This is a genomic window from Desulfitobacterium chlororespirans DSM 11544 (assembly GCF_900143285.1).
Taxonomy (GTDB): Bacteria; Bacillota; Desulfitobacteriia; order Desulfitobacteriales; family Desulfitobacteriaceae; genus Desulfitobacterium; species Desulfitobacterium chlororespirans.
In genome coordinates this window covers 206,376-321,718 of record NZ_FRDN01000005.1, presented here as the reverse complement: position 1 = coordinate 321,718, position 115,343 = coordinate 206,376, and the positions used below count along the sequence as shown (strand labels likewise).

Genomic DNA, 115,343 nt, shown 5'->3' with positions numbered 1-115,343 from the left:
ATAAAATGCTTTACATAAAAACCCGGTTCGAAGTTTCCGGCAATCATCCTTGGCCCAAGGTTGCTTAGAGACCAACTGCCCGCTGCTCCTCCGGCGATACTGTCGAGGACCCGGCTGGGATCCAAGCCAGCTTTTTGAGCATAAGCTATCGCTTCGCAAACTCCAACCATTCCCGCCGCAATGGTGATTTGGTTGGCCATTTTCGTATATTGTCCTGCACCGGCAGGTCCATGCAGGATTATATTTTTACCCATCGCTGCAAAGATCGGCATAACCGCGCTGAATGCCCTTTCTTCTCCGCCCACCATGATGACCAGGGTGCCGCTTTGGGCCCCCACATCCCCACCGGATACCGGTGCATCCAAAATATCAATTCCACCGGCCTTCCCTGCCAGAGCAATCCTCTGGGCCAGAAGAGGACTGGAAGTCGTCATATCAATAAGAACACTTCCAGGCTTAGCATTGGCGATCAGTCCCTCTTCACTTAAATAAACTTCTTCTACATCCTTAGGATAGCCCACCATGGTGATCACCACATCGGATAACTTGGCAAGCTCGGCTACCGAATCCACCCACTGCGCGCCTGAGGAAAAAAGTTCTTCAGCACTGCTTTTCGTCCGGTTATAAACCGCTACAGAATACCCGTCCTTCAGGAGATTTTTGACCATGCTGCGGCCCATGACTCCAGTACCTACAAAGCCGATTTTAAGATTTCCTTTGCTCATTGTTGCTATTTCTCTCCTTCTGCAAAATCTACATTTGCCTTTCCTAAGCCCATTACTTCTTAACACTTCTATAATATTATAACAGCTTATCCTCCTCAGAGAAAATCAAAAGGAGCATCGCACCACCTTTAAGACTCTGCAATGCTCCATCAACTTTGCAAAACTGGACCTGTCCCTTTGATTCCCTTTCCTTTGATTCGCTTATCCTTTTCCGCCTTTGAACTCCGGTAAGGGTAAGCCAAGAATGCGCAGGTAGTGAATCGCTTCTCTTAAGACATGATCGGCCAGCAAGGGAAGGATCAGGGATCGCAACTGACAGCATAGGATGGCATCCGTTCCCGCGGCTTTAAAGTCCTTGAACTCTCCGGTTACCCGGATGGTTTCATTGGTAATTCTCCTGAAGCTCTGGTCGGGTACTGTTCCATTTCCCAACTGATTTAAGAGCTGTTCATAAGCTTGGGCAAAATGGTCAGCCTGGGTAATCATGGCCTTTTCTTTGGGGTCCAGCAAATGGCTGATCACTTCGGCATGCTCCTGCATAATATGGTCCCAGAACATTTGCATTTCCACCATGTGGCAGGTGGGATCCGTATACTGATGGTTTTGCAGTTTCCTGATCTGCTTCATATACATTTCTGTTTCTTTCATTTGATGTTCATACAGGGACGGGAAATTATGACTGGTGATACAGCACTGTAGAATTGCCTTTAATGCCCGTTCCGTATACTCATAGACACCGCCTGCACAGGCCAGAGCCTTTTCGTTTAATGCATAGACTTGTTCGGCTATTTCCTGCTCACAAGGAACCATACCCATCCCCACGCCCATATAAGGGTGTAAGCTCATGGTTTCTACAGTCAACTGAGAGTTTATCGGTATACAGGTAAGTTCCTGGGTCTTTTGCTCCGCCTTCAGGGTCTTATTGGTAAACAGCTCTCCCGATTTCATCACTTCAATGCCCACTTTTCCATCAGCCAAACAATTGGCTTCATGGAGAATTTCTTCAAACCGGCATTTGAGAGCATCCGCTTCCTGCATCCAATCTGCGTCTTTACACATAAAGCCGCTTTCCAAAAAGATGAGATGCTCTTTTATAATCCTGGCCCAAAAAAGATGCAATTCCAGGGATTCCCGAATGAAATCGCCAGTCATTGGCAGGGTACTCATAGAGACAACTCCTTTCCATAAATGCCCCAGGGCATAGTTTTTTCTGACACAGCATATTCAGAAAGAGCGTCTATAGCAACCTATCCACACAATCCTTTTTATTCCATTACGCAGTTTGAGTCCTGCTCTTTATAGCAAAACATCAAATATAGACAAATTACCCATTCCGATATACTAAGAAAGACTGTAAGAGGCCTTCACACCTCTTACAGTCTTTCTCATTATCCTTGTATTTTGGATGCGCCCTCCAATTTAACGATTGGATTGCAACGCTTTGACTAAGGCATAAGCAGCTTCGGCACGAGTCATTTTCTTGGTGGATTCAAATTTATTTCCCTCGATGTTCATGACGCCCAGCCCCTTGGCTAAAGCAATATAACCAAGACTACCATCACTAAAGGTATCGGCATCCTCATACGGAGCCTGGAAGAGCTCCTCAAGCTGAGCGATCTTCTCCAATTGCAGCATCCGAACCACTAATTTGGCTTGAAACTCACGGCTGACCTGATCATTCAGTGACAGGTTCTCTTTGACCCACCCCAGTTCCTTGACTTGCTTCAAGAGCTCTTCATCGCTTAATCCTTGATAGGACCAGACGCCATTCTTGGCGATCAGCATGGAGCTTAGCAACGATTTTACGGTGACATGCTCATCAGGTCTGAATTGATCACCATACTCACCAAATGCTCCGGCCTGGCCAAGGAGTCTGATTTCTTCCTCAGCGAAGCTGCCTGAGATATCACTGAAGTTATAGGGTCTTGGCTGCTCCTTAATGGGCTTGCCTTGCCAATCAAGGAATTCACCGGTTTTAGCATCCATAATGTTGGAAACGGCAAAACTGTTGTCCATTTTAGGTTGATACACTAAGCGGATATCTGATAATTGACCATTCTTGTAAATTTGAACATATTTAAGTTCCAAAGGTCTTTTCGTTAAGAAGGTATCCTCACCTTGTTTTTGGTCCATGGCCTGGGAGATATTCGGGAAATTCACATCAGCGAAATCCATGTTATAGCTGACAACTTTTTGGGTATTGCGTTCTACGGAGACGGAGAAACCGTTGCCGGGGACATGTACTCCGTTAACAACCCGCTCATAGCTGAAATCGTGGTTGGGTTGATCTTCGGGATACTTTTGACCATTGTCCATAGCCTCTAAATACTCAACCTGCTGAACCCGGTCAGGTTGAATTTTCTTGATGAAAGCATCGGCAATTGCTTTTGCCGCAGTTCGCTCAATAGCATCCGGGCTTTTGGGCTGTTGGTTAGGAGAATAGGTACTAAACCCAAGGACTTCACCAGTGGCCGCATCCACCCGGGCAGAGGCATAGTTGTATCCATCCGTGCTTTCCTCTTGACTCCAATCAAAGGACCAGACACGTTTCTGGCTTAAGCCACCTTCCAAGCCAAGATTGGCACCGCGCAGAGTGAGGCTGTCCGGTATTTCCACCCATTTCTTGACGCTTTCAATAGCCTGCTCCTTCGTAAGCAGTTTAGATGCATCATCCACTTCTTTTTGTTCGGCCGGCGCTAAGGCATTTTCTGAGGACTTCGCCATTCCACCCATACCACCGATTGCGTCCAAAGCGGCATCACTATTAATCCATTCGCCAGAGTTAAGCTTTAGGGGTTCCCCCGTTTTTGCATCAATCATACCGCTGAAAGATTGATTGCTTAATTTGTAAACTAAAAGGGCATCTTTCTTGGCATCTTTTTCCTGACTATCCAGCGGTCTAATGCCGTAGTTAAGGAAATATTGCAGCTGGAGAAGATTACTTTTTACAAATGCCTCACGAGCCTTGTCTGCACTGATGACATCCTTGAGATCGGGAATGCTTTCTTTGCTCCAGTTGAGAGAATAGCTTGTAATCGTACCATCATAAGCATTCACTTGAACTGATACACCATTGCTTGGGAAAGCAACGCCATTGGCCACCCGCTTCCATTGCACGGAATAGGTCGTATAGCCATAATCTATGACAGGAGTGATTTGTGTGTTTTCCGGCACCAATTCCATCTGATTGAGCCGATCTCCCAGAATTTTGTTCACCAGACCCTGAGCGATATCTTTAGCCTCTGCATAGGAATATTTGGGAACACTGGTCTGCGAAGATGAACTTGCAGGATTCCAGCTGTTCATATGAATGATTTCACCGGTGCTTACATCCACTTGAGCGTTAAAACTACCTCCGGCATCATCTGTGGAATTCCAATTTAAGGACCAAGTCTCTCTTTCATTATAGTTATTGTAGCCCGAAGTAAACTTTGTATAGGCTGCGGGAATAGTAAAGTTATTTTTAACGAGTTTAATGGCATCTTCCAAACTCACTTTAACCTGTGCCGGCGCGGCAATTGTTTCTACCGCACTTATGGTTTTCGCACTCACCTCAGATGCCGCCATCACGGAGGCAGGTAGTGTACCCTGCACTAATAAGGCCACAGCCATAGGAATTGCTAACTTATGCATTTTTTTCTTATTCATTTTTCCATTCCTTTCTTACCTTGTCTTTTTCAACCTCTATTACCATTATAGACGAAAAACTCACGACCAATATGACGCTGAAAAGCAAAGCAAAAATAAATTAATTATTGTTAATCATTATGCTTTTATTACTATTTATAATATAATACATTTTTCTAAACATTTACAATAATCAGAAGGTGTTTTGCTTTTTTTGCAGAATAGTTATATAAGTACTAAATTGAACAGGAGTGAGAAGAAAATGAAACGCAGCATTTGGGCCTTTTCCGTTCTCTTAGCTACCATATTTCTTCTTGGTCATTGGATTCCTGGTTTTTCGGCGCACTCTACTCTTAATTCCTCCGCTCAACCTGCTCTGGCCGCTGCTTTCACCGACCCCATTACCCCAACCGAGCGCAAGGAGATAGAAACTTTAGCACTCGATTTTACAAAAAGGTATTATACTTATACTTTGGATAACTATTTGGAAGAAGGTCTAAAGCTTCTGCCCCTTCTGACACAAGATTATCAACCGATCTATAGGAGTTCTCTTGAGAAAAGCTTCACCGCAGCCGAAGCCGTTAACGCCAGGTCGACCGTGGAAAGCGCCTTAGTCCTGGATCTGGAAAAAACTGCTCCGGATTCAAGCTTAGTTAAAATGCAATTTAAAGCAAAGGTTCTGACCCATGATGTCGTAACCTTGAATCGCTACAGTGTTGTTTTAGAGTTAATAAAAGATGATGATGTATGGTTGATTAATGATATAGTGGAAGAAGAGCCTGTTGCCTTTGCCAATCTTCAGGATTTACTCTAATTCCGTAAAATTTTTAATTAAGCTTAACAGCTGATAAGGTAGTAAAACTCCCGTGAAAATGGTCTGTGACTCACATAGACCTTTCTATCGGGAGTTTTTGTTTCTGTATCATTCGCATATTAAATTGCTCATGAGGTGATATGCCGAGTCTTTAAATCTTAGAGAAAAAACAACCAGGTCACTACTCCAAAGAGGGGAAGCAGAATGCAGAAGCTATACACCATATAGCCAAAAAAGCTGGGCATTTTCACTCCGGATTCCTCAGCAATAGAACGGACCATAAAGTTAGGTGCATTGCCGATGTAGGTGACCGCTCCGAAGAACACGGAACCGGCGGAAATCGCCAGGAGATATAAGGGCTGATCGGCTAAAAACTGAGCCACGGCAGGCGCTTCAGCCATACCGGGGTAGAATTGCCCTAAAGCGGTACTAAAGAAAGTCAGATAGGTTGGGGCATTGTCCAGAAAGCTGGATAATGCTCCGGCAATCCAGAAATATTGAGCCGGTTCTTTAACTGCCGCAGTGATAAAAGACAAGGCTCCGGACTCTCCGGCCTTCAAAATCGCTAAAGCAGGCGCCATAGTAACAAAGATGCCGAAGAAAAGATAAAGAATCTCCAGGATGGGGCCCCAGGAGTATTCGTTTTCTTCACGAACTGCCCTGGGTGTGATTTTCATGGAAATCACCATAATGACCACAAGAACCAGATTGCGAATAACATCCTGCCAGCCAAGATGAACCCCCAAAATCGATACTTCACTCATCTTAACATAACCGCTAAAAAGAATCACACCAATAATTACGGCTAACAGAATAAAGTTTTGGGCCCCTAGAATTTCTAACTTTTTCCCTGGCGCCGAACCTGCACCGGAAAGGTCTTGAGCTGCCGCTCCATCGCCATAAAATGAAGCAAGGGCCAGGCCCCCTTCTTTTTGCTCTTTAGCCAGATAGTACTTATCAAAAGCAATATAAATGAGTAATAGCCCGGCCAGTACGACAGCCATGGGAGTAATAAGACGCAAGGTCCAAAAGAAAGGGACTCCATGCAAAAAACCCAGGAAAAGCGGCGGATCCCCTAAGGGGGTTAATGCTCCTCCTACATTGGCAACCATGAAAATAAAGAAGACCACCATGAAGGCCTTATACTTACGATCTTTATTCACACGCAGGAAGGGGCGGATCAATAGCATAGCAGCTCCTGTAGTCCCCATCCATGAAGCAACAATAGCTCCGATTGTCAGGAAACCTGCATTGACCCAAGTGGTCCCCTTGAGGGATGTACGAACTAAAATTCCACCGCCCACTGTAAATAAAGAGCCGATGAGAACAATAAAGGGGATGTAATCAGCGATAAGCAAATGGAGCAACTCATCAACACCTTGTTTTCCATAAACTACGATCAACGGAACCGCAAGCAATGCTGCCCAGGCAGCCGATACCTTCCCAAAGTGATGATGCCAGAGCTTAGGGAACAGAACAGGTCCGAGGGCTATGGACAACAACATACCGACAAAAGGAATGACTGAATATAATGGTAATAATGTTCCTAAAGAGTGTTCCATTTTTCCTCCTTAAATTTTTCGGCAGACAAAGCAGCTTTTTTTTAATAGCTCGCTCAGCTTTCGCACCACGAAAGAGAGCTCAAAACAGAAAAAGTTTGTTTACCTCTATGTTACAACACAACTCTCCTTATGAACAATACTAAAAAGCACAACTTTCTGTTTCTATTCAGTTTCACAATTATCACAATGGAGTTAAAAAACGGAATTAACCAAAAGGGATAGCATCCGCTAACAAATAATTAAAATTAGCTGCCATTTTCCCATAGACGCCGGTACTGACCTTCTTTTCTCATCAACTCTTCGTGTTTCCCCTGCTCAAGAATTCTTCCCTTCTCCAACAACAGTATTTCATCCATATCTTTAACAAGTTCAAGATGATGAGTAATCACGATGAGTGTCCTATCCTCGGTCAAAGCAAATAGTTCTTCTTTAAGCTCCCGTTCCGTAACCGGGTCCAGTCCACTGGTCGCTTCATCAAAAATAAGGATAGGAGCATCTTTAAGTAAGACGCGGGCAATGGCCAGACGCTGCTGCTGCCCACCGGAAAGCTTCATCCCCTCTTCACCGATTAAGCAATCATATCCCTGAGGAAGAGAAAGAATAAAATCATGAATTCTTGCTCTGCGAGCTGCTTCGTATAACTCTTCGTTAGTCGCTTCCAGCTTGGCCAATAAGAGATTTTCTTTGACTGTAGCATGAAAAAGATAAGGTTTTTGAGCAACTATACCCATGTTTTCCCGAACAACCTGAGGAGTTAATTCTTTGATGTTTACTCCGCCCAAGCGGATTTCCCCGGCAGAGGGTTCCCAAAATCGAACCAATAGATTAACAAGGGTGCTCTTCCCCGCTCCGCTTTGACCCACGATACCAATCCGTCTGCCGCTTGGTATCTTAACAGAAATGTTATCCAATACCCAGGGGCCGTCCGGCTCATAGCGAAAACGCACATTCTCAAAGGCAAGCTCAGGTTCACGATTTTGAAAGCTCCACTTTTCCTCCGCTCCATCATTGAAGCCGGGGGCATCCAGCCCGCCTTTCTCCTTCTCCAGAAGCTGATGTCCTTCATCGATTAAATGCTTAAGGCGCCTTCCCGCCGCCTCATTTTCCTCCAAATAAGGCTGGCCGGCCGGCAGGGTCGCTACAGCCTCGAAACTACTCAGTACCCCTAAAGCCAACATACCCAATAAAACCCCGTCAAGCTGTCCTCCCTCTACGAGAATTATTCCCAGAACCAGGACAGCCAGCATTCCTAAATGAGTGCTCATCCCCATCAGGGCATTTGCTGTTCCTGTTACCTTAGCCATTCTTCGTTCAGAGTGACTGAGTTCATTTTGGGCTTCTTGAATCCGCTGCAACACAGCTTCGGTCTGTCCAAAGGCCAGCATTTCCGGCATTCCCTGCAAACTATCCAAAATAAAGGTATACATCTTGGCTTTGGCCTGAATTTTCATCTGGCCGATACCCTTTCCTAAAGCCCGGACAAGCAAAGGAAGAACAACGCCTGCAGCCAGAAAAAAAGCCGCCAGGATCATAGTGAATCCTTGATTAAAATAAGCAAGAAAACCTCCATAGCCGAGCAAAACCAGCACGGCCACAAGAGGAGGAGCCAGGACCCGCAAAAACAGATTTTGCTGTACTTCCACATCCCCCACAATGCGGCTGAGCAAATCCCCGCTGCGCAACTCTTTAAGCCGGGCAGGAGCTAATGGTTCAATCCCCTCATAAACAATCATCCGCAGACGGCTTAACACCCGAAAGGTAACATCATGGGAAACCAGGCGTTCAAAATAGCGGAAAACCGCCCGGGAAATCCCAAAGAAACGAACCCCCACAATCGTGATCATCAAATCCATAATCGGGGGCTGCAAGGCTGCCCGAGCCAGCAGGTAGGAAGAAGTCGCCATCAAACCGATGTGGCTGGTAACGGTCAGGGCACTTAACAGCAAAGCCAAACACACCCTGGGCCAGAGAGGAAGCATTTCTTTGATAATCCACCCCAGATTTTTCATTCCTCATCCCTCCCATAGGTGCTTACGAAATGGGTATATAGTCCTTGATTATTGAGTAAGGTCCGTGGAGAGCCCTCCTCAATAATCCTCCCCTTATCAAGTACCAGGATCCGATCCGCCTGAATCGTCGTCCTCATGCGATGGGTAGTAAAAATTACAGTCCTGCCCTGACAAAGGCCCTCCAAGGCTATCAGCAAATCCTTTTCATTTTCGTTATCCAAGCCGCTGGTCACTTCGTCCAACAGCAACAGAGGTGCATCCTTAAGAAAGGCCCGGCTAATGGCTATGCGTTGCGCCTGCCCTCCGCTTAAGCGAGCCCCTCCCTCGCCCACAAGGGTATCATAGCCTTGGGGAAGTTCGGTGATAAACTCATGGGCCATGGCCAGTTGTGCAGCCTTTACCACGTCTGCTAAAGCTGCCTCAGGGTTACCGAAGCGAATATTCTCCATAATCGACCCGGCAAAGAGATAAGTTTTCTGGGGAACGTAAGAAATCATCTCCCGCCAAGTTGCCGGCGGGATCCTGGTTAATACTGTATCATTAATCAGTATCTTTCCCTGTGTCGGTTCTACAAACCTAAGCAGAATCTGCAGAATTGAGCTTTTGCCCGCGCCACTGGGTCCAATTAGAGCCACCCGTTCACCAAGGCGGAGGGTAAAGTTAATATCCTTTAAAACCCTTTCCCCCTCTTGCTCATAGCACAGATCCACCTGTTTAAATGCCAGCCAAGGCGCACCTCGATCTCCCCTGAACAAATGACCGGGCTCCTTTGCCTCTCTGCCCAATCCAGCCGCATTCAACTCAGATTCCAGTTGGTTCTCTATCTCTAAGACTTCGAAAATACGCTGGGCAGCATTGCTCCCGGAGAGTCGCGCATGAAAAGACAAACCAAGGGTTCTTAAGGGCAAATAAAACTCCGGAGCTAAGATCAGAATGAAAAGCGCCTCAGCATAAGGAACCGTGCCATTAATCAAACGAAGACCCAAGGTTACGGCAATGACTGCGGTGCTGATCATACCCATAAACTCCAGGACAAAAGCCGATAAAAAAGCTACTTTCATGACGCTCATGGTATTCTTCCGAAAGGCCTCGCTGACCCGGCCGATCACTGTAGCCTGGTCCTTACTCCGCCCGAACAGCTTCAGGGTGGTTAAGCCTTGAAGCATATCAAGAAAATGGGCGCTCATACGGCTTAAGCTTTGCCATTGCCGTAAAGACTTTTTCTCAGCAAGTTTGCCAATCAGGATCATGAAGAAAGGAATGAGGGGGCCGGTTATGATTAAGACAAGAGCAGATTGAAAATCCTTAGGCAGGAGAAAAGCAAACGTAAGCACTGGTACTAAAACAGCTAAAATGAGTTGAGGGACATAGCGGGCAAAATAATCATCCAAGGCTTCAATTCCCTCTACGGCTGTGTTGAGCAGCTCCCCTCCCCGCTCACCCCGGGCATACACGGGCCCCAGCGCAAGGATCTTATGCAGAAACTGCACCCTTACCCTTTCCTTTACCCGGATGGCCGCCTCACGGGCAGTTACTTCACTGCAATACTGAAAAATTCCGCGTACTCCGATGACACCCAAAATAGCCAGAAGATATCCTTCCACTTGCCCAAGAGGTGCGTCTTCCAGAAAGACTTGGGCAATCACCTGGGAGAGCAGCCAGGCCTGAATAATCGCCAGCACAGCTATTCCTACGCCAAGGGCTATGGTTCCTGAAAGGTATCTTTTAACATGTTTGCCTTCCCGCATCAAACGCTTATCAAGCATAATTTAAAAAGGGGCAAGAATCACTTGCCCCATCCCCCTAAAATTAAATATCTTATCCTTAGTTTACATGATTGATAACTTTTCAGCAATTATTATTGATTTCCTGCTTAATAATGAACATCCTTCGCTGTGACCCGTTTGCGGAATACCCAGTAGGTCCAGATCTGATAAGCCAAAACAATCGGCACTAAAGTCAAAGCGACTATCGTCATGATCTTTAAGGTGTAGGGGCTGGATGAAGCACTATAAATATTCAGGCTCCATTCAGGATTCAGGCTGGACACCATAACCCGTGGGAAAAGTCCTAAGAACACGGAGAGCACCAAAGATGCAATAGTCAGGCTGCTGGCTATAAATGCCTTGCCAGCGGCTTTCTTGTAAGTGAACAGCACGGTCAGAATCATGGCCAGGGCACAGACCAGAATTCCCAGGGTGGCCGGAGTGCTTAAGAAAAGATCAGTTTGGAAATAGGTCATAGCCGCGAGAAGGACAAGAACTACAAGAGCTGCAACGCTTACTGCTTTAGCTATGCCCCAAGCCCGCCGAACCATTTCACCTTCCGTCTTTAAGGTCAGATAGAGGGCGCCATGTACGGTGAATAGAAGGAGAGTAGTGACTCCGCCAAGGAGTGTGTAAGGTGATAAGAGGTCAAAGAAGGTCCCCACATACTGCATCTCCCCATTGATAGGCACACCCCGCAAGATATTGGTAACTGCCACACCCCAGAGAATGGCACTAAGCAAGCTGCCGACGAAAATTCCTCCATCCCAAGCGGAGCGCCAGCGCGGAGAGCGATCACTGCTGCGGAATTCAAAAGCTACGCCGCGTACGATCAAAGCCACCAGGATAAAGAAAAGAGCTAAATAGAAACCGCTGAAGAGAGTGGCATACCAGTTGGGGAATGCGGCAAAGATAGCACCGCCCGCGGTAATCAGCCATACTTCATTGCCATCCCAAACCGGCCCGATGGTATTGATCACGATGCGGCGCTCGGTATCGTTTTTACCCATGAAGGGGAGAAGAATCCCTACCCCATAGTCAAAGCCTTCCAAGAAAAAGAAACCGATGAAGAGTACGGAAATCAGGATAAACCACAGAATATTTAAGTCCATAATGATGCCCCCTTCGCTACATCAGTTGAGGAATCTTCATCCTCAGCCTCAACAGGTCCACGCTTGACGAACTTCAGAATGAGGTACACATCAACAATGGCTAAAATACCATAAAGCAGAGTAAAGCCAATCAGGCTGGTCCAGATATAGGCAGCGGGTACAGAAGTGGAAAGTCCATCCGCCGTCTTCTGCAGACCATAAACAATCCAGGGCTGACGGCCTTGTTCTGCCAGGAACCACCCCGTCAAGTTGGCTATATAGGGCAATGGAATCATCCAGGGAAGAAGCTTTAAGAACCACATCGTATTTTCGAAACGCTTCGTCTTATATAGGAAAGCCCCCAGCAAAGCGATCAGGACCAATAAACTGCCGACACCCACCATAATCCGGAAAGACCAGAACAAGGAGGTAACCGGGGGAATATAATTTCCCTCGCCGTACTTTTGGACAGCTTCAGCTTGTAATTCATTCATCCCTTTGACCTCAGCATCAAAGGTTCCATAGGACATAAAACTCAATACACCAGGAACTTTAATCTCAAAACTGTTGGTATTGTTTTCTTTATCGACAATAGCAAACACATTGAATCCGGCAGGGCTCTCTGTTTCCCAATGGGCCTCAGCGGCAGCCATCTTCATAGGTTGGGATTCAACCAAATGCATGCCTTGAGCATGGCCGATGCCCAGGACACCAAAAATACTAATGATGCCGAAAATCAAAGCAAATTTTGCCGACCGCATGAAAACATCCACATGCTTTTTCTTGGCGAGATGATAAGCACTGATTCCTAAGACAAAGAAGGCCCCCGTAGTAAATCCGCTCAGCACAGTGTGCGGAAATTGATAAAAAACGTGCTGATTGGTCACTACGGCCAAAAAATCCACCATTTCTGCACGGCCATTGCGTAGGACATAACCCACAGGTTCCTGCATAAAAGAATTGGCGATTAAAATCCATAAAGCCGATAGATTGCTGGCAATAGCTACAAGCCAAATGCTCATACAGTGGACTTTCTTGGATAATTTATCCCAACCAAAAATCCAAACCCCTAAAAACGTCGATTCAATAAAAAACGCTAAAAGTGCTTCAATCGCCAAGGGTGCTCCAAAGATATCCCCCATGAACCGGGAATACTCAGACCAATTCATCCCAAATTGGAATTCCTGGACTAACCCTGTCACGACTCCCATGGCGAAGTTAATGAGAAAGAGCTTACCCCAGAACTTGGCCATTTTCTTATAGGTTTCATCCCCCGTCCTGACGTACCAAGTTTCCATGAGGGCAACGAGGACGGATAGCCCCAGAGTCAGCGGCACAAATAAAAAATGATAGGATGTTGTCACCGCAAACTGCAACCTGGATAAGATTAGTTCGGTCAACTTTATTTCCCCCTTACCTTTCTTAATTATCATATACTATGTATAAGAACCTATTTATATTTATTATAAATCTAAAAAATAAATACGTCCAGAGTTTATGTGAATTTTTTAGTTTTCTACGAAAATAGTTGCTGTGAAGACATTTTTATGGATTAAAAAAGGCTGATGCTTTTAAGATCTCCCACATCAGCCTGCCTCAATTACACTATTTTTTCATTAGTTACCTCTGTACAGATCCACATGGAAATCTTTTCAATCCTCTTTATAATATCATAATTAACAGGAGTTATCCAGCATCTTAAAACCTGCCAATAATGAGTTCATACTTTCCTGATCTTTGATGGCCACCCTGATATAGTTTCCTTCCAGCCCCGCAAAGTTTCCGCAATCCCTGACCAGGATTCCCTGTTTCCCCAATTCCTGAATGAGGGTTTTTTTCCGTTTGCCGGCATCGCCCCGATCGGTACCTGAATCTTTCGCTTCTAAGACTTGAATCAGGGCAAAATTAACCTCACTGAAATATAAACGCAGATCAGAATACTTCTTTTCCTTGCTCCCTTCAGCAAAACTCCGGTAAAATGACTCTTTGCTTGCTTGCAAAAGCTCCCTTACCCGCTTCCCATATTCTGCATCAGCCAAAGCAGCCAGCCCGGCTTCTTCCGCCAAGCTGTTAACAGCCCAAGGGTCCCGTTGTTCCTGCAGACGGCCAAGTAGTTTGGCGGCCCCAAAGACTGCCCCCAGACGCAGTCCTGGAATAGCATAGAATTTGGTTAAAGAATATAACACCAACAGATTAGGATACCTTCGTAAATACGCTTTGCCTGACCAGCGGGTCTCATCCTCCATAAAGTCAACAAAAGATTCGTCTAAAACAACCCAAGTCTGATGTTTTAAGGCCAGGTTGAGAATCACTTCAAACTGCTGTTTCGACAGGGCACTACCGGTAGGATTATGAGGTGAATTGATAAACACCAACTCGTTTTCGGCGAGAGCTTGCTCCCATTCTCTATGACTTTCTTCGTCCTGAAAAGAAAGCTCCCCCCACCCCTTTACGCCAAGGATAAGCTTATTTACCTCTGCGCCACAGGCCAGGGCCGCCCGTTCATATTCACTAAAGGCCGGTTGGGGTATCAGCACTTTGCGGGGGCGGAGACCGTGGAGAATCAGAAAAATCAACTCACCGGCTCCATTGCCCAGAAGTATCTCTTCATCGTTAAGAGCGTAATATTCTGCCATCTTTCCCCGGAGACGCCGATAATTCGGATCAGGGTAATGAATTATGTTGGCAACTCCTTTTTGAAGGGCTTCCCAAACTCCCTGAGGAGGACCAAATGGATTAATATTAGCGGACAAATCAATAAAGTTCTCTCTCCCATACTGTGCCGAGGCGTCCAACAGATTTCCGCCATGCATTCATAACCCCTCCTTCAGTACCGCCATCATAAGTCTCCACCCATTCCACTAAACCTGGCCGGAATTGAATACGGCTTTCTCTCTCGAGATTCTTTTTTTCAGTTGTGGAGAAGTCCGGGGGAAAAATCCCCGCCAGCAGGGTTCCGCTATGAGCCGTAATGACCCCTAGCCCTCCTTTGCTTAATGTCCAAGCGAGAAACTCCTCAAAAAAGGGTTTAGGATTAATATCCTGATTGCAACGAGCACTTATGGTGCCGGCTTGGGCGATTTTCTCTAAATCTCTTTGCGCCATCCCTTCATAAAAAAGAGCCAGAGCGCTCTTGATCTTACCTTCATACTGGCGATAATGACCCGGCAAATCTCTGCGGGCATTAAAGGCCAGCGTATCTAAAAATCCCCCTCCATCCAACATCAGCAGCTGAGCCGAAATCTTCGGTCCCAGGAATTTAATATAAGTGCCGTCTCCATGAGCTAATTCCGTAACTCCCGGAAACATGATCGGGTCAGAAGGCTCTATGGCCAAGGCTAAACGCGCCTGTTCCTCAGACTGCCAAGATATGGCTAAAGCCTGAGCTACCGCGCTGACCGCTGCGGTCATATCCGCAGTGGAGCTGGCCATGCCTTTGCCGATGAGCAATTGGGATTGCATATGAATCTTGCCTGTCAAAGGGGGCAGATTCTGAATCCTGGCAAAGCGCTCCAAGGCCTGGCGGGTCTTTTCTTTACCCTTGGGAAGTTTCCAAATCCAGTCCTTAGGCTCCTGCTGATGGCCGGAATTGTTCCCATTGACGGATTCCGAAAAAAGAATTTCCGCCTTTGCCTCCACAAACCGGTTGATGGGACAACCAACTAAAAAAGGGGTGCCGTCTTTCGCTCCTTGAACCCATTCTCCACAGGTTCCGGGGCATTTCGCCCAACCTAATCCCTTCATCAGTATTCAATCCCCCTTCGGCTGCGTATCCCTGCTTGCAAAGGATGTTTAAGGGGATTAAGCTCCCACCAATGCTCCACAAAGGGAAGTAACTCCTCGGGCATATCCCGCCCGGTCAAAATCCAATCCAGGCCTTCAGGCTTTAGCCCGATCAGTTCGTGCAGTATCCCTATTTCCAGGAATCCCTTATTCAGGGCATGACTCACTTCATCAAGAATAATAAGACCCCAATCTCCTTCTTCAATCTGTGTCTTGAGAAACTCGACTCCTTGTGCCACAAGAGGCAGAGCAACATTCGGATCCCGGTTCTGGCGAAAACACTCCCCACAGCCGCTGCAATGCCTTAAGCCTGTTCGAATCATACCCGACCAACGGCAGCCTACACCAAATTGGATTAAGGGTATACCTAAACGCCCCATGGTATAAAGCTCGCCCATATAGGTACTTCCTTTGAGGAATTGAACCATCAGAACTTTAATACCCTGTGACTGTGCCACCAGGGCCTCCCCCAGGGCTGAAGTGGTTTTCCCTTTTCCTTTGCCTGTATACACTCGAATCATGCCTATGCTCCTTGCCGTATATGCTCCGCCCAATGTTGTAAAAGCTCCGGTTGCCCTGCAAAGTTGATATGAAGATAGGAGGCCACGATATTATCCCGTGCATAGCCGTCCATTCTTAGGGATTCTTTTCCTTTAACCAGCTCGAAAGCAGGAAAAACCTCATCGTCACAACTTAAATAGTTTACTTTTGAATAATGAAATTCATGACCGTAGACCCTATTTCCTGCCTTACTCAGAAAATTATCCCGGCGAAAGATTCCCTGGCGGTAGCCCATGCCCTGGAGCTTTGACGCCATCTCCGCCGCAATGGGAATCAGTCCGGCCATGGGGTAGGTTCTGCCTTCGAAATCCGTAACTTGGGTGCCCAGATACATATATCCCCCGCACTCCCCGTAGATAGGCTTCCCTGATCGGGAGAACTGTCGTAAGGATTCCAAAAAACTCTGGTTTTGGCTGAGCCTTTCTAAATGCAGCTCCGGGAATCCGCCGCCAAAAAAGAGCCCATCCAATCCATCCGGCAGAGACGAATCATTAAGAGGGCTGAAGGGAACCAAGGCAAACCCCAGGCTCTCTGCACAATCCAAAGCATCCTGATAGTAAAAGGAAAAGGCCTCATCCCTGGCCACTCCCAAGCGCAGGGGATGTTGATTACTCGGTTCTCCGCCCCATGGAGCGGTGCCCTTAGGGCAAGTTAGCTCAGCGACAGACGGCTTTTCCGGCGGAGCTTCCTGTATAACCCTTTGCTGCATAATTCTTTGGATCTGTTCCAAGTCAATGGTGCGGGCCACCACGCTGATCAGCTCCTCAAAAAAACTGTCCCGGAAAGCTTGTTCCTGAGAAGGGACCAGTCCCAGGTGCCGTTCCGGCAAACGAATTCCCTCTTCCTTAGGCAGCACTCCCAAGATGGGGACTTGAATTTCACTAAGGGCTTCACGCAGCAAGCTTTCCTGGGCTGGAGATTTCACCCGATTGAGAATGACTCCGGCGATCTTGACCCCAGGATCAAAGGTGCAAAAGCCATGGACTATAGCCGCTGCACTGCGTGATAAATTGCCCGCATCCACAATCAGGACCACAGGGACATCCAGCAGTTTGGCAATATCCGCACTGCTTCCATACCCTTTTGTTCCGGATACCCCATCGAAAAGTCCCATAACTCCTTCGATGACCGCCCAGCAATCCTGAGAAGTTCTTGCAAAAATCGGAATTAATTCTTCTCTAAGCATCCAGCGGTCTAAATTTCGGGAAGAACGGCCCGTAGCCAAAGTATGATAACTGGGATCGATATAGTCGGGACCAACTTTATAGGGCTGTACAGGCAGTCCTTTCTGAGCCAGAGCAGCCATAATCCCTGTAGCGATAGTCGTTTTGCCGACGCCGCTATGGGTTCCGGCGATAAGAATACGGGGAGGCAGGGGATAGGGCATTGTTTTCACCTCTTTAGTAAAAGATTTTGGGGGTAGGGGGCTGCGTTTGGGCTTTGTTCAGGCTGCATTTGAGCTGTGTTTGCAAGTCTTTTCAGAGCGTGGCGCTGGCTGGTGACTGAGCTCGTCCGGGTCGCGTAGCTTCACGCACAACGGTCACTCCATAGCTCCGGAGCTGGTTCACTCGCTTTCTTAACAGCTCCGCCAAACCCCGCTGCTCTCTGCATGTGAACCAGTGGCTCCACTATGTTAAGAAAGCCTCGTTCACCGGACCACTCCTCCGCTAAAGCCGTTCCCTCTTGTACGCAAAGCTACGCTTTGGGGTCCTTTTAGCTTCTCTTGGATCTTTTATGAGCTTTTTCTGAGGTCATCTCTGGGGCCATCTCCAGCGGCTTTCCCAAGTCAGCCGACCATGCCGCAAGCGGCATCGGCAAGGCTGAAAAGCGGCTTGGGTCAGGCCACTTTCCCCGCATTTCCCACATCGTCGCGCTCAAGCCCGAAAAGCAGCCCAAGGATTCTTGCTTTACAAAAGGGAGCGACTTTAAGCGAGCGGAAACAAAACTTCGCGAAAAGCATGCAGCGGAGTCGGGTTGGAAACAGGAGTTTCCAACCGGCCATTGAGCAGGAGCGATTTGGCCGGGGACCCGACGGAGCGGCAGGCTTTTTGCGGTAGTTTTGTCCGCGCAGCTTATGGAGCGACCGGTGTAAAGCAAGAATCCTGGAGATCGCTCACCTAATGCTACTGACAAGAACTATACACGAAAGGATGAGCGCAAAACTGATCCAAGTCCCCAACCGGACTAGCTTCCGACATCGCTCAATATCACGCCAGGTCAGCTCATGGAGAGGATCACCCATCTCAGCCCGGTGGTGAACCTGACCATGATAGATGTTCTTCCCTCCCAGCTGGATTTCCAGCAACCCTGCGACGACACTCTCGGGATTACCGCCATTGGGACTGGGATGGGTTTTGGCATCCCTGCGCCAGATGGTTAGGGCATGGCCTACCGGCAGTTTATAAAACCAGCCGGCCAGCAAGAGAATGCCCACAGAGAGACGGGCCGGCAGATAATTCGCCCAATCATCGGTCCGGGCGGCAAACCAGCCAAAATCCTCATAACTCTCATTGCGATAGCCAATCATTGAATCCAGAGTGCTTACGGCCTTAAAAGCCATCGCCAAGGGTGCGCCGCCAATCAGCATATAAAATAGGGGGGAAAGGATTCCGTCTACAAAGTTCTCCGCTAAGGTCTCCACCGTACCCCGAACTATTTCCCCTTCCGGCAATTGGGCGGTATCACGGCTGACAAACCAACCCAGCTTATTACGCGCTTCATCGATTTTCCCTTCCCTTAATGGGGTAAGCACCAGATTTCCGGCCTCCAGAAGAGATTTGCCGGCCAGGGTGGAGCCAAGAAGAAGCACTTCAATAATAAGGCCAAAAACCGCGGAGATTTCTTTAGCTCCTCCAATGACACCTACTGTCAAAGCATAGCTTCCTATCACCAGGGCCAGGGTAAGCAGAGCCCCCTTGAGACGCCGGAACCGGGGGCTCCCCTGATTGAAACGCTTATCATACCAAGCGATTGCCTTCCCCATATAGATAACGGGATGAGGCCATTTGGGCGGATCACCCACGGCTTGATCCCATAGAAATCCTAAACCGAAAGCTATGGGATGAAGCATTAATATCATGAACATCATCCTTTGTGCAGACCCATCATAGCACGAATTTTTTCCATATCCATACTATTTCTTACCCAGTCCGCCAATTCATTAAAAGCCTGCTCACGAATTGCGGCCTGGGACATGGTCCTGCCCACCGGGCGCGCTCCCCCTCTTCTCTCCCAAAGCCATTCCAGGAGCGCGGTTCGCAAGGGATCATTATCGAATATCCCATGGAGGTAAGTTCCCAAGGCACTGCCGGCCGACATACCATCTCCATAGGCCGTTTCCTGGGCTTCAATCTCAAAAACAGGGTTGCCTTCTCCCTGGGAACGCCCCATATGAATTTCATAACCGATGATCTCGGTCCCTTGACAGCGTGCCAGGAACAGTTCCCCTCCCACGACCTTGCCACGGCTTTGCACCGTATGTTTTTCCAACTCAAACTCGGTCTCCATAGGAAGAATGCCCAGCCCTGCGATTTCCTTCAAGTCGGATTCCGTACCCAAAGGATCCCGGACGATTCGTCCCAGCATTTGATGGCCGCCGCAAATGCCAATAATAGGGATATCCTCTTGCCAGAACTTGATAATTTTCTCACCCAGGCCGCTGTCCCATAAAAAGCGCAGATCCGATAAGGTATTTTTACTTCCGGGGATAATGACACAATCCGGCTGCCCCAGCTCGGCAGGCTCTCTGACATAGCGGAGGTTGACATCCGGCTCATCTTCAAAAGGATCGAAATCCGTGAAATTGGATAGATAGGGTAAGCGAATGACCGCCACATCCAATGCTTCATCCCGGCTCTTCCTTTGATCCCGTTTGTTTGTATTCTGTTCTTCGAGAACCACGGAATCTTCTTCCGGGATCTTGAATTGATCATAGAAGGGGACGACTCCCACCACAGGAATTCCGGTTCGCTCTTCGAGAAAATCCAGGGCCGGCTGCAAAAGCTTAATATCCCCGCGGAATTTGTTCATCACAATTCCCCGGACCAATTGACGTTCTTCGGGCTCAAGGAGCTCAAGGGTGCCGACCACAGAAGCCAAAGCTCCCCCACGGTCAATATCTGCCACCAGGAGCACGGGAGCTTGCGCTTCCTTAGCTACGCGCATATTGACAATATCATTTTGCTTGAGATTTACTTCTGCAGGGCTCCCGGCACCTTCAATGACCACAATCTCATGTTCCTCGATAAGTTCATGGAGAGCTTCTTCCACAATGGGCCAGGTTTTTCTCTGATAATCGCCATGATATTTGAGGGCAGAAAGAGTCCCCTGGGCTTTGCCCAGAACAATCACCTGGGAGCCCGTATGTCCCGTGGGCTTCAGCAAAACAGGATTCATCCGCACATCAGGCTCCAACCCTGCAGCCTGAGCCTGGACCACCTGAGCTCTGCCCATCTCTCCTCCGGAGCGGGTAATAAAGGAATTCAAAGCCATGTTTTGCGCTTTGAAGGGTGCTACATGATACCCTTCCTGATAAAATATCCGGCAAAAAGCCGCTGCTAAAACACTTTTTCCTACATTAGAAGAAGTCCCTTGGATCATCAGCCGGGCAGCTGCTTTTTTTTCACTCATTCTCTCACCTCATTTTTAGATCTCCCGGTTTACGGCGAGATAGATCAAGGCGTTGACACAGGTTGCCGCTAAGGGGCTCCCCCCCCGATTCCCCAGGATTGTAATGGAAGGAAGCTCCTGATGCTCATTCCAAAGCAGATCCTTGGATTCTCTGGCTCCCACAAAGCCAACCGGTATGCCGACCACTAAGGCCGGCCGGGTCTCAGGATCCTGGGCTAACTCCAGTACCTCCAGCAAAGCGGTAGGAGCATTGCCAATAGCCACAATAGCCCCCTTCAGACGCTCTTTGTTCAAACGCAGGGCCGCCATGGAGCGGGTAATCCCCCATTCGGCAGCCTGATCCGCAACCCGGGGATCACTGAGAAAACATTCTGCAACGCCCCCTAACTGAGTCAATTGTTTCTTGGCAATTCCTGCTCTGACCATTTCCACATCGGTAATCACCGAAGCCCCCTGCTGCAGAGCCTTAAGCCCGGCCTCAATCCCCTGAGGATGAATACGGATCACCGATTCCAGGGTGGGATCCCCACTGGTATGGATGCAGCGCTCCACGATTTTTAACTCCTGCTCAGTCCAGTCCTGCTGCAAGTATCCGTGAATAATCCGCATGCTTTCCCGCTCAATTTCCAGCGGGTCGGTTATAAATCCTTTCATGCCCCCAAAGCCTCCTTGATTCTTACACTCGCCAATTGAGCAATGACGTCATCGGCACCCAGTTCATTGGCGAATAAGATCTCTACATCAGGGTATTGTTCCTTAATCTCACGAATCTCCTCATGGATATCCACGGTAACATGCATGCCCCGAAATAAAAAGAGGGGCATAATGATAATCTTCTTGGCACCCTCTTGAATTTTTTCCAGGACTCCATCGGGTAAACTGGGCTTGTCATGATCCATAAAAACCGGGGTTACTTCTTCCCCCAGGATCTTGCTGACTTTATGAGCCACCTCAATCAATCCTTGATTAGCCTCCTGGCGGCGGCTCCCATGACCTAAAAGTAAAAATTCAGTTTTCACAATGCTCCTCCACCTTTCTCATAAACTCTTCAATCGTCGCTGTATCTTTTTCTGCCGCCATCTCCGGTTGGGCTTCCTGGGGCCGTTTCAACACAATAATGGGAATGCCCAGCTGCAGACAGGCCTGGACCTTCTCATCCGTACCACCGACGGCACCGCTGTCCTTGGTGATCACCACATCGATGTTTAGCTGCTCCCAAAGTCCTTCATTGAATCTTTGGCTAAACGGCCCCTGCATGGCAATAATCTGGTAAGGCTTCAATCCCGCCTCTTCACATTGGCTGAGAACCTGGGAGGTGGGAAGCACCCGAACATATAACTGGCAATCCTTTAATTCCGGGCTCTCCATCCAGTCCCGGAGATTTTTGCTTCCGGTACTTAGAAAGACCCGCTTACCCTGTTGGGCTGCCAATCGGGCAGCCTCCTCAATAGTGGCGGCAAAATAAAGGAGCGGGTGAACAGGATAAGCTCCCGAAGGGCGCTCCCAGCGGAAATAGGGCAGATTGCATTCACCGGCCACGCACCGGGCTAAATTCCGGATATTCTGAGCATAAGGGTGGGTGGCATCAATCAGGGCATGAATTGCCTGTTCCTGCAGAATCTTCATCAGGGAATCTTGATCCAGAGCACCCGAACAGGTACGAAGACCCTGACGTTCAGCCAGTTCAGCGCCGTATTCCGTTAAGGTTGAAACCAGGACCTCATGACCGCGTTCTTGCAAGGCCAAGGCTAATTCCCTGCCATCCTCGGTTCCCGCCAGAACAAATAATCTCATAGAATATATCCCCTGGGCGTTACCATATAGGGACCGATGACACGGGTATGAGAGTTGCCGATGACGACCGTAGTCAACATGTCAATAGGGGATTGGGTAAACTCTGCCAGAGTGGTGATGATCACTTGAGACTCTCCACGCAGCGCTTCTCTGACAATTCCCACAGGGGTTTGGGGATCACGATAGTCAAGTACAGCCTGACGAACCCATTCAATCTGATCCTGACGGCCTTTGCTCTTAGGATTATAAATGGCCATCACAAAATCCCCTTCAGCAGCCAGCTTGACGCGTTTTTGGATAACCTCCCAGGGCGTGAGCAGATCACTCAGACTAATGACTGCAAAATCGTGCATCAAAGGTGCTCCCAGCAGGGATGAGGCAGCATTGGCAGCACTTACTCCCGGGATAATCTCCAGAGATATATCCAGGGCATCTTTTTCCTCCAGACATTCGATCAGAATCCCCGCCATGCCATAGACTCCCGCATCGCCACTGCTGACCAGGGCGATAGACTGGCCCGCCAAAGCGATCTCCACGACTTCGCGGCAACGATCAATCTCTTGGCGCATACCGGTAGCCACCACTTTTTTATCGGCCAGCCAGGGGCGAATCAAATCAATATAGGTCTTGTACCCGGCAACCACATCCACTTCATTCCATACCGACTGAGCCCGTTGGGTCATATGCTCCGCATCCCCGGGACCAATCCCTACCACATAGATCTTGCCTTGCTGATGGCCACCGTGACCCCGTTCCATTTCTGCTTGGGAAGAACTAACTCCCCCTGACTCGTTCCCAGTAAGCTCGCTGCTTCGCATACACCATCCACTCCAATCTTCTCTTTCACATACTCCGATGGCCTTAACCCTTGCTGCTCATTCATACTCTGTATTGCTTGGGCTGAAAAAGTATGAAAAGGTATGCCCAGGGTTTGGGCTGCCTTGATAATTCCTGCTTCATCCGCTTTTAATTCAATGCTGTATAACCCCCGGATGCTCTTTGGGGAGATCCCTATTTGCTTAAGACTTCCCTCAATGGCTTCCATCACTTGTTCCCGGCTTACTCCCCGGCGGCACCCTACTCCAATGCCGTAAATCTTCGGCAGCAAACGCAGGGGTCTGCTTTTTTCCCGAAGCTGCCCATGGCCAGGCATCTTATTCCCAGACACCTGTTCTGCTGTAATCCATAGCTGAGCATGTTCTTTTTCATTATCTCGAAGAAAACGGTAATGAGGATCCTGACGCAAAGGGTGTTCCTCAGGTAGACAATCGGTCCAGACCTTGAGATACCCCTGCTCCAGCAGCAAAGAATTGACTTCCTTCAGACCTGATAAAGGTTCGACTGACCAGCCGAAACGTCGGGCGTACTCATCAGGTGCGGTCAACCCCTGAACATCTGTAGCCGTGGTGATCACCGGTTGGGCATTAAGCCACTGAGCTACGGATTTCGCCCAGGCATTGGCTCCTCCTAAATGACCGGATAAGAGGGAGATGACAAACTCGCCTTTTTCATCCAGCACCAATACGGCCGGATCCCGATCTTTCCCCTGCAGAAAAGGGGCAATATGGCGAACGACGATCCCCGTAGCCATGATAAAGATCAAGAGAGAGGAGCTTTCCCACAATTCAGGCAGAACGTTATTCAGCTTATCAAAATAATGAGGAGTGAGGCCAGAGGGCGCTTCTTTCACTTCTTCCGTTTCCTGAACGTGTTCCTGACCCTGAAGGCGCCGGTGCAGATAGAGGGAGACCCCTTCCTCTTCAGGCCACTTTCCCATAATCCGGCAGGCTGTCTTTAAGCCTTGGTCCCTCAGCACCACAATGGCTGTTTTCATGTAGAACGTCCTTGCCGGTATTCATGAGTAAATTCCGGGTCATACAGCTTAGAACGGGTTCCTTGATCCCGGAGAAAGTCTCCCACAAGAATCTGGGCATGTTTACGGATTCCTGCCTCTTTTACCTGATCGGCAATGGTTTCTAAAGTGCCCTCCAGGATGTGCTGATCCGGCCAGCTGGCACGATACACGACAGCCACAGGCGTATGGGGAGGATATCCTTTCCTCAGGGTCGCCACCACTTCCCCTATATCCTGCACACTGAGAAAAATAGCCATACTGGCTTGATGTTGAGCCAGTAATGCCAAATCTTCTTTTTCCGGCACCGGGGTTCTTCCCGCCAGCCGGGTAAGAATCAGGGTCTGGCTGACCTCCGGCAGGGTAAACTCCTTTTTTACCGCAGCGGCGGCAGCAAACACAGAGCTCACTCCCGGAATCACCCCGTAAGCAATACCCTTTTCTTCCAGGCATTGCATCTGTTCCTGGATAGCTCCATAGACACTAGGATCGCCGGTGTGCAGGCGAACGACCTTTTCCCCTTTTTGCACCCCTTCCGCCATGATGGCGACAGTCTCTTCCAAGGTTAATCCGGCGCTATCAAATAAAGCTATGCCCTCCCGGCAATGCTGCAGTATATCCGGGTTGACCAGGGAGCCCGCATAAATAACCCGCTGGGCTTCTTCAAGAGCCTTTTTGCCTTTTAATGTGATTAAATCCGGATCCCCGGGACCCGCTCCCACAAAGAGAACCTGACCCAAGTCAGAATTAGTATTCTCAGCCAAGCTTTTCACTCCTGTCCTTCTCTTTATCATTCTGTATCCAAAATTTTGTCCAAGTCGCGTAGCTTTACGCACAACGCACCTTCAGAGCCGAGTCCTGAACCGAGTCCAGAGCCGAATCCTGAACTGAGTCTTGAGCTGAGTCCTGAAAAGATTCTTGAACAAATACTTGAAAAACTGCCCAAGGATTTTGTTTTACAAAAGAGAGCGAATTTAAGCGAGCGGAAACAAAACTTCGCAAAAAGACTGCAGCGGAGTCGGGTTGGAAACAGGACGTTTCCAACCGGCCATTGAGAACAAGTGCGAAAGCAGTGCTTTCGAGGAGCGATTTGGCCGGCGTCCCGACGGAGCGGCTGGCTTTTCGCGTTAGTTTTGTCCGCGCAGCTCATTGAGCGAACGATGTAAAACAAAATCCTGGAGACAATATCTTTCAAACTATCTCGCTCACGATTGAGGCTTCCTGCAAAGCACAAGACTTAAATAGTCCACTTTTTCCAGCACTTCCTCCGGATCGAGCAAACGAATCTCTTCCCCCGCCTGACCTACCCGGGTAGCTAAAACCGCCTGTGACCCGGTTCTTTGGATATGATTCAGTACATCGGGCAGATTCCGCGATACTTTCATTAAGACGAGATTAGGGTATCGTTCATACTCCTCTAAACCTTCAATCCCCGGCAAAACAATCAGAGGCTCATCACCCGTGGCTAAAGGCCAATTTACTCGGGCAGCGGCAGCGGCCATAGCCGTGATCCCTGGGATGGTCTCTATTTGGTCCGGCTCAAGCCGCTCTCTTAGAATGGTCAGTAAATAACTATAGGTACTGTATAAGGAAGGATCACCTAAAGTAAGGAAGGCAACCGAATGCCCTTGACCGAGCTCCGCCTCAATCTTCTCCGCTGCACTCTGCCAAGCGGCCTGGAGTATGCTTTCGTCGGCGGTCATCGGCATTTCCAGCTCTAAAATGCTGACTCCGGAGGGGCAGTGTGACTGGGCAATCTCCCAGGCGACACTTTCCCGCTCCATCTTGGATTTGGGTATGGCGACGACTTGAATAGCTTGTAATATTTCCACGGCCTTCAGGGTAATGAGCTTAGGGTCCCCTGGTCCTACACCCACCCCATAGAATTTGGCCTTTTCCCCGATCAGGATGTTTACTGTGTTTTTGTCTTCATTCCTATCCTTCTTCACTTTGTTCCTCCTTAGTTCCTCGTCTCGCAGCCAGTTTGCAGTTCTGCAGTGCTTTTTCCCCTGCCAGGGGTCTTGGCTCCTGTGTTTGAGCGGAGACCTCAGCTTCCTTTTCTTCCTGAGAGTATAAATACAGGATTTTGGGCCTGGGCAAGATGAATATCCTTAATGCCCTTCCAGCGTACAGCTTGGATCGAAACCACCTCAACATCCTCGTATTGCAAGCTTTTCAGGGCCTCCATACCATGAGCTAATGTCTCTAAAGTTACGGCAGTCACGACTGCCCGTCCCCCAGGTACCAGAGGGGCTTGGTGTAAAATCTCCCGAATCTGTCCATGGCTTCCGCCAATAATACAGACATCCACAGGCGGGATTTCCTGTAATGCCAGCGGTGCGGAGCCACGAATCAAGCGCAGGTTTCTTACCTGAAATTTCTCCTGATTCTTCAGGATCAGCTCTTGAGCCTCCGGATTTTCTTCCACCGCATAAACACAGCCGCGATGAGCCAGAAAAGCAGCTTCAATGCTTATACTTCCCGTCCCTGCTCCTACATCCAGGACCCGGCTCGCGGGGATAATTCCCGCCTTAGCCAGAACTTGAACGCGAATCTCCGTCTTGGTCATGGGGACATCACCGCGCATAAACTCCTCATCCTTGATGCCAAAGCTCCTGGACGGGGAGAGCAAAGATTGCTCCGGCTTATGCTCTGCTTCTTCAGGATAGAGGATCATCACCGCATTGGCGAAATCTTCTTCTGAATTCATAAGCTGATGAGCATCTGTATTCAGCCAACGCTCTTCCGCATAGGTTAAGGCGTTGCCAAGTGAGATTCGCGGATTAAAACCATAGGTGTGATAATACTCAGCGACCTTCCGGGGTGAGTTTTCACCTCCAGTAAGCACTCCCACAGGCCGGCTGAGCTGTAAAGGCAAACAGTTCAGCGGACGGCCATGGACACTAAGCAGTTCAGCATCCTGCCAGGGCACCCCTGCCCGGGCAAAGGCCAGCTGAATGGAGCTGAGGCCGGGCAACACTTGAATTTCTTCTTGTGGAAACTCCCTTTTCAGCCAGGGAAGCAGACTATAAAAACCTGGATCACCGGAAACCAGAACACTGGCTTTTTTGCCCTGCTGCAATACTTTCTGCAAGGTTTGCTGAGTTTCCGCCAGATTTCCAGTGACTCGGTATGACTCTCCTTGGAAATCCGGGAACAGCTCCAAGGCTCGTTTCCCTCCTACCAAAACATCGCTCTGAGCGACCATTGCTTCAACAGCCTGAGAAACCCATGCACTCGTACCAGGGCCTATCCCCACTATTTGAATCATCCCATCACTTTCCCCTCGATTAAGCTCAATTAAAAAGCAAACTAAATAAAGAAAACCCGGCTTCGCCGAGCCTTAAACCCATACCCCCAAGTGAGGTGAAGCCGCTGGTTGCCCTTATGCTTAGAAAGTATATAGCACAAGCTTATACTTTCTGATAGTGCAAAAAAAGAGCCCTGAGCGGCTCTTTGATTCTTCCCTTCGGCAATTCCGAAATCGTCACTACACCCATCGCTCGTGGCCGTAACGCAATGTTCAAGGCAGGTCTCCTGGCTTCCAGTCTTTATGCCTCTTCCCTTCCCAGGCTTATCCCAGTGGGCCTTAAGAGACACTCGTGGTTCACAGTGGCGGGACCGCGCCGGATTTTCACCGGCTTCCCTTTTCTTCCTCTAAAGAGGAACCTTGAATACTATTCGGTTGTTGAGACAACTTAATTCGAATTACTAAACTATTCTCTATTTTCGCCAAAATTCCTCCTCCATCGGGGGCCAACGCCAAAATTCTTTGCCGATCTCCTTAGCCGGAGCGTCCCAGGCGATGATCTCTCCGTTAAGCAAAGTAAAAGCAGTTCCCACCTGAAGTTCCCCATGCACATGGTCTTGAGCCCGGTGACTTGCCCTTTCAGCCAGTTTAAACAAAAGACTCCCCCAGCCCTTGCTGCGAATTTCTTCGGCAGCACCTTCAACTGTCGGCAACTCCGCGATGGCCTGCAAGGAATTCTGATCCATACCAGCCAGGGCGGCATGAGCTACCAGGATCTCCATCCGGGCATCGGCAACATGAGTATGAGTATGGAAAATTCCCCCGGCCACTTTAATGAGTTTGCCAATATGACCTAAGAGGAGCACCTTTTCGATCTTGCGATAAGCAGCCTCTTCCAGTAAAAAGCCCACAAAATTACTCATCTGAATAATGGCTTCCTCAGGAACCATGAGCTGCTCCCTGGCTACCCTAAAGCCATAATTGCCAGGAGTCAGAACAATGGCTTTATGTCCATAAGCGACGGCTTGATCCAATTCAGGCAGGATCGAATTCTTAAAGGCTTCTTCCGACATCGGCCGCACGATACCCGTTGTACCTAAAATCGATACCCCTCCCATAATTCCCAGTCGGGGATTCAAAGTCTTTAGAGCAAGCCGTTCCCCTTCAGGCACTTCGATCACCACCAGGACTTCTTCCTGGGGAAATATCTCCCGTACCGCGGCCTGAATCATGGACCGGGGAACAGGATTGATAGCGCTTTCCCCCGGAGGAATCTGCAGACCCTTTTTGGTGACAACTCCGATGCCCCGCCCGCCACGAATGCGGATTTCTCCTCTTTCAGAAAGGAGCTGCACCCTGGCTACCACTTCCAAACCATGGGTGACATCGGGATCATCTCCCGCATTTTTGATAATGCTTACCCAAGCAACATCTTCTGCCATGTCCCATCTATGTACGGACAATTGAAGCCGTTCGCCCTGAGGCAGCGGGATATCCACCTCTGTTCCCTGATGCAATCCTTTCAGCAAAAGGCAGGCAGCTTTTGCCGCCCCTGCTGCACAACTGCCCGTAGTAAAGCCCGTTTTCCATGAATGCCTGTCCTTCGTCTTTTTCCTCATATCCGCCGCCCCACCCATTATTGTATTTAACTCTAATGCTATCATTTCACCTCATAATTTCAAAATCCTTCATTTTGATACGAACCTTTTGCTCATAGTTTTTATAAAAAACGTCCAATTCCCCAATATAGTTTTCTTTCCAGGGTTTGTTGCGGCCACAATAGTGAATAATCGCAGTATTGTGGCGGACCCAATCCAGATCAATTTTAGCATCCCAATACTTGGGGTTCAGATTATAGAGGGCATAATATCGTTCACTGAGATTATAGATTTTCGCATCTACAGTCAGGGTTTTATCACTATAGACCCCATTGAGAACATCCTGGTCAGGCAGGAATAAGCGGTGCTTGTACTCTTCAATATATGCGTAGACTTCATGAACATCCTGTTCCTGACGCAGCAGGGACAAGTTCATCATCATCACCCCCGAATTGACATAGGTGCTGTCTTCAACCATATTAAGCCTGACGTGATTAAGCTTTTTCAATAGTTCCTTAACATGGGAGGCTGCTGCGAAGAAGTTTCCCTGGAAGTCTATCGTGTAGAGTTCCTTTAAAGGATTTATGACAACAAGATCAGGATCCAGGTACAAAATCCGTTCAAGGTGATCGGGAAGATAATTCACTGCAAAAATCCGATAATACATTTCCTTGGGATAGCGGCTGGTAATGGGCGCCTTGCTCAAACCTTCATCGGCTAGTTTAATTCCTTCAATCTTACATCGTGAGGTATCAATGGCCTGATCGATACGTGCAAAGTCCTCCTTGGACATGGCGGAATGGGCTACATAAACTGTAAACTGCTCCCCTGGATTGGAGTCAAGCAGAGAGGTCAGCATAACCATTAACTGTTTTACATAGCCCGAATTCAGGGTGACTAAAATATTCATCGTTTTACCCCTTTGCTGATTGATCTTATCCTGATTGATCATGCTGATTCATCTTAGAGTAAGAAGATGATGCGATGCAGCAGCTTAACGCCAAACAAGGACTGGGATGTCAAAACATCACCAGTCCTTGTTTTCTACCTGGAGAGCACCGCCATAAATTCTTCTCCGGTGATGGTTTCCTTTTCCAACAAATAACGTGCTAATTCATGAAGCTTTTCAATATTTTCTTTTAAAATTTCGAACGCTTTTTTGTGGGCGCTTTTGATGATGGATAAAATCTCCTCATCAATCTTGGCTGCGGTTTCCGGAGAACACATCAAAGAAGTATCGCCACCAAGGTAAGGATTATTCACTGTCTCTAAGGCCATCATATCAAAGTTCTTGCTCATCCCCAGACGGGTAACCATGGCCCGGGCAATTTTGGTGGCTTGTTCAATATCATTGGAGGCTCCCGAAGTATAGGTTCCAAAGATCAATTCTTCAGCGGCCCGCCCTCCCGTAAAGGTGGTGATTTTATTGAAGGCCTCTTCCTTGCTCATGAGAACGCGTTCATCTTCTTCCACTTGCATGGTATAACCTAAGGCCCCGGAAGTCCTTGGAATAATGGTAATCTTATGCACAGGAGCAGAGTCTGTTTGTTTGGCTGCCACTAAAGCATGGCCAATCTCGTGGAAAGCAATAATCTCTTTCTCACGATGAGAAATCACTGCCCCCTTCCGCTGATAACCGGCAATAACAACTTCCACAGACTCTTCCAAATCACTTTGATTCACCCGGCTTCTTCCGCAGCGAACAGCCCGTAAAGCCCCTTCATTAATAATATTGGCTAATTCCGCCCCGGATGCTCCGGCAGTGGCTCGAGCGATGGTTTTAAAGTCAATAGGGGAGTCCATTTTTACCTTTTGCCCATGAACTCTCAGGATGGCTTCCCGGCCTGCCAAATCCGGCAGCTCTACAGGGATCCGGCGATCAAAACGCCCCGGGCGCAGCAAAGCCTTGTCTAAGGACTCCGGCCGATTGGTAGCCGCGAGTATCACCACACCCTTCTTGCCATCAAAACCATCCATCTCGGACAGAAGTTGGTTCAAGGTTTGTTCCCGCTCATCATTGCCTCCGCCGAAGGCGCCGCCATCCCGTTTTTTGCCGATGGTATCAATCTCGTCGATAAAAACGATGCAGGGGGCTTTTTCATTGGCTTGTTTAAATAAATCTCTGACTTTGGCCGCGCCCATGCCCACAAACATCTCCACAAATTCACTTCCGGATATGGAGAAAAAGGGAACTTTAGCCTCTCCGGCAACGGCCTTGGCCAGCAAGGTCTTCCCCGTTCCCGGAGGCCCCACCAGGAGAGCCCCTTTCGGCAGATCGGCTCCAATGGCAGTATAACGGCTGGGGTCGTGAAGAAAATCCACGATCTCAGTCAGAGCTTCTTTCGCCTCATCCTGACCGGCCACATCGGCAAAGGTCTTACCCGTCTGGGCTTGAACGTAGATTTTCGCATTGCTCTTACCAAAGGTCATGGCGTTCATGCCGCCGCCCATCTTTCTCTGCAGCAGATTTCCCAGCAACATCCAAAGTCCAAATAATAGAATCATGGGGAGAATCCAGGTTAAGAGAACGTTCATGAGGGGTGAGTTCTCCTTGGGCATAACCTGAGAATATTTATCCACCCCGGCAGCCTTAAGACGATTAACCAATTCAGGGTCTGCCATGGCGCCCGTAACAAAAACCGTTTCTTTACCTGTTGAATCCTTAGTCATAAAAGCAATCTGATTATCCTGGACTTCGACTTCCGAAATCGTTCCACTCTCAAGATAGGACAGGAAAGAGCCATAATCCACTTGGGTAACCTGTCTTTTCAGCAAGTGGGGAAACACAAAAGCATTCAGAAGCAGAAGAGTCAACAAGGCAATCAGGGAATAATAGATAAGCGGTTTCTTCGGCGTTGGTTTTTCATTCATTTTTTTCACTCCATTATTTTGTATAACTAACCGCTTCCGTGAGCCTTATTCTATTTAGGTTGGAAATCTATTTCGGTTGAAATTCATACATCTCTTGCATAAAGGCTTTGACATTTTCCATGCACTCAATAAATCGTTGATATTCCTGTTCACCTTTATATTCCAAAAAAACACCGTATCGTCGTTCAAGATCCTCTTCTATGCGATAAATTGTGTCTTCACCGTGCCGGGTCAAAGCAAGTTTCACGAACCGTTCATCCTCAGGTGTACGAATACGCCTAAGAAATCCTGCCGCCTCCAATTTCTTGCACATAGAGGAAGCATTCCCGCTGGAAAGGCCAATAATACTTCCCAGACTTCCTATAGTATGGGGTGCCCCATCTTTAACTTCCACCAAGATCCGAGTCTGCATTAAGGTTAAACCGTATTCTTCAACAATCGGGCGAAATGCATTGGCCATACCTTCGGTTATCGTCCTCAAGAAATCCCAGATTTCATTCTCAAACACCATGCTTCTCATGCTTTGGCCTCCACCACGCTCTCCAATATTATCTTTACACTATATATAGTATAGTGTATACTTTGTTTAGTCAATACATTTTAATACACGATAAAACTTTGTTTTTTATTATTGGACAAAAAGTCTGAGGATTACATATACTAAAAGATAATAATAATGAGGAGGAGGGAGAATCATGAAAAATCTGCCGATGCTTTACCGCGTGATCTTTATCGCCTTGCTTCTCCTCCTGCAAATCTTTGCTCTGGTTATGATCATCTGGAGATTCAGCAGTTATTTTATTTATTTTTATACTGTTTGCACATCGCTCAGCATCGTTGCTCTGCTTTATATATTGAACAGCAAATCTGACCCCGCTTACAAGATTGCCTGGGTTATCCCAATCCTTATTTTTCCTATCTTTGGCGGACTGTTCTATCTTTTATTTGGCCGCAATAAATTAAGCAAACGTAAAAAGCGCGAGATGAAAGCTGTTAATGAAAAAATGAATCAGTCCCTTATCCCGAATCAGGCCATTCTTCAGGAACTTGAGGCACAAAACCACCGTGCAGCTAATCTTTCACGTTATATCGATAAATATTCCTATTGCCCTGTTTATCAAAATACCATTACCGAATATTTACCCCTCGGGGAGCTGATGTATGAGCGTTTGCTGGAAGAATTAAGAAAGGCCGAAAAATTCATCTTTCTGGAATATTTCATTATTGATGAAGGGGTCATGTGGGATTCTATCCTCGAGATTTTAGTAGAGAAAGTCCAACAAGGTGTAGATGTCCGGGTTCTTTATGATGATGTGGGCAGCCTCTTCAAGCTACCCTATGGCTATGAAAAGAAGCTGGAGGAGAAAGGCATTAAGTGCAGTGTCTTTAACCGCCTGATTCCTGTTCTCTCTATTCACATGAATAATCGGGACCATCGCAAGATCGCCGTGATCGATGGAAAAACAGCCTTTACAGGCGGAATCAATCTGGCGGATGAATATATTAATGCCTATGATCGGTTTGGTCATTGGAAGGATAGCGCTATACTCATCCAAGGAGAAGCTGTCTGGAATTTCACAGTGATGTTCTTATCATTATGGAATTATGAGACAGAGACGAATGAAGATTACACCCGCTATAAATTACTCGTGCACGAGGCGGAATCCTACCCCAGCGATGGGTTCGTCCAGCCTTTTGGGGATAGCCCCTTGGATGAAGAACCGATGGGCGAAAACGTCTACCTCACTCTCATCGTTCAAGCTGAACGCTATATCTATATCAACACACCCTATCTTATCCTTAATAATGTAATGCTTTCAGCCCTCTGCTCCGCTGCTAAGCGAAGTGTCGATGTTCGTATCGTGACTCCTTATCGAGGTGATCGTTGGTTTGTCCATTCCATGACCCGTTCCAATTATAAGTTTCTTGTCGAAAGCGGCGTAAAGATCTACGAGTATTCTCCGGGCTTTATCCACGCTAAATCCATTCTCGTGGATGATGTCCATGCCGTAGTAGGAACTATCAACATGGACTACCGAAGCCTTTACCTGCACTTCGAATGCGGCGTTTACCTCTATAATACTCAAAGCGTCCTGGCCGTAAAAGAAGATTATTTAACAACGTTAACCCAATGCCAACAAATTACCTTGGAAGATTGTCATGCTGTCAAATGGTACCGTAGATTAGGGCGTACGATTCTCCGCATCTTTGCTCCTCTCATGTAGAGCTTAACCTTTTCATCTCTAAAAAAAACATTAAAAAACGGGAGCAAACCAGCTTATTCACCTAGAATCGCTGAAATGCTCCCGTTTCTTAATTTAACTAATCAGCTTGTCTATACTTATTAGGTATTAAACTCTCCAGCTTTTTCAGCAAGGTCGTCAGCTAATTCACTCAGACCTTGGGCCGATAAACGAATATGACTCATCGAAGCCAAGGTTTCCTCCGATGCTGCGGCCACCTGTTTTATTGCTTCACCCAAGCCCCATACCACCTGTTGAATATCCTGAACATTAGAAACAACCAGTTCATTCCCCTCGATAACTTTTTGTATAGTCTGCGTCACTTTATTAGCCCGTGCATCTACTTCTTCACTCGTTGTCAGTAATTTTGTAAACGATTCACCTGCTGTATTAATTGTCTTGTGAGCAATCACGAACTGATTATTTCCTGCTTCGATGGCAGCAATAACTTCTTGGGTGTTTTTTTGATTCTTAACAATGATCGTTTTTATCTCAACCGTTGCATTAGAAGCGCTTTCTGCTAATTTTCGCACTTCATCGGCAACGACAGCAAATCCCCGCCCTTTATCACCTGCTCTGGCAGCTTCAATTGCCGCGTTTAAAGCTAACAAGTTAGTTTGTTCCGCAATACTTGATATCGTCGATACTATTTCCGTAATCTGTTCAGAATCCTCACCCAGTTCCCGAATCTTTAGTGCCGCTTCATTCATCCTTGCCCCGACAAACGCCATTTTAGTTAACACATCTTGAAGAATCTCATATCCTCCAACAGCTTTATCACGGGCTTCCCATGCTGCCTGATTAAGGCCTTGGGCATCCTGAAAGGCACCTCCTACCTGAATCGTTAAATCAGCAATGATATTCTGAATAGCATCGATTTGAGAAATTTCACTTTCAATATTCGCGGTAACTTCTTGACTGGTAAGCACCACCCTCTCCGTACCTGTACAAGTAGTATCTGCACTTTGATTTAATTGGTGGGAGGATTGAGCGATTCGGTGGGAGTCATGCTGAACCGCTCCAACCAAAGTTCTTAGTCGTTCAATCATCACCGAACAAGAACTGTAAAGAATCCCAACCTCATCCCCCTCTCCTATACCGGAAACTTCAACTGTTAAATCCCCATCGGCAAGGGAGCGATTTTGGCGGGCCAAAAAAGCAATGGGCGCAACGATACGCTTATCTGTCAACAACCATGCCATAGCTACCAGGACAAGGTTGAGGAAAACCAGCACCAACTGTGTATACACCAACTTCTGTTGCTTTAACTTACTATCCTGCTCGTATTGAAGAGTCACCTTATTCATTTGCTGAAGAAGATTAAGATTGTTTTCCCTTATGTAACTAAACGCCTCCAGCTTCTCCTGTCTACCTGCGTTTCCTGCAACAACTTCAATCTGCTGGTAAAAAGGTTTCCAAAGGTCTTTCCCCTTATTCAATTCGATAATAATTTCTTCCTTCACAGTCGGATCAAGGCCCAGCTCTTGATCTCCGGAAAGGAATCCACGCAGAGTACGGTCAAACAGCGCTGCCGTATCCATGAGGGTATTCCTGATTTCCTCCGTGTCCTCGCTATAAATAATCAGCATGGACTCTTTAGCCATTTTTTGAGAAAGCATACGCTGTTTACCGGCAAGATTTATATTTACCGCATCCGGTTTTTGTTCCGCGAGAAACAATTGCATTACCCCAAATGCTGCTATATTCAGCAATAGAAACAAACTAAAAATTACTCCTAACTTAAGACGCAAACTTATCTTCATTTTTCCGTAGCCCCCTATGGTATCTTTTGAGCCATTTCTTTAATTACTGAGATAGCATGTAATCCTTGCCTTTTATCAATCAAATCCTAACCTGGTTTTTAAATAGCATGAAAACCTCCTACCCTAAAAGCAGGAGGAATTCATGGTAAGGGGAACTCTCGCCTAATTCGTTGCGTGCCCAAGGATCTTTTATATAGAAGGTGGCAAATAAAACCTAAGATATCCGTTTAATCTGAATAGCTGGATATTCCATCACACAGACATACTCACAGATTCCACACCCTGTACAGATCTCCGGATCAACCACCGGATATTGAAATCCTTCCATTATAATCGCTTCATCAATCAATGGACAGCTGTTGTAACAGGAGCGGCACACATCATCCTGATAAGCATAACAGCGGTCTTGATCAATTTCGGCAATGCCGATTTTTACTTCACGCATGTCTAACGGCACAAGGGCGCCACTGGGACATACATCAGGACACTCCATGCACAGTGAGCAGGGGATTTGGCGGGGAATAAAGTAGGGTGTCCCCAGATTTAAACCTTGATCCAGATGCGCACTCAATAAGGTCTTATCAGGACAGATCTCTATGCATTTGCCGCAGCGAACACATTTGGCCAAAAACTCTTCATCTCCAACTGCACCCGGGGGACGAAAAACCTTAGGAGCAGCGGCTGCGAGAGCCTTGGCAGGCTTATAGCTTAAGCCTGCCAAGGCAACCAGGCCCACACCCTGCAAGGCAGTTCTTCGCGATATCCTCCCCGCCGCCGGGGTATCTGCTTTCAGGTTCTTGGCCATAGCCATACTTTCTGGTTCCGGAGATTTTTCCGGTTTCAGCGTAAACTGCAAAGCCTTGGCAGGGCAGACATCAATACAGCGACCGCAGCGAGTACACAAACTTGAAGCCGTGTATACCTTTCCTTCTTCAATCATGTTTTTTAAGCTTCCGGCGGTATAATCGCAAGCCTTTACACATTTTAAACATTGTACACACTTATCCGTATCGCAGTGAACTTTGATGGGACTCCAGCGGGAGCTTAGTGCATAAAATGCTCCAATGGGGCAAAGCATCCTGCACCAGCCACGCCTGTATCCTGCCAGTTCCAAGACAATGATGATCAGGATAAGCAAAACTTCCAGTCCTAACCCGAACAGAAAGGTTCTATAAATGATGCCTATAGGAGATAAAGTCTGAAATACAGGAATCCCAACAACCAAACTAAGGACTAAAAAGAATGGCACAGCCCAGTAATATTGAATTTGTTCATCGATGGCATTTTTATGAATCTGTATCCGGGTCAGCCATGGCCATTTTTTCTTTAGAGCATCAACTCCTTCAATCAGGAATCCTATCGGGCAAATCCAGCTGCAGAAGGCTTTCCCTAAGAAGAGATAGAGCCCGACAATCCATAGTGCACTGATCAGGAAGGCCATGGTGATGGTCTTTGATGCCAAGAGGACTTCCCCAAAAGCCAAAGGATCTGTTAAGGTCAAGCCGAGAATCCGGCTGGAACTCAAAGTCCCGATCACCTGGTACATTCCGATCAGGGGGAATAGAAAAATTAAGATCATGCCTGTTTGAACAAGGCGCCGGCACCGATTCCAGGAGAATTTAAGCATTACTCCGCCATCTCTCTTAGACTTTTTCTATTTTAACAGCACAAATCTTGAATTCAGGCTCTTTGGAAGCGGCATCCACGGCATCAATGGTTACAACATTCACCAAGGGATCCGGTTCAAACCAAAGTGCAAAGAACAGACCGGGCCGCGGTTCGCCGGGCCTCCCTACTCTGACCGGTATTTCAACCTTGCCCCTGCGGGAAACCAGCCGGACCGTATCCCCCTCTTTGATCCCCAATTCAGTAGCGTCCTGAGGGTTTAATTCCACATACTGTTTCGGTACCGCTCGCATCAAGGTGGGGCATTTACCTGTCATGGTCAGGGTATGCCAGTGCTCAAGAATCCGGCCGGTCGTCAAGTAATAAGGATATTCCTCATCCACCACTTCTGCAGGGCCCAGATACGGTCTGGCAAAAATGACCGCCCGGTGGTCCTTTGCGGAGTAGAAATCAATGCCTTCTTTGACATAGGGATCTTCGGGAGCCACATAACGGCGCACAGCCCCTTTGTTTCCCTGGTGTCCTTTAACCGGCCACTGAATACCGTGGGCCTCCCTAAGGGCCGGATAGGTGGCAAGCTCCATATGAGTTCCCGTTGTGCATTTAAGATATTCGTTCCAGACATCTTCAGGTGTTTTGAAGGGAAAAAGCTCGCCATAGCCCAGACGCTGGGCAAGGTCGAGAAGAATATCCAAATCAGGCTTAGCCTCACCGGGGGGATTGATGGCTTTGGCTAAATGCTGGGTACGGCGGTCTGTATTGCCGTACACACCTTCTTTCTCACACCAGAAGGCTGCGGGAAGAACAACGTCGGCATACTTGGTGGTAGCTGTCGGGTGAAAAGCTTCCGCCACAACCATAAAGACCTTTTCAAACCCTTCCTGATAAGCATTGACATTAGGCAAGGAGTGGGCCGGATTAGTACACATAACATAGAGACACTTCACTCTGCCATCCCCGCAGGCCTTAAACAATTCCATGGTATGGAGACCGACTTGAGGACTAATGCGATCAGCCGGTACGCCCCATAACTCGGCTATTTCTTTTCTGTGCTTCTCGTTGGCGATGACACGATGCCCGGGAAGTAAATGTGATAATGCTCCCGTTTCCCGAACACTGCCGCAGGCACTGGGCTGACCGGTCAGGGAGAAAGGAGTTGAGCCAGGTTTGCAGATTTTCCCGGTAAGCAGATGCAGGTTATGGATAAGATTGTTGGCCCAGACACCGGCTACACGCTGATTGATACCCATCGTCCACATGGACATGGTGTTCTTGCCTTTTGCGCCAAATAAGCGTGCAACCTCTTGGATTTGAGCGGCTGAAAGGCCTGTTACTTTTTCAACCTTTTCCGGTGTAAATTCCTTAAGAAACTCCTTATAAGCTTCAAAATTTATAGCTTCTTTGCCATTGGAAAAGCTCGTATGCTTAGCAATGAACTCCTCGTCCGTCATTCCTTCTTCGATGATCACATAAGCCATGGCGTGGAGAAGGGCCATATCGGTCCCCGGTACAAACTGCAGTGAAATATCGGCAATTTCATGAGAACGATGACGTCTCGGGTCGGCAATAATAATCTTAGTATCAGGATCTTTTTTCTTTTTATCAGTCAGTCTGCCAAACAGAACCGGATGTGCTTCCGCAATATTAGAGCCGATGATAAAGAACACATTAGCATGTTCAAAATCCTCGAGGCATCCCATGGGTTCATCGGCTCCAAAAGTAGTGGTAAAACCACCTACCGCGCTGGCCATGCAAAGCCGCGGATTCCCGTCAATATTATTGGTGCCGATGGCTCCTTTGAAAAGTTTATTGGCCACATAACCTTCTTCCGCCAATTGCTGCCCGGAACCATAGAAGGCTACTGAATCCGGTCCATTGCTGGCAATGGATTCTTTGAACTTTGCAGTAACCAGCTCCATGGCTTCCTCCCAGGTGCTGGGCTCCAGTTTGCCATTTTTGCGAATCAAAGGCTTAGTAACGCGTTCGCTGTGGGTAATGACCTGGGGTAAATAATAGCCTTTGGCACAAAGCAGCCCTTTATTGCCTTCATTATCCGGATCCCCTTTTACCGCGGTTACCTTGCCGTCCTTCACACCGATCAGCACGCCGCAGCCGGTTCCACAATATCTGCATACGGATTTAACCCAATGATCCACATCTATCTGCTTAGGGGTGCCGGGGGCCGGTTCAGGTGGGTTAACTTGAATCGTCTTGGTTTGACTGGTACACCCCACTGTCATCATTGCCGCCGAAATTGCACAGGTTTTGAGAAAATTTCTTCTACTGAATTCCATGGTCTAACCTCCTTCAAAAAATCAACGTACCTGTTTAAACATGGCATTGCCGGCAGACGGTCAGCTCCGGATGAGGCGTCTTGGGAGCGCCGCCCTCACCCTCGTTATGGCAGCTGCCGCAATTTTCTCTTCCTTCAATAGCATGGGAAGTCGGCGGCGGAAAGCCTTCTACAGTTGCACTGCCTACTGCCGTCCCAGGCTCTTTCTCCCCAACTGAAGCAGGCGGATTGGCAGACTGGTCCACCGGCTGACTTTGACAGCCGGTTAACATAAGGGCACCGAGCATTAACACCAGCAGCGTTAACAACAGGACTTTTGCTGTTTTTTTAGAACGAACCATAATCCTCTCTCCTTATCATTCTTTCTTCGTTGAGCATGGTACCACAGTAATTGCAGGATTTTCCGCGATACATGCCTTGATACATAGGCCGCAGCCAATGCAGCATTCCGTCCGGATAATCGGATAGCGAAAGTCTCTTAATTCAATGGCCTTTATTCCCACCGGACAAGCATAAAGGCAGGAACTGCACAGCTGTTCATGATAAGCGAGGCAATTATCCTGAATGATTTTTGCCACACCTAGTGCATAGGATTGGCTGAACTCCCGTTTCTCAAGAGCTCCGCTTGGACACACTTCAATACATCGCAGACAGAATGTACAAGGCTGCTCATCAGGGACAAGGTAAGGAGTCCCAACTAAAACCCCTTCATCCGGTCCGGCTATGTGAATAGACCTATCTTCACAAGCTTCACTGCATTTCCCACAGCGTTGACAGCCGGCCAGAAAAGCGATTTCTTCTATCGCTCCAGGAGGTCTTATGAGGTTTTTCCTGGGGGCCGTAGCCCTAACCGCATTGATGGTCAGCTTGCAAAAGTCATTGACCACAGTGCCCAGGAAGTCTCTCCGACTGATGAGTTCATTTCCCTTAAGCAAAATCTACACCTCCTCTTCAGGGAAATCCGTGTCCATAGCTATATAAACCGGATAGACTCCAGTGACTCCTGGCAATGAAACAATCCCGCTTTCGATCATCTCCACCGCATCATGTACCAACTCACTTTCCATGACCAGAATGATATCCCCATTCATTACTCCTTCTACAGAAACTTTTTCCAGGTCGTTTAGCCGGCTTAAAAGCGGCTCCTCAAAACCGGGCAGGCATTTTACGATTAAACTTGATATCACCATAAAATATTCAGTGCCCCCTTTTCTCTTTTTCCTACCTCTTTGATTAAGAATGTCCTAATTTTCGCACAAAAAAATACTTGCTTTTAATATAGCAAGTATTTCTTACGAGAAGGTTAGTCAATTCTTCACAAATCGTTAACAAAACCTTCACATTTTCTTGTGATATTCTTAACAAAAACTTAAGCAAAATTTTACTCAGAAAACTTATACCCGATCCCCCATACGGTTTGGATATATTGGGGCTTGGCCGGATCCCGTTCAATTTTCTCTCTCAGTTTGCGAATGAATACGGTAATCGTGCTGGTATCATTGACATACTCGTCTCCCCACATATGGGCAAAGAGCTGTTCCCGGGTAAAGACCTGATCAGGATGCTCCGCCATAAACGTGAGCAACTCAAACTCTTTGGGAGTCAAATAAACAGGCTTGCCGCGCACAAAGACCTCATGGCTCTCACAGTTGATTTCCAGCTCCCCTTTACTTATTTTGGTGGTTTTTCTTACTTTGGGAGCGGACTGCTCTTTGTCAAAGGAACGCCTCAGAAGAGCTTTAACACGCAACCCCAATTCAACGGGGCTGAAGGGCTTGACAAGATAGTCATCGGCGCCGAGATTAAATCCCACGCTTTTGTCGATAATTTCCCCCTTGGCCGAAAGCATAAGAATGGGGACCTTGCTTGTTTCTCTGATGGTTCTGCATACCTCATAACCATCAATCAAGGGCAGCATCACATCAAGTATCACTAAATCCGGACTTTCTTTTTGAAAGGACTCCAGAGCCCCTTCGCCATTGTCCGCATAAAGCAGTTCATAAGCTTCCCTTTTTAGGACTTGCTCGACAACTCTATAGATGCTTTCTTCGTCATCGACCAACAAAACCTTATAGGTGCGCTTCATCCCTTTTCCTCCTTGTGCCTCACTCTATATTTCTTTATTACCCCCTGGATCGACTTTGTCGGGATCCTTCGGTAAGAGTACCACAAAAGTACTCCCTTTGTTTATTTCGCTCTCGACCCATAGTTCTCCTTTGTGAAGCGTGACTAATTCTTTGGCCAAAGCTAAGCCCAGACCCGTACCTCCATATTTTCTGGAGTTGGAGCTGTCTATCTGGGTAAACCGTTCAAAAATCTCTTCCTGCTCTTCAGGAGGAATGCCAATTCCGGTATCAATAACGCGGATCATGAGCCAATTGTCCCTTGGCCCATTTTTCACCTGAATTTCTACCCGTCCCTCAGGAGGGGTGAATTTAATGGCGTTCCCGACCAAATTCTCAATAACCCGGCGAAGTTTCTCCGGATCCGCGCGCAGCAAGGAAACCTCAGGATCAAGGCTTATTTCCCAGGCAATGCCTTTCTTCTTGGCCAAAGGGGCTATAACGCTGTCAATGGCCCCCATGACATCAGCCATATCGACATATTCTAATTTTAACTCAAGGCGCCCGGCTTCGAGCTTAGCCAGATCAAGGATATTATTGATCAACTTCAAAAGGTTTTGGCTGTTGGCTTTAATGTACTTGAGATTCTGCCGCTCTTGTTTTAATTCCTTGGGAAGATCCTGGAGAAGAAGATCGGTAAAAGCCATGACTGAGGTCAGGGGAGTCCTTAATTCATGGCTCATAATGGCCAGAAACTCCGACTTATAGGTATTGATCTCATTCAGTTTAATATTGGCAGCTTCCAATTCATCCTGCTTGATTCTTAAGTCTTCATTGGCTAATTTCAGCTGATGGGTTCGCTTTTCCACCTTGGCCTCTAAATTCTGATAGAGATCCTTCAACTGATCAGCCATCTCTTGAATATGCTGAGCCAGTTCTTTTATTTCACCTTGAGCCCTGATGCGGTTCAGGTCAATATCAAAATCTCCTTGTCCCACTTGGGCCGTGGCACCCTTCAGTTCCCCCAAAGAACGGGTGACCAGGCGGGTGACAAGCAAGTACATAGAGATCACAATCACACCGATCAGCAGCAGTGAAAAGGACAAATGGCGATATACATTGAGCTTAATCCCGTGCAGGAAAATATCCATAGGCATAATCAGACTGATGGCTCCGCCTAAATCCTCAACCTTATACCCTTCTTTGCAATGCCCGGTGATATCCAAATCACCAATCGGTTCGCCATGACAGGAGAGGCATTCTTCCTTCATATGCAAAGGAACCATATAGCGAAAAACCCGCTCTCCTGCCACTACATCTTCGCCCCAGATTTCGGCAAGATGGGGTTCATAGCTAAACCTCAGCAATCCCTGGGCTTCATAATCATCCGGAGCATTGCTGTCGGAGCGGTAGTCAAGCCGTGTCTGTTTGATAGAGTAATGGGTCAGCTGCCCAAAGATATCGCCGATTTGCATGCCAACTGCTGCCGGATTAAGATGCTTAAACTCAAAATTTCCTTGGGAATCATAATTAATGCGGTTCTGGTTCTTCGCGATGACTTCACGGGTGGCGATGAGCTGCTTTGTGATAACCTGAGCTTTCTCATGCATTTCTAAAGTGGCTTGAGCTTTTTGGTTGTGATAATCCCAGATGAAATTGATGAGCATAATGAATACCACCACAATGGTGGTGAACAGCATAAACCGATGTGTTAAACTATCCTTCATCATATCAGCTCACTTATCAGGTAATCATAGACGCAGATGCAGGAACTTAAACTCTGCTTATTGGAAATTGATATGGATAACGATCAGCACCGCCAGAAGAATGGTCATAAAAATATGGTTAAAATAGGAGGATTTGATCTCTTTGCTTCTGGCCATGATGTTTTTATCCAAGCCTGAGGTCACAACCAAACTCATGGGAATCAAAGCCAGGACGCCGGTGATATAGTAATTGGAGGAAATTTCATTTTGCGGCCAAAAAGCTAAAGACAAGAAGTACAAACTATGATAGACCACCAGGACAAAAACAATCCACCCAAAGCAGGTATGCAGAAATTCTATGACTTTCTTGCCTTTCAGTCGCCAATCCGGGTCTTCCACAAATTCCAGGAAGAGAACCTTAAACACCGCCAGAATTAATATGCCTGCGATAAAGAAGCAGGCTATTCCTCCGGCTTGTTTAACAGTACTTCGGGTCACCGCCGTGATGAGCAGGAATACGATGGACAGGCCTAAAGCAAAAAGCACCTTTTGATAGGTTTTGGTAAAGCGGTTAAGGAATAGCACTCAATCACCTCATTATTAAATCTTAAACTATTTTCAGGAATGTTTAAAGATGGTTAGTGGAAAAAATTGACCAAAGTGCTTTCACCCCATGATGGGTATGGCACCGGCGTAAAACAGGTAACGTCCGATAATTTGGGCGCTGAAGAGCAGGATTAAACTGAGATAAAAAACTGGGCGCAAGCTTTTGCCTGGGTTTTTAAAGCTTTGAAAGCTATACACCACAAAGTTGATTCCGCCCACAAACAAAAATGTACAGTAAAGCAGGGGCAGCAACGAGTATGACTCTGAGTTGAAAAGAAAGAAAGCCAGCTGAACCAGCAATACTCCCAGGGTAAGGAGTGACAGCTTCCAAAGTAAACCTCTTACCTCCTGATAATTCGGAAAATCCCTGACTGTCTTCATAAATAAGGCACAGACGACGGCTCCCAGAATAAGCATGGTGGCGAAAAAACTAATGTAGGTATTGGCAGAAGCCCAAGCAGGGATAGGCGTCGTGTAATAGATACTGGACATACTGAATACGGCAATCAACCCCAAGGCGGAAGTGAGCCATCCTAAAGCCATGCCCGGCGCCTCCCGCCGGTAGAAGACGATCGAGATAACCCAGAAGAATAAAAATAACCCACTGAAGACAATCTCACGGCTCAGCCATGAAGTGAGCAAATTAGCTACCGATGCATAAGCCTGTGCAGGTGAACCAAGGTGAAATATAGAGATCACTAAGGCGATACACATGAGAGGGCCCACCACCAAAAGAGGGCGCCGGGTTAGTTTAGCTACAATCTCAGGTTCTGTTTTTCCGGCCAGAAATGTTCTCAGCCCTACGGCAACGACCCAGATCCCTACCGCACATTGAGTCAAAATACTGAAAAGAATTAAAGACCATTCACCACTATACATTCTCATCCACCTCATTCCAGTTTATAAGCCTTATTGCAGAGTATATATGTCAGTAGTTTAGCATGATTGCCAATAGAGAAATATACAAAAAAACTAGGAAATATTTGTAGCCAATGCTAAAGAAAGTGTTATAGAAAAAGAATCCTGCTTTCTAAGACTGAAGAAAGCAGGATTTAAATAAGGTATTGTACTAATCGGGGTAATTAGGGGAGTCGTTGATTAGGTCAGCCCAATCGTCGAGGCAACCATCCCTGCATAAAACACATAGCGGCCAATAAATTGTCCACAGATCAGGGCGGCTAAGGAAGCGTAAAGCAGGCTGGATGATTGGGTCTCAGGCTTGGCGGATTTTTGCAGAGTAGGCCAGAGCAGAATAACGGCTCCGCCCAGAACAAGAATCCATTTCACTGTAATGATCAAACTCATACCACCGAGGATTGCCGCACTGGCTTGAGCAGCCGGTCCCCCCAGGCCTAAGTTGATAGCATAAGGAATGGCCACTGCGGCTTGAATAATCACCGCAGCCAAAACCAGATAACCGAAGATCTTTTTATCGACACCTTGCAGTTCTTTCATGCTTACGACGAGGAACAAAAGGGCCCCCACAGCAATGGCTGTGGCGTAGAAGTCCACAAAAGTATTGATTCCCTGCCAGACCGGTACGGAAGCGGTGGTATAGAGCTTGCTCATGGAAAACACGGCAATCAGACCGATACCGCTGCCCAGCCACCGCAGTCCGGCACTTAAAGCGGAGGCATCCGCTTTAAACCATTGGACCAGGGCATAGAGGACGGCAACACCCATGAACATTCCGCTAAAAAGCACTTCCCGGCTCAACCATGAACTGCCCAGATTGAACAGGGAATTCAAGGCGTGAAACGGTTGGCCCAGATGGGCCAAAGAAGCCAGAACACCAATGATACTTAATCCGGCGGCTGTTGCCGCTGCACCTTTGAAGACTTTTCCTTTATACAGCTGATGACTTAGAGTCATGAAAAGCATGATCCCGATTGCGGCCTGCATGCAAAAGGAAAAAATCAATAACGCTGTTTCTCCTCCCATGATCAGTCCTCCTTCACTATAAATTCTTTATTGAGTGCAACAGTTTTGGGTTTGATCAGAACGGAGGGGGTTGTTTTGGAAGAGCTGGGCAGCACCGGCAAGTCACTTACGGCATCTGCCCCATATTTAACCCGCAGCTCGTCAAGCTCTCCCCATTTGATAGCTCTCATGGTGCAGGCATCAACGCAGGCAGGGTTCTCCCCTTTTTCCACTAAGTTTTGGCACATATCGCATTTGCTGACCTGGCCGGTTTCTTCGATAAATTGAGGAACCCCATAAGGACAGCTCCAAGTGCAGTAACGGCAGCCGATGCATTTGCTTTTATCGTGGGCGACAATCCCATTCTCCAGCTTATGCATAGCCTGAGTTGGGCAGCCTTCCACACATTTAGGTTCTTTGCAGTGGTTGCAGGTGATGGAAAGGTAGTAGATCCAAGGCGTGGGGAATTTCCCGCCTTCAAAGCCTTTAACTCTTCTGAACAAAGTTCCGGGCTTCAGGTCATTGCGATCGTTACAAGCGATTTGGCAGGTTTTGCATCCGCCACAAGCGGTCATATCAAAGTAGAATCCATATTGTGACATTATTTATTCCCCCCTTGTGCAGCAACAATCCGTTTTGGCCATAAATAGTCGGTTTGCAGTTTGCTGTCATACTTCTCTACTTGAACGTTACAGGTGTTGTATGCCTGCACCCCTTGTCCGGTGGGAAGTCCTCCATTCAGTACATTGGTGGCGCCTGCCTTACAGATACCGGTTGCGTCGTCCACTTCCGCCCAAGCACCCTGACCTAAAGTAAGGGTTCCCGGCATGATTCTCTCCGTGATATACACAGGACGGATCACTTGGCCATGGCGGCTGCTGATTTTCACGATATCATTTTTAGCGATTCCCCTGGCGGCAGCATCGGCAGGATGAATATAGAGTCTGTTTTGGAACGCCTCTCTGAGCCAGGAGATATTATCCAAGGTTGAATGGCTGCGGCGTGCATAGTGGATTGTGGTGAGCTGAAGCGGATAGCCGCTCTTCTCTTTCTTCTCAAAGTCAGAGAAGGTCTCTTCATAACCTTCAGTAACATATTGATACTTAGGAATAGGAGCTAAGGTGTTCCAACCATAAGCATTGATCGTATCGGCTAAACCTTGGCTGTGGATTTGGAATTTGCCGCTTTCGGTGCCCAGCGGGTTCTTATCAGGATCCTCAATGAAGTCTTTATAGTCAATATAGGTGTATTGGTCTCCAGGGGAACGGGGCACCTGATAGACACCTTGTTCCTTAAATTCTTGATAGCTGATCCGGCCTTCCTGGGGAGTTCCTTTCACTCCCAGGGCGGCGATATCCTCAGCGGTAATGGTCACCAGCTTCTCATAGCCTGATCCGTCTTCCTTCATCACAGTGCAGCCGGCCACCATATTGAACAGCTTCTGCTCAGGGGAAAGGGGATCAAAATCAGCAGGATCCAAGCCCAGCCGCTTGCCGATCTCGGCATACATCCAATCATCATCCTTAGCCTCAAACATGGGTTGGGTGATTTGGCTGTAGAAAATGATCATTTCCGGGTTACCCGTTAAGAAACCGCCCAGTCTTTCCCACTCGGTGGTAGCCGGAAGCACGATATCTGCATATTGGGCCGTGGCGGTAAGGAAATGAGCTGATGTTACCACAAATTCAACTTTGCGGAAGGCTTCGATTCCTTTCATGATATCGGTATTCTGATTGAGCACATTGCCTGAACCGATATTCCAAATCATGCGGATATCGCAAGGCTGTTTGCCTCTTACTCCTGCAGTGTACTCCCCATTGATTACAGCGTCCCAGGCTTCGTCGATAACGATGCCATGCCAGTCAGTTTTAAAGGGATCCGGTCCGGGGAAGGTCGGTTCCTTGTAGATAGGGTTAGCCGGAGATTTGCCACCGGCAGTTCCTGCTTTGACAAGAGCCGGTCCGCCATAGCTTTGGGTATTATGACGGTTATTGGAGCAGACACTGGCCCCTGGTTTTCCCACATTTCCGGTCATCCAGCCCACGGTCAGGAAGGCCTGGCAGAATTGTTCCCCTACGGAGGTTCTGGCCGCTGCCGAGGAACTGGTGAAGGTCATGGGTTTCGTAACAGCTACTTCATGAGCGAAAGAGCGAATCAGATCCGGATCGGTTCCGCAATGCTCGGAAGCCCATTCCGGAGTTTTAGGTGTGCCATCATAGGTTCCCAGAACATAATCCTTAAAGTTCTCTTTCGGATCGGCACCTTCCGGCATATGCTCGGCATCAAAGCCCACACAGTATTTATCAAGGAATTCCTGATCATGGAGGTTATTGGTGATCATATAATGGGCCATTCCCAACAATAAGGCCGTATCCGTTCCAGGTCTTACCGGAATCCATTGATCGGCAAGGAGTTGGGCTGTGTCGTTATAGAGTGGATCGACAATAATGAATTTGGCCCCTGCTTCTTTGGCCTGTTTAAAGTTATAGGCAGGGTTGCCGCCACTGCTCCATACGGGATTAGCTCCCCACAAGACAATGAGTTTGGAGTTTCTCAGATCCAAGCGGTCATTAGAGCCTTTGGCACGGCCGCCGTTCATAAATTGCTGGGGTTTTGGCCAAGCGCCATCCGAAGTACATCCCCAGTAGGTCATAGCCCCGCCATAAGCATTTAGAGCCGGACCTGTGGCTTTCGCCAGAATGGCTTTATTGCCATAGGTTTCTTTGACACGCTTTAATTCGGCAGCGACATGATCCAGGGCTTCTTCCCAGGAAATTCTTACCCACTCATCTTTACCCCGGAGCTCTCTCTTGCCGCCGTCCCCTGGGTTCCAATTCTTGCGTTTCATGGGGTATCTTAAGCGATCGGCACCAAAAATCTGCTGGCGCTGAGATCTCCCTCTGGCGCAGCCCCTTTGTTGCGGATAATCGGGGCTGTCCGGATGGGTGTCATCGGTTTTTTGACGGACAACGACGCCGTCCACTACCAGGGCCTTGTTCAGGCAGCGTCCGCCGCAGTTATGCCAGCAAGCCGCCGTAATCCATGTTCCTTCTTCATTGGCTGCCTGACCCGCATTGGTCGTGGTCAGAGTATTTCCACAGCCCACCAAAGATAAGCTGGCAGCAGCAGCGGTACTGGCTTTAATAAAGTTTCTGCGGCTGATTGTCATTTCATTGATCTTATCAAAGAACTTTGTCATGAGTATGAGTAGCCTCCTTTTAAATTAGTCCAATGTTGGTAACGACCATAGCAGCGTAAAAAATATACCGGCCAATAAACTGACCACAGACCAAAGCTATACCGGCCAGATAAATCATTCCTGTGGCTGACTTCGCCTCCTGCTGAAGGGTGGGCCAAAGCAAAAATCCTGCTCCGCCAAGAACAAGCAGCCATTTTAAGCCAACCGCTACACTCAAGCCATTGAGGATTTCGGCGCTGGCATGGGCGGCCGACCCGCCAAGACCCAGGTTAATTCCATAGGGTACCGCTACGGCAGCTTGAACGACTACGGCTGCCAGGACGATCAAACCAAGGATCTTTTTATCCTTACCCTGTAATTCTTTAGAACTTAAGGCCAGGAAAAGCAAGGCGCCGACGGCAAGGGTTGTTCCATAAAAATCAGCAAAGGTATTGGCCCCCTGCCAAACGGGAACCGAGGCTGTGGAATAAAGTTTCGCCATGGAGAAGACGGCGATTAAGCCAATCCCGCTGCCAGCCCATCTGAGGGCTGCTTTAATCCCTTGATTTTCCACCTTGAGATATTGGACCAGAGCATAAAGCACGGCGATGCCCATAAATACGCCACTAAACAGGACTTCTCTGCTCAGCCAGGAACTTCCTACATTGAGAAGGGAATTCAGGGCAGCCAGGGGTTTCCCTAAGTGAGCCAGGGAAGCAATCACGCCGATGATGCTTAAACCGGCGGCCAGATAGGCCGCTTTCTTGAATTCTTGATCAGCGTGGAGGATCTTGCCAAGGGTCATAAAAAACATAATTCCGATGGAGGCCTGCATGAAAAAGGAAAATATCAGTAAAGCGCTTTCACCCATACTTAAACCTCCTTATACCTGAAGTCTTTTTGTGCAGCAATTCTTTTCGCCTTGATCACCAGGGACGGCTTCGTCCTGGACGCTTCCGGCAGAATTGCCAATTCGCTGGTGGTGTCACCGTGTTTGGCCTTCAATTCATCCGTATCTCCCCACTCCAGGGCCCGCATTGGGCAGGCATCCACACAGACGGGGTTTTTGCCTTCATCGCGCAAGTCCTTGCAACCGTCACATTTTCCTACTTTCCCCAAATCTTTGATGAATTGAGGCACCCCATAGGGGCAAGCCCAGGTACAGTACCGGCAGCCGATACATTTGCCTCTGTCATGCTGAACTGTGCCGTCTTCAGCTACATGCATGGCCCCGGTAGGACATCCTTCCACACATTTAGGTTGGGCGCAATGGTTGCAGCTTCCTGAATAGTGGTAGGCCCCGGGAGCCGGATAAACCCCTACTTCGTAGGTTCTGGCTTGCCTAAAGATCGTGCCTACTTTCAAATCATTTTTATCTTTGCAGGCAATCTGACAGGTTCTACAGCCAATACAGGCCGTCATATCAAAATAGAATCCCAAATAACCCATTTACTGCACGCTCCCTTCTAAAAAATGATCCGTTGGGGTTTTTCTACATCCAGGATTAATGAAGCTCCAGCATACTTCTCAAGCTGAACGATACAGGTATTCCAGCCGGAAGCACCTTGTCCCGTAGATACCGGACCGCAGAGAATGTTGTCTGCTCCGCCTTTATCAATACCGGTTTTTTCGTCCATGTCCACCCAAGAACCATGGGGCAAGCCGATGACACCCGGCATAAAGCGCTCGGTAACCAAAGCAGTGCGCAGGACCTTGCCATGTTGGCTGGTTAACAAGACGGTATCTCCATCCATGATCCCTTTAGCTTTGGCATCCTGAGCATTGATGAAGACAGGATTAGGCCAGGTTTCTCTGAGCCATTGGACATTATCAAAGACGGAGTGGGAGCGGCGCAGATAGTGAGGGTTAATCACTTGGAAAGGATAGTCTCCTTTGGCCTTGCTCTTCCAATCACTGAAAGTGGCTTGATAGCCTTCAACCGGTGGAATATAGGTGGGAATCGGCTCGATCTTGCTATATCCCATATTGTTGATTCTCTGGGCAAGAGCACGGGAATAAATCTCCATCTTGCCGCTTTCGGTGCCTACCGGATTGGCCGCCGGATCATCTCTGAATTTCTTATAAGCGATGAAGCCGTAGTTATCTCCCGGTTTTCTTTCGACCTGATAGAGGCCTTGCTCTTTAAACTCTTTAAGAGTGATTTGACCTTCCTGGGGCTCACCTTCCACTCCCCATTCGGCAATATCGGCGGCCGTGATGGTGACCAGGGGAGCTTTTGTCTTGCCATCGGGCAAGGTCACTTTGCTTCCCGCAATCATATTAAAGAGTTGCTGTTTTTCGTCAAAGGGGAAGGCTTTGCTGACATCTACCCCTAAACGTTTTCCCAATTCCTTGGCTATCCATTGATCGCTTTCACATTCGTACATTTTTTCGGTAATTTGTGAGTACATAATCAAAATTTCCCGGTTGCCGGTGACAAACCCGCCAAGTTTTTCCCATTCTGTAGTCAGCGGCAGCACAAAGTCTGAATACTTAGCGTTGGTGGTTAAGAATTGAGCGTGACTTACCACCAGCTCCACCTTACGGTGGGCTTCGATCCCTTTGGTCATCCCGTCGGCAGTTTGCAGCCGGGCACTGGTATCGTGGTAAATAGCGCGGATGTCAATGTCGCGCATTTCTCCCTTTTTCCACTTCATTTGACCTGTAAAATTATACTTTCCGTCAACGATGGCCCGCCACATTTCCGTATGATTGAGGCTATCGTCCACAGGATTCTCCACGGTCGGCAGCCCATCTTTACCTGCGCTCACCAAGCCCGGTCCGCCGTTGCTGGAACCGGTGTGGCAGCTTACTCCGCACATATGCCCGGATTTTCCCATGTGCCCGGTCATGGCTCCGATGGTCATCACCAGTTGGGGAAGGCTATCGGCATTCTGAGTTCTTGCTGACGCCCAGCCAAAGATAATGGCCACTTTCTTGTTCTTACTCATGGCTCTGGCCAGGTAACGAATGCGCTGGGGTTCCACTCCGCAGAGTTCAGAGGCCCACTCGGCATTTTTAGGTGTGCCGTCATAGGTTCCCAGGACATAATCTTTGAAATTATCCTTAGGATCGGCGCCTTCCGGCATGCTGTCGGCATCAAAGCCGATGGTATTATTCTTCAGGTACTCCCAGTCAATCAGGGGATTGGTCGCAGGATCATCTTCAACAATCAGCGTATGGGCGACTCCCAGAAGCAGGGCGGTATCTTCGGAAGGGCGTGAGGGAATCCAATCCGCTTCCAGTAAGGCATAGGTATCATTGTAGTATGGATCTACGGCAATGAACTCCGCCCCGGCCTTTTTAACCTGCATGAAGTTATAAGCTGGATTGCCTGCCGAGCTCCAAGCCGGATTCATGCTGAACATGATCACGGTTTCACAGTTTCTCATATCAATCCGGTCATTGATCCCTTCCACAGCGGAAGGCCCAATGCCCACAGGGCCATTGGTTCCATGCCAGGTTCCACGGGAGGTGGTGCCCCAATTGCTGACATAGCCGCCAAACAGAGCCAGTGTTTTGGAAGCATCCCCGCCGTCGGCAAAGATGGCGCGATTGCCATGCTCTTCTTTGATTCTTTTCAGTTCACCGGCAATGGACTCAAAGGCTTCCTCCCAAGAAATCTTTACCCATTCATCCTGGCCGCGCAGTTCTTTCTGACCGCCGCCGGGAGCCCAATTCTTTCTGCGCATGGGGTATTTCAAACGATCGGCACCAAAGACCTGTTGTCTTTGGGAACGCCCCCGAAGGCAAGCTCTTTGCTGAGGAAAATCAGGGCTGTCCTGATGGGTATCGTCTGTCTTTTGACGGATAACCACGCCATCAACGACCAAAGCCTTGTTTAAACATCGGCTTCCGCAGTTATGCCAACAAGCTGCAGTTCTCCACTCACCTTCTACATTGGCCATCTGATCAGGGCTGGCTGTGGTCAGAGTGTTGGCGCAGCCTCCCAAAGAAAGGGCGGCAGCGGCGGCGGTGCTGGCTTTAAGAAAGCTTCTGCGGCTTAGATTCAATTCATTAATCTTATCTAATAAATTTACCATTCCTTTTCTTAACCTCCTTAACTTGGTACCTTGATACTTTAGTGCTTAGCTCCCCAGAGAATCCATCACCTCCTGTATAACAGCCTTGTCCACTTGCAATATCTGCTCGGTCAGAACAGCCAACTGGGGATAAAAATAATGAGTTTTAGCGTTTTGAATTTCCCGGGAAAAATCCGTAATCCAAGCCAATAGATGCTCCTCCAGGAACTCCTTTTGACTGGATAAGAGGCTGATGACCTCTGGGTACTTTTCTTCCTCGAAGCGTTCCAAGGTCATCTTGCTCAAATGAGCCATAAAGTCCAATTCCATGGCCAGATGATCGTCTGCCTCATGGGGGTAATTGGAGGGCAGGAATTCATATTCCAGATAAGCCCGGCGCACTTTTAAGGTGCTTTCCTGAAAGATAATTCTCTCCTCACTGCGGTATACCGATTCCCAGGGAGGGGCAGGCAGTTTATTGGGACCAATAAATAGAGCAGTATATTCACCTTTTAAGCGTTCCAGTGTCTTTTCTCTGTCTTTAGCCAGAGCGGCTTTCACTTCAGCCAACAAGTGCAGATAGTCACTTAAATCACTTTCATCATCAAGCCATAATCCCAGGGCATCCCGGGTGTGGTCACTGGTGACAGCATCAAACAAGGGGCTGCTGGGCTCATTGCCAAAGGTGTGCTGCAGTAATTCATAGAGGTAATGACGATTAGCAAGCACTATTGCAATACCATCATTGGGGGCTGTTTTCATCATTAAACACCTCATTACTCTTTTGTGTAGTTTATCACATAAATATTAATTCTCAACCTGTAAATATTAACAAAATCTTAACACCATATTATTTTTCACAAACTAATTTTTAAACCAGTATTTACATTACCTTTAAGCTCTTACAAAACACCGGCTGATATGATAAACTTTTGTAGACCCTAATTTTTTATGATGAGCATTATCTTTTTTAATTTCAAGATAGTCTTCACAAGAATTAATGAACGACAAAAGGTGTGGAACTATGAGCGGCATAAAGAAAAGAATCAGGACCACTGATAATTTAACCTTCAGCTTTATGCTGGCAACTGTGATTGTCATTATTATGGTTATGGGTGCCAAATACTTTTGGGATTATAATCAGGAGATGAAGCAGGCTGAGCGCGAGATGCTTGAGAAAGCCCAGATTATCACCCAGCAGCAAAAAGCTCTTTGGGAGTTTATGGCTATCAATCAACGTAAAATCAATTATGACCTTGACGGCAATTTAGAATATAAATTTCTCAGTTGCTCTACAGTGGCCATGGGGGTGGGCGCCATGCTGGCCGCGGAAACAGATTATAAATTAAAACCTACCAATGTCAATTATCGGAATATCCTGAATGCACCTGACGAATTTGAGATTCTGGGGGTCATCCATCTCAAAAAATTCCCTGCCACAACTGAGTATTGGGCCATAGAGGATATGAACGGCAAACCTGTTTTCCGCTATATGACTCCTCTGGTTATTGATAAATTCTGTTTGGATTGTCACGGCGAACCCAAAGGGGAAATCGATATCTCCGGTTATGCTAAAGAAGGTTTGCAAATTGGCGATTTTGCGGGAGCCCTGAGTTTAACCATGCCCATGGATCTTTATCTGGAGAACATGCATGGCAGTCAAAGAAGCAATGCTTTCTTCTCCTTTGTGCTTATTCTGGTATGCATTACCTGTATTTACCTGTTGGTAACCAAAATGGTGACAAGTTCCCTTGGGGAATTGGAGCACGCCGTATCCAAGGTAGGGGCGGGCCAATGGGATGTTAATCTGAAAGACTTAAGGGCCAGAGGTGAAATCCGCAGGCTGACCAATCATTTTCAAAATATGACGGAGCAATTGAAGGACCTCTACAGCAACCTGGAATTAAAAGTGGAGCAGCGGACAGATGAATTAGAAAGGGCCAACTCCATCTTAAAGCAGCATCAGTATGAACTGGAGCAGATGAACCTGCGCCTTAACGAGACCAATATTTATAAATCGGAATTTTTGGCTGTCATGAGCCACGAGCTGCGAACTCCACTCACTTCCATTATTGCCTTTACCGAATTGCTGTTGGTGGATTTACCACCCAAAGAGGAAAATAAGCTCCATATTCTTGAGGAGATCCAGACCAACAGCCAAATCCTGCTCCGGCTGATCAACAACATCCTGGATCTGGCAAAAATTGAAGCCGGCAAGGCCCAATTGAATCTGGAAATCGTCGATATGCAGGATATCATCGCCTTGGTGGAAAGCGTAATTACGCCCTTAGCGAAAAGCAAAGACATTGATTTGAGTGTTCATGTGGACTCCCATGTCCCCTTAACCAAGGCAGATCCGGAAAAGATTCGCCGCATCATTGAGAACCTGGCCGGTAATGCGGTTAAATTCACCGACCCGGGAGGAAGAATTGAGATTCTTGTTGAATACAGTTCTGCCACAAATGAAATCATTCTTCAGGTCAGTGATAATGGTATTGGGATCAAAGAGGAGGATCAAAAATATATTTTCGAAAAATTTACCCAAGCAGACGGCTCCGCTTCTCGTAAATATGGGGGTACCGGATTAGGACTCTCTCTGGCCAAAGAATTGGTTGAACTGCATCAGGGGTGGATCAAAGTAGAAAGCCAATTCGGCGGTGGAAGCAGCTTTATCGTGGGTATTCCTGTTCAAAATTTAGAATAAGAGAGCGGTGGGAAACTATGGAAAAGCAACTTAAAATAATGTTAGTGGACGATGAAGACAGCATCCGCAAAGTCGTTGCCCATCTTGCCCAAAAAGAAGGCTATGACTTTTGCTATGCATCCGACGGGGAAAAGGCTTTACAAATGTTTGCCCAGGAGAACCCGGATCTGATCATTCTGGATGTGATGCTGCCGGAGTTAGATGGGTTTGAAGTGTGCCGGAGAATTCGTCAGGAAAGTGCTGTCCCGATCATCCTCCTTTCCGCCAAAGGGGATATCGTCGATAAAAGTGTCGGCTTCAATATGGGGGCTGACGATTATATGACCAAGCCCTTCAGCCCCATTGAGCTGGCCTTGCGTATGAAAGCCATGTTCCGCAGAGCTTTTCGCCTTTCCAATGAGAGTTTGGCTGAAGATAAGGATCGTTTGGTCTTTAAGGATTTAGAGATCAACAATAAAACCTTCGAAGTGATCGTCCGCGGCAAAAAGGTGGACCTCACCTCCAAGGAGTTCGAGCTGCTCTCCTTTATGGCCAATCACCCGGGCCAGGTTTTTACCCGTCAGCAGCTTTTTGATAATCTGTGGGGGGAAAAGTATTTAGGGGACTCCGGCACCATCACTGTGTTTATCCGCAAAGTCAGGGAAAAGATCGAGCTGGATCCCGGCCGTCCGGAATACATCCTGACCGTCTGGGGTGTGGGATATAAATTCGCGGGTTAAAGACTAAAAGGGGTTAAGGAAAACCGAGGCACCCATGGCCTCGGTCTTTTATTGCCCTCTAACTGAGAGGGCCCCAATATTTACAATCCTCAACTGAAAGAGCAGTTCAGAGTTCTTCAAAATGAATAAGACGTGTACAAATCTTTTCAGCAAGAGCGCGGTTGTGGGTGACGGTTAACAGACCCATATTGCGCTCTTTGATGATCTTCAGCAACACATCCCAAATCTGGGCCTGGGTGATCACGTCCAGCATGGTGCTTATTTCATCGGCGAGGATAAAGCGGGTCGGGTGGCCCAGCACCCGGGCGATACAGAAGCGCTGCAATTCTCCTCCTGAAAGCTCGTTGGGATAGCGTTTCAGCCATTCCTTCTCAATCCCCAGTTCCTCAAGGGTTTGGTCATCAGGCTCCCACCCTTCCGCCAGGGAGGCTCCCAGCTTCCAGCGGGGGTTGAGGGCTTTTTCAGGGTGCTGATAGATGAGTTGAACCGGACAATAGCCCTTTGCCGGTAAAGGCTTGCCGGCCAGCAATACTTCCCCCCGGGCTGGTTTAAGGTAACCGGAGAGGATTTTGGCCAGGGTGCTTTTGCCGCACCCGGAAGGCCCAATCAGTCCGACCCTCTCCCCTTCTTCAAGCTGAAGATTGATATCCTGAAGCAGCCAAGGCTCCTGGCCATAGCGGAAGCCAATATTTTTCCCCTCAAGAAGCATGGACACACCTCACTTCGCAATCTCCCACTCTGCGCATGGGAACTTCCCCGGCACATTCCCGGCTGATCTGTGCACAACGGGGAGCAAACCGGCAGCCTGTGAGGATGCTTCCTGCATAAGGTTGGGAACCGGCAATAGGATGAAAGCCGTTTTGAGGAAGAGCCTGCCATAAAGCCCGGCTATAGGGATGACGCAAGGCCTCTTCACCCCGCAGGAAATTCTCAACCGGTGTGACCTCTACTGTAGTTCCCGCATAGAAGACGGCAATCCGATCGGCGTATTTTAAAGCCAAATCGATATCATGAGTAATGAGCATCACACCACAGCCCTGATCGGCCAGTTCACGGAAAATCCGCATGGTCTCCTCGGCGATTTCCGGATTGAGTCCGGGTGTAGGCTCATCGGCTATGATCAGTTTGGCATCACCCAGCACCGCGGTGGCAACCAAGACCCGGCGGGCCATCCCGCCGGAAAGCTGAAAGGGGAATTTCCGGCCGACCTCCTCTTGGAGGGCAAAGCGCGCAAAAGCTTTCCGCTGCTGCTCCTGGGTCCCTTGCTCACCGCGGACCTGCTTAGCAACCCGCATGAGAGGATCAAGGTAGGATACGGATTGGGGAACCAGGGCGATCTCATGACCGCGCAGTTTTTTCTGGCGTCTGGGGGTGAGGAGCTCTCCCTCATACTTCAAGGTACCGGCCATGGTGGCATTGACAGGGAGAATTCCTAAGATAGCATGGGCCAGCAGACTCTTGCCTGAACCGCTGGAGCCGACGACCGCTAAAATCTCTCCTTTATGGATGCTGACATCCAGATGGGTTATGACCTCCAGCTCCCGCTGCCTGAGTCCCTTTTCATACATCCGGAATTTAACGGACAGATTATTCACTTCGAGAAGTGGGGATTCTTTATTTTCTACAGCATCCGGATTGCTCTGAGCGTTGTTTGCTTTGCTTGATTCTTGAGCGGATACCTTATCCAGGATAAGACTCATACCTATCCCCTCCTATTCTTGAGCGCTATAGGGATCGATCAGCCGTCTCAGGCTTTCCCCGATGGCTTCAAACATCATGACGATGAGCAAGAGCATCACGCCCGGGAAGAACGCCAACCACCACATCCCTGTGGCCAGGTGTTTCATAGCTTCAGAAAGTATGACCCCCACCGCCGGCATATCGAGAGGCAGTCCATAACCTAAAAAGGTAATGGCCGCTTCATGAAGAATGGCGTGGGGAAAAAGCAAAATCAGTCCGATCACGAATTGAGGAAAAACATGGGGGGCAATATGATCTTTGGCAATGGTCCAGTTGCTCTTGCCTAATTTTTGGGCGGCCTGGACATAGTGGGCATGGCGGATCTGAAGGACTTCAGCCCGCACCACCCGGGTTAGAGCAGGCCAGTGAGTTACGGCTACGGCAATAATCACTCCCTGAAGCCCCCTCCCCAGCATAAAGGATACCAGCATCAGCAAGACGATATGGGGAATTCCCATGCACAAATCCACAAGCCAGCTAATGCATTGATCCACTTTGCCACCGGCTGTAGCCGCCACGATGCCCAGGATTAAAGCGATCACCGCGCTGACCGTGGCCGCTAACAGGCCAACCAGAATGCTGGTGGACAAACCCTTAATCGTCCGGGCAAACATATCCCGTCCCAGATAATCGGTGCCAAACCAATGAGCTGCCGAGGGGGCCAGCTTTTTGGCCCCATAGTCCGGCGCATAGGCTTCCGGACCCATTGTCACTCCCACAACTGTGATGGCTATCAATACTGCTGCGCAAAAACCTAACATCAGAAAGGTCTTGGTTCGCCGGTTGAATCCCCCATTCTTTGTCAATTCAGCTGTCATTGTGTAGTTATCCATGGGGGTTAGCCTCCTTTATATGGGGATCGACGATACCATAGATGAGGTTGGCCAGCAAATTCCCTGTGAAGACGAAGACGGCACTGAACAAAGCAATTCCCAAAAACAGGGGTACATCGCCGCGCAGTCCTGCCTGAGTCACGGCATTGCCCAGGCCTGGATAGGTAAAGACCTGCTCCGCCAAGACAGAGCCCCCGAATAATTCACTGAAAGAGGCAAACTGCAGGGTAATCGCCGGCAGCATAATATTGCGAATGCCGTGCCGCTTGACAATGCTGTAGGTGGACTCTCCCCTTGCTCTGGCAAAGAGCACATACTCTGATTCCAGAACATCGATCATTTTCTGCCGGGTATGCAGGGCAATATTGGCTACCCCCACGATGCTTAGTGTAAAAGCGGGCAAAATCAGGTGATGTATCCGCTCCCAGAGCGTTACCTCGGAGGCAATCTTGCCGATGGGAGCCGCTAAGCCAATGGGAAACCACTGCAGGTTCACAGCGAACACCATCAGGATCAAAAGCCCAATCCAAAACGTCGGAGCTGAAGATAAAGCCAGACAAAACGTTTTGATAAAGCGATCCAGCAGCCTTCCCCGGTTAACCCCGGCCAGAATGCCCAGGACAAAGCCCAGTACCCCGGAAAGAACCCAGGCTACTCCCATTAAGGCTAAGGATGCTTTCACCCGTTCCCCGATCACTTGGGTGACCGGCAAGCGATACGTGCTGGAAATCCCCATATCCCCTTGCAGCACATGCCCCGCCCAAGTTAAGAAACGCTCCGCCGGGGGCTTATCCAGCCCCCAGTAACGGGCTACATTGTCCCTTTGCTCCTGGGAGACATTGGACTCTGAACCTACGAACCCATCAATAGGATCAACCGGTGAAGACATCACCAAGGCAAAGGCAATCACACTCATAGCGACGAGCAAAGTGATCATACGCAAGAAGGATGGCACGATTAGCTTCTGTAAAACCTTATTTCTCAGTTTCATCTGCGCTTCCTCAAGTCTCTCCATTTTTCTCTTATGGCAAGTATCGTTTTTCAGGGCGCCCTCTTATCAGGATTCAAAGGTCCACTCATTCATATTGGCAATAACCGGCACCCCATGACCATGGGGATGAATCCGCTGCTCTCCAAGATTTAACCCATCCCGTACAAAATAAGTGTGATCGATATTGACAATCCACAGGAAGGGATAATCAACGCTGGTTCCTGTCTCGCCATCCCACTGGGAAAGCTTCCAATAGTCTATGGCTTCTGCCATGCTGGTTGCCGCCAAGGCCTTCTCGATATAGTCATCCACTTTGGGATTGGCATAGGAGGCCGGATTGCTGGTTCCGACGCCGATCATTTGGGAATAGTGAGCATTATAAAGGTCGATAGGATTATAGTCACCGCTTCCCCAACAAGTGGGTATAGTGCGGGTCAGGGCTTTACAGTCGGCCCAGGCCAATGCTTCGGCGCTAAGATTAATGCCCAGCTTCTTGGCATCTTCGCTCAACGCCACGGCCAGATTATAACGCTGTAAATCATCGGTTCTTCCGGAAATCTTGAATTCGGCCTTGATTCCATTCTTCTCCCGAATGCCGTCTCCATCCGTATCGATCCAGCCCGCTTCTGCCAAGAGAGCCTTTGCTTCTTCCACCCGGCCATCCTCGAATTCGGGAGTGTTGTTCCAGGGCAAAGCATCCACCCGGCCGTAGGCAGGGGTTCCGATCCCGTTAAGAGCGTTTTGGATAATGGTTTCCCGGTCAATGCCAATGTTTAAGGCCTTGCGTACAGCATAATCGCTGGTGACATTGTTGCCGATTACATTGCCCTTGGCATCCTTGGTCTCCGCTATGACGGGCAAATTAAATCCCCGATTATCCACAGTCTTAATCCTTGCCATGCTCATACCCGGAACCTCTTCGTAGGCATATTCAGGATTGACCATGACCACATCCAGGTTTCCTGATTTGGCTGCCGCTAAGGCGGCCTCCTCATCCAGATTCAGAATGGTAATCTTTTTAAAGCTGGACTTGGTTCCATAATAGTAATCATTGGGGACGACGATAAGCTGCTGCTCTTTATCCAATTGGGCTACTTTAAAGGGGCCTGTCCCGATAGGATTGTCCCCGTAACCCGGTCCGTAAGCATGCTGCGGAACAATGCCCAGCAGGGCTGTGGTGGAGGCAAAAGCCGACCATTTCTTATTCAAGGTAAAGACAACGGTAGCTTTATCTTTAGCCTCGGCTTTTTCCAACATGGTCAGATCCACGCTGGAACCGCTTGCTTTCGCGGTCATATAGGTAAAGGCCACATCATCGGCGGTCAAAGGCTCTCCATCAGAGAATTTCACATCATCGCGAAGAGTATATGTATAGGTTAATCCATCATCACTGACCGTATAGCCGACGGCCAAATCAGGCTCCGCTTCAATTTGGGCATTGAATTTCAGCAGGTTGCTATGAAAAATTCCGTCCCCATAGATGCCGTACCCGGTGCAGGGATCATAACTGCCGCTGGTCATTCCATACCCTATATAGATAACCAGTTCATCTTTGTTGGTCTTTTCTTTAGTAATCGCTGCATTGCTTCCGCCGCAACCTGCCAGAACAAGGGCTATGCACATGACCAACATACCTAAAACTGTCCATTTTTTATTATGCCTTTTCATCTTAGTCATCCTCCACTTCTTTGCCACAGGCCTTAAAGAAAGATACCTGGATTCTTAACCTTGCTTTGTTAATGGCTCAAAATACTTTGTTAAGTGCTCAAAAGTTAAAAATAAAAAACACCATGAAGCACGTATTTAACGACCTCCATGGTGTTAAGGCAGGTTCATCCTGCCACTATTGCTATTTGATTCTCGGCTCTGCATAAGGTTTTGAAAAACAAGGGTACCAACAACTATCAACGCTTAAGAAGAGAATATACTATAGCCCCGCTTATTGTCAAGACAATTCAGCTTTTGATTTCTAAAAAATCAGACTACTTAAAAGTATGATGTTGGCCGTATCCTGATCAAGGCTTGAGAATCCGTTTAAGGCTGCCTGCGGGAAGCCGGCTTTCGGCAAGCCAGGCCTGCAGAATCTTAGTGTAGAGCACCGGGTCTTCGAAATTAAAACCATGACCCGCGCCCTGAACTATATAGCCTTCAGCATTGGGGAGAAATGATACTAAATCCTTTGCAGAATGGATCATTATCCCTCTTTCCTTCTCCCCCACCAGAATAAGGGTTGGTACCGGGTTATTCTCCAAACCATCAGGCAGCTTAAAGGCAGCATTTTCTATAAGCAATCCTGCCAATGTCTCAGCCGATATGGACTTGGATTCTTCATAATATCTAAGAAAATATTCCGCCGGGATGCTCAGGGTTTGGGCCTGCAGTTTAGCAAACCATTTTTTCCGGGTCAAGGGAATGGTCAGTTTTACGGTAGGCTTAATCAAACTGGACACTCCCCAAAGGGAACGAACCAATGCACTATGAACAACTGCAGTGTGAACTACCTCCGGTGAATCCGCCAAAAGCTGCAGAAGAATTTGGGCGCCGATGGAATGTCCCACCACATGGGCTTTGCCATGATGCCCTTTGCTTTTGATCAGGGCGGCCATCAGTTGGGCACATTCTTTAATGTAAAAGTTCTGAAGCTCCCTGCTGTTCCCATGTCCGGGCAGGTCAGGAACAAGGCAATGGAAGCCATTCAGATCTTTAACCTGCTTATCCCACATCCATCCGCTTAAACCGCCTCCGTGGATAAACAGAATACTAACGGCTTGTGCCTCGTTAACTTCCTGGAGGAATATTTCCATAGTGATCTACCCTTTCCTGCCCAAACCTTTGCTGTGAGAACCGGCGCACCATGAGCCCGCTTCATGTTTTATTTGCTGCTGGGCTCCTTGGCGGCCCTTTTGTTCAATCGGTTGGCTAAGGAAATACCAAGACCGATGATGCTTTCACTGTGCAGCATAGGCTCTATGGAAGGCTCAAAAAGAATGGTGGCGTTGGCTTTAACCTCTTCGTCCCCCTCCCAGATAACCACACAGACTGGGATTTCCGGGAAGGCTTTAAACAGCACCGCTGAGCTTCCCATAGGGGCGGGCTGCCCGCCTAAAGAGGCCGCCACGGTGTCCAAAAGCTGGGCCTGATGACCAAAAGCCTTGATCAAGGGTGAGATGGCCGTTTTAAGAAAAGCGGCATAAAAAATCATCCCTCCCGGTATTTCCTTAATGCTCACCCACCTGGGCTCTGCTTCCGACAACGGCTGGGCATAAGCCAAATAGTTAAGAATAATGATGGCATCCATAATATCCGGAGTATACCCATCTTCTTTACGGTATACTGTTTCCTGATTGCTATCCGCAATGTACTCCTGAGCAAAGAATATCACTGAAAACTGCCTGGCATCCTCGTTATAGGATACCGCTCGTGTCGCTGTGATCTCTGCCGGTTCTCTCTTTTTTATGTCCTGCCAAAATTTGTGGTAGGCAACACGGTAATTCGTCTCCATTCTTATCTCCTCCACTCCACTCTCATCATTCATCCCACGCCACTGCTTACTAATTACGCTTAATCCCCATGGTAACAAACATATCGGTCTGCTGCAAAGCTTTGTATCTTGGCCAGGGATTGTACAGCGTTTTCCATATCCCCCTTCCTATCCTCCTTGACATCCTGGAAAGTTAATGAGACAGGGTCAGCTCCAACATCTTTTTTGTGGTATTGGCATTTCTGATGGTAACGGATTTATAAGTCTTGGTCCCTACGATTTTGGACCACCGGGTGCGGGAAAAGGTCTTTAACGATGCTGACCAAAATATCACAGGGCCATGAGCAAATACTTGTTCATACTCCGGTTTGGTGGCCCCTACTTCGGCAACTATGTCTGCGGCTGTGGCAGGATGGATAACAAACAGGGCATTATGTTTGGCCTCAGGGTCCTCATCCCACCAATCCGGCGCATGCTCCAAGGCTTCCCGCATGCTCTCCTCATCGATCAATGCTAAATCTACAGGAAATTTAAATTCCTCTTCTAAAATCACTTTGCATTTTTCAGCAAGCATGAGGTGGTCCTGGGCTTGTGCATCGAAGATGACATTCCCACTATTGATGTAGGTCACTACATTTTGAAACCCTGCTTTTGTAAAGCATTGTTTTAATTGAGCCATGGGGACTTTATTTTTCCCGCCTACATTGATCCCCCGCAGCAGGGCGATATACTTCATATAAAACTTCCCCCATTTTCATTATTAAGGAATACATGTTGGGCAAAGAAGGCCTTGCTCTTACAAGGTATAATAGCGCTGTACGGAAGGAAGCAAGGTGAGGGCCTGAATGAGTAATGCCCCAAAAATATAGCCCAGATGAATAGCGACAAAGCCTTTAATGATATAAGCTTCGACTGCAATGAAGATAATTAAAATAAATCCGATATAGAGTGAATAGGTCCAGGCCCAGTCTTTATCAGCAAACAGGTTGAGCCGATTGGCTATTGGCAAAGGTTGATTTCTTACTAACCCATAGGCTGCCAGCAAGGGCAAAATCCCTAACAGGGTGAGCAGAATGATGCCGGGGATCAGAAAGCTGCTAAAGATGGAACCTTCCAGTATGGTGACCGGCATCTGAATTATCCCCCCGCTGGGATCGATGATCAGAACCACCCCGCCAAAAATTGCGCCTAACCCTAATATAATGTGCAAAGCGATCAATAACTTGCTCGCAAAAGGCCTTCTTTTAATTTTAAACCCCATGCTATCACTCTCTTTTCCCACAGATAATGGTGTATTCTATTCTCTTAGCTGTATGATCGACAGGCAGCGTTAGTGCTGGCAGGTTAAACAATAATAAGCATTCCTGCCGCCAACTGTCTTTTGCTTTATGGGCTCACCACATTGAAGGCAAGGCTGTCCCGTGCGATCATAAACCTTAAAATACGGAATCATTCCTCCGCTTAACTTATCCCAGGAGGCAAAGGGCTCTTCGATATATCCCCCTTTGGCAATCGCTTGCTGAAGCAAATCAGGGATGACCCCATACAGCCGATCCCTCTCCCCATCGGTTAAGGTGGGGGTTTTGCGTTCCGGCAGTATTCCCGCGGCAAATAAAATCTCGTTGGAATAGGCGTTGCCTATGCCTGATATGTTTTTTTGATCCATGAGCAGAGGCTTAATCATGCCTCTTTTCCCGCTAAGGATATTCAAAAAAGCGGCCAAGGAAAACTCCGCATCCAAAGGATCAAGACCCAGCCCTTCCTTGATGGCGTCCACCTGGGATGGCTCGAGCAGCTTAAGGTAACCTAATCTTAAGTCGCAAAAATGGAGAATGGAGTGATCGGCAAACTTCAGCCGGATATGGGATCTGCCCGGCAATTCTACAGGTTCTCCCGCCACTTCATAATACATTCTGCCATCAAGCATCATATGAGCGCAGAGGGCTTTCCCTGAGCTCAGGGCAAGGATGAGGTATTTCCCATATCTTAACACCTGCTCAATACTTGTATCCTGCACCCATCTCACAAACTCATCGGTAGGAACATTGGTGCTGCGCGCCCTGGTGATTTCGGTTCCCACAATTCTCTTATCAAGGACGGATAGCTGTAAATAATTCTTGTACGTTTCCATTTCAGGAATTTCCGGCATAATGCTCACCTCAAACATAGTGTTGCCAGACAAACCCAGTCTGACTCAACTATCGGCATATAATTAGCAGAGACCCCTTTGCCGAACTGCCAATTTCTCTTTGACACTGGGGAATAAGTCCATATTCGTGTGCGGCAAAAACCGGCTGCCGCCGTATTTATCCATAAAGCTGCTGCTGGCATTCATTTCGAAATAAGTGATCTTTCCGGCTATTTCCTCTATTTCTTGGCGCTTGCTATGGGAAAGCAGAACTTGGCGCGCTCCTTCACCTGAGCTGTTGCCCAGGCGCAGCATCTGCTCCCGGGGAAGATCGGGGTAAAGCCCTATGGTAATTGCCGATTCAATAGGTAAATACTGACCGAAGGCACCTGCGGCATAGAATTTGGCAATCTCTTCCCACTGGCAGCCTACGCTTTCCATCAATACTTCAAGGGCGGCGTTTACGGCTCCTTTGGTACGCATAAGGCTGTTAATATCCTTTTGGCTTATGAATATCTCCTTACCCGTTGCGCTTTCGCCGGCAGGAACGATGGTAAAGCGCTCTCTCCCATCTGTGAAGCGGGCGGCTCGATTAATGAGCCCATTGAGAAAAAGTTCCGCTAAGGAGTCAATCAATCCTGAACCGCAAATTCCCCGTGCCGGGGCATTATCAATGGTTGTATATCGCACATGATGTTCAGAGTCTATGCTGACCTGATCGACTGCCCCTTGTTCAGCTCTGATTCCCCACTCTGTTACTCCCCCTTCCAAGGCCGGGCCGGCTGCTCCTGCACAGCCTACCAGCCATTCCTGATTGCCCAGAATAAATTCCCCGTTGGTTCCGATATCGACCAGGAGTGAAACCTCTTCCTGCTTATGCATACCGCTTACCAGAATCCCCGCCAAGACATCCCCGCCAATATAGCTGCCGATGCTGGGCAAACAATAGATGGGGGCGAGGGGATGGACAGCCAGGCCGATTTCCCCGGCACAAAATATCCCCGCATTATTAACCGCCGGTCTGTAGGGCGCCCGGCAAATTGAACCGGGGTCCAGCCCTAAGCATAAATGAACCATGGTTGTATTAGCTCCGATACATACTCCACTGATTGCTTGCGGTTTCAAGTCGGCTTCCAGGCATACTTGTTTGATAAGGGCATTGAGTGTATTGACAATCAAGGTTTGCAGCTCTTTCAACCCTTTTTCTTCTCTGGCCGCCATAATGCGGCTGAGTATATCATCGCCAAGCTTAATTTGACCGTTATAGTCCGAAGCTTTAGCTATAATATCCCCATTAACCATGTTGACAAGATAGACAACCACCGTAGTTGTTCCTATATCAATTGCTAATCCGACATGAGCATCGGTGTGATCCCCAGGTTCTGCATCAATTGCTTGGTAGCTTGCAGCTTTGCCATCCTCATTAATATCATTGCCGGCAGCCAGTGTGACTGTAATTACTTCATTATCGTCACGAACAAGCTTTACGAGATGATTCATAAGGGCTAGCGGAATCTCTACAGGGACACTCAGCCTTTGCTGCAAATTTCGGCGGAGAGTGTCAACCATGCCCTTATTGCCTTGCTCATGGCCTTGAAGTATCTTGATGCTTATTTTCCTTGTCAGTGGATCGAGCTCAAAATCATTGACAACTCTCTGGTCCGCCAAAATGACCGGCCGATAATGATTCATGTTCATCCCCCCTTTTGTCTATTATAAATGGAAAGCCGGAAAATTGTTAGAATAATCAAAATATAAAAGAGGAGTTGCCGCCGGCAATTCCCCTTAGAGTTTAGTAACTCTCAATTATTTCCGGAATGATAGGATTCACCAGGCAAAAGCCTAAGTCTGTAGATATTATTCTCGGTGTGAATCTCTACATAGTCCATGGCTTTAATAACATTAGTTATCCGGCTTAAATGAGTCCTTGAGCATTGGCCATCCTGGATGTACAGGAGTTTTCCCCTAGAGCCGATTTCAATATCCTGCAGCCAAACCACACGTCCCCATCTATGAAGGGATGTGGGAACTTTAGGCAGGGTGATATCATAAACGCCCTCAATAATTCCTACATCATTGTTTATGTTCATAACATATCTTCCCTCCTTAAGCATGATTTGGCTTTAGATAATTATTTCACCGGCGACCATCTTAAAACAGGCCAGGGCAGATCCAAGGGCTTAATCGCCCTCTTTTCGCCGACATTCTGTATTTTAGCGTTGCAATACCCTTTATCCTCTAACATCAGCAGCTGCTTGACATCAATATCCATGATCGTCCCGGTATAATCTGTTACCCGGATGGACGTAATTCGATCCCCTTCCTTGTACGTCCCGACGATGATGTACTTATCATTCTTGATGCATTTTTTGGTCTGAGCATCAATAACAGGCAGCATATCGATGGTTCCTTCGTCTGCAACCAAGGCTACCCCTGAAGCATGAGCATTGCGGCAGCCGTGTTCCTTGATGAACTCCAAGGTGCTCGCTAACCCCATATCCTGCACTGTTGCCGAAGTTTCATCAAGCAGGCGATAACCCATGGTTCTATGCCGATCCTTAATGATTGCGATGACTCTTATCACTATAAACACCTCTTTTAGTTTTTAATCCTGTTTCAATCAATGGATTATCTCCTCATCCTTCTGTCAGAGCATAATCTACCGCCCCGCTGGCATGAATTAACGTCGTATCCAATAAAGGCACTGTTGAATCTTCTTGTTTGATTAATAAGCCAATTTCCGTACAGCCAAGGACTATTCCCTCGGCACCTTGTTCGACCAAGTCTGCGATGACTCTTTTAAATTGGTTTCTTGAGTCCTGATTAATGATTCCCAGGCATAGTTCCTGATATATTACTTCATTGACGACTACCCTATCTCCTTCTTCCGGCGTCAAAATTTTTATCCCTTGAGCTTCCAGGCGTGATCTGTAAAAGTCCTGTTCCATGGTGTAGCGGGTGCCTAAAAGTCCTATGGTTCTTATGTTATTGGTCAACGCCTGTTGAGCCGTCATATCGGCGATATGCAGCAAGGGGATCTGTATCCCGCCTTGAATCCCGTCAGCTACTTTGTGCATGGTGTTTGTGCACAGAACTATGAATGCCGCTCCGGCCGCCTCAAGGCTTCGTGCGGCATTGGCCAGAATCTCCGCAGCCTTTCCCCATTCACCGCTGCTTTGGCAAATCTCTATTTCTGCAAAATCCACACTGTATAAGACACACTGGGCTGAGTGCAATCCGCCCAGTCTCCGTTTAACTTCCTCATTGATAAGCCGATAATATTCGGCAGAGGATTCCCAGCTCATTCCGCCGATCAATCCTATTGTCTTCATTGGTTGCCTCCTCTATAACATAAACCCAATTTGGTTTAGGCCTGCTTAGCGAACAATCAACCTGTACCCACTTGCTGCTTTGGCCTTACAGCAAAGCGTTTTCCAGGGCTTCCTGCAAATTGCCATACCTATATGCAAAACCGGCCTGCTGCATCTGCTTGGGCACAGCCCGTTGTCCGTGCAATAGCATTTCCGCCATCTGACCCAAGGCTATTTTCAAAAGTATTTCCGGAACGGGGAACCATGACGGTTTATTTAAAACCTTGCCCAGGGTTTTACTGAAATCCTTCATTTTAGCCGGATGGGGAGCGACGGCATTAATCGGACCGGATAACTCCGGATGTTCGATAATAAATCTGATCATGCTGATTAAATCCTGGCTATGAATCCAGGAAAGCCATTGCTCTCCCGTGCCCAAAGGACCGCCCAGATAGAATTTAAAGGGCAGGACCATTCTATTCAGAGCGCCTTCATTGCCCAGAACGACGCCAATCCGAGGAGTTACTACCCTTATCAAAGAGTCTTGGACTTTATAGGCTTCTTCTTCCCATTTTTGGCATACTTGAGCCAGAAAATCCTTGCCAGGTCCTTCAGACTCCGTGATCTCTTCATCCCCACGGGGGCCATAATAGCCAACTGCCGAGGCGTTGATCAAAACTTCAGGCTGAATCACACCCTCATTAATAGCTGTCACAATGGCACCTGTAGTTCTAAGCCTGCTGGCGATAATCTCCTCCTTTACGGAAGGGGTCCAGCGGCGATTGCCGATGGATTCGCCCGCCAGATTAATCACAGCATCAATTTGCGTCAGGTTTTTAAGCGAAGCCAATGGGAAAATATTATCCCATTCGATTACCCCTGCCCCGCCAGCCAGGGTGCCGGCCATTCTCTGAGCGTTTCGGGTGACAATATAAACCTGATAGCCATTCTCAAGCAACTCCCTGGTCAGATTTCTACCCACAAAACCTGTTCCGCCAAAGATTAAGACGTTCATAATTCTCATCCTCTATGTATTTTTACATGGACCGGCCTTATCCTGCACGGGAAGCCTGCTATGTAAAAATTAAAGGCTAACATTTTCTGTCAGCCTCATGGTGCTAAATCCGCTTCCCAGCAGATGTTTCATCCCCTATGATGATTATAACCCGGATAACCTGATTTGGAAATACTTCCAGCTCTTTTGGCCCTGCTGCTTGCCACTTTCTCACTTCGGTTTCTAAAGCTCCGACATTTTCAACGGCTTTCCTGGTCAGGGTCTTCCATCATTGCCGCTTCCCTGACAAAACGTTCATAAGCCATAGCCTTGCCTGTTCTGGTTCGGAAATTCTTAGCGATGAAATGCTCTGCTTTTACCCTATCCTTGCTTATTTCCATGGCTCCGAGGTTCTCCAGCAAATCGGCATCCCATTGGATCTGGAAATCCAGGCCGTCAATTCTCGACGGTGTATGATGGTTTCCCACGATATAACATACCCTGTCGATTTGGGCAGCATTATATCCTATCTCTTCAAGTATCTTTCTGGATACCGGCGGCCCCTCTAATTCCTGGAAACGGGCCTCCATTGAACCGTGCTTTCCTTGCGCTTCGATAGCCCCGATATCGTGAAGTATCGTTACAATGGAGACAAGCTCTCTTTCCTCTTGCGGGTACTCTTCTCCCTCCATAATGCTTTCCGCATTTTGAAGCACCCTTAGGGTATGCTCAATTCCATAGGGGACTTCCCTAAATACTTCTTTCATTTTTTCAATCACTTTTTCTTTGTACATCTTTTGCTTCACTTCTCCTGTTTACAGTAATTCAATAGCCGCATTTGCCATCGTGTTATCTCCCTATTTTTTAGTTTGGTAGAGCGCTACCTTGGGGTGGTAGAGGTCCCACGTTCAAATCGTGCACTCCGGATACTAACAAAATCAGGGAAAGGCGCCAGGATTTACACAAGCATCTAGCCATTTTTTGCTTTATCGTTGATGATTGGCATAATAATCTTCGGCAACAAGCCCGTACATTGAGCAATCACAGATTCCCTGATTGCACCGGTCCCCTTGTTTCAGAGTCCCTTCATACAGCAGCCCGCACTTCTTCATTACCTTCCCTGAGTTAGGATTGCGGGGATCATGTCTGGATTCAATCCTATTGACTTGAACCTCCGCGAAGAAAAAACGCATTAATTCAGCAAGGGCTTCGGAGGTAACTCCCTTGCCCCACCATCGTTTACCGATGCAGTACCCTACATGAACCATGTCAATGCGGTCATCCATTTTGACAATGCTGATGCTGCCGATAGGCTCGGAGCCATTCTCTTTGAGCACAATCGCCCATTGATAAAATTTTTCGTCTTCATATAGGCTGACCCAGTCTTTCAGCACTTCTAAGGAAACTTCCACATTCTCATGGGGAGGCCAGGTCAAATATTTCGTTACTTCCCCATCATTGGCCCAATTCTTAAACATGGCTTCCGCATCAGTTAATTCAAACCTGCGCAAGATCAGCCCCTCAGTTTCCAGTTCTTTGGTTCCCCTATGTCTCATGGTGCAGCCTCCTCCCGCCAATAACCGGCAGATAGCTGGGTTGCCGCTAATCTGCCCCGGCAGTAAATTTCCTCGGTCTGCAGCACACCTTGCGAGGAGCTGCGGAACCGGGTTTGATAACCAAAATCTCCCTCCTGATAGGAGTAGTCAGAGAACAAAGTTCGGGTGCATTCCCCGGCCCCTTCCAATAAATGCTTACCCCTGCCCCGCTTCAAAAAACCATAGATCTCCTTTTCGGAAACACCCGCACCGGCCAGGGCATAGCCTACATAATCGCAGGACCAAATCGGTTCACTCCGCTCCTTATAATAGATATATTCCACTCCGCTATAAGGATTAAAGCCGCGGTATGAATCACTAAAAAGGTAATCCCCCCAGGAGAGTTTAAAATCCCAATCATAGATCTGACCCGGACTATAGGGATTATATGCGGAGCTTTTCTTAACATAACACTCGATACGCCCCTTAATGAGAACTTCTATAAGGGCTCCCATGAGCTCAGCCTTAATCACCACAATCACCACCCATGCTATTCCTTAACTGCTGCTTATCGATTTTACCCAAGGGTGTATAAGGCAGTTGCTGGACAAAGACTATCTCTTTGGGCAACTGAAACCGGGCCACCCGGGGGCGCAGCCATGCCAAAAGCTCCTCCTGGGTTAAGCAGGCGCCTTCCTCCCTAACCACAAAACCCTTCAGTCTTTGCCCGAATCTTTCATCGCTGATGCCGATGACCGCCACCTCTTTGATGTGAGGATGATTTCTCAGCACCTGCTCCAGATCGGCGGGATAAACATTTTCTCCGGCCGAAACCACCATGTCATCTACTCGGCCGCATAAGAAGTAGTAGCCTTGATGATCCCGATAACCTAAATCACCTGTTTCCAGCCACGGCCCGCTTTTATTGCCCATGGACCAGGCGTTCTTAATACAGAATTGGCCCACACTGCCGATGGGGACTTCATTTTTGTTGTCATCCATTATTTTAAGCCGGACACCCTTGATGATTTTCCCGAGAGTATTGGCCGCATAGCTTAAATCCTGGGGAGTGGCGATGATATTTAAACCCGCCTCCGAGGTTCCATACAGATTGTACAGGACATTCCCCAGCTTCTCCGCTGTCTCCCGCGCAAGCTTAGGATTGAGTTCCGCCCCGCCGGAAACAATGCAGGCCAGGGATTGCAAATCTTCCGGATTTTGCTTCAGCATTTTATCAATCATCAAGGGTACGACGGTCACTACTTCAACCTGATGCTTGCGGATCAGCCGGCAGGCTTTCACCTGATCAAAGCCCTTTTGAATCACGACCTTTTTCCCCAAGGTGATCAACACCAGTAAAATTGCCAGGCCATAGCCATGATAAAGAGGGGTGGCTATATAAGCGGTCTGATAATGGGTAAGCTTCAACCTGTTGATTAAGGTCAGGAAGGGGTTCAGATAGTTGTAAAGGGAAGGTTGATGAGCCGCTGCCCTGGCTTTTCCCGTTGTCCCGCCTGTCAGTATCACCAGCCTGCCGCTTGAGGAAGGCTGGATTTGCAGATTTTCCGGGAAGCTTTGCTCAGCAAGGTTATTGAGCGCCGGCAAATGCTCATGATAGCTCAAAAGCTTACCTTTTTGATAGGCTGAAGCCTCCAGCAAGGGGCTTGCTTCAAAATCGTAGATAACCAGGTTGAAGTCAATTTGCTCTGCTAACTGATTGAATTGACTGCTGCTCATTTCCGCATTGAGCAAATAGATATCCGCACCGGATTGGGCAACAGCGAATAAGGCTTTGATCAAAGAAGTATGGTTCTTGCAGATCAACCCTACCTTATTCCCTCTTTGCAGCTGATACTTCTCCTGCAAAAGCAAAGCGATGCGGCGGGACCGGGCATACAGTTCCCGGTAGGTCAACTCTTCCTTTTCATCGATTAACCCGATCTTTTCACCATATACCTTGGCCGCGAAACTCAATAAAGCCATGATATTTATGCCATGTTTACCGAGAGCGACGGCCAAACTATAGAGCCCCCAGGGGGAAAGCAAGCCTATTTTAAACAAAGTGTAGATCAATTTAATCATGGCTTCCATCCTGTTTATGCTTTTTTAAAAAAGCAGGCGCGGCACATTCCCAGATTCCTCTGCAGGCAATCGAGGCAAACTGCCCGGGCAGCAGCCACCAGGGCCGGTATTTGGATCTTTGTGTATAAATTAGCTTGGCGACAATCTTCCCCGCCTGCTCCGGGCTCATGGCCGGCAGCTTTTGATATTCCTTGGTCGGCAGGATCATGGGAGTTCTGACCAAGGACAGATAGACTGAGGAAGTGGCAATGCCCATCGCATTCAGCTCCGCAGCCGCCGAGCGGAACCAGGTATCAAAGGCCGCTTTTGAGGCCTGATAGGCGGCCCAATGGGGGAGCGGCAGGAGCAGGACATTGATGGTGGATATGTTAATGATCTGTCCCTTATTTTTCTCAAGCAGGGGAATAAGGGAGAGGGCTAATTGCACCGGCGCCAAATAATTGATGGCCATGGTTCTGGTAAAATCATGATAGCGGTCTAAAGAATCCTTAATCCCGCGCTTGATGGATAAACCGGCGTTGTTGACGAACACATCCAAACCAGCGGGCAACTGCTCAATGAAATTCAGCAATTCTTTCACCTGTTCAGGCTCTCTGAGGTCAGCCGGGAAAATGCTTACTGCAGCCTTTTTCTGTTCAATGTTCTGCTTGACCTGGAAGAGCTTGGCCTCTGTTCTGGCCACTAAAATCAAATGACACTCACTATCTGCCAACTGGTAAGCCAGCTCTTCCCCGATGCCGGAACTGGCACCGGTGATCAGAATTGTCTTGCCCCTAAGCTTGGCCTCCAGCCTGCTTCTGTTGAGCGCCCGAGGGGGGAATAAAACAGCTTCCCATAAACTCTTGGTATGCATAATTACCCCTTTTCCAGGCCTGGGCTATTGGAGAGCGGAAACCAGTTTAACAAGAACGATTTCCGGCCGGCTGCAAAATCGCAAGGGCAAAGTGCTCTCTCCCAAGCCGCCATTAACTATCATATTTGTGGAGCCCGCCGTGAAATGACCATAATCGTATTGAGGAAAAAGCCCTTGACCGGGAGCCACGATGGCCCCGATCAGAGGCAGTCTGACCTGACCGCCATGGGTATGTCCCACCAACACCAACTCAACCCCGGACGCAGCGGCAGGCTTAAAGATATTGGGGGCATGAGCCAATAACAGTTTGGGCTGGGCATCGGCAATGCCATGAAGGGCCTGCTCCAGCTTATCTCTGTGTAAATAGGGATCATCGACCCCCGCTATCCAAAGCTGGGCCTCCCCTTTGGCTAATTTAGCGTTCTTATTGTCTAAAATCTTTACTCCATGCTCTTCTAAGCTGGACTTAATTCTGAAATCGTGCCGCCACTCGTGATTTCCCGGTACAAAGAAAATGGGCTTGGCTGCCAATCCCTGAATCAGAGCTAAGGTGGGCTCCACATCAGGATTATCTTTATCGATAAAATCACCGGTCATCGCCACCATATCAAAGTTCTGGCGATTGATGAGTTCTATAAGCTTATCCTGCCGCTCACCATACTTTTTGGCATGCAAATCTGTCAAATGAAGAATGGTGAAGCCCTCAAACTCCTGGGGCAAACCATCAATGGCAATCGTATAGTGTTTTACGGCCAGGGAATGGACATTGAAGTACAGGTAAGACAGCAAGCCAATGCCACCGATGATAAATGTTCTGCGGGATAACTCTTTATTCGCTGTTCGCATTTAGACCTTCCCTTCCAATATCCATAACATCACGGCACACGCTTCAGTTTTCCACTCCTTTATTATTTATACCAGCCGCGGATGGCTTCCATACTTCATTACAAAGGATTATCCCCCGTAGAAGCTGGCAATAATCTTAGCCGCCGGAAAAAAAATCGCTTGCCCCAGCAGCGTGCCGATGAGCTTAGCGGCGATCAACAAAATCACCAGGGCTTTCACATCACCGTAAGGCCGGTCTCCTCTTAAGGCTTGATCCGTAATAACAGCGGATTTCGGGTCAATAAATAAGGTCAGCAAAATGGTGGCGAGACCATTAATCATCCCCGAAGAACCTACAGCCGCAATTCTGTACTGTTCAGCAACTAATAGGGCCGAATAGTTCGCGGCAAGAACCCCCACTGTATAAATTCCTGTCACTAAGGAATTTATGATCAGCAACCGCTTGGGGATTTCCCGATATCTAAGCCTTTCCAGCATCGTTTTATTGGGCCGGGTAGCCCTTTTCAGCATACGTTTAACATTGCTTATTTGCAAGGCTTCAATCACTAACAAAGGAACCGATCCGGTTGTCTCCAGCCGTTTCACAGCAACCTCAAAGAGCCGCAGAAAGGTTGGAATCAACAGAATTCCCAACAAGGTTCCTATGGTCGCAGCGAAGATTACCCTGCGGATATCGTCGATAGGGTCAATTCCTGCGGCAAGGCTTTCCCCAATGATCCAGCCGATTAAGGGAGCCTGAAACATATTGGCCGTACGGGAAACAAGCACAAACAGGTTAAATAAAGAAAACGACAAGGCGAATTGTCCGCTTTTGACTGAGTTGAGCCGGACTGAGTAGGAAAGGGTGTCGATAAGGTGGATGATCAAGGTTAAAATCACCAATTCCAACAAAATAGTTTCCATTAAGCCTTAACCTCCTCCGCACCCTGAAACTTCACTCTGACCTTCGTCCCTTGGGGGCCGGATTGGAGGTCAATCAGAGCATTATGCCGTTCAGCTATACTATAGCATATAGCCATACCGAGGCCGGTCCCATTGAGCTTTGTGGTGAAGAAGGGGGTCCCTACCTTATCTTTTATCTCATTGGGTATGCCTCTCCCTTGATCTTCTACTTCAAGGATAACATTTCCTTGTTGTATATAGGTAGATATGGTGAGCTTGCCTTTGATCGGCATGGCTTCAAGACCATTGCGGACCAGATTCAGGATGAGCTGACACAGCTCCTTTTTATCCAGATATAATTCAGGCAGGGAACCTAAATTAAGCTCGATGCTCTTATCCTCCATCTTGGTATGAACGGACAATATCGGATAGAGATGCTGGATAATGGTGTTTAAATTGATGCGTTTAAAATCGACCACCCTGTCCTGGCTTAAGGATAAGTATTCTGTGATGATTTCATTGGCCCGGTCCAGCTCTTCAATCATCAGCTGGAAAGTCTCTATTTCGTCGGCATACTTGTCTTTTTTAGAAATATACTGCAAATAGCCTCTTACGGTGGTCATGGGATTGCGGATCTCATGGCCGATACCGGCCGCCATCTGACCGATTAGATCAAGACGCTCCAGGCGGGCCATTTCCTTTTCCAAGCACTTCTTCTCCGTAATATCCTGGCTCACCAGCAGGAGGCACATTTCCTTCCCAATCATGATCTTTTCAGCTGAAAAAAGGCACGTTCTTTTTATTCCGGATTTAGTGATCAGCTCGATCTCACGATTCAGTATGGTGCCGTGCTGATTTAAAATTTCATAGATATGTTCATAATCACTTTGACGAATCAATTCTGAAAGCTCCCCGCTCTGTTTATTAAGCAATTCACTGCGGTCATAGCCTAAAATTTCAATAAAGGTATCGTTGACATCGATGACTCCTTTTCCCTCCATGGATAGTATCATCATCAGCGCGGGGCTTGCTGCAAAGGCAGCCGCTATTAATTGTTCAGAATTCCGGCGGGCGATCTCGGCCTGCTTTCTCTGGATAGCGCTGAATATCACTTCTCCCACTACTTTAATCAGACGAATATCTTCTTCAGAAAAGGATTGGCCTTGATGGCTGGCTACACCAATAAAGCCGACATTTTCACCGGCTTGGGTTATGGGAATATTAAGGAGCAGCTGTGCTTTAAGAGTTTGCTCTTTTTCTGCATAGTTAAAACCATCTTTTTCACTTAATTTCCTATACCGCCTCGGTACAGCTTCCACTGTCAGTTCCGGAGCTAAAAATGGCGTTATCCCCGGCGGATTCCACTCCATGACTTTTTGATATTTCCTGCCTTCTTCATAAAACTGGTCAACGAAGATACAGTCGACTCTTAAGAACTTGCCGATCTTTTCTAAAGCGCTGGTTATTTCTTCATCAATTTTATCTACCGGACAATTGATAAATCCTGTCGATAGTGTTGTCACAAATCTTTCAAATTCAACGCGATAACTTAAATTATCTTCCACACGCTTCCTGGCTGTTATATCCTGGATTTGTACTATGCTATAAAGAGGAATCCCCATCTCATCCCGTACCAGAGAGACACTGGATAATCCCCATTTTATTTCACCCGTTTTATGCACAAAGCGGTTTTCTAAATGACATGTCGGTATTTCCCCTGAGAGAAGTTTTTGGATCTCCTGGAAACCCAGCGCGATATCTTCTGGATGGACCAGCTTCGAAAATAGCAGTTTAGACAATTCAATCGGGTCATACCCAAAGAACTGGCAAAAATAGGCATTGACTCTTAAAAACTCTCCTTCTAAGGACAATAAGGCCATGCCAATCGCTGCAAAATCAAAGACAATTTCATAATCCTCCGGCAATTTTGTGCACATTGTCGCCTCTCTCCCTCCTTCATAAGAACATTACTTCTAAAATACAACATTTACCATACTTTTGCACTATTTTCCTTATTTTTATTGGTACTTTTTTACCAGTCAGTTGGTCTTTGGACAGAAAAAACACCCACAAAGTGCCGCCTTGGCCCTTTATGGGTGTTTTTCTGTTCTGCTGCGCTGAGCATGGTTCAGCCTATTCTTCCGGTAATATAATCTTCGGTCCGCTTATCTTTCGGATTAGAGAATATTTCTGTGGTCTTATCAAATTCGATAAGGTCTCCCATCAGGAAAAAGGCTGTATCATCAGATATCCGGGCGGCCTGTTGCATGGAGTGGGTTACGATGGCGATGGTGTAGTGCTTTTTCAAACTTTCCATCAGTTCTTCGATCTTATAGGTGGCAATAGGGTCCAAAGCGGAGGTCGGCTCATCCATCAAAATGACATCCGGCTGGACTGCCAGACATCTGGCGATACACAAACGCTGCTGCTGCCCTCCGGAGAGGCCGTAAGCATTATCATGAAGCCGGTCTTTTACTTCATCCCATAATGCTGCGTTTCTCAGGCTGGTCTCTGCAATATCCAGCAAAAGTTTCTTATCTTTAATGCCATGAATCCGCGGCCCATAGACCACATTGGCAAAGATGGATTTCGGGAAGGGATTGGGTTTTTGAAAGACCATGCCGACTTTTGTCCGCAATTCCTCCACCCGGACGGATTTATCAAAGATATTCTGCCCTTGATAGATGATTTCTCCGGTGGTTTTAACACTGGGAATATTCTCAATCATTCTGTTCAGGGTTTTAATAAAGGTCGATTTTCCGCACCCGGAAGGACCGATAATCGCGGTGACCTTATTCTTTTTAATCTGCATCTTGATGTTCTTAAGAGCCTGGTCTTCTCCATACCATAGATTCAGCCCCTGAACATCAAAAACAACACTCTCATTCTTACTTATATCTTTCGTCATGAGGTTCCTCCTGTTTAGAAGCGTTGTTGGAACTTGTTCCGGATGATAATCGCTACAGAGTTCATTAAAAATAGGATGACGAGCAGGACAACAATCGTGGCGGCGGCGAGATTCGCATATTCAGGCTTCAGCACGGCATCCAAAGTCCAATAGTAAATTTGGATGGGTAATACGGTGAAATCATCCATGACCGAGGTGGGAATTCTCATAATAAGGGTCGGAATTCCCAGCACCACCAAAGGCGCTGTTTCCCCAATCGCTCTGGACATTGCCAGGATCGTACCGGTCAAAATACCGGGAATGGCCACCGGCAGAACAACTTTCCGCACTGTGGTCCATTTGTCCGCCCCCATGGCATAGGAGGCTTCCCGCAAAAAACTCGGCACAGCCCGGATGGCTTCCTGGGCCGCTACCACCACAATGGGGAGCACCAGCAGAGACATGGTCAGGCCTCCGGCCAAAATGCTTGAGCCCAGATTCATCAATCTTCCGAACACCGTCAAACCCAATAGTCCGAAGATTACGGAAGGCACACTGGCCAGATTGGATATGTTGACATTAATCAAATATTGAAGTCTGCCTTTTTGGGCGTATTCCTCCAGATAGATGGCCGTGGAGACACCCAGGATGATGGTCACAGGTATCACGATCAGCATCATCAGGATGGTCCCGATAATGGCTCCGTAAATCCCTGCCTTTTGAGGAAATATGGAAAGATTGCTGGTCAGAAATTGCCAATCCAGCCAGCCGATACTATCCAGCCCCACCTGATAAAGGAGAACCCCCAGGACAAAAATGGAGAACACTGTGGATAAGGAGAACAGATATTTTAACGCATTGTTTAACCTTATTCTGTTGCTGATGCGCTGACTGTCGATCATGAATTTCGGGCGGTTATTTTGCCCATCCTCTCTTAATTCCGTACTTTCCGCCTGAACAAACTGACTTTTATAACTTGTGCTCATTATCAATACACCTCCCTGTATTTACGGGAAATATATTGAGCAAGCAGGTTGATCCCTAAAGTAAAAATAAACAATATCAGGCCTACTGCATAAAGACTGTAATAACCCAAGGTTCCGCTTCCGGCATCCCCGCTGGTAAATTCCACAATATAAGCCGTCATGGTCTGCATGGACTGGGTTATATCGAGGGTGAAATTCTTGGAGCTGCCGCTGGCGATGGTCACGATCATAGTCTCGCCGATGGCTCTGGATATGGCCAGGACGATGGACGCCATAATTCCGGAAATCGCTCCGGGTATGATCACCTTGAAGGCAGTCTCCAGCTTGGTCGCGCCTAAACCAAGGGAGCCTTCCCGGATAATCTCCGGCACTGAATTCATAGCGTCCTCCGACAAGGAAGCCACCATGGGGATAATCATAATACCCATGACCAGTCCCGGACTTAAGGCGTTTTTAGCCTGCAGGGAAGGAATAATATTCATCAGCAGGGGTGTAACAAAAGAATAAGCAAAAAATCCGTACACGATGGTCGGTATGCCTGCCAGGACTTCCATCATGGGCTTAAGCAGCCTTCTCAACTTGTCTGAAGCAAATTGGCTTAAATAAATTGCCGCCGCCAAACCTACCGGCACGGCAACCAGCATGGCGATGACGGTGGTGATAATAGTACCGCTAATCAGCGGTAAAATCCCAAAAGAAGGGTCTTTTCTTAAGGGTGCTAATTCTGTGCTGAATATTTCTGTCAGGGGAACCGCGCTGAAAAACTTGCTGGCGTCCGTAACTAAGATGATGACAATCCCCAGGGTTGTGAGCACGGACAGAGACGCCATGAGCAAAAAGAAATTGGGCATCACCTTATCGGAGATATGCTTCTTCTGGGCTATATTACTGCGAATTTTATCTCTTACTTGAGTATCCTCCATAATTCACCTCTGGCTCTATTCATTATAAAGCACAACAATTCCGGGATGAGAAATCGGCAAACTTCCCACCCCAAAATTGTTGTGACGGCTCACTACTTAAGTGCCTTTAAAGCTGAGGTATATCCCGCATAGGTTGCTTCAGGCAGGGGAGCAAAACCGTTATCGGCAGCGAATTTAGCCGCACCTTCAGGTGATACAATAAATTGGGCGAAATCCAATACCTGAGGCTTTTCTTTAGCATAATTAAGGTTCAGGTAGGTGTAAACCAACCGGGTAAATCCGGCATAATCAAGATCTTCGCCGATAGTCTTCAGACTTGGCTCCACAGGTCCCTTGCCAAAGTCCACTTTAACCGCTGTTAATTTATCGGTGTTCGTCGCATAGTATCCATAGCCGAAGAAGGCAATGGCATTTTTATCTTGGGAAACCAGATCCACCAGGGTGGAATACTCTTGCTGCAGATTTACAGAAGACACTATATCTTTTTTGCCCAGAATGGTTTCATAGAAGAACTCATAGGTTCCATGATTTTCATTAGGTCCGTAGAATTTGATTTCTTCCTTAGGCCATTCAGCGCGAATATCGGACCAAAGCACTTTGTCGTCCCCTTTGACTGCTTTCGAGGTAAACATCTTCACAATTTCATCATCGGTCATTTCTTTTGCCCAGTCATTGTTCTTGTTGATAACGATGGTCAGTCCGTCATAAGCGAGTTTAATTTCCATGACATTGGCGCCCATCTCCAGTCCTTTGGCCTTCAGTTCTTCTACTTCAGAATCTTTGATGGCTCTGGAAGCATCAGCGAAATCCGTTTCACCGGGAATGAATTTTTTGAAACCGGCGCTGGACCCGGCCCGTCCGACCTGTACACTGACACCGGATTGGATATTCGTCATATATTCTTCAGCGATATGGGCCATGAGGGGATAAACCGTACCAGAGCCGTCAATAACCACGTTGCCCTTCAGTTTCTCAACTTGAGCCGGCTCGTTATTGCCTGCCGCCGGTTGATTGGGTTGCTCTTTGGTTTGGCCACAGCCGGCTAAAGAAAAGATCATACCCATTCCTACGATTGCCGCCAGAACTTTCTTCTTAAACATCAATAAATACCCTCCTATTTTTCCAATCGTTCTTTTCCTTTTTGAGAGCGCCCTTTGGACTTTTGCTCTCCTACTTCTGCAAAGGAGCATTCATGTACGGAAGCTTTTTTCTCATTTGCATAGTCCAAGTATAGCAAGCCAATGTTTTTTTGAAGTTAACGCTATGTTAAGTTTAAGTTAAGTTTAAAATCGCTTATGGCAAGGATTCGAAGCCCATTTTGTATCTTTTATGTATATTACCCATAAATAGCAAGAGAATTCAGGAGCCGTTTTTAGCAGATTTTTCTCTCCCAAAAACAGAACCTCGGCCAACACTGGACCGAGGTTCTGTTTTTGGGAGAAAGCCTCATTTTGGCATCAAGGAATCTAAACTTTTTCAATTCTAGAGCTTAAAGCGGCTTACCAGAACCTGAAGATGCTGGGCGCATTCATCCAGTATCTCCGAAGCACTGGTAATCATCTGCATGGATGCAGCCTGCTCTTCCATTGATTCTGATACTTTACTGATACCGGCAGAATTCTCTTCCGTCATCTTAACCGACCTGTTAAGCCTTTCTTCAACCTCTGACCGCATTCTATCCATTTCCAGACTGGATTCATTTAAGTCCTGTACCCGCTCCTCGACTGTTTTGATGGCTTTGGCAATTTCCAGGTACTTATCCTTGGTGATGTTCACACTTTCCACTTGTTCACTATTGATCTTTACTAATTTCTCCATAGTATGAACAGACTGAGTATTATCCTGCTTCAGGTCATTGACGATGCTCTCAATAATCCTGGTGGATTCCTTGGACTGCTCGGCAAGCTTTCTGATCTCATCGGCGACTACCGCAAAGCCTCTGCCATGTTGCCCGGCCCTGGCTGCCTCGATTGCGGCGTTTAAAGCCAGCAGATTGGTCTGCTCGGCAATGCTTGTAATCAGCTGGGTCGCCTTCTCAATTTTTTGCGAGCTTTCCTTGGATTGGATAATGCTTGAATACACCTCATGGTTAGCCGCACTGGATTCCTTGGTAATATTTGATAACACTTCAATGATGATCAGCCCTGAATGGATCAGTTGGTTCATATCCTGGGCCGCTTTGGTCATCTCCTCTAAATTCAAGCCATCTTCCATAATAACCTTGCTCAGTTCGCCGGATTTTACAGAGCTTTCACGAACGGCCTGAGCCTGTTCCAGCGTTCTTTCGCTTATTTCCGCGGCATTCCTGACGACCTGTTCTACCGCCTGAGAAGACTGTTGCGCATTCAACTTAAGCTCCTGAGAGGAAGAAGCCACTTCGCCGGCCGATTTTTCTACTTCCTGAATAATACTTTTTAAATTGTCTCTGATCTTGATGATGGCCCGCTCCAAATCCCCTATCTCATCTTTGCGGGTGATTGCCAAGGCATTAATGCCGGCGCTTTGCAAATCATAGTCGGCAATTTCATGGGTAACCCCGATCACCTCACTGATCCGCTTACTTATGGATTGGGCCAGAATCATTGCTAAAAGAATCGCCGCCACTATAATAAGCACAACCATGATACCCAGACTTCTTTGCAAATCCGCTATACTTCGATAGGCTTCGTCCTCTTCGACTTCGATAACTAAACCTGCCAAGTAATCTCCGATCTTGGCCAGGGACAAAGTGCCGATTACAGGTTTCTCTAAATAGCTTTGATAGGTCGTTGTTCTATTGAAATCAACCTCTTCATTGACGAGGGGTTCGGCGAGGATGCTCACTGCTTCAGTTGCCAGGGCATCTTTTAGGGGAATATGTACGGCTGCCTGCTCCTTCATGGTATTAGTAAGCAGTAACCCCTCGGCATTGATTAAGTAGGATTCCCCCGATATCCCCAGCTTATCGATCCCATTCTGAACGATCCCGTTGATCTTTTCCTGATTTAAAATAATATTCAGCACGCCGACAGGGGTCTTTTCCTGTGCATTAGTATAGATAGGAGTGGCCAAAACAATGAGATTGTCATCTATAAAGGTGTTCCTGAATATGGGCGACCAGTTCTGTTCTCCCTGCATGGCTTTTTCATTAAAATTCCCGGAGAAGATCACGGGAGCAATATCATTTTTTTGATACGTATTGCTGAAGACGATCTCGCCGTACTTATTCGTAATGACTATATCCGTATAGCCATGGCTTTCTAAAGCGACCTGAAGAAATTCTTTAAAACTATCATTAAGTTCCTCTAATTCGGGTTTCGTATAATTAAAGCTGTTAAGCTTAGCAACTCCTTCGCTTATAACTCTGGCATTGGCTAAAATCCGGGCATCAACTTCCCGGTTATAAAAATAATCATTCATTCTTTCCTTGGCTAAGGTGGCATACAGCTCATTGGCACCGATAACCTGTTCTTTGATTTTGTTGCCGGCATTATTCATAAAAATCAGGCTTAAAATGATGAGGGGAATGAGTACGGTGAGCAGCACCATTAGTATTAATTTGTTGCGAATTTTTAAATTATCTAGTCTGATACTCCCGGTTTTTGACACTATTCTTTTCATGTTGAACCCCCTACACCTAAACTATCCCTGAGTATCCCCTCTTAAATTGATGATTCAGGGTAAGTGTAGCATTGGATTGTATGAGTTTCGTTTCTTCTTTGTAAAGTTTATGTTAACTATTTAGCTTTAATTGGAATAATTGGAATATTGATTTCATATTCTTTAAAATTTACATAATTATTACATTTATAACATGCAAATTTAACAATTTGTGGTTATAGTAATAGCAACAACATCCTTCTTACTTTTTATATAGATGGGGAATCTTCCTCGCACCGCTTAAGTCATTAGCGGTATTTTTTTATCCCTCAAAACATTAAAAAGAGAGCGGATCAGTCCTTTGCAGGGCATCATCGCTCTCTTTTGGCCTTATTTATAATTCACGGCTATGCCTTAGTCACGAAAATTCGGCCTAATAACGGCTTGGCTATTGATTAAGATCCGATCGTTTACCGGTTTCTACATAAACAACTTCTTCAGCGATATTGGTGCAGTAATCTCCCATACGCTCCAGGAATCTTCCTACAAAAATGAGGTAGGTCGCTTGATTAATCGTTTGGGGAGCTTCCATCATGAAGACAATCAATTCACGGAAGACTTGGGCATAGAGGTGGTCCACTTCATCATCCATAAGAGCCATAGCTTTGGCTGCTTCTGCATCTTCCACTTTGTAGGCTTCGATTCCCTTAATCACCATTTGCTGAACCAAGTCGGCCATCCTCGGCAGATCCACCAAGGGTTTCAATAGTTCCTGACTCCCTGTGCGCAGAGTATGTTTGGCCACATCAACCGATAAATCGCCGATTCTTTCCAGATTGATCGAGATTTTAAAAGCCGCCACGATTTTGCGCAGATCTTTAGCAAAAGGCTGTTGCTGAGCAATCAAAAGCATGCAGGTCTCTTCAATATCTGCCTGAAGTTCATTAATCTCCAAATCCCCGGTAACCACTTGATCAGCCAGTTCCAAATCCTGACCAGCCAAGGATTTCACGGCCGCGTCCACCCGGGAATTTACTTTTTTCCCTAATTCGAATACCTTTTCAGTGAGTTCCTCCAAGGATTTGTCAAACATATGCCGGTTAGCCAATTTATAAAAGCCTCCTTTTTTAAGCCATTGCCTTAAAAACTTATATTCAATCCAGCCCAGCGGTGGATAGTGATCCCGTCTTATCATAGTCTGCATTTGAGAAATATATGTATTATAACATATATCTTTACACAAATCTTTACACAAAAACATGACTGCAGCCTACTCTCTGCAGTACCTAAAAATCTCCTTAGAAAGCTTTGGTCTTAGAGTAGTTTACAGCCAAACGGTAGCCAACCCCCCGTACCGATTCAATAATCGGGGAAACTGATTTAAGTTTACTCCTCAGGTTGCTTATATGAACATCCACCGTCCTGGTATCCCCGCTGATGGTATATCCCCAAACTTTCTGCAGGAGGTACTCTCTGCTGAAGACCTGGTTGGGGCGTTTCATAAAGATATGCAGGAGCTCAAATTCCTTGCCCGTCAGGGTGACATGCTCGCCTTTTACCGTGACCATATAGCTCTCCGGCCAGATCTCTAAATCACCCCAGGTAAGGGAAAGAGGGGGCGGCGTTGAATTGCGCTTTTCCTCCCTCAAGCGGGCTTTTATCCGTGCCAATAGTTCCCGGGGACTGAACGGTTTGGTGACATAATCATCAGCGCCCAGTTCCAGGCCGATGACCCGATCAGCCACTTCATCCCGGGCGCTGAGCATAATGATCGGGAGATTTGCCGTCTCCTGGTTCCCGCGGATCTTCTTGCACACTTCCAGTCCATCCAAGCCCGGAAGCATCACATCCAAAAGCACCAGCTCCGGTTTCTCCTTAGTCAACAACTGCAAGGCAGCATTCCCTTCTTCGGCGATCATGACGGTATAGCCCTCACGTTGCAGATTGTAGGTTACAAGCTCTTGAATGATCACATCATCTTCCACGAGCAAAATTTTTACCATAGTATCCTCCCAGACAATCTATTACGTTCGATACAATGGACGCTTCATTCTTACTATTTATCATAATGATTTCTTGTTAAGTCAAGATGAAGCTTAGGTTAAGTTATGGTTAAGAAAACGCTTGTGTCCAGGAGATGAAAAAACATGACCATAAATTTATTCTGTCTTTACGCAATATTAACCATAATTTGATGTTCTGCCGCTAGAATCTAAATTAACGCGGACTATGCAAGCATCGCTTGGAAAGGATTCTTGCCTATGATCAGAAACTCAGGTGTTCATCATGAAAAACTTGCTCAGCTTCTGCAAAGCGGCCATTCCTTATGGGTGCTCTATTTAGATATTGCCAAATTTCATGAAGTCGAATTCAGGCAGGGCTATCGGGTCTGCGCTCAGATTCTGGACCTGGTTTTAACCGAAATGAAACACACCCTTCATGATCAGCGGCCTCTTTTTCACACAGTTCTCCTGGATTATCAAGGAGGGGATGATTTTTTATTCTATTTTGTACCTAACGAAAACACTCCCTGGGGCATTGCCAGGCTTATTCCGGAATTTGTGCCCACCTTAGAGTCACGCATCAACCAACGAATCCAGCGGATCGTCAACGAAACCATTACCCTCCATGCGGGGCTGGTGGAGTGCAAACCCCAACCCGGACGCAGTGTGGATTATCTCTTATACGGCGCCTTGAAAGAGGCCTTTCTGCTCAACAAATCGGAGCCTGATCCTTTATATTTTTCTCATCGGGAAGAGGTTAACCGCCTCCTCGAGGAACCACAGACCTACCTAAGCTCAGCCTTTCAACCTATTTTGGATGTCGTAAGCGGCGAGTTCTTCGGTTTTGAAGCCTTGGCGCGCCTTAAACCGCCCAGTTCTTTTGCCAGCATCGCCGATCTTTTTCCTTTCGCCGAGAAAATTGGCCAGCTCTATCCTGTCGAAACGATTTGCCGCCGCACCGCCATCCTTAACTCTTCGCAAATTCTTCGCCCCAAAGAATTGCTGTTCCTTAATGTGGAACCCCAGGTTCTCACCGATCCTGAGTTTTCCTCGGGCCAAACCCGCAGACTTCTCGAAACCCAGGGTTTAACTCCCTCCGATGTCGTCTTGGAGATCACCGAGCGCAGCGCTATTGCCAACTACGAAACCTTTCGCGAGGCTTTGGAACATTACCGGAAACAGGGCTATCTCATTGCCCTGGATGATGTGGGGGCAGGGTATTCTTCCCTTCAGTCCATCGCCGAATTGCATCCTGATTTTCTGAAAATAGACCGTTGTTTAATTCAGGGAATTCATTTGGATCCGATCAAATGGGCACTCTTCGAAACCTTTGTGACTTTCTCACGGCGCATCGGCTGCCGGATTCTCGCTGAAGGAGTGGAAACCCAGGAAGAAATGCGGACGGTTGTCCAGCTGGGAGCTGATTATGTACAAGGTTATTTCATCGCCAGACCTTCCTTTACCCGCCCGGAGCTTAGTGCCCCGGTGGCCCAAATCGTCGAATCACAGCAAAGGCTGAGCTTTAATTCCGAAAAAACCGTTCAACACATTCTTGAGCCCCTGCCCCTGGTAACACCGCAGACCACGGTCAATGCCGTGCAAAACTATTTTGAGGAGCATGCCAAGATTTGGCTGGTTGGGGTTACGGATAAGGGCGAATTGCTGGGGGTCGTCCAGCGTGATAATTTATATTCGGCCTTAGCCACCCCCTTTGGTGTCAGTCTTTATAGCCAGCGGCCGGTCACCAGCCTTATGAATAACAAGCAATTGCTGATCGAAGATACCACACCCATCGAGGTGGCCTCCAGTTTAGCTATGGCGCGTCCTGACGCCCATCTCTATGATGGAATTGTCGTCGTTCAGCAACAGAAGCCCATCGGGATGATTCGTGTGGCCTCCTTAATTAAAGCCATGTCTGATACACAGCTGCAAATCGCTCAAGGCGCCAGTCCCTTAACGGGCCTGCCTGGCAATAGTGCCATTGAGCAGGAAATTAAACGGCGCTTAAACTCCGGCAATGCTTTCGGGATGATTTACGCTGACCTTAATAAATTCAAGGCCTTTAACGACACTTATGGTTTTCAATATGGAGACTCCATTATTAAGCTTCTGGGGAAAATTCTTATGCAGGACTCCCTGAAAGCCGACGATCTGGCTTTCGTTGGTCATGTGGGCGGAGATGATTTTATCATTCTCACCACTCAGAATGTCACCAAAACCTTGGGCGAAACCATTCTGCTCAGTTTCCAGGAACAGCTCTCTGCCCTGCAAGGGGCCCAGGATTTAAGCCTGGCCTTAGCCGGGCTCATCATCTACCCCCATACCGCCTGGACCCCGGCAACGCTGTCTGAGCGCATCGCCGGGGTGAAACGTGAAGCCAAGCAGGCCCATTGCAACTACTTCCTCTTGCGGGAATGAGATCATAAAGAAACAGGCTGTGGAAAACGTATCGTTTCCACAGCCTATTTAGTCTTCGTTAATTCTTGATCAGGTTGCAGCTCAGATTACTTTGCTGCTTTGTCAAATCTTTGGGACACATCCGCCCAGTTGACGAGGTTCCACCAGGTCTCGACCCAGGCCGCCCGTTTATTCTGGTATTTCAGATAATAGGCATGCTCCCAGACATCGACCGTAAGGAGGGGTACCGCTCCCCACTGGGTGAGATTCTGATGCTTTTCGGCTTGCAGAATCTCCAGTTTTTTAAATTCAGGATTCCAGACAAGCACTGCCCAGCCGGAGCCTTCGACGGCCACAGCGGCGGCGGAGAATTGCTTCTTAAAGGCTTCGAAAGAACCAAAGTCCTGGCTGATTCTTTCTCCCAGAGCGCCGGCGGGAGTGCCGCCGCCGTCAGGAGTCATGTTCGTCCAGAACAAGGTGTGCAACAGATGTCCGGAGCCATGGAAGGCCAATTCTCTTTCCCAGTGCTTGACCAGACCGAAATCTCCCTTTTCACGGGCTTCGGCCAGCTTAGCCTCCGCGTTATTTAATCCATCAACATAGCCCTTGTGATGGATATCGTGGTGGAGTCGCACTGTAGCTTCGTCATAATGGGGCTCCAAAGCGTCATAAGCATAGGGTAGTTCCGGTAATTGATATGGCATATTGTTTCCTCCTTAATATTATTTTCCAGTTGACTCTGCTGCTATTATCTTCAACCTCACTGGAAATATCACTGGAAATATTAAATAATAATGCTATACTAGGGGGAAAACTTGTATTATAGTATCCTTATATACAAAACAGCGCACCGATATATTCTTTTATATTCTTGCCCAGGAGCTTTTCTCCTCCTTTGTTCTTCACTAAAGGATGGATTATTGCCAATTTTTTATAGGGACAGCAAGAGAAGTAAAGTATACCAATCAAACCGCTAGGAGGAACACAGCATTGGAAGTAAAACCGCTCAAGAAGCTGAAACTTTACGGGTTCAATAATCTTACCAAAACCCTGAGTTTTAATATGTATGATATATGTTATGCCAAAACTCCGGAACACCGGGATGCGTATATACAATACATTGACGAAGAATACAACGCGCAAAGACTGACCAGCATTGTCACTGAGGTCGCTCGTATCGTGGGGGCCAACATTTTAAATATTGCCAAACAAGATTACGATCCCCAGGGAGCCAGTGTCACCATGCTCATCGCCGAAGAGCATTTAGGCCCGGAGAACCCGGATGATCATCCCTTCGATCCTGTCTATACCGATAAGGAAGAGCCTCTCCCCGATGCGGTGGTTGCTCACTTGGATAAAAGTCATATCACCGTGCACACCTATCCGGAAAGCCATCCCCACGGCGGGATTTCCACCTTCCGGGCGGATATCGATGTTTCCACCTGTGGGCAGATTTCTCCATTGAAGGCACTTAATTTCCTGATCGAAAGCTTCGCCCCGGATATCATCGTCGCCGATTATCGTGTCCGTGGTTTTACCCGGGATGTGGATGGCAAAAAAGTCTTCATTGACCATAAGATCAATTCGATTCAAAACTATGTCGATCGCAAATACCGGGATCTCTATCAGATGATCGATGTTACCGTCTTCCAGGAATATATCTTTCACACCAAGATGATCCTTAAAGACTTCGACCTGGACAATTATCTCTTTGGCACCGCCAAAAAAGAACTTTCCATCAATGACAAACGCAAAATCAAACAACGGCTGAAGAAAGAAATGGCTGAGATCTTCTACGGAAAGAATATGCCGAGAATGTAGAATGATTCATCCTCAACAGCCCCGGCTGCTCAACACCCCGCTCCATCCAGGGAGCGGGGTGTGTTTTTCTGATCATCTCGATTACCATGTTTTCGTTTACAGTGATTGGGTATTCCCATTAGATTGTATGGGAGCTGGAAGGCGTTCCAGGTTAATCTTGCCGGCAGCCATGGAGATATCCATATCAATCTTTGTCCTGGCCCCTTCATAATTGGGACTTACCCAATCCTGTGAGCTCAGGATTAAACCGTCTCCGGCAAAATTCGTTTCACTGGCAATGCCGCTCATATTGATCTTTAAACCTACGCCCTCCGGCACGATAAGGTTGAGCTTTGTGGCACCGGTACTGAGATCCAGCTTGGTCCGGCCACCCGTATCACCGAACCTCAGCTCAATATCGCTGGCGCCGGTGCTGATGTCCAGGTCTTCAATCTGCAGCCGGCTGAAGTCCATGGCCCCTTGAACGGCTCCTGCATTGAGCTCCACTTTGGTATAGTGTACTTGATCGGAGAGATTGAGCAGCAGCTTATTCTCACCGGAACGGGTCCTTTTTTCCGAATTGAACTCCAGCCTCGTGGTGTCTCCATCGGTTTTATAGTTAAACTCAGGAGGACCGTAATTGGCGCTGCCGTTCCATTCATAAGTTCCTTTAGCCAATTGGCCCGGCTCAGACCGCCCATCGACCCCCTGGACACTCATAGCCACTCCCCCCAAGTTCAGGGTGAGCCTGGCTTTCTCTACCTGAGGGTCTAAAGGGGCGGCGAGTTCCAGGGCCTGACCTGAGCCATGAGCACCCGGGAGCCATCGATCCGACACGGGGCTTCCCCAAACCAGGGAATAGCCCACAAGCCCGATCAAAAACGCCACCAGAACAGCGCTGAAAGGAATGCGTTTGTTGAAGAACAAGGCCAGCCCTGCGAAGATCAAAAGCAAAGGCCAAAGATCAAGAACATTGCTCCAAAAGTTCCACGGCAGAAAGCCATACATATTAGCAAAAAAAACAATCCCCAGCAGAATCAAGAATATCCCTTTAAACACGGAGTCCACAGCTCGGCGCATCTTAATCCCTCCTTATGATAATCCCAATACCGATGATGATCAAAATGAGGGGCCACATTTTCCCCCAGGCAAAGAAATGGGGAAACCATTGATCCAGGAGAAAAATGGCTCCCAGAATCATTAAGCCGATTCCTATATACCGTTTTCTCTGGGATGGGTTGGCTGTCCTCAAGTCCTGGGCGAAGCTTTGCGCAGAGCTGCCGATATCCTGAACACTTTCTTTCATCTCATCCACCACCGTTCCACCATGGTGATAACCTCCTCCTGCCCTATAGCCCGGATTGACGGGGATCACCGCCCAGGCAATGATATAGAGGAAGAAGCCAACACCTCCCATGAAGAAGGTCAGGAGGACAACCAAACGAATTAAGGTAGAGTCAATATCAAAGTAATCCGCAAGTCCCCCACAGACTCCACCCACTTTTTTATCTGTTTCTGAGCGGTATAATTTATCTGTCATGCTCATCCCTCCGAGGTTTATTTATCGTTACACCTTTATTACGGAAAGCACTCCCTAATTGTTTCAGCTCGCTCATAAAATCTTTCATTATGGGCAGAACATCTTATGAAGAGAATACTTCCTGTTGTGCTACAGGTATTGCGTTCTCACCAGGATATGGTTAAAATTATAGTATCACTTATTGCCAGCCGTACCGCTTTTAGATAAGGAGGCCTTCTATGCGAATTAAAGAACCCATGAATACCCTGACTCATTTTATCCCCTTCATTGCCGCCTGGTTTGGGCTCGTTTCCCTAATACTCCTATCCTATGGAAGTCTCTCCAAGGTCATTACCATGACCATCTACGGGATAAGCGTTATTGCTTTGTATGGAACCAGTTCACTCTATCATGCCCTGCGGACCACTCCCAAAAAAGAGCTTGCTTTACGCAAAATCGACCATATGATGATCTATGTACTTATTGGCGGTTCCTATACACCCGTCTTTTACTATGGCTTGGAAGGAGTCTGGCGTTGGGTCATGCTCATCGCTGTCTGGACCCTGGCTGTGATCGGAATCGTTTTAAAGATATGGTTTATCAATGCGCCGCGTTATGTATCCACAGCTTTCTATGTAACCCTGGGCTGGATCGCCCTGGTGCCCATCGTGCAGCTGGTCCATAACCTCCCCTTGGGTGCCTTGATCATGATGGTGGCCGGCGGCGTGATGTATACTTTGGGAGCTGTTATCTATGCTGCCAAAATCCTGCGGATACCCCGCCTTCATCTTGGCTTTCACGAAATCTTCCATATCTTTATTGCCGCCGGGACTCTGATCCACTTTCTTATGATCCTGATCTATTTTGTCCCTATGACCAGCTGATCTAAACCTGCTAAGCATAAAAAACCAAAATCCCCCTGGATTGACTCTTGACTGCTCAATCCAGGGGGATTACTATTTCCGGAGCCTTACCGGGCCTTGCTTATTGGAGGCTTGCGGCCAGACGCTTGCCTAGCTCCACGCATTCCAGCAGATTCTCTTCACTGGGGGTCCAAAGAGCGCGGACGCCGTCGTCGACAACCTCAAAACCAGCCTTCTTAAGCTCTTCATTCAGCAGCTTGATCACTTCGCCGCTCCAACCGTAGCTGCCGAAGGGAACTGCTTTCTTATTCTTGAATTTCATGCCTTTGATCTCTTCCAGAATGGCGGCTATGGAAGAGAGATAGCCATTGTTAACCGTTGGTGAGCCAACGGCGATAGCCTTGGAACGGAAGACCTGAGCGATCACCTCGGTACTATCGGAACGGGCGGTGTTGTAAAGCTTGACGGTAAGATTGGGGTTGGCCAGGCGAATTCCCCGGGCAAGGGATTCCGCCATTTTGCGGGTGGAATTCCACATCGTATCGTAAAGGATCGTCACCTGCTCTTCCTGGTACTCGGCAGCCCACTCCAAATATTTATGCACAATCTGCAACGGGTTATCCCGCCAAATGACCCCATGACTGGGGCAAATCATGCTTATAGGCAGCTCCATCTTCACGATCTCCTGGATTTTGGCGGTGACCATTTTGCTGAAGGGGGTCAGGATGTTGGCATAGTATTTGAGTGCTTCGGCATAGAGCTCACCGGTATCCACCAAGTCGTTATACATATGTTCCGAAGCAAGGTGCTGACCAAAACCATCATTGCTGAAGAGGATATTATCTCCGGTTAAATAGCAGAACATCGTATCCGGCCAATGCAGCATTCTGGCTTCAATAAAAATAAGCTCCCGGCTGCCGATATTCAGCCGATCACCGGTCTTGACCTCGACGAAATTCCAATCCTGATGATAGCTCCCCTGGAGAATCTTTTTGCCGTTGGCAGTACAATAAATCGGCGTATTCGGGATCTCTTCCATAAGGAAGGGCAGGGCTCCGCTGTGATCCACTTCATTGTGGTTCATGACAATATAATCAATCTCGTTTAAGTCGATTTCCTGCTTGAGCTTAGCGATGAACTCACGTCCGAAGGGCTCCCAAACCGTATCGATCAATACATTCTTCTCATCACGAATGAGATAAGAATTATAGGAGGATCCCCGCTGTGTGGAGTATTCTTCCCCATGGAAATTACGGAGCTCCCAGTCAATTTTTCCGACATATGTAATGGTGTCATTGATTTTAAAGGACATACAAAACTCCCCTTTCTCTTATTTGCAATTACTGTAATATAGTTTGTCCGCAAATGCAAGTTTTTCGACAGAAAAGACCGATCCTTCCTCAGGTAAAGATCGGTCTTGATCGGGCTTTCCAGTCATCATTTTTCTTAGGGATTTGTGAAGAAAACCAGCCCCATGGTAAAGGAAAAGACTAAGAAGAGTACCTGCAGCCCCACCAGCAATCTGGCTGTAATGGATTCCGGAAACACGGAGCTCCCTGTGGTGGCAAAGTTTGTAATGCTGAAATAAAGAAAGGTCAGCAATTCTTCAATCGGCTCATCTTCGACCTCCGCCGAAAAGCTGCTGTAGTCCAAACGGTAAAGCCAGGTATAGACTGCGGCAAAATAGAGAAGCTGGACGGTAATGGCACCGGCAATAGGCCAGTATACATCCATCAAATGCCCATCTGCTAAAATAAGAACAGAATAAATATAAGCAGATAGTCCTGCCGTAACAATACCCGTATAGACCACGCTGCCAATCTTGCCTCCTACGGCCTTATCCTCTTCCTCCCTTTGCCTTATTCCTCTGAATATCGAAGTGAACAAATAATAGGCCACAGTTCCTGTCATCGCCGGAACCAACAGCCATACATTTGCGTGTGCCGCTCTCTTGGCCTCAAACCGCTCTTCTTCTTCCTGGGGAGGAATCGGCGCAGTCCGTTTAATATGACCAAGAAAGCTGGGTCTTGGATAATTTGAAAGATAAGAATCTGCATAAGATGAGTAATCTGTTATAGATCCATACACCAACCATCCGCCCTTCCTCTCTCTGCTCTATATGGTATTATATTCCTCAAGCAGGGCTGGGTTACCATTTCCTTATTTTTGTACTGGTTTCACGCTTTCAAAATTCCTCAGCTCGGAAACGGTGACAAAACGATAGCCCTGCTCCCTCAGCCGGTCGATGATCGGACCTAAGGCCCGGATGGTTTGCTCCCGCTTCTCTCCCCCGTCATGAAGTAAAATGATCCCTCCCGGAAAGCTGTTGTTGACTACATTTTGAATAATTTGGGCCGGCCCCGGATTCACCCAATCCCTGCTGTCGATACTCCAAAGAGTTAAAATATGCCCTTGCTCCTTAACCCCCGCCAAAACTGCGTTGGAAATAACTCCTCCCGGCGGTCGGTAAAAGGCCGTGCGTTCCTGAAGCAGTTCCTGCAAAACCTCATCGGTACGAATCAGCTCTTGAACAAATTTACTGGGGGTGTAAGTATGAGAATAGCCATGATTGCCAATCTCATGTCCCTCCCGGCGAGCCCGTATCAATAAATCCGGATTATTCTTAGCACATTCTCCCAAGACAAAGAAGGTGGCCTTGACATTCTTTTCTTTGAGTACATCGAGAATATATCCCGTATAGAGAGGATCCGGCCCGTCATCAAAGGTCAAGGCCATCACTTTTTCTTCTGTATGAACTAAATAATAGGTTCCCGGATGCTTCGTAATAGCCGGAAAAGCCAAGTCCGTATAACGGATACCGATTCCCAGCAGCACCAGCCCCAGAACCATCATACTCAAACGCAACCCTTTGCGGCTAAAGATAATGATCCGCAAATCCATCCCTCCTCTTAGCCCGATGTTTAAACATATGCATTTATGCCTGTTCCAAACACAATTCTCTAAACAAAAAAAGATATCGACAAGGAGGAGTTTCCTTGTCGATATCTGAAATCAGCATAGTATCAACTATGGCTTTAAAATTATGCTCTGCCGGTTGTCTGAAGCTACTGGCGGGGGGCCCACAGCATCACCGTCACTCCCACCAGGCAAATCGCGGCCCCGATCCAATCGTATGTATCCGGCATCTTCTTGTCCACACCCCATCCCCATAAGACGGCAAGGATAATGAAAACCCCTCCATAGGCGGCATAAACCCTGCCAAAGCTGGGGAATTTCTGCAGGGTGGGGATAATTCCGTAGAATACCAAAATGATGGCTCCAATCACGCCGTACCAATAAGGCCTGGCCTCTCTCAGCCAAAGCCAGACCAGATAACCGCCGCCAATCTCAGCTAACCCGGCCAGAATAAATAAAATTGCTGCCTGAACCATAGGCATCAACCCTTATAAGTATGCCAGTGGATTTTTTCCCTTCGGAGCTCATCCTCTGCAGGCTCTTGCCGTGTTTCCGCAGGATAGCCTAAAGCTACGATAGATTCCACTTGAAGATGGCCGGGAATGTCCAAAAGCTTTTTCACATACTCGCCGGCCGGGGTGCCGTCCTGATAATTCCGTTTCCTAATCTGAACCCAGCAGGAGCCCAACCCCAAATCCTGAGCCTGCAGCTGGAGAATGATGGTGGCGATGGACGTATCTTCAACCCACACATCGCTTTTTTGAGGGTCAGCGCAGACGACAATCCCCAGTGCGGCACCCTTGAGCGGCTGGGCTCCGACTTTAGCCAGGGAAAGCTTGGCCAGGACTTCCTGATCCTCCACCAGGATAAATTCCCAAGCTCTGGTATTGCGCGAGGTCGGGGAGAGCAAAGCAGCGCGAATCAATTGTGCCACTTTTTCCTTCTCAATGGGGGTATCCGCATATTTGCGAATGCTCCGGCGCTTTTGTAAAAGCTCTTTCATATCCATAGTGATCATTCCTCTCTTGCTTTTGCTTGCCTAGTGCATAGTATTACAGGTGGAGATTACTCCACCTGTAGCTTTATTATAGCACAATTAGCCTAGGCTTACTAAAATTCTCAGAATTCTTAGTCCTATCCCAGATTGGAGGCATCCATAAGATGAAGCATCTTTAAGCCCATCTCCAGCTCAAGGCGATTTTTACTATCTTCCAAATCCAATTGGCCGACTTCCTTGATCCTCTCCAAGCGATAGAGGATGGTTTTATAGTGGATAAACAGTTCTTTGGCGGCCCTGCTGGCATTTCCGTTGCATTCCAGAAATACTTCCAGAGTTTTCAGGAGCTCAGCTTCATTGTTCTTATCGTATCTGAGAATCTTCAGCAGAGCCTTAGGAATGAATTCTTCCAAGGAGTTCCGCTCGGCAAATTTACAGAGAATACGGAACACCCCTAACTCCGAAAAAGCCACAATGGCGCTCTCATTGTTGATCATGCCGCCATAGCTCAAAGCATCCAAGGCTTCTTTGTAACTGCGGGGTATTTCCTCCGCTCCATGAGCTAAATCGCCGATTCCCACTTCCACGATCAGCTTCTTCATCCGCTTCTTGACCTGCTCCTGGGCCTGCTTGGCAATCTTCTTGATTTTCTCCAGGGAATTCTCCTGAGGATTAGCTGCAACCGGCCAAAGCAGTACAATAATATCCACTTTATTGCCGATAATGAAGTCCCTGGTGCGGGTTTTTATGACTCCCGAAATGGTTGAGGTAATTTCCGATTTAATGCTTTGCAAAGCCATCTTTTGCTGGGTGCGATGTTCCACATGATAAGCGTCAAGATTCTTTAAATCAAAAAGAACCACATAGTAAGGGCGATTGAGATCCCACTCCATGAGATTGATGCGCTCCTGGGCATTGGTTGAGCTCAGCTCCCCAGAAAGGATGTGCTCAATCAGATCATTCTTGAATTTATATTCCACTTCTTTAACCGCAAAGCGTTTCACCATATCCAAGGTAGTCACTGTAGCGGCCTGTTCAATACTGATGAAGTCCATCTCTACAATAGGTTTATTCAACTCCACTATGGTTAAATATCCCTTGAGTTGATTAAATGCCTGAATAGGAACGACAACCTGGGGAATACAGCGTCCGTCAAGATCGGGATAGCATACCGCTTGCCGGTAATAGGAAAATTTGTCGTTCAGGTTCTCCCTTAAGGCAAATTCCTCAGGCTCCTCAAACCGCTCTATTTGAGGATTAGTGCTCTGCAGGCATTTAAAATTCTTATCATAAACGACGACCGGATTGCCGACCAACTCTTCCAGGGTTTGGCAGATGACCGCTAATCCCTCACATTGCAAAGCTAAGGTTGTAAACCGCTCCTGAACATCTTTATAATACTTGAGCTTCACTACCTGGGAGTTAAAGAGCTGCTCCATAACCGGATACATAATATCCACGAAACGAACACTGCCATCCACTTCAATCACGGGCAGCCCATACTCATTGGCCGCCTCAATAATTTCAGGCGGAATATCGTTGACAAACCGCCGTACTTTTATAGCCAGGGCTGAAACCTCTTTAGTGGCCATTTTATGAATAAATTCCCGATAGTCCATCCCTTCACCCGGACCTGAGTATAAGCTGGTGAGCAGAAGTTCCCCTCCTGATAACCAGTTGACAATATCCGGCGCTTCGATGATGGTAACACCTTTGACTATATTATCAAGCTTCTGATAACCTGCAACCACTTGAGAGGTCTTCAGAGGTCCCACCTTGAGCAGATCTTTGACTGTAATCTCCAATGTTACCACCTCTTGCACCGTATTATTTCCAGGCAGATGCTCTGAGCAGCTTCCCGCTTAAAGCTTAATATCCCGATTGCAATCCTTCGTGTAAATATAGGTAAAGGGAGTACGTCCCACACCATAGCAAGCTTGGGGAACATAAGGGCCAAACCAAATGAAGTCTTCCTTCTTCACCGGAATCCACCGTTCATCAATGAGATAGACCCCTTCACCTTCCAACAGATAAAGTCCATGCTCCTGAACATGGGTCTCAATAAAAGGATGACATCCTCCCGGCAAAAAGCTTAAGACGTGGAAGTTGACATCAAAGCCTAAATCCGTAGGCAGCAAATCCTTAATCCGCACATTCTCCATGCCGTCATAGGGCGCATAGGGCATATCATTGAGACGGCCCACCACAATCCGCGCCGCATGTCCTTCGACAGGACGGTAACGCTGTTTATAAAGAAGCAGCTTCCAGGATGCATCCCCGGCATTGCGAAGTTCCACTCCCAGGGAAGCCGGGGCGAAAACATAACCGCTTTCATCGATGCTGTACTCCTGCCCTTCCACCAGGACCTTGCCCTGGCCGCTCAGGCAGTAGACAAAGGTCTCGATTCCCTCTTCCTGAAAGGGCTTCACGGTGCCGCCGCCCGGCAACACCTCCACAGTATACATGGCGAACTGGGGGCCATAATGGGGGGAGGCGATAATACTGACGTGACATTGCTCAAGATTAGGAAGAACATTTTTCACCCGTCCCTCAGGAGGAATCAATGCATATCTTCCATGTTGGACTACAGCTCGTGTGGATAACAGATCATTAGGATAACCCATTTTAATTTCTCCCTTCTATTTTAGCATAAAAACTTTGCCAATTGAGATTATATTCTTAATGTTCGCCATAAAGTTAAGTTCCCCTTTATCCTAAGATGACAAAGCTGTACACTTTATCGTCCAGTTATCTTGCCCTTATTTCCTAAAAAGGATGAAAAACCTCGCTTAATTCCCGGTCTTTATTTGTCCAAAAGTGATAAAGGAAGAAGGGAGCGTGAGGCGATCCTTGCCGGATCACCTCACGCTCTGCCTTACCTTATCTTATCTTTTCCTAATCCCTATACTTCAACCACGCACATAATTTCCACAGCGGCTCCACCCGGGAGTTGGTTGGTGCCTAAAGCCATGCGGGTGTGTCGTCCTCTCTCCCCAAAACAGGTGAGCAGAAGTTCAGAAGCCCCATTCATCACTAAAGGCTGCTGGGTAAAATGTTCCGCACTGCGCACATAACCGATGACCTGAACAAATTGCTTAATCAAGCTCAAGTCCCCCAGATGCTCTTTCAGGGCTGCCAAGCAATTGGTCATGGCAATTCTGGCTGCTTCCTGCCCCTGCTCAACGGAAAAATCCTCGCCAACTTTACCCAAGAATACATACTCCCCCTTGCGTTTCGGGGTATGACCGCAGACATAAAGCAAATTTCCCGTGGCAATGACTCGTGCATAATATCCATCCGGTTCCGAAGGAACGGGTAATTCCAAGCCATACCTTAGCAGTAAAGTCTCTTCAATCTCCAGCATGAAGCCTCCACTCCTTCATCTTATACCTGTACCGCCGTATCCAGCAGCACATGATACAATACATCAACACCATCGGCACAGTCTTCGCTGCTGCTCCACTCGGCAGGATTATGACTGATCCCATCCTTGGAACGAATGAAAATCATACCGATTGGGCAGATATTCACCATTTGCATAGCATCGTGGCCCGCACCGCTGGGAAGGCAGAAATACTGCAAGCCGATTTTTTTACATGCTTCTTTGGCGGCGATTTGGAATTCCTTCGAACAAGGAGCCGGCGGAATCCGTTGCAAAAGTTCGGTCTCCAACTGAACTCCTCTTTCCTGGCAGATCCTGGCCAGGTCCTTGAATATGGCCGCCTCCACTTGATCACTGATCTCTTGGGAGGTATCCCGCAGGTCCAGAGTAAATTCCACACGACCAGGAATAATATTAATTCCTCCTGGAAAAACATTGAGCCGGCCAACTGTCGCTACTGTGCTTCCTGTCTTTTTGGCTTCTCTCTCGATGGCCTGAATCATTTCCGCCGCAGCCACCAAGGCATCCTGGCGGAGATTCATGGGAGTAGCACCGGCATGTCCTGCTTCTCCTTTAACAATAAGTTTCATCCATAGCTCGTTGACAATTCCTGTCACAATCCCCACAGAAAGGTTATTGCATTCCAGGACCTTGCCCTGCTCAATATGGAGCTCGATAAAAGCCTTAAGTTCTTCCGGAGAGCGAACGGCGTCTTTGATTTTATTAGGATCATAGCCCTGGTTGCGCATAGCTTCGGCCACAGTAATACCGTTTCTGTCTTTGATCTCTAAATCTTTTTCGGTAAGGTCACCAATTACGCCGCGGCTTCCGAACATACTAAAACTAAACCGGGAGCCCTCTTCATCATTGAAAGCGTAGACTTCAATGGGGTGTTCAGTGCTAATCCCCTGCTCATTAAAAGACTGCAGCACTTCGATGGCTCCGATGATGCCGAGTCCGCCATCATAGATGCCGCCATCACAGACCGTATCAATATGAGAACCTGTGAGCACCACCGGTGCCTGGGGATTCCGTCCTTCCCGACGGCCAATCAGATTTCCCACCGCATCTTCCCTGACGATTAATCCGGCTTCCTGCATATAGGATATGACTAAATCTTTAGCAGCCCGATCTTCAGGGGTAAATGCATGCCGTGTCACTCCGCCTGATTCTCTGCAGCCTATTTTCCCCAACTCCCGTAAGCGCCGATCAACCCGTTCACTATTAATCATAATGCCACCTCTTCACACTGCTGATAAACATTGAATTATCTTAATATTCTTATCCCTATTTTTTATTAATTTGCACCTATTGTCTTTGGCAACTTTGGATAATTATCTTTCCATATTTCTATCCTTTTGCTGTTCACCCTTGGCCAATTCGAGGCGGACACTTCCTGAAGCCTCATCACACCCGGATGTGGAAAACCCGGCTTAAAACATCATCTTCTTAGCCAAATCCGCTGAAATTTGCTGAAGAAAGCTCCGCCTATAACCCTCAAGTGCCGGAAATTACGGCCTTTCAAGGCACGAAACTCCTTGTTTTAGTCTGATTGGATAAACGCTGCCTCATTAGATTGTCTCGAAATGATAAAGCCAAATGAAAATATTCAGTATATTCTTAATGTAAATTGGCCAATTAAACAAACCCTATGGTACCTTGCACATCGTTAAGATTACAGTTAGGGGGCATGAATGTGTTTAATCTCGTCATTAAAAACGGTAAGATTGTGACTGCGGACAAAATTATTGAAGCCAGCCTAGGGATCAACAATGGCAAAATCGCCGCAATCATCGCAGCTGGAACAGAGATCCAAGCCGAAAAAGTCATCGATGCCAAAGGCAATTATGTCTTTCCGGGAGCCATCGATACTCATGCACATTTAAACGATCCCGGTTATCTCTGGAGAGAAGATTATGCTCACGGTACAGCAGCTGCAGGAGTCGGAGGATTTACCACCATCATCGACATGCCATTGCAAAACGAACCGGCCATGACCGATGGCAAAATTCTCGATAAAAAACTGGAAGCCGTTTCTCCCAATGCTTATGTAGATTTTTGTTTCTGGGGCGGTTTAGTCGATTATAACCTTAATCAGCTCAAAGAATTGGACGAAAAAGGCTGCGTCGCCTTTAAATCCTTCATCGGGCCTGTCTCCCCGGATTATGTATCCCTCACCATCGGCCAGGCTAAAGAGGCTATGGAAATTTGCAAAGAGTTCGACGGCCGGGCCGGTTTCCACTGTGAAGATTATTCCCTGATCAAATGGGAAGAGGCAAGAGCCAAACGCAAAGACACCAACGATTGGCAGGACTTTCTAGACTCCCGTCCCGTGATTGCCGAACTGATCGCCACCCAAAATATTATCGATTTAGCCAAAGAAGTGGGAGCTAAAGTGCATATCTGCCATGTCAGTCATCCCCGTGTGGCAGAAATCATCCGCCAGGCCCAAAACGAGGGTGTGGATGTCACCGCTGAGACCTGCGGCCATTACCTCACCTTTACAGATCAGGATGTAGTCAAAAACGGCAGTCTTTTCAAATGCGCTCCCCCTTTGCGTGATGCCGCAGCCGTGGAAGGCATGTGGGAATACGTCAGCAACGGAACTCTGTCGGCTATTGCTTCCGACCACTCTCCCTGCGAGCTTAGTGAGAAAAGTGAAGAAAAGCACGGTGTCTTCGGAGCTTGGGGTGGTATCAGCGGCATCCAGAACGTCATGCAGGTGGTCTTCAGTGAAGGGGTCATTAAAAGAGGCTATTGCCCTACCCTGCTGGCCCGCTCTTTAAGTGAAGGCCCGGCCAAAGCTTTTGGAATCTTCGGCAAAAAAGGTGCCATCCAAGTAGGCTTTGACGCCGATCTCGTGATCCTGGACCCGGAAAAAGAATGGGAGATCACACCCGAATCCCTGTACTATGTCAATCCCATATCAGCCTTTGTGGGCTTAAAAGGCAAAGGACTCCCTGTCTGCACTCTCGTCCGCGGCGAAGTCGTTGCTCAGGACGGACAATTGGTCGGACAAAAGGGCTATGGCAGCTATGTAAGAAAAATCAAGTAAGGGCACAATGATTAAAAAGAATAAAAAGGAGGTTCAACCATGAGTCATTATGATCTAATCCTGCGCAACGGAAACGTGGTTTGTCCGGATGGTGTCAGAAAAGCAGACATTGCCGTCAGTGATGGTAAAATTGTGCTCATCGCTGAAGAAATCCCCGGAGATGCCAAGGAAATCATCGATGCCGCCGGAAAGCATGTTTTTCCCGGTATCACCGACGGCCATGTCCACTTTAATGATCCCGGCCGTACAGAGTGGGAAACGATATCCACAGGGTCCAGCGCTTTAGCGGCCGGCGGTGGAGTTGCCTACTTTGATATGCCGCTCAACTGCAGTCCGTGCACCCTGGACGCCGTGAACTTTAACAATAAACTGGCCGTAGCCCAGAAAGACTCCCTGGTCGATTACGGCTTCTGGGGAGGGTTGACCTCTGCTAATTTAGATAAATTGGATGAACTGGCCGAGTGCGGAGTCATTGGCTTTAAGGCTTTTGCCTGCCACAGCGGTATCGATGAGTTTCCGAGAATGGATGATTATACGGCTTTAGTGGGTATGGAGAAATTAGCCAAACTGGGCCTGCCCCTTATGGTCCACTGTGAAAATGCTGAGATCACCAAGGAACTCACCGAATTATCCTTAGCCAACAACCGTACCGGCGTGCGGGATTACTTCGCCGCCCGCCCGCCCATTACGGAAATCGAGAATGTTTCCCGGATGATTACCTTCGCTGAAGAAACCGGATGTAAATTGATTATTGCCCATATCAGCACTGCCAAAGCCGTGGATCTTGTAGCTCAAGCCAGAGCAAGAGGGGTCGATGTCTACTGTGAAACCATCGGTCATTATTTGTACCTCACCGGCGATGATGTGGAACGCCTGGGTACCGTAGCCAAATGCTCCCCTCCCATCCGCGACGGCGAAAACCAAATTCAAATGTGGGGCCGGCTCTTTAATGACAACATCGCCTTCGTTTCTTCCGACCACTCCCCCTGTGATCCCAAGCTGAAAAACGGTGAATTCATGCGTGTCTGGGGCGGCATCTCCGCTTGCCAGACCACCTTGCAAGGTTTACTCACCCATGCTTACCATGACCGGAAGTTCCCCTTGGTTAAGATCGCTCAGTTAACTGCCCAACATGTCAATGAAATCTTCAATATCAAGGGCAAGGGCCAAATCAACCTGGGCTATGATGCTGATTTTGCTTTAGTCGATCTGAATCATGAATTTACCCTGCAGGCAGAAGATCTCTTCTACAAACATAAGGTGAGCCCTTATGTGGGAGACCGTTTCCGCGGCTCTGTCACCCAAACACTTCTCAGAGGGACCACGATTTATAAGGACGGAAAAATTGTTTCCAAACCCATTGGTAAACATTTAAAGCCCCATCAATAATCAAAGCATGAACCTGTAAAGGCAAAACCAAAAGAAGGAAGTGAAGGCGATGTCCTTAAACACTGACAATCATGCCGATGTGCATATTGAACACGCTCCCGGTGTAGAAGAAACCCTTTATCCTAAAAAAGCCAAAGACCGCACCATGGGACCCATCCCCTATATGTTTATGTGGATCGGCGATGGGGTTAACCTGGGTAATATGACCCTCGGCGGCAGCATGATTATTGCCGGAGTGGCTACCTTAAACATCTTCCAAACCTTTGCTGCAGCCATCATAGCCATCGGCATCATTTCCCTTGTTTTTACTCTGAACGACAGAATGGGCTATCGAACCGGTGTTCCTTATGTTATGCAGCTGCGGATGTCCTTCGGTGAGAAAGGTTCCGTTATCTCCTCTCTCTTGCGCGGTATCCCAGCCATCGTCTGGTACGGATTCCAAAGCTGGGTCGGCGGTACTGCTCTGAATGAAATTCTTAAAGTCTTTACCGGCGGAGCCTTTGACAACATTGCTATTTGCTTCGTCGTCCTGCAGCTGGTGCAGATTGTCCTTTCCATGTATGGCTTCCATGCTATCAAATGGGTAGAAACTCTGATCTCAGTCGTCCTCATGGTCGCCTTTGTCTATGTATTCGTTCTTCTGCTCACCAATTACAGTGATGTGATCGCTCAAAAATGGGTCTATACTAAAGGCACTTGGGGCCTTGAATTCTGGGCTTTCATTATGGTCTTAATGGGCAACTACGCCGCCATCTTCCTCAGCGCGGCCGATTACTCCCGTGAGCTCAAGCCAGGGTATGGCGATGTAAAACGCGGCCTCTTCTACTTCTCTCCCATCGTCATTGCCTATGGTGCAGTCATCGTCATTGGTGCCATGCTTGCTTCCGCTACCGGCAACTCCAACCCGGTTAAAGCCTTGGCTATTGTTTTCAACAATGACTTTGTCACCGTCTTCGTCTCTGCCTTTATTGTCATGGGCGCCATTGCGGTCAACATGGTGGCCAACATTATTGCCCCAACCTATGTCATTCAATTGCTCACGAAAATCAAATACAAGCCGGCCGTTGTCATCACTGGTCTCCTTGGCCTTTGTTCCTTCCCTTGGGTACTGGTCCAAGACTCTTCTTCCGCAGGTTTGGCCATGTTCATTCTTATCTACTCTGCTTTCTTAGGACCCATCGTCGCCATCATTTTAGTTGAATACTATATTCTAAGAAAACAAAAAGTGAATGTAGTAGACCTTTACAGGGCGGACGGTCCTTTCGCAGGCTATAATCCGGCAGCCATCACAGCCATGCTCATCGGTGCCGCAGCAGCCTTTACCCTGGTCGATCTGGCTTGGATTATCGGCCTCGTCGTCGGCGGTCTATCTTATTACCTCCTCACCAAATACGCGTTTAAAGGCTCCAAGTTCAAAGAAGGCACTATCTTTGAAAATAAATAATCAGTCGGCTTCTTAACTTGAATTTTACTCAAACTGCTTCCGGCACCATGGCCGGAAGCAGTTTTTTTACACTGTCAGGCTCTGATGCCGCATTACGGCATCATTGATGAATGAAAGCTGTGTTGCCTTATATCCCTCTCAAACATCAGGCCAACCAACATAAAGCATCCAACATAAGGGCAAGCAGGCGACCGCTTTCGCCAAAGGCAACAAGTGGGGCGACCGTGTCGGCCTGGCGCCAGCCAAGCCTTCTTGGCACTGCTTATCACTCTGTAGTAGTACAGTTCAGAAAAACTGTTAGGCTTTTAAGTTCTACCAGTGACCCCTTTATTTCGACTATTGAAAGGAAAATCATAGACTGGGCAGAGGATATAAAGCATAATAGTATCAAATAATGAAACCTAGTTTCAAAATGCGAAACAACTTGCACTAACTTCTTACTGCCAGGCGGTTACCTAAACCGCGTTTTCAATACCCATTCTGTGAAACGACGTTTTATGATACGAAACGAGGAGGAATATTTATGGCCTTATGGGGAAACGAGACAAATGACACCCGATTGACTGAATCTTTGGAGGCCGGTCGAGTAAGAATGACTGGAGCCCAATTCCTGGCTGCTTTCTTAGAGAAGAAAGGGGTTTCACAAATCTATGGCATTCCTGGTGCGGCTATTCTGCCTTTCTACGATGCCGTTCGTGAACTCAATATGGAATCCTATAATGTCCGCCATGAACAGGCAGCCATCTTTATGGCTGATGGCTATTCACGGGCTACGGGAGGGGTAGGCGTGTGCGCCGCTACCTCCGGACCGGGCGCCACTAACTTTCTCACAGGTTTATACAGTGCTTACAGTGATTCCATCCCTCTGCTGGCCCTGACCGGCCAGGTTCCCACTTCCCTGATCGGCAAAGATTCTTTCCAGGAGGCCCCTATGGTTGAAATGGCCCGCCCAGTGACGAAAGCCGCTTACCTGGTGGAGAAAACGGAGGATCTTCCCCGGATTCTCAAGGAAGGATGGGAGTTGGCCACCACAGGAAAAAAAGGTCCCATCTTGCTGGATCTCCCCTTGGATGTCCAAAAGGGCCTTGTGGAAGTGGATTGGAGTGAATTCGATTTTACTCAACCCCAGCTCCCCAAGCAGGATATTGCCCAAGATACATTGAATACAATATTGTCTATGCTCTATGAAGCCAGCACTCCTACTCTGCTGGTAGGCGGCGGCATTGTTCAAGGCAACGCAGCGGAACTGTTGCGGGAAACAGCCGAGCTTCTCCAGATTCCCGTAGTATCCTCCTTAATGGGCAAGGATGCCTTTCCTAATGATCATCCCCTCTATGGAGGGTTGGTAGGCACTATGTGTCAAACTCCCCTGGGCAATAAAACCATCCTGGAGTCCGACCTGATTATCAATTTGGGAGGCCGCTTCGATGGCCGGGGGACAGGGGACAGCCAACGGTTCCAGTCGGGACGAAAAGTCGTCCATGTGAATCTGGATAATAAAGAGCTTTCCCGCCATATCTCTACCGAACTTAACCTGGCAGCGGATATAAGGGACTTCCTGGAACACTTCCTCGCTTTCCTGCGGGATAAGGGTTTCACCCCCACCCCTCAGGCCCGGCAGCGGATTCTCGACTTACAAGAGGAGCGAATCCGCTTGGCTCGCCGTACAAAGTTCGACACCCTTCCCCTCAAGCCCCAGCAAGCCATTGCTGAGGTACGGGAGGCCATGGCCCGGGATGGAATTCTCACCTTGGATTGCGGTATCAGCCAGATCTGGGCTACCCAGCTTTTTGAAGCCTATGTTCCCCGCTCCTTCCTGATTACCGGCCGGGCGGGAACCATGGGATGGGGATTGGGAGCTGCACTGGGAGCCAAGCTTGCATATCCTAACCGGCAAGTGGTTAATCTTCTAGGGGACGCCAGTCTCGGCATGTCTTTGCAGGAACTGGCTACGGCTGCCAAACACAATATACCCGTGGTGGTGGTGGTCCTCAACAACTCCTTATTCGGACTGATCCGTCAGCAGCAAAATCTGCTCTTTGAGCAGCGCTGTATTTCCACCGATCTTGAGTATGAAAACCATGTGCAAGGCCATTCCCGCGGCTTGGACTTTGTGGCCACAGCGCGGGGAATAGGGGTAGAAGCAGAATTAATCGACGGACCGGATCAACTTCAGGGAGCTCTGGCACGTGCCTTCAGCCAAAACCGCCCTTACTTGATTGAGGTTCTCGTGGACCCTCTGGCCCAATGCTCTGTTTCCCTTGATGGAACACTCACCGGTGTCTTGGAACTTGAATGAAGATGATGAATACGTTGGGAGGAATTCTACATGCATGTAAAAAAAGACCAACTTGTTGCCAACTTATCCTTTCTCTTTAATGACCTGCCGATGATGGAGCGCTTCCAGGCAGTCAAAGCGGCTGGGCTTAAACGGGTGGAGTTTATGTTCCCTTACGATTTGGACCTTGCCGAGCTCAAACAGGAGTTGGCGGCCCACGAATTAGAGATGGTTCTCTTTAACCTCCCTGCCGGAGACTGGGGAGCCGGTGAACGGGGTATCGCCCTTGACCCCAGCCGTCAGGAGGAGTTTAAAGCGGGAGTAGAGAAAGCTGTCGCCCTCGCTCAAGCTCTTCATGTCAAACAAATCAATTGCCTGGTGGGGAAGGTCCGTGAGGATCAATCCCCGGAGGAACAGCGGGCTACCCTGATCGCCAATGTCCGCTATGCCGCCGAGCAGTTGCAGCAAATTGGCGTCAAGCTTCTCCTCGAACCCCTGAATCGCTTTGATGCCCCGGGATTCTATCTTAATACCACGGAAGATGTCCTGAAGGTCATCGACGAAGCAGGCAGTGAAAATATTTTCCTCCAGTATGATGTTTATCACGCCGCCCGGGAAGGAGAGGATCTCTTACAGATCCTGCGGGAAAAGCTGCCTCATATCGCTCACATTCAAGTAGCCGATAACCCCGGACGCCATCAGCCGGGTACAGGGGAGATCGATTACCACGCTTTCTTTAAGGTCTTAACAGAGGTCGGCTATCCTTATGCCGTCTCTATGGAATATGTTCCTCAGCCGGATACAGTGGTTTCGTTGGAGTGGATTAAGGCGTTTGAATAGGGCCTGCAAGCAAGGTCTCCAGGCAAATTCTCCAGGATTTTGTTTACAGCGGTCGCTCCATAAGCTGCGCGGACAAAACTAACGCTCAAGCCCTCCGCTCCGAAAGGTGCACCTGCGCCGCTAAGTAGTCTCAGCTGCGTGGCGGCTTGGGCGAAACCCTCGCCCGGGTTTCGTGCCCAAATCGCTCCATGCTCAATGGGCGGTTGGAAACGTCCTGTTTCCAACCTTTCTCCGCTGCAGGCTTTTCGCGAAGTTTTGTTTCCGCTCGCTTAAATTCGCTTTCCTGCTGTAAATCAAAATCCTTGGGCTGCTTTTCGGGTCTGAGCGAGCAGGACTTTGTGGGAAATGTGGGGCAAGTTATTTGACCTGAGCTGCTTTTTCCGTCTTTACCGACGCCGCTTGAGGCGGCATGGTCGGTGACCCGAGCAAACCTTTCGTTCTTCCAATAACTTTTACACAGGAGGTATTCACATGAAAATTGGATTCATCGGACTTGGTATTATGGGGAAGCCCATGAGCTTGAACCTGCTTAAGGCGGGTCATGAAGTGGTGGTTTATAATCGCAGCCCCAAAGCCGTCCAGGAATGCGTTGAGGCCGGTGCAGAAGCCGGGACATCTCCTAAAGATGTGGCTGAGCGCTGCCCATTGATCATTACTATGCTGCCCAACTCGCCCCAAGTGAAGGAAGTCATTCTGGGACCTAACGGAGTCCTGGAGGGAGCGCAGCCAGGTGCTATGGTCATCGATATGAGTTCCATTGCTCCCGGAGCCAGCCAGGAAGTGGCTCAAAAGCTTGCGGAAAAGAACGTTCGCTTTATGGATGCACCGGTAAGCGGTGGTGAGCCTAAAGCCATCGACGGTACCCTTTCCATTATGGTCGGCGGAAAGTCCGAAGACTTTGAGGAGTTCCTGCCTGTCTTAAAAGCCATGGGCTCTTCAGCAGTCCTTTGCGGTGATGTCGGTGCCGGCAATGTTACGAAGCTGGCCAATCAGATCATCGTGGCCGTGAATATTGCTGCAGTATCTGAGGCTTTGACCCTGGCCACCAAAGCCGGGGCCAATCCGGAAACGGTTTACAAAGCTATTCGGGGCGGATTAGCAGGCAGCACCGTACTGGATGCCAAAGGGCCGATGATGCTTGAGCGCCGCTTTGATCCAGGGTTCCGCATCAACCTTCATATCAAAGACCTTAACAATGTTATGGAGACCGGCCATGATATCGGCTCTCCCCTGCCCATAACAGCGACCGTCATGGAAATGATGCAGACTTTAAAAAGCTATGATCTGGATCACCAGGATCATAGCGCCTTAGTTCAGTATTATGAAAAACTTGCCGGTATTGAAGTAAAAAAAGCGGACTAACCCACTCATAGCATAAGTATAAGTATCGCTATACTGAATCCGCCTATACTATCCTTACTCAGGGGTGTCGCCAACGGCTTTATCCATAGCCGGCGACATCTCTTTTCACTTTTTCCAAAATCTTCAACGTTGATGATTTTAGAATGTTTACCCCATTTTTATAGTGCTCTTGCTCCTTGGGCCTTTTCACTTTCTTCAAAATCTGAAACGTTTCAGATTCTGGATTTTTCGCCCCATTTTGTACACTCTATCTCTCTTTGACCCTTTCTTTGCTGCTTTTGCGCTATGTTTTTCTTAATGGTCAAATTCAGAACATCCTTAATACACTATATGAATTCCATAGCAAAATGTTCCATTAACCCTGACTATACTTTGAAAAAAAAGCGCCGGCCTATGTGGGTTTAAATTTCGTTTTCGCGAATCTTATCAAAAACCTGCAACAACTCTGCTTTAGAAGAGGGCGCCATATCCCTAATAGCTTTTTCCAGCTTTCTAAAGTTTTTTTCGATGTACTCCGCTTCAATACCGGGGAATATACGGTGAAAAAAGAGACATACTGTTAAGTTCCATTGCGGCTGTATTTGGCAGTTCTGTACAACCCTGGGGAGATGCCTCCGGCCTTCATGTGGCACTCCAGTTTCCGGGGAGGAAATTTGAAGATACGTTTATGTATGAATGCAGGCATAAGGATATCTCCTGTAATGCCTTACTACTCTATAAAAAATAGCCATACAGATAAACTTCTTGTTGGATATGGTCATTTAAGCCATGAACAAATTCAAGAAAACGTATCAGTGCTTCACCATTTTCTTGCCAAAACTCTATAACGGCCGGCGCCTCAAGGCGATTCCGACATCCCCTCGGTCATCCCTCCCCTGGGGCCTAATCTAGCTTTTTTGAGAATATCTGGTATAATATAGCTATAGCGAGGGGGATTAACTATGGACTGGAACCTTAACCGTATCAACGATTATTTATTCAAATGGGTGTTTGGGCGACCGGAAAATAAAGAAATCTTACTGAGCTTCCTTAATTCTGTCTTATCTCCGAATGGGCAAGATGAACTGGCTGACATCACCTTAGCTGAACGCGAGCTTGATCCGGAGCATATACATGATAAATTATCCAGACTAGATATTCTCGGCAAAGGGAACGATGGCAGTATCATCAATATTGAGGTACAGATTGCCAACCAATACGACATTGATAAGCGGACCCTCTATTACTGGGCTAAGCTTTATCAGGGTCAGCTCCAAAAAGGTCAGCGCTATAAAGACTTATCACGTACTATTACCGTCAATGTCCTAAATTTTGACTTTCTTCCCGATAGTCAAAGATATCACAGCATGTTTTCACTCTATGAAGTACATTCAGGACATAGGCTGAACCGGGACTTGGAAATTCATTTCCTGGAGCTATCCAAATGGAAGGCGCTCAGCGTCAAACCCAAAACACGTTTAGACAAATGGCTTATGTACCTTTCCAATACCAATCCACAAGAAATGGAGGAGATCGCCATGAGTGAACCAGCTATTCGCAAAGCACTGACGGCTGAAGAAATCTTTTTAAAACAAGACAAAGAACGCTATCTCTATGAAATGCGTGAGAAGGCCTTGCTGGATCATGTCTCCGCCATTGAGGGCGCTAAGGAAGAAGGCGTAGCTGAAGGTATAGCTAAAGGTATCGCTGAGGGTAAGGCTCAGGCAAACAATGAGATAGCGCTGAAATTATTAAAAATGAAACTGCCCTTATCTGATATTGTTAAAGCTACAGGCCTAACCGAAGAAGAAATCAGTAAGTTACATTGACTCAATTTCTCCCCCAATCTTAGAGCAAATGAAAATTCGGCCGTTTTGAGATCGGCTCAGCTAGATGAGTCAATCCAAAACGGCCGAATTTTTGATCTGTGAACCCCTATTCCTTGTTCAGCGCGTCAGCGCTTTCTACTTGGCCATCACCTTCATTGTCTTCCCGGCTATGTTTTTTTCCCGGTGTTCCAATCGTTTCATCAATAGGGTGAAGACCAGAGTCGAAGCTCCCAAGGCCAGCCATCCTGTTTCCATACTGATATAACTCAAGGCGATTCCCATTCCCAGCGGGCCTAAGGTATACCCTGAATCCTCAATAATAGCCATAGTCGAAATCATCCTCCCTCTGTGGGAGGCCGGAGTATTATCCACAGTAAAAGGAACTACCGTAATAGCCATAATAATCTCGCCAAGAGTAAAGATAAACGCCCATAGGAATAACCATTCCAGAGAGTTCAGCACCCCAATCATGCCGAAGCCCACAGCATAAAGAATTCCGCCCATGATCCCCCGGCGAAGGTAGGGCAGATGCCCGGCCAATCGCGTGATGATCGGGGTAAAGATGATCACGATCAGACCATTAAAAGCCGCCAAAAACCCAAAATACTGCGATCCTATGACTGGATAATTCTTCATGACCTGCATAGGCAGCATAAAGGACCATTGGGAATAGGTGAAATTATAACCAAATACGATCAGGGCAAAGCAAATGAGCAAAGGCCGCAGCCTAATCACCTTAAAGATGGAACCTTCCACCCTGCGCTCCAGATAGCGTTCTTCATCCTGAATCTCTTCATGGGCCTTCTCCAGGGTCTCCTTGATAAAGGTGGCGATCAGGACCAGAGACATAAAAATCGCCATACCTTCTCCTATAAAGACCCAGGGCAGATGATGCCGATAAAGAAATCCTCCCAAAACAGGCCCAATGGCGAAGCCAATGTTCCAGCCCATATAAGACAAGGCATAAGCTCCACTCCGATTGGCTGGAGTCGTCAGGTCGGCAATCAATGAATCATAAGCAGGTTTTGTGGTCGAATTTAAGGCACCTGCCAAGATGATCAGATGAATCATCGTCAAAGAAGGCTCCATAAACCCAATCCGAAAAAAGACCAACACAGCTGAACCTGAAAACAGGAGAATAACTCTTTTTCTTCCAAAGCGATCCACAAGCTTCCCTCCGCAAAGAGCGGCCATCAGGCTGACTCCCCCGGAGAGACTGAGATAAAACCCCGCCTTTCCCTCAGATAAGCCGATGCTTTGCGTCATGATGATGGTCATCAGCGGAGCTACAAAGGCCCCGATAGCATTGATAATCCGGGCAATAAAAATAACATAGATTTCTTTGGGCATACCTCGGTAAGGATTAAGCATCGTTCGTAATACTGACATCTTCGTTCTCTCTCTTCCGTCAATCAATAAAGCCACGGACTCCTCCCAACAGAGGATACCGTGGCTTGCCGAATACATCAATTAAAATACATTAATAAAGTAAAAAAGCAAAGTCACGGACATAGCCCGTGACCCCATAGTCCATTTCCGTTATTTTAAGAAGCAATGGTCAAATAGGGTAGTCCCAGGCCGCGGATGAAATTACAGGATTTACAACATAATCATTAGCTTGAATGAGCAACATAGTCATCATCACGACCTCCTTTCTGACATTGCCAATAGTAAAGTTTTCCATGCATCGAAAACTGTATCCAGTATACAATTCCTAGAATTCCCTGTCAACAACTTTTATAGGCAAAATGCTTCCCCAGGGCGCAGCCTTCATCACTTTACCCTTTAAGGAAGCATTTTTCTAGTAAGATTAACCTAAATATCTGGGGAACAAAATATTCTTTTCAAAATTAAAAAAGCAACAAAAAAGCGCCGCCCTTCCGTTTGGAATCACAGCACTGCTTTAAAAACTATTGCCCCCTATATACCCTCTATATTACATCATCGCTTCTAAATCTTGGAGACGGTTGATGATAATGCGCTTATTGCCGACCAATTCCAGGATTCCTTCATCCTGCATTCCGGATAGCTTACGGCTCATGGTCTCCCGGGTCACTCCGATAAAATTGGCCATCTCCTCCCGGGTCAGAGCTATATTGAGCATGACTTTGCCGTCCTTATGTTCTCCAAAATTCTTAGAAAAATTGAATAACAAGCCGGCGATTCTGGCCTCCACATCCTTGGTGCTCAAGGTCTGAACCAAGTTCTCAAGATTGACAAGGCGATCATGAACACTCTCCAGGATTTTTAAACAAATCTCCGGATTTTCTTTTAAGATTCTATCCAGATCATCTTTGGACAGCGTGCAGACACCGACATCCTCCAAGGCCTCGGCATTATATGGAAAGGCGCTCTTCTTGAGAAGGCTCAGGTCACCGATAAAGTCGCCTTCAGTAAGAATATAGAGGATTTGCTCCTTACCCTCTCTGGTATGTTTAAAAGTCTTGATTTTTCCATGATTGAT

At 47.6% G+C, this 115,343-nt stretch carries 101 protein-coding genes and 1 riboswitch (2 of these 102 cut by a window edge); of the genes, 14 read left to right on the top strand and 87 right to left on the bottom strand.

Translation table 11 applies throughout. The features are described from left to right. From BUA14_RS07395 to BUA14_RS07385, 3 genes are all read right to left on the bottom strand, one after another. Positions 1-791 carry the 5' portion of an NAD(P)-dependent oxidoreductase gene (locus BUA14_RS07395; RefSeq protein ID WP_282433340.1) on the bottom strand. It extends 151 nt beyond the left edge of the window, so only the first 791 of its 942 coding nucleotides appear in the window; it begins with the start codon at positions 789-791; its stop codon lies off the left edge, out of view. Positions 792-926: 135 nt separating this feature from the next. Beyond that, positions 927-1,892, bottom strand: a complete 966-nt coding sequence (locus BUA14_RS07390; protein WP_072772007.1) for a DUF2935 domain-containing protein — start codon at positions 1,890-1,892, stop codon at positions 927-929. 252 nt (positions 1,893-2,144) lie between these two features. Beyond that, the gene (locus BUA14_RS07385; protein ID WP_072772006.1) at positions 2,145-4,373 is read right to left on the bottom strand and encodes a YcdB/YcdC domain-containing protein; all 2,229 of its coding nucleotides are present in this window, start codon (positions 4,371-4,373) and stop codon (positions 2,145-2,147) included. Positions 4,374-4,614: 241 nt separating this feature from the next. Here BUA14_RS07385 and BUA14_RS07380 point away from each other — a divergent pair, with 241 nt between their 5' ends. Continuing rightward, positions 4,615-5,166, top strand: coding sequence for a hypothetical protein (locus tag BUA14_RS07380; protein ID WP_072772005.1), 552 nt, complete (start codon positions 4,615-4,617; stop codon positions 5,164-5,166). 158 nt (positions 5,167-5,324) lie between these two features. On the opposite strand, the gene BUA14_RS07375 is transcribed toward BUA14_RS07380, so the two are convergent. The 23 genes from BUA14_RS07375 to BUA14_RS07255 all read right to left on the bottom strand — a co-directional run bounded on the left by BUA14_RS07375 (position 5,325) and on the right by BUA14_RS07255 (position 32,452). After that, positions 5,325-6,728 carry a sodium:proton antiporter gene (locus BUA14_RS07375; protein WP_072772004.1) on the bottom strand — a complete coding sequence of 468 codons (1,404 nt, stop codon included), beginning with the start codon at positions 6,726-6,728 and terminating at the stop codon, positions 5,325-5,327. A gap of 245 nt (positions 6,729-6,973) precedes the next feature. Next, complete coding sequence (gene cydC / locus BUA14_RS07370; protein WP_072772003.1) at positions 6,974-8,737, bottom strand: thiol reductant ABC exporter subunit CydC; 1,764 nt, start codon at positions 8,735-8,737, stop codon at positions 6,974-6,976. Further along, positions 8,734-10,503: a thiol reductant ABC exporter subunit CydD gene (gene cydD, locus BUA14_RS07365; protein ID WP_072772002.1), complete on the bottom strand. Its 1,770-nt coding sequence runs from the start codon at positions 10,501-10,503 to the stop codon at positions 8,734-8,736. Before cydD ends, cydC begins: the two co-directional genes overlap by 4 nt. Before the next feature lie 107 nt (positions 10,504-10,610). Beyond that, positions 10,611-11,615, bottom strand: coding sequence for a cytochrome d ubiquinol oxidase subunit II (cydB, locus tag BUA14_RS07360; RefSeq protein WP_072772001.1), 1,005 nt, complete (start codon positions 11,613-11,615; stop codon positions 10,611-10,613). Next, on the bottom strand, positions 11,606-12,994 hold the full coding sequence (locus BUA14_RS07355) for a cytochrome ubiquinol oxidase subunit I (protein WP_011461542.1): 1,389 nt from the start codon (positions 12,992-12,994) through the stop codon (positions 11,606-11,608). Before BUA14_RS07355 ends, cydB begins: the two co-directional genes overlap by 10 nt. A gap of 276 nt (positions 12,995-13,270) precedes the next feature. Beyond that, positions 13,271-14,407, bottom strand: a complete 1,137-nt coding sequence (locus BUA14_RS07350; RefSeq protein WP_072772000.1) for a pyridoxal phosphate-dependent aminotransferase — start codon at positions 14,405-14,407, stop codon at positions 13,271-13,273. Further along, complete coding sequence (locus tag BUA14_RS07345) at positions 14,349-15,338, bottom strand: GHMP family kinase ATP-binding protein (protein WP_072771999.1); 990 nt, start codon at positions 15,336-15,338, stop codon at positions 14,349-14,351. Before BUA14_RS07345 ends, BUA14_RS07350 begins: the two co-directional genes overlap by 59 nt. Then, positions 15,338-15,898, bottom strand: coding sequence for a cob(I)yrinic acid a,c-diamide adenosyltransferase (locus BUA14_RS07340; RefSeq protein ID WP_072771998.1), 561 nt, complete (start codon positions 15,896-15,898; stop codon positions 15,338-15,340). The genes BUA14_RS07345 and BUA14_RS07340 overlap by 1 nt, the downstream gene beginning before the upstream one ends. Before the next feature lie 2 nt (positions 15,899-15,900). Beyond that, positions 15,901-17,325 (bottom strand): cobyrinic acid a,c-diamide synthase CobB, encoded by a 1,425-nt coding sequence (locus BUA14_RS07335; RefSeq protein ID WP_072771997.1) that lies wholly within the window; start codon positions 17,323-17,325, stop codon positions 15,901-15,903. A gap of 726 nt (positions 17,326-18,051) precedes the next feature. Beyond that, positions 18,052-19,017 carry an adenosylcobinamide-phosphate synthase CbiB gene (gene cbiB / locus BUA14_RS07325; RefSeq protein ID WP_072771996.1) on the bottom strand — a complete coding sequence of 322 codons (966 nt, stop codon included), beginning with the start codon at positions 19,015-19,017 and terminating at the stop codon, positions 18,052-18,054. Between the two features lie 5 nt (positions 19,018-19,022). Further along, positions 19,023-20,567 (bottom strand): cobyric acid synthase, encoded by a 1,545-nt coding sequence (locus tag BUA14_RS07320; protein WP_072771995.1) that lies wholly within the window; start codon positions 20,565-20,567, stop codon positions 19,023-19,025. 15 nt (positions 20,568-20,582) lie between these two features. Next, positions 20,583-21,221 (bottom strand): precorrin-8X methylmutase, encoded by a 639-nt coding sequence (locus tag BUA14_RS07315; protein WP_072771994.1) that lies wholly within the window; start codon positions 21,219-21,221, stop codon positions 20,583-20,585. Next, positions 21,218-21,586 carry a sirohydrochlorin chelatase gene (locus tag BUA14_RS07310; RefSeq protein ID WP_072771993.1) on the bottom strand — a complete coding sequence of 123 codons (369 nt, stop codon included), beginning with the start codon at positions 21,584-21,586 and terminating at the stop codon, positions 21,218-21,220. The genes BUA14_RS07315 and BUA14_RS07310 overlap by 4 nt, the downstream gene beginning before the upstream one ends. Next, on the bottom strand, positions 21,576-22,361 hold the full coding sequence (cobK, locus tag BUA14_RS07305; protein WP_072771992.1) for a precorrin-6A reductase: 786 nt from the start codon (positions 22,359-22,361) through the stop codon (positions 21,576-21,578). The genes BUA14_RS07310 and cobK overlap by 11 nt, the downstream gene beginning before the upstream one ends. Further along, positions 22,358-23,044, bottom strand: a complete 687-nt coding sequence (gene cobJ / locus BUA14_RS07300) for a precorrin-3B C(17)-methyltransferase (RefSeq protein WP_242954602.1) — start codon at positions 23,042-23,044, stop codon at positions 22,358-22,360. The genes cobK and cobJ overlap by 4 nt, the downstream gene beginning before the upstream one ends. 26 nt (positions 23,045-23,070) lie before the next feature. Then, positions 23,071-24,195 (bottom strand): cobalt-precorrin 5A hydrolase, encoded by a 1,125-nt coding sequence (locus tag BUA14_RS07295; protein WP_072771990.1) that lies wholly within the window; start codon positions 24,193-24,195, stop codon positions 23,071-23,073. Then, positions 24,192-25,007 (bottom strand): precorrin-4 C(11)-methyltransferase, encoded by an 816-nt coding sequence (gene cobM / locus BUA14_RS07290; protein WP_072771989.1) that lies wholly within the window; start codon positions 25,005-25,007, stop codon positions 24,192-24,194. The genes BUA14_RS07295 and cobM overlap by 4 nt, the downstream gene beginning before the upstream one ends. Positions 25,008-25,418: 411 nt before the next feature. Beyond that, positions 25,419-26,162, bottom strand: coding sequence for a precorrin-2 C(20)-methyltransferase (gene cobI, locus BUA14_RS07280; protein WP_072771988.1), 744 nt, complete (start codon positions 26,160-26,162; stop codon positions 25,419-25,421). Between the two features lie 98 nt (positions 26,163-26,260). Continuing rightward, positions 26,261-27,484: a bifunctional cobalt-precorrin-7 (C(5))-methyltransferase/cobalt-precorrin-6B (C(15))-methyltransferase gene (locus tag BUA14_RS07275; RefSeq protein ID WP_072771987.1), complete on the bottom strand. Its 1,224-nt coding sequence runs from the start codon at positions 27,482-27,484 to the stop codon at positions 26,261-26,263. A gap of 239 nt (positions 27,485-27,723) precedes the next feature. After that, positions 27,724-27,901, bottom strand: a riboswitch (cobalamin riboswitch). A gap of 35 nt (positions 27,902-27,936) precedes the next feature. Next, a complete protein-coding gene (gene cbiD, locus BUA14_RS07270) occupies positions 27,937-29,100 on the bottom strand; it encodes a cobalt-precorrin-5B (C(1))-methyltransferase CbiD (RefSeq protein ID WP_072772161.1) in 1,164 nt (387 codons plus the stop codon). Between the two features lie 28 nt (positions 29,101-29,128). Then, positions 29,129-30,013: a glycosyltransferase family 8 protein gene (locus BUA14_RS07265; protein WP_072771986.1), complete on the bottom strand. Its 885-nt coding sequence runs from the start codon at positions 30,011-30,013 to the stop codon at positions 29,129-29,131. A 92-nt stretch (positions 30,014-30,105) separates the two neighbouring features. Further along, entirely contained in the window at positions 30,106-31,932 is a 1,827-nt protein-coding gene (gene ftsH, locus BUA14_RS07260; RefSeq protein WP_072771985.1) for an ATP-dependent zinc metalloprotease FtsH, read from the bottom strand. Between the two features lie 67 nt (positions 31,933-31,999). Next, positions 32,000-32,452 (bottom strand): MarR family winged helix-turn-helix transcriptional regulator, encoded by a 453-nt coding sequence (locus tag BUA14_RS07255; RefSeq protein ID WP_018213811.1) that lies wholly within the window; start codon positions 32,450-32,452, stop codon positions 32,000-32,002. A 175-nt stretch (positions 32,453-32,627) separates the two neighbouring features. Here BUA14_RS07255 and cls point away from each other — a divergent pair, with 175 nt between their 5' ends. Further along, the gene (cls, locus tag BUA14_RS07250) at positions 32,628-34,157 is read left to right on the top strand and encodes a cardiolipin synthase (RefSeq protein ID WP_072771984.1); all 1,530 of its coding nucleotides are present in this window, start codon (positions 32,628-32,630) and stop codon (positions 34,155-34,157) included. A 119-nt stretch (positions 34,158-34,276) separates the two neighbouring features. Here the strand turns inward: cls and BUA14_RS07245 are convergent, their stop codons facing one another. The 17 genes from BUA14_RS07245 to BUA14_RS07165 form a co-directional block, all read right to left on the bottom strand. Then, positions 34,277-35,938 (bottom strand): methyl-accepting chemotaxis protein, encoded by a 1,662-nt coding sequence (locus tag BUA14_RS07245; protein WP_072771983.1) that lies wholly within the window; start codon positions 35,936-35,938, stop codon positions 34,277-34,279. Between the two features lie 214 nt (positions 35,939-36,152). Then, entirely contained in the window at positions 36,153-37,565 is a 1,413-nt protein-coding gene (locus BUA14_RS07240) for a 4Fe-4S binding protein (RefSeq protein ID WP_072771982.1), read from the bottom strand. Between the two features lie 16 nt (positions 37,566-37,581). Continuing rightward, positions 37,582-39,858: a nitrate reductase gene (locus BUA14_RS07235; RefSeq protein ID WP_072771981.1), complete on the bottom strand. Its 2,277-nt coding sequence runs from the start codon at positions 39,856-39,858 to the stop codon at positions 37,582-37,584. 34 nt (positions 39,859-39,892) lie between these two features. Next, a complete protein-coding gene (locus BUA14_RS07230) occupies positions 39,893-40,198 on the bottom strand; it encodes a hypothetical protein (protein ID WP_072771980.1) in 306 nt (101 codons plus the stop codon). 15 nt (positions 40,199-40,213) lie between these two features. After that, positions 40,214-40,792, bottom strand: a complete 579-nt coding sequence (locus BUA14_RS07225; protein ID WP_072771979.1) for a 4Fe-4S dicluster domain-containing protein — start codon at positions 40,790-40,792, stop codon at positions 40,214-40,216. A 3-nt stretch (positions 40,793-40,795) separates the two neighbouring features. Further along, on the bottom strand, positions 40,796-41,047 hold the full coding sequence (locus BUA14_RS07220) for a chaperone NapD (RefSeq protein WP_072771978.1): 252 nt from the start codon (positions 41,045-41,047) through the stop codon (positions 40,796-40,798). 191 nt (positions 41,048-41,238) lie between these two features. After that, positions 41,239-41,943: a response regulator transcription factor gene (locus tag BUA14_RS07215; RefSeq protein ID WP_072771977.1), complete on the bottom strand. Its 705-nt coding sequence runs from the start codon at positions 41,941-41,943 to the stop codon at positions 41,239-41,241. Between the two features lie 24 nt (positions 41,944-41,967). Beyond that, complete coding sequence (locus tag BUA14_RS07210) at positions 41,968-43,650, bottom strand: ATP-binding protein (protein ID WP_072771976.1); 1,683 nt, start codon at positions 43,648-43,650, stop codon at positions 41,968-41,970. A 54-nt stretch (positions 43,651-43,704) separates the two neighbouring features. Continuing rightward, positions 43,705-44,211 (bottom strand): iron reductase, encoded by a 507-nt coding sequence (locus BUA14_RS07205; protein ID WP_072771975.1) that lies wholly within the window; start codon positions 44,209-44,211, stop codon positions 43,705-43,707. Positions 44,212-44,292: 81 nt separating this feature from the next. After that, positions 44,293-45,111, bottom strand: coding sequence for a dimethyl sulfoxide reductase anchor subunit family protein (locus tag BUA14_RS07200; RefSeq protein WP_242954585.1), 819 nt, complete (start codon positions 45,109-45,111; stop codon positions 44,293-44,295). 219 nt (positions 45,112-45,330) lie between these two features. Continuing rightward, complete coding sequence (locus BUA14_RS07195; protein WP_072771973.1) at positions 45,331-46,173, bottom strand: dimethyl sulfoxide reductase anchor subunit family protein; 843 nt, start codon at positions 46,171-46,173, stop codon at positions 45,331-45,333. Positions 46,174-46,175: 2 nt separating this feature from the next. Beyond that, on the bottom strand, positions 46,176-46,754 hold the full coding sequence (locus tag BUA14_RS07190) for a DMSO/selenate family reductase complex B subunit (protein ID WP_072771972.1): 579 nt from the start codon (positions 46,752-46,754) through the stop codon (positions 46,176-46,178). Beyond that, positions 46,754-49,351, bottom strand: a complete 2,598-nt coding sequence (locus tag BUA14_RS07185; protein WP_072771971.1) for a molybdopterin-dependent oxidoreductase — start codon at positions 49,349-49,351, stop codon at positions 46,754-46,756. Before BUA14_RS07185 ends, BUA14_RS07190 begins: the two co-directional genes overlap by 1 nt. Positions 49,352-49,370: 19 nt before the next feature. Then, complete coding sequence (locus BUA14_RS07180) at positions 49,371-50,201, bottom strand: dimethyl sulfoxide reductase anchor subunit family protein (protein WP_072771970.1); 831 nt, start codon at positions 50,199-50,201, stop codon at positions 49,371-49,373. A 2-nt stretch (positions 50,202-50,203) separates the two neighbouring features. Continuing rightward, positions 50,204-50,779 (bottom strand): 4Fe-4S dicluster domain-containing protein, encoded by a 576-nt coding sequence (locus BUA14_RS07175; RefSeq protein WP_015943344.1) that lies wholly within the window; start codon positions 50,777-50,779, stop codon positions 50,204-50,206. A 17-nt stretch (positions 50,780-50,796) separates the two neighbouring features. Continuing rightward, the gene (locus BUA14_RS07170) at positions 50,797-53,373 is read right to left on the bottom strand and encodes a molybdopterin-dependent oxidoreductase (protein WP_072771969.1); all 2,577 of its coding nucleotides are present in this window, start codon (positions 53,371-53,373) and stop codon (positions 50,797-50,799) included. 45 nt (positions 53,374-53,418) lie between these two features. Then, the gene (locus BUA14_RS07165; RefSeq protein WP_072771968.1) at positions 53,419-54,117 is read right to left on the bottom strand and encodes a TorD/DmsD family molecular chaperone; all 699 of its coding nucleotides are present in this window, start codon (positions 54,115-54,117) and stop codon (positions 53,419-53,421) included. A gap of 259 nt (positions 54,118-54,376) precedes the next feature. On the opposite strand from BUA14_RS07165, the gene BUA14_RS07160 reads away from it, so the two are divergent. Both BUA14_RS07160 and BUA14_RS07155 read left to right on the top strand, forming a co-directional pair. Continuing rightward, entirely contained in the window at positions 54,377-56,056 is a 1,680-nt protein-coding gene (locus tag BUA14_RS07160) for an ATP-binding protein (protein WP_072771967.1), read from the top strand. Positions 56,057-56,073: 17 nt separating this feature from the next. Further along, positions 56,074-56,775, top strand: coding sequence for a response regulator transcription factor (locus BUA14_RS07155; RefSeq protein WP_072771966.1), 702 nt, complete (start codon positions 56,074-56,076; stop codon positions 56,773-56,775). Between the two features lie 106 nt (positions 56,776-56,881). Here the strand turns inward: BUA14_RS07155 and BUA14_RS07150 are convergent, their stop codons facing one another. The 30 genes from BUA14_RS07150 to BUA14_RS07005 form a co-directional block, all read right to left on the bottom strand. Continuing rightward, on the bottom strand, positions 56,882-57,484 hold the full coding sequence (locus BUA14_RS07150; RefSeq protein ID WP_072771965.1) for an ABC transporter ATP-binding protein: 603 nt from the start codon (positions 57,482-57,484) through the stop codon (positions 56,882-56,884). Then, the gene (locus BUA14_RS07145) at positions 57,474-58,343 is read right to left on the bottom strand and encodes an oligopeptide/dipeptide ABC transporter ATP-binding protein (protein ID WP_178371652.1); all 870 of its coding nucleotides are present in this window, start codon (positions 58,341-58,343) and stop codon (positions 57,474-57,476) included. Before BUA14_RS07145 ends, BUA14_RS07150 begins: the two co-directional genes overlap by 11 nt. A gap of 144 nt (positions 58,344-58,487) precedes the next feature. Next, positions 58,488-59,348, bottom strand: coding sequence for an ABC transporter permease (locus tag BUA14_RS07140; RefSeq protein ID WP_072771963.1), 861 nt, complete (start codon positions 59,346-59,348; stop codon positions 58,488-58,490). Continuing rightward, positions 59,341-60,339 carry an ABC transporter permease gene (locus tag BUA14_RS07135; protein ID WP_072771962.1) on the bottom strand — a complete coding sequence of 333 codons (999 nt, stop codon included), beginning with the start codon at positions 60,337-60,339 and terminating at the stop codon, positions 59,341-59,343. Before BUA14_RS07135 ends, BUA14_RS07140 begins: the two co-directional genes overlap by 8 nt. Before the next feature lie 66 nt (positions 60,340-60,405). After that, a complete protein-coding gene (locus BUA14_RS07130; protein ID WP_072771961.1) occupies positions 60,406-62,007 on the bottom strand; it encodes an ABC transporter substrate-binding protein in 1,602 nt (533 codons plus the stop codon). A 347-nt stretch (positions 62,008-62,354) separates the two neighbouring features. After that, a complete protein-coding gene (locus BUA14_RS07125) occupies positions 62,355-63,143 on the bottom strand; it encodes an alpha/beta fold hydrolase (RefSeq protein ID WP_072771960.1) in 789 nt (262 codons plus the stop codon). Positions 63,144-63,211: 68 nt separating this feature from the next. Further along, positions 63,212-63,841 (bottom strand): DUF3786 domain-containing protein, encoded by a 630-nt coding sequence (locus BUA14_RS07120; protein ID WP_072771959.1) that lies wholly within the window; start codon positions 63,839-63,841, stop codon positions 63,212-63,214. A gap of 172 nt (positions 63,842-64,013) precedes the next feature. Further along, positions 64,014-64,556, bottom strand: coding sequence for a DUF1697 domain-containing protein (locus BUA14_RS07115; RefSeq protein ID WP_072771958.1), 543 nt, complete (start codon positions 64,554-64,556; stop codon positions 64,014-64,016). 60 nt (positions 64,557-64,616) lie between these two features. Then, positions 64,617-65,081: a hypothetical protein gene (locus tag BUA14_RS07110; RefSeq protein ID WP_015943336.1), complete on the bottom strand. Its 465-nt coding sequence runs from the start codon at positions 65,079-65,081 to the stop codon at positions 64,617-64,619. A gap of 69 nt (positions 65,082-65,150) precedes the next feature. Next, positions 65,151-65,969, bottom strand: a complete 819-nt coding sequence (locus tag BUA14_RS07105; RefSeq protein WP_072771957.1) for an Fpg/Nei family DNA glycosylase — start codon at positions 65,967-65,969, stop codon at positions 65,151-65,153. A gap of 63 nt (positions 65,970-66,032) precedes the next feature. Then, complete coding sequence (locus BUA14_RS07100; RefSeq protein WP_072771956.1) at positions 66,033-67,646, bottom strand: ASKHA domain-containing protein; 1,614 nt, start codon at positions 67,644-67,646, stop codon at positions 66,033-66,035. Positions 67,647-67,750: 104 nt separating this feature from the next. Continuing rightward, positions 67,751-68,038 carry a hypothetical protein gene (locus BUA14_RS07095; RefSeq protein ID WP_005808060.1) on the bottom strand — a complete coding sequence of 96 codons (288 nt, stop codon included), beginning with the start codon at positions 68,036-68,038 and terminating at the stop codon, positions 67,751-67,753. A gap of 41 nt (positions 68,039-68,079) precedes the next feature. Beyond that, positions 68,080-68,532: a hypothetical protein gene (locus BUA14_RS07090; RefSeq protein ID WP_026198867.1), complete on the bottom strand. Its 453-nt coding sequence runs from the start codon at positions 68,530-68,532 to the stop codon at positions 68,080-68,082. 52 nt (positions 68,533-68,584) lie between these two features. Then, on the bottom strand, positions 68,585-69,280 hold the full coding sequence (locus BUA14_RS07085) for an aspartate/glutamate racemase family protein (RefSeq protein WP_072771955.1): 696 nt from the start codon (positions 69,278-69,280) through the stop codon (positions 68,585-68,587). A gap of 85 nt (positions 69,281-69,365) precedes the next feature. Next, positions 69,366-70,274 (bottom strand): TIGR01777 family oxidoreductase, encoded by a 909-nt coding sequence (locus tag BUA14_RS07080; RefSeq protein WP_072771954.1) that lies wholly within the window; start codon positions 70,272-70,274, stop codon positions 69,366-69,368. Between the two features lie 239 nt (positions 70,275-70,513). Continuing rightward, complete coding sequence (locus BUA14_RS07075) at positions 70,514-71,059, bottom strand: HD domain-containing protein (protein WP_084078484.1); 546 nt, start codon at positions 71,057-71,059, stop codon at positions 70,514-70,516. Positions 71,060-71,239: 180 nt separating this feature from the next. Then, positions 71,240-71,809, bottom strand: a complete 570-nt coding sequence (locus BUA14_RS07070; protein ID WP_015943330.1) for a GNAT family N-acetyltransferase — start codon at positions 71,807-71,809, stop codon at positions 71,240-71,242. After that, a complete protein-coding gene (locus BUA14_RS07065) occupies positions 71,806-72,333 on the bottom strand; it encodes a DUF5680 domain-containing protein (RefSeq protein ID WP_072771952.1) in 528 nt (175 codons plus the stop codon). Before BUA14_RS07065 ends, BUA14_RS07070 begins: the two co-directional genes overlap by 4 nt. Continuing rightward, positions 72,314-73,870 (bottom strand): AMP-binding protein, encoded by a 1,557-nt coding sequence (locus BUA14_RS07060; protein WP_072771951.1) that lies wholly within the window; start codon positions 73,868-73,870, stop codon positions 72,314-72,316. Before BUA14_RS07060 ends, BUA14_RS07065 begins: the two co-directional genes overlap by 20 nt. Further along, the gene (locus BUA14_RS07055) at positions 73,863-74,723 is read right to left on the bottom strand and encodes an SDR family NAD(P)-dependent oxidoreductase (RefSeq protein ID WP_072771950.1); all 861 of its coding nucleotides are present in this window, start codon (positions 74,721-74,723) and stop codon (positions 73,863-73,865) included. The genes BUA14_RS07060 and BUA14_RS07055 overlap by 8 nt, the downstream gene beginning before the upstream one ends. 24 nt (positions 74,724-74,747) lie before the next feature. Next, positions 74,748-75,569, bottom strand: a complete 822-nt coding sequence (locus BUA14_RS07050; protein WP_072771949.1) for a metallophosphoesterase — start codon at positions 75,567-75,569, stop codon at positions 74,748-74,750. Between the two features lie 108 nt (positions 75,570-75,677). Next, on the bottom strand, positions 75,678-76,472 hold the full coding sequence (locus tag BUA14_RS07045; RefSeq protein WP_072771948.1) for a lipid II flippase Amj family protein: 795 nt from the start codon (positions 76,470-76,472) through the stop codon (positions 75,678-75,680). After that, a complete protein-coding gene (locus BUA14_RS07040; protein WP_072771947.1) occupies positions 76,472-78,388 on the bottom strand; it encodes a sensor histidine kinase in 1,917 nt (638 codons plus the stop codon). The genes BUA14_RS07045 and BUA14_RS07040 overlap by 1 nt, the downstream gene beginning before the upstream one ends. 191 nt (positions 78,389-78,579) lie before the next feature. Next, positions 78,580-79,359: a phosphate ABC transporter ATP-binding protein PstB gene (gene pstB, locus BUA14_RS07035; protein ID WP_018213853.1), complete on the bottom strand. Its 780-nt coding sequence runs from the start codon at positions 79,357-79,359 to the stop codon at positions 78,580-78,582. Positions 79,360-79,373: 14 nt separating this feature from the next. After that, on the bottom strand, positions 79,374-80,324 hold the full coding sequence (gene pstA / locus BUA14_RS07030) for a phosphate ABC transporter permease PstA (RefSeq protein ID WP_018213854.1): 951 nt from the start codon (positions 80,322-80,324) through the stop codon (positions 79,374-79,376). Positions 80,325-80,326: 2 nt separating this feature from the next. After that, positions 80,327-81,247: a phosphate ABC transporter permease subunit PstC gene (gene pstC / locus BUA14_RS07025; RefSeq protein WP_018213855.1), complete on the bottom strand. Its 921-nt coding sequence runs from the start codon at positions 81,245-81,247 to the stop codon at positions 80,327-80,329. 92 nt (positions 81,248-81,339) lie between these two features. Beyond that, on the bottom strand, positions 81,340-82,347 hold the full coding sequence (locus BUA14_RS07020) for a PstS family phosphate ABC transporter substrate-binding protein (RefSeq protein WP_018213856.1): 1,008 nt from the start codon (positions 82,345-82,347) through the stop codon (positions 81,340-81,342). Positions 82,348-82,729: 382 nt separating this feature from the next. Continuing rightward, positions 82,730-84,847 carry a methyl-accepting chemotaxis protein gene (locus BUA14_RS07015; protein WP_072771946.1) on the bottom strand — a complete coding sequence of 706 codons (2,118 nt, stop codon included), beginning with the start codon at positions 84,845-84,847 and terminating at the stop codon, positions 82,730-82,732. Positions 84,848-85,274: 427 nt separating this feature from the next. After that, entirely contained in the window at positions 85,275-85,934 is a 660-nt protein-coding gene (gene phoU, locus BUA14_RS07010) for a phosphate signaling complex protein PhoU (protein WP_072772160.1), read from the bottom strand. 190 nt (positions 85,935-86,124) lie between these two features. Further along, positions 86,125-86,829, bottom strand: coding sequence for a response regulator transcription factor (locus BUA14_RS07005; protein WP_018213860.1), 705 nt, complete (start codon positions 86,827-86,829; stop codon positions 86,125-86,127). Positions 86,830-87,087: 258 nt separating this feature from the next. Here BUA14_RS07005 and BUA14_RS07000 point away from each other — a divergent pair, with 258 nt between their 5' ends. Next, positions 87,088-89,247 carry a GGDEF domain-containing protein gene (locus tag BUA14_RS07000; protein ID WP_072771945.1) on the top strand — a complete coding sequence of 720 codons (2,160 nt, stop codon included), beginning with the start codon at positions 87,088-87,090 and terminating at the stop codon, positions 89,245-89,247. Positions 89,248-89,333: 86 nt separating this feature from the next. Here the strand turns inward: BUA14_RS07000 and BUA14_RS06995 are convergent, their stop codons facing one another. After that, entirely contained in the window at positions 89,334-89,930 is a 597-nt protein-coding gene (locus BUA14_RS06995) for a superoxide dismutase (protein WP_072771944.1), read from the bottom strand. A gap of 286 nt (positions 89,931-90,216) precedes the next feature. Here BUA14_RS06995 and speD point away from each other — a divergent pair, with 286 nt between their 5' ends. Next, on the top strand, positions 90,217-91,047 hold the full coding sequence (gene speD / locus BUA14_RS06990) for an adenosylmethionine decarboxylase (RefSeq protein WP_018213863.1): 831 nt from the start codon (positions 90,217-90,219) through the stop codon (positions 91,045-91,047). Between the two features lie 96 nt (positions 91,048-91,143). Here speD and BUA14_RS06985 read toward each other — a convergent pair whose 3' ends face one another. Continuing rightward, the gene (locus BUA14_RS06985; RefSeq protein WP_072771943.1) at positions 91,144-92,106 is read right to left on the bottom strand and encodes a LiaI-LiaF-like domain-containing protein; all 963 of its coding nucleotides are present in this window, start codon (positions 92,104-92,106) and stop codon (positions 91,144-91,146) included. Position 92,107: 1 nt separating this feature from the next. Beyond that, on the bottom strand, positions 92,108-92,566 hold the full coding sequence (locus BUA14_RS06980; protein WP_018306401.1) for a PspC domain-containing protein: 459 nt from the start codon (positions 92,564-92,566) through the stop codon (positions 92,108-92,110). A 218-nt stretch (positions 92,567-92,784) separates the two neighbouring features. Between BUA14_RS06980 and trhA the strand changes: the two genes are divergently transcribed. Continuing rightward, on the top strand, positions 92,785-93,429 hold the full coding sequence (gene trhA, locus BUA14_RS06975; protein WP_072771942.1) for a PAQR family membrane homeostasis protein TrhA: 645 nt from the start codon (positions 92,785-92,787) through the stop codon (positions 93,427-93,429). A 100-nt stretch (positions 93,430-93,529) separates the two neighbouring features. Here the strand turns inward: trhA and BUA14_RS06970 are convergent, their stop codons facing one another. The 9 genes from BUA14_RS06970 to BUA14_RS06930 all read right to left on the bottom strand — a co-directional run bounded on the left by BUA14_RS06970 (position 93,530) and on the right by BUA14_RS06930 (position 101,935). Beyond that, on the bottom strand, positions 93,530-94,720 hold the full coding sequence (locus tag BUA14_RS06970; RefSeq protein WP_072771941.1) for an anaerobic nitric oxide reductase flavorubredoxin: 1,191 nt from the start codon (positions 94,718-94,720) through the stop codon (positions 93,530-93,532). 134 nt (positions 94,721-94,854) lie between these two features. Next, positions 94,855-95,499: a hypothetical protein gene (locus BUA14_RS06965; protein ID WP_072771940.1), complete on the bottom strand. Its 645-nt coding sequence runs from the start codon at positions 95,497-95,499 to the stop codon at positions 94,855-94,857. Between the two features lie 69 nt (positions 95,500-95,568). Next, the gene (locus tag BUA14_RS06960; RefSeq protein WP_072771939.1) at positions 95,569-96,309 is read right to left on the bottom strand and encodes a polysaccharide deacetylase family protein; all 741 of its coding nucleotides are present in this window, start codon (positions 96,307-96,309) and stop codon (positions 95,569-95,571) included. Between the two features lie 164 nt (positions 96,310-96,473). Beyond that, positions 96,474-96,800 carry a YnfA family protein gene (locus tag BUA14_RS06955; protein ID WP_011461632.1) on the bottom strand — a complete coding sequence of 109 codons (327 nt, stop codon included), beginning with the start codon at positions 96,798-96,800 and terminating at the stop codon, positions 96,474-96,476. Between the two features lie 5 nt (positions 96,801-96,805). After that, positions 96,806-97,333: a nitroreductase family protein gene (locus BUA14_RS06950; RefSeq protein ID WP_072771938.1), complete on the bottom strand. Its 528-nt coding sequence runs from the start codon at positions 97,331-97,333 to the stop codon at positions 96,806-96,808. Between the two features lie 125 nt (positions 97,334-97,458). Further along, positions 97,459-99,126, bottom strand: a complete 1,668-nt coding sequence (locus BUA14_RS06945; protein ID WP_072771937.1) for a PucR family transcriptional regulator — start codon at positions 99,124-99,126, stop codon at positions 97,459-97,461. A 57-nt stretch (positions 99,127-99,183) separates the two neighbouring features. Beyond that, positions 99,184-99,945: a (S)-ureidoglycine aminohydrolase gene (allE, locus tag BUA14_RS06940; RefSeq protein WP_018213868.1), complete on the bottom strand. Its 762-nt coding sequence runs from the start codon at positions 99,943-99,945 to the stop codon at positions 99,184-99,186. A 278-nt stretch (positions 99,946-100,223) separates the two neighbouring features. After that, positions 100,224-100,685, bottom strand: coding sequence for a RidA family protein (locus tag BUA14_RS06935; RefSeq protein WP_072771936.1), 462 nt, complete (start codon positions 100,683-100,685; stop codon positions 100,224-100,226). A gap of 20 nt (positions 100,686-100,705) precedes the next feature. Beyond that, complete coding sequence (locus tag BUA14_RS06930) at positions 100,706-101,935, bottom strand: Zn-dependent hydrolase (RefSeq protein WP_072771935.1); 1,230 nt, start codon at positions 101,933-101,935, stop codon at positions 100,706-100,708. Between the two features lie 464 nt (positions 101,936-102,399). Between BUA14_RS06930 and allB (BUA14_RS06925) the strand changes: the two genes are divergently transcribed. The 7 genes from allB (BUA14_RS06925) to BUA14_RS06890 all read left to right on the top strand — a co-directional run bounded on the left by allB (BUA14_RS06925) (position 102,400) and on the right by BUA14_RS06890 (position 112,879). Further along, entirely contained in the window at positions 102,400-103,758 is a 1,359-nt protein-coding gene (gene allB / locus BUA14_RS06925) for an allantoinase AllB (RefSeq protein ID WP_072771934.1), read from the top strand. A gap of 39 nt (positions 103,759-103,797) precedes the next feature. Then, positions 103,798-105,147, top strand: coding sequence for an allantoinase AllB (gene allB, locus BUA14_RS06920; protein ID WP_072771933.1), 1,350 nt, complete (start codon positions 103,798-103,800; stop codon positions 105,145-105,147). Between the two features lie 49 nt (positions 105,148-105,196). Then, positions 105,197-106,591 (top strand): NCS1 family transporter, encoded by a 1,395-nt coding sequence (locus BUA14_RS06915; RefSeq protein WP_072771932.1) that lies wholly within the window; start codon positions 105,197-105,199, stop codon positions 106,589-106,591. A gap of 523 nt (positions 106,592-107,114) precedes the next feature. Beyond that, positions 107,115-108,890, top strand: coding sequence for a thiamine pyrophosphate-binding protein (locus tag BUA14_RS06910; protein ID WP_072771931.1), 1,776 nt, complete (start codon positions 107,115-107,117; stop codon positions 108,888-108,890). A 30-nt stretch (positions 108,891-108,920) separates the two neighbouring features. Next, entirely contained in the window at positions 108,921-109,709 is a 789-nt protein-coding gene (gene hyi / locus BUA14_RS06905; protein ID WP_072771930.1) for a hydroxypyruvate isomerase, read from the top strand. A 471-nt stretch (positions 109,710-110,180) separates the two neighbouring features. Further along, entirely contained in the window at positions 110,181-111,071 is an 891-nt protein-coding gene (gene garR / locus BUA14_RS06895) for a 2-hydroxy-3-oxopropionate reductase (RefSeq protein ID WP_072771929.1), read from the top strand. Between the two features lie 941 nt (positions 111,072-112,012). Further along, complete coding sequence (locus tag BUA14_RS06890; protein ID WP_072771928.1) at positions 112,013-112,879, top strand: Rpn family recombination-promoting nuclease/putative transposase; 867 nt, start codon at positions 112,013-112,015, stop codon at positions 112,877-112,879. Positions 112,880-113,014: 135 nt separating this feature from the next. Here BUA14_RS06890 and BUA14_RS06885 read toward each other — a convergent pair whose 3' ends face one another. Together BUA14_RS06885 and BUA14_RS06875 are read right to left on the bottom strand one after the other, a co-directional pair. After that, the gene (locus tag BUA14_RS06885) at positions 113,015-114,250 is read right to left on the bottom strand and encodes an MFS transporter (RefSeq protein ID WP_072772158.1); all 1,236 of its coding nucleotides are present in this window, start codon (positions 114,248-114,250) and stop codon (positions 113,015-113,017) included. Between the two features lie 565 nt (positions 114,251-114,815). Next, positions 114,816-115,343 carry the 3' portion of a Crp/Fnr family transcriptional regulator gene (locus BUA14_RS06875; RefSeq protein ID WP_072771927.1) on the bottom strand. It continues 192 nt past the right edge of the window, so 528 of the gene's 720 nt are visible here — the last part of the coding sequence; its start codon lies off the right edge, out of view; it ends in the stop codon at positions 114,816-114,818.

Excerpts from the sequence above, each read along its gene's own strand:
- ftsH (WP_072771985.1), bottom strand. The coding sequence starts at position 31,932 with ATGAATGAAAAACCAACGCCGAAGAAACCGCTTATCTATTATTCCCTG.
- cls (WP_072771984.1), top strand. The coding sequence starts at position 32,628 with ATGAAAAATCTGCCGATGCTTTACCGCGTGATCTTTATCGCCTTGCTT.
- BUA14_RS07380 (WP_072772005.1), top strand. The coding sequence starts at position 4,615 with ATGAAACGCAGCATTTGGGCCTTTTCCGTTCTCTTAGCTACCATATTT.
- BUA14_RS07115 (WP_072771958.1), bottom strand. The coding sequence starts at position 64,556 with ATGAAGTATATCGCCCTGCTGCGGGGGATCAATGTAGGCGGGAAAAAT.
- BUA14_RS07165 (WP_072771968.1), bottom strand. The coding sequence starts at position 54,117 with ATGATGAAAACAGCCCCCAATGATGGTATTGCAATAGTGCTTGCTAAT.
- BUA14_RS07180 (WP_072771970.1), bottom strand. The coding sequence starts at position 50,201 with ATGGGTGAAAGCGCTTTACTGATATTTTCCTTTTTCATGCAGGCCTCC.
- BUA14_RS07230 (WP_072771980.1), bottom strand. The coding sequence starts at position 40,198 with ATGGTTCGTTCTAAAAAAACAGCAAAAGTCCTGTTGTTAACGCTGCTG.
- BUA14_RS07255 (WP_018213811.1), bottom strand. The coding sequence starts at position 32,452 with ATGAGAAGCATGGTGTTTGAGAATGAAATCTGGGATTTCTTGAGGACG.
- BUA14_RS07375 (WP_072772004.1), bottom strand. The coding sequence starts at position 6,728 with ATGGAACACTCTTTAGGAACATTATTACCATTATATTCAGTCATTCCT.
- BUA14_RS07120 (WP_072771959.1), bottom strand. The coding sequence starts at position 63,841 with ATGGAGACGAATTACCGTGTTGCCTACCACAAATTTTGGCAGGACATA.
- BUA14_RS06910 (WP_072771931.1), top strand. The coding sequence starts at position 107,115 with ATGGCCTTATGGGGAAACGAGACAAATGACACCCGATTGACTGAATCT.
- BUA14_RS07100 (WP_072771956.1), bottom strand. The coding sequence starts at position 67,646 with ATGAACATGAATCATTATCGGCCGGTCATTTTGGCGGACCAGAGAGTT.
- BUA14_RS07105 (WP_072771957.1), bottom strand. The coding sequence starts at position 65,969 with ATGCCGGAAATTCCTGAAATGGAAACGTACAAGAATTATTTACAGCTA.
- BUA14_RS06930 (WP_072771935.1), bottom strand. The coding sequence starts at position 101,935 with ATGATTAATAGTGAACGGGTTGATCGGCGCTTACGGGAGTTGGGGAAA.
- BUA14_RS07050 (WP_072771949.1), bottom strand. The coding sequence starts at position 75,569 with ATGCGAACAGCGAATAAAGAGTTATCCCGCAGAACATTTATCATCGGT.
- BUA14_RS07145 (WP_178371652.1), bottom strand. The coding sequence starts at position 58,343 with ATGTATGAAAAGGGACTCAGGCAGCGGGAGCTGGAGGTCATAACCCAT.
- BUA14_RS06960 (WP_072771939.1), bottom strand. The coding sequence starts at position 96,309 with ATGGATTTGCGGATCATTATCTTTAGCCGCAAAGGGTTGCGTTTGAGT.
- BUA14_RS07125 (WP_072771960.1), bottom strand. The coding sequence starts at position 63,143 with ATGGAAATATTCCTCCAGGAAGTTAACGAGGCACAAGCCGTTAGTATT.
- cbiD (WP_072772161.1), bottom strand. The coding sequence starts at position 29,100 with ATGGGTGGGGCGGCGGATATGAGGAAAAAGACGAAGGACAGGCATTCA.
- BUA14_RS07215 (WP_072771977.1), bottom strand. The coding sequence starts at position 41,943 with ATGAAGCGCACCTATAAGGTTTTGTTGGTCGATGACGAAGAAAGCATC.
- BUA14_RS06885 (WP_072772158.1), bottom strand. The coding sequence starts at position 114,250 with ATGCTTAATCCTTACCGAGGTATGCCCAAAGAAATCTATGTTATTTTT.
- garR (WP_072771929.1), top strand. The coding sequence starts at position 110,181 with ATGAAAATTGGATTCATCGGACTTGGTATTATGGGGAAGCCCATGAGC.
- pstB (WP_018213853.1), bottom strand. The coding sequence starts at position 79,359 with ATGACGAAAGATATAAGTAAGAATGAGAGTGTTGTTTTTGATGTTCAG.
- BUA14_RS06985 (WP_072771943.1), bottom strand. The coding sequence starts at position 92,106 with ATGCGCCGAGCTGTGGACTCCGTGTTTAAAGGGATATTCTTGATTCTG.
- BUA14_RS07185 (WP_072771971.1), bottom strand. The coding sequence starts at position 49,351 with ATGACAAAGTTCTTTGATAAGATCAATGAAATGACAATCAGCCGCAGA.
- allE (WP_018213868.1), bottom strand. The coding sequence starts at position 99,945 with ATGGGTTATCCTAATGATCTGTTATCCACACGAGCTGTAGTCCAACAT.
- BUA14_RS06950 (WP_072771938.1), bottom strand. The coding sequence starts at position 97,333 with ATGGATATGAAAGAGCTTTTACAAAAGCGCCGGAGCATTCGCAAATAT.
- hyi (WP_072771930.1), top strand. The coding sequence starts at position 108,921 with ATGCATGTAAAAAAAGACCAACTTGTTGCCAACTTATCCTTTCTCTTT.
- BUA14_RS07295 (WP_072771990.1), bottom strand. The coding sequence starts at position 24,195 with ATGAAAACAGCCATTGTGGTGCTGAGGGACCAAGGCTTAAAGACAGCC.
- BUA14_RS07315 (WP_072771994.1), bottom strand. The coding sequence starts at position 21,221 with ATGAAAGGATTTATAACCGACCCGCTGGAAATTGAGCGGGAAAGCATG.
- BUA14_RS07150 (WP_072771965.1), bottom strand. The coding sequence starts at position 57,484 with ATGCTTCTTGAGGGGAAAAATATTGGCTTCCGCTATGGCCAGGAGCCT.
- cbiB (WP_072771996.1), bottom strand. The coding sequence starts at position 19,017 with ATGATATTAATGCTTCATCCCATAGCTTTCGGTTTAGGATTTCTATGG.
- BUA14_RS07210 (WP_072771976.1), bottom strand. The coding sequence starts at position 43,650 with ATGATGAAGGATAGTTTAACACATCGGTTTATGCTGTTCACCACCATT.
- BUA14_RS07200 (WP_242954585.1), bottom strand. The coding sequence starts at position 45,111 with ATGTATAGTGGTGAATGGTCTTTAATTCTTTTCAGTATTTTGACTCAA.
- cobK (WP_072771992.1), bottom strand. The coding sequence starts at position 22,361 with ATGAGATTATTTGTTCTGGCGGGAACCGAGGATGGCAGGGAATTAGCC.
- BUA14_RS07085 (WP_072771955.1), bottom strand. The coding sequence starts at position 69,280 with ATGAAGACAATAGGATTGATCGGCGGAATGAGCTGGGAATCCTCTGCC.
- BUA14_RS06955 (WP_011461632.1), bottom strand. The coding sequence starts at position 96,800 with ATGGTTCAGGCAGCAATTTTATTTATTCTGGCCGGGTTAGCTGAGATT.
- BUA14_RS07190 (WP_072771972.1), bottom strand. The coding sequence starts at position 46,754 with ATGTCACAATATGGATTCTACTTTGATATGACCGCTTGTGGCGGATGC.
- BUA14_RS06935 (WP_072771936.1), bottom strand. The coding sequence starts at position 100,685 with ATGCTGGAGATTGAAGAGACTTTACTGCTAAGGTATGGCTTGGAATTA.
- BUA14_RS06915 (WP_072771932.1), top strand. The coding sequence starts at position 105,197 with ATGTCCTTAAACACTGACAATCATGCCGATGTGCATATTGAACACGCT.
- BUA14_RS07170 (WP_072771969.1), bottom strand. The coding sequence starts at position 53,373 with ATGGTAAATTTATTAGATAAGATTAATGAATTGAATCTAAGCCGCAGA.
- BUA14_RS07245 (WP_072771983.1), bottom strand. The coding sequence starts at position 35,938 with ATGAAGATAAGTTTGCGTCTTAAGTTAGGAGTAATTTTTAGTTTGTTT.
- cydD (WP_072772002.1), bottom strand. The coding sequence starts at position 10,503 with ATGCTTGATAAGCGTTTGATGCGGGAAGGCAAACATGTTAAAAGATAC.
- BUA14_RS06995 (WP_072771944.1), bottom strand. The coding sequence starts at position 89,930 with ATGCCATATCAATTACCGGAACTACCCTATGCTTATGACGCTTTGGAG.
- BUA14_RS07135 (WP_072771962.1), bottom strand. The coding sequence starts at position 60,339 with ATGAAACTGAGAAATAAGGTTTTACAGAAGCTAATCGTGCCATCCTTC.
- BUA14_RS07015 (WP_072771946.1), bottom strand. The coding sequence starts at position 84,847 with ATGAAAAGAATAGTGTCAAAAACCGGGAGTATCAGACTAGATAATTTA.
- BUA14_RS07240 (WP_072771982.1), bottom strand. The coding sequence starts at position 37,565 with ATGCTTAAATTCTCCTGGAATCGGTGCCGGCGCCTTGTTCAAACAGGC.
- BUA14_RS07345 (WP_072771999.1), bottom strand. The coding sequence starts at position 15,338 with ATGAAGGGATTAGGTTGGGCGAAATGCCCCGGAACCTGTGGAGAATGG.
- BUA14_RS07390 (WP_072772007.1), bottom strand. The coding sequence starts at position 1,892 with ATGAGTACCCTGCCAATGACTGGCGATTTCATTCGGGAATCCCTGGAA.
- BUA14_RS07140 (WP_072771963.1), bottom strand. The coding sequence starts at position 59,348 with ATGGATAACTACACAATGACAGCTGAATTGACAAAGAATGGGGGATTC.
- BUA14_RS07040 (WP_072771947.1), bottom strand. The coding sequence starts at position 78,388 with ATGTGCACAAAATTGCCGGAGGATTATGAAATTGTCTTTGATTTTGCA.
- BUA14_RS06890 (WP_072771928.1), top strand. The coding sequence starts at position 112,013 with ATGGACTGGAACCTTAACCGTATCAACGATTATTTATTCAAATGGGTG.
- BUA14_RS07055 (WP_072771950.1), bottom strand. The coding sequence starts at position 74,723 with ATGCATACCAAGAGTTTATGGGAAGCTGTTTTATTCCCCCCTCGGGCG.
- cobM (WP_072771989.1), bottom strand. The coding sequence starts at position 25,007 with ATGATAAAGAGAAGGACAGGAGTGAAAAGCTTGGCTGAGAATACTAAT.
- BUA14_RS07060 (WP_072771951.1), bottom strand. The coding sequence starts at position 73,870 with ATGATTAAATTGATCTACACTTTGTTTAAAATAGGCTTGCTTTCCCCC.
- BUA14_RS07195 (WP_072771973.1), bottom strand. The coding sequence starts at position 46,173 with ATGGGAGGAGAAACAGCGTTATTGATTTTTTCCTTTTGCATGCAGGCC.
- BUA14_RS06980 (WP_018306401.1), bottom strand. The coding sequence starts at position 92,566 with ATGACAGATAAATTATACCGCTCAGAAACAGATAAAAAAGTGGGTGGA.
- BUA14_RS07350 (WP_072772000.1), bottom strand. The coding sequence starts at position 14,407 with ATGCATGGCGGAAATCTGTTGGACGCCTCGGCACAGTATGGGAGAGAG.
- BUA14_RS07340 (WP_072771998.1), bottom strand. The coding sequence starts at position 15,898 with ATGATTCGAGTGTATACAGGCAAAGGAAAAGGGAAAACCACTTCAGCC.
- trhA (WP_072771942.1), top strand. The coding sequence starts at position 92,785 with ATGCGAATTAAAGAACCCATGAATACCCTGACTCATTTTATCCCCTTC.
- BUA14_RS07335 (WP_072771997.1), bottom strand. The coding sequence starts at position 17,325 with ATGCCCTATCCCCTGCCTCCCCGTATTCTTATCGCCGGAACCCATAGC.
- BUA14_RS07220 (WP_072771978.1), bottom strand. The coding sequence starts at position 41,047 with ATGGTGATATCAAGTTTAATCGTAAAATGCCTGCCCGGTTTTGAGGAG.
- BUA14_RS07045 (WP_072771948.1), bottom strand. The coding sequence starts at position 76,472 with ATGGAAACTATTTTGTTGGAATTGGTGATTTTAACCTTGATCATCCAC.
- BUA14_RS07175 (WP_015943344.1), bottom strand. The coding sequence starts at position 50,779 with ATGGGTTATTTGGGATTCTATTTTGATATGACGGCCTGTATTGGCTGT.
- pstC (WP_018213855.1), bottom strand. The coding sequence starts at position 81,247 with ATGGAGGATACTCAAGTAAGAGATAAAATTCGCAGTAATATAGCCCAG.
- BUA14_RS07320 (WP_072771995.1), bottom strand. The coding sequence starts at position 20,567 with ATGAGTGAAAAAAAAGCAGCTGCCCGGCTGATGATCCAAGGGACTTCT.
- cydC (WP_072772003.1), bottom strand. The coding sequence starts at position 8,737 with ATGAAAAATCTGGGGTGGATTATCAAAGAAATGCTTCCTCTCTGGCCC.
- allB (WP_072771933.1), top strand. The coding sequence starts at position 103,798 with ATGAGTCATTATGATCTAATCCTGCGCAACGGAAACGTGGTTTGTCCG.
- BUA14_RS07235 (WP_072771981.1), bottom strand. The coding sequence starts at position 39,858 with ATGGAATTCAGTAGAAGAAATTTTCTCAAAACCTGTGCAATTTCGGCG.
- BUA14_RS07385 (WP_072772006.1), bottom strand. The coding sequence starts at position 4,373 with ATGAATAAGAAAAAAATGCATAAGTTAGCAATTCCTATGGCTGTGGCC.
- BUA14_RS07080 (WP_072771954.1), bottom strand. The coding sequence starts at position 70,274 with ATGAACGTCTTAATCTTTGGCGGAACAGGTTTTGTGGGTAGAAATCTG.
- BUA14_RS07095 (WP_005808060.1), bottom strand. The coding sequence starts at position 68,038 with ATGAACATAAACAATGATGTAGGAATTATTGAGGGCGTTTATGATATC.
- BUA14_RS07000 (WP_072771945.1), top strand. The coding sequence starts at position 87,088 with ATGATCAGAAACTCAGGTGTTCATCATGAAAAACTTGCTCAGCTTCTG.
- cobJ (WP_242954602.1), bottom strand. The coding sequence starts at position 23,044 with ATGACCCAACGGGCTCAGTCGGTATGGAATGAAGTGGATGTGGTTGCC.
- BUA14_RS07110 (WP_015943336.1), bottom strand. The coding sequence starts at position 65,081 with ATGGGGTTTAAAATTAAAAGAAGGCCTTTTGCGAGCAAGTTATTGATC.
- BUA14_RS07160 (WP_072771967.1), top strand. The coding sequence starts at position 54,377 with ATGAGCGGCATAAAGAAAAGAATCAGGACCACTGATAATTTAACCTTC.
- BUA14_RS07275 (WP_072771987.1), bottom strand. The coding sequence starts at position 27,484 with ATGATTCAAATAGTGGGGATAGGCCCTGGTACGAGTGCATGGGTTTCT.
- cydB (WP_072772001.1), bottom strand. The coding sequence starts at position 11,615 with ATGGACTTAAATATTCTGTGGTTTATCCTGATTTCCGTACTCTTCATC.
- BUA14_RS07020 (WP_018213856.1), bottom strand. The coding sequence starts at position 82,347 with ATGTTTAAGAAGAAAGTTCTGGCGGCAATCGTAGGAATGGGTATGATC.
- BUA14_RS07130 (WP_072771961.1), bottom strand. The coding sequence starts at position 62,007 with ATGAAAAGGCATAATAAAAAATGGACAGTTTTAGGTATGTTGGTCATG.
- BUA14_RS07155 (WP_072771966.1), top strand. The coding sequence starts at position 56,074 with ATGGAAAAGCAACTTAAAATAATGTTAGTGGACGATGAAGACAGCATC.
- BUA14_RS06970 (WP_072771941.1), bottom strand. The coding sequence starts at position 94,720 with ATGTCCTTTAAAATCAATGACACCATTACATATGTCGGAAAAATTGAC.
- BUA14_RS07070 (WP_015943330.1), bottom strand. The coding sequence starts at position 71,809 with ATGAGACATAGGGGAACCAAAGAACTGGAAACTGAGGGGCTGATCTTG.
- pstA (WP_018213854.1), bottom strand. The coding sequence starts at position 80,324 with ATGAGCACAAGTTATAAAAGTCAGTTTGTTCAGGCGGAAAGTACGGAA.
- BUA14_RS07265 (WP_072771986.1), bottom strand. The coding sequence starts at position 30,013 with ATGATCAATCAGGATAAGATCAATCAGCAAAGGGGTAAAACGATGAAT.
- BUA14_RS07005 (WP_018213860.1), bottom strand. The coding sequence starts at position 86,829 with ATGGTAAAAATTTTGCTCGTGGAAGATGATGTGATCATTCAAGAGCTT.